Source organism: Streptomyces sp. NPDC058373 (genome assembly GCF_042723275.1).
Lineage (GTDB): Bacteria > Actinomycetota > Actinomycetes > Streptomycetales > Streptomycetaceae > Streptomyces.
Genome location: NZ_JBHXJE010000023.1, coordinates 1 through 94,671, shown reverse-complemented (window position 1 = coordinate 94,671; position 94,671 = coordinate 1). Strand labels below are relative to the sequence as shown.

Annotated in this window: 63 protein-coding genes and 2 pseudogenes; 28 read left to right on the top strand and 37 right to left on the bottom strand. The window is 74.3% G+C overall.

What is annotated here, in order from left to right; translation table 11 throughout:
• The first annotated feature begins 638 nt into the window (after nt 1-638).
• A complete protein-coding gene (trpS, locus tag ACFWMZ_RS15830; protein WP_383202005.1) occupies nt 639-1,634 on the top strand; it encodes a tryptophan--tRNA ligase in 996 nt (331 codons plus the stop codon).
• A 45-nt stretch (nt 1,635-1,679) separates the two neighbouring features.
• On the opposite strand, the gene proC is transcribed toward trpS, so the two are convergent.
• From proC to ACFWMZ_RS15815, 3 genes are all read right to left on the bottom strand, one after another.
• Nucleotides 1,680-2,489, bottom strand: a complete 810-nt coding sequence (gene proC / locus ACFWMZ_RS15825; RefSeq protein WP_383202001.1) for a pyrroline-5-carboxylate reductase — start codon at nt 2,487-2,489, stop codon at nt 1,680-1,682.
• 119 nt (nt 2,490-2,608) lie between these two features.
• The gene (locus ACFWMZ_RS15820; RefSeq protein ID WP_383201998.1) at nt 2,609-3,397 is read right to left on the bottom strand and encodes an ABC transporter permease; all 789 of its coding nucleotides are present in this window, start codon (nt 3,395-3,397) and stop codon (nt 2,609-2,611) included.
• Nucleotides 3,394-4,206, bottom strand: a complete 813-nt coding sequence (locus tag ACFWMZ_RS15815) for an ABC transporter ATP-binding protein (RefSeq protein ID WP_383201995.1) — start codon at nt 4,204-4,206, stop codon at nt 3,394-3,396. The genes ACFWMZ_RS15820 and ACFWMZ_RS15815 overlap by 4 nt, the downstream gene beginning before the upstream one ends.
• 497 nt (nt 4,207-4,703) lie before the next feature.
• Between ACFWMZ_RS15815 and ACFWMZ_RS15810 the strand changes: the two are divergent.
• Nucleotides 4,704-5,471 (top strand): annotated as a pseudogene (locus tag ACFWMZ_RS15810) (SulP family inorganic anion transporter); the annotation flags it as partial.
• Here the strand turns inward: ACFWMZ_RS15810 and ACFWMZ_RS15805 are convergent.
• Entirely contained in the window at nt 5,437-6,297 is an 861-nt protein-coding gene (locus ACFWMZ_RS15805; RefSeq protein WP_383201992.1) for a class I SAM-dependent methyltransferase, read from the bottom strand. The pseudogene ACFWMZ_RS15810 and the gene ACFWMZ_RS15805 sit on opposite strands and share 35 nt — an antisense overlap.
• Nucleotides 6,298-6,666: 369 nt before the next feature.
• On the opposite strand from ACFWMZ_RS15805, the gene ACFWMZ_RS15800 reads away from it, so the two are divergent.
• Nucleotides 6,667-6,879 (top strand): DUF4287 domain-containing protein, encoded by a 213-nt coding sequence (locus tag ACFWMZ_RS15800; RefSeq protein WP_383183734.1) that lies wholly within the window; start codon nt 6,667-6,669, stop codon nt 6,877-6,879.
• A 15-nt stretch (nt 6,880-6,894) separates the two neighbouring features.
• Here the strand turns inward: ACFWMZ_RS15800 and ACFWMZ_RS15795 are convergent, their stop codons facing one another.
• The 7 genes from ACFWMZ_RS15795 to ACFWMZ_RS15765 form a co-directional block, all read right to left on the bottom strand.
• Entirely contained in the window at nt 6,895-7,380 is a 486-nt protein-coding gene (locus ACFWMZ_RS15795) for a hypothetical protein (protein ID WP_383183732.1), read from the bottom strand.
• A gap of 92 nt (nt 7,381-7,472) precedes the next feature.
• Complete coding sequence (locus ACFWMZ_RS15790; RefSeq protein ID WP_383202011.1) at nt 7,473-7,946, bottom strand: MarR family winged helix-turn-helix transcriptional regulator; 474 nt, start codon at nt 7,944-7,946, stop codon at nt 7,473-7,475.
• Between the two features lie 480 nt (nt 7,947-8,426).
• On the bottom strand, nt 8,427-10,277 hold the full coding sequence (gene ilvD / locus ACFWMZ_RS15785; RefSeq protein ID WP_383201989.1) for a dihydroxy-acid dehydratase: 1,851 nt from the start codon (nt 10,275-10,277) through the stop codon (nt 8,427-8,429).
• Nucleotides 10,278-10,425: 148 nt separating this feature from the next.
• Complete coding sequence (locus tag ACFWMZ_RS15780) at nt 10,426-11,064, bottom strand: TetR family transcriptional regulator (RefSeq protein WP_383183726.1); 639 nt, start codon at nt 11,062-11,064, stop codon at nt 10,426-10,428.
• Entirely contained in the window at nt 11,061-11,897 is an 837-nt protein-coding gene (locus tag ACFWMZ_RS15775) for a sugar phosphate isomerase/epimerase family protein (protein WP_383201986.1), read from the bottom strand. Before ACFWMZ_RS15775 ends, ACFWMZ_RS15780 begins: the two co-directional genes overlap by 4 nt.
• A gap of 133 nt (nt 11,898-12,030) precedes the next feature.
• Entirely contained in the window at nt 12,031-12,882 is an 852-nt protein-coding gene (locus ACFWMZ_RS15770) for an NmrA/HSCARG family protein (protein WP_383183722.1), read from the bottom strand.
• 624 nt (nt 12,883-13,506) lie between these two features.
• Nucleotides 13,507-14,439 (bottom strand): Ppx/GppA family phosphatase, encoded by a 933-nt coding sequence (locus ACFWMZ_RS15765; RefSeq protein ID WP_383201983.1) that lies wholly within the window; start codon nt 14,437-14,439, stop codon nt 13,507-13,509.
• 71 nt (nt 14,440-14,510) lie between these two features.
• Between ACFWMZ_RS15765 and ACFWMZ_RS15760 the strand changes: the two genes are divergently transcribed.
• Nucleotides 14,511-15,419 (top strand): hypothetical protein, encoded by a 909-nt coding sequence (locus tag ACFWMZ_RS15760; protein ID WP_383201980.1) that lies wholly within the window; start codon nt 14,511-14,513, stop codon nt 15,417-15,419.
• Nucleotides 15,420-15,585: 166 nt separating this feature from the next.
• On the opposite strand, the gene ACFWMZ_RS15755 is transcribed toward ACFWMZ_RS15760, so the two are convergent.
• Together ACFWMZ_RS15755 and ACFWMZ_RS15750 are read right to left on the bottom strand one after the other, a co-directional pair.
• Entirely contained in the window at nt 15,586-15,825 is a 240-nt protein-coding gene (locus tag ACFWMZ_RS15755; RefSeq protein ID WP_383201978.1) for a hypothetical protein, read from the bottom strand.
• 758 nt (nt 15,826-16,583) lie between these two features.
• Nucleotides 16,584-18,374: a hypothetical protein gene (locus ACFWMZ_RS15750; protein WP_383183714.1), complete on the bottom strand. Its 1,791-nt coding sequence runs from the start codon at nt 18,372-18,374 to the stop codon at nt 16,584-16,586.
• Between the two features lie 271 nt (nt 18,375-18,645).
• Between ACFWMZ_RS15750 and ACFWMZ_RS15745 the strand changes: the two genes are divergently transcribed.
• The 3 genes from ACFWMZ_RS15745 (at nt 18,646) to disA (ending at nt 22,016) form a co-directional block, all read left to right on the top strand.
• Nucleotides 18,646-19,221, top strand: coding sequence for a dihydrofolate reductase family protein (locus tag ACFWMZ_RS15745; protein ID WP_383183712.1), 576 nt, complete (start codon nt 18,646-18,648; stop codon nt 19,219-19,221).
• Between the two features lie 84 nt (nt 19,222-19,305).
• The gene (radA, locus tag ACFWMZ_RS15740; RefSeq protein ID WP_383183710.1) at nt 19,306-20,724 is read left to right on the top strand and encodes a DNA repair protein RadA; all 1,419 of its coding nucleotides are present in this window, start codon (nt 19,306-19,308) and stop codon (nt 20,722-20,724) included.
• A 170-nt stretch (nt 20,725-20,894) separates the two neighbouring features.
• Nucleotides 20,895-22,016 carry a DNA integrity scanning diadenylate cyclase DisA gene (disA, locus tag ACFWMZ_RS15735; protein WP_383183708.1) on the top strand — a complete coding sequence of 374 codons (1,122 nt, stop codon included), beginning with the start codon at nt 20,895-20,897 and terminating at the stop codon, nt 22,014-22,016.
• Nucleotides 22,017-22,110: 94 nt separating this feature from the next.
• Here disA and ACFWMZ_RS15730 read toward each other — a convergent pair whose 3' ends face one another.
• A complete protein-coding gene (locus ACFWMZ_RS15730) occupies nt 22,111-22,932 on the bottom strand; it encodes a hypothetical protein (RefSeq protein WP_383201975.1) in 822 nt (273 codons plus the stop codon).
• Between the two features lie 358 nt (nt 22,933-23,290).
• Here ACFWMZ_RS15730 and ACFWMZ_RS15725 point away from each other — a divergent pair, with 358 nt between their 5' ends.
• From ACFWMZ_RS15725 to cseC, 6 genes are all read left to right on the top strand, one after another.
• Nucleotides 23,291-24,043 carry a phosphatase PAP2 family protein gene (locus ACFWMZ_RS15725; protein ID WP_383201972.1) on the top strand — a complete coding sequence of 251 codons (753 nt, stop codon included), beginning with the start codon at nt 23,291-23,293 and terminating at the stop codon, nt 24,041-24,043.
• A 94-nt stretch (nt 24,044-24,137) separates the two neighbouring features.
• Nucleotides 24,138-25,190, top strand: a complete 1,053-nt coding sequence (locus ACFWMZ_RS15720; protein ID WP_383174717.1) for an A/G-specific adenine glycosylase — start codon at nt 24,138-24,140, stop codon at nt 25,188-25,190.
• Between the two features lie 284 nt (nt 25,191-25,474).
• Nucleotides 25,475-26,014 carry a SigE family RNA polymerase sigma factor gene (locus tag ACFWMZ_RS15715; protein ID WP_383174714.1) on the top strand — a complete coding sequence of 180 codons (540 nt, stop codon included), beginning with the start codon at nt 25,475-25,477 and terminating at the stop codon, nt 26,012-26,014.
• A 20-nt stretch (nt 26,015-26,034) separates the two neighbouring features.
• Nucleotides 26,035-26,718, top strand: a complete 684-nt coding sequence (locus ACFWMZ_RS15710) for a hypothetical protein (protein ID WP_383174711.1) — start codon at nt 26,035-26,037, stop codon at nt 26,716-26,718.
• A 133-nt stretch (nt 26,719-26,851) separates the two neighbouring features.
• Complete coding sequence (cseB, locus tag ACFWMZ_RS15705) at nt 26,852-27,571, top strand: two-component system response regulator CseB (RefSeq protein ID WP_383174708.1); 720 nt, start codon at nt 26,852-26,854, stop codon at nt 27,569-27,571.
• Nucleotide 27,572: 1 nt separating this feature from the next.
• Nucleotides 27,573-29,078, top strand: a complete 1,506-nt coding sequence (gene cseC / locus ACFWMZ_RS15700) for a two-component system sensor histidine kinase CseC (RefSeq protein WP_383201969.1) — start codon at nt 27,573-27,575, stop codon at nt 29,076-29,078.
• A 57-nt stretch (nt 29,079-29,135) separates the two neighbouring features.
• On the opposite strand, the gene ACFWMZ_RS15695 is transcribed toward cseC, so the two are convergent.
• Complete coding sequence (locus ACFWMZ_RS15695; RefSeq protein WP_383174703.1) at nt 29,136-29,849, bottom strand: M23 family metallopeptidase; 714 nt, start codon at nt 29,847-29,849, stop codon at nt 29,136-29,138.
• 810 nt (nt 29,850-30,659) lie between these two features.
• Here ACFWMZ_RS15695 and ACFWMZ_RS15690 point away from each other — a divergent pair.
• Complete coding sequence (locus ACFWMZ_RS15690) at nt 30,660-31,091, top strand: hydrolase (RefSeq protein ID WP_383201966.1); 432 nt, start codon at nt 30,660-30,662, stop codon at nt 31,089-31,091.
• Between the two features lie 118 nt (nt 31,092-31,209).
• Here the strand turns inward: ACFWMZ_RS15690 and ACFWMZ_RS15685 are convergent, their stop codons facing one another.
• The gene (locus tag ACFWMZ_RS15685) at nt 31,210-33,732 is read right to left on the bottom strand and encodes an ATP-dependent Clp protease ATP-binding subunit (RefSeq protein WP_383174697.1); all 2,523 of its coding nucleotides are present in this window, start codon (nt 33,730-33,732) and stop codon (nt 31,210-31,212) included.
• 431 nt (nt 33,733-34,163) lie between these two features.
• Between ACFWMZ_RS15685 and ACFWMZ_RS15680 the strand changes: the two genes are divergently transcribed.
• The gene (locus tag ACFWMZ_RS15680) at nt 34,164-34,856 is read left to right on the top strand and encodes an SCO3374 family protein (protein WP_383174694.1); all 693 of its coding nucleotides are present in this window, start codon (nt 34,164-34,166) and stop codon (nt 34,854-34,856) included.
• Here the strand turns inward: ACFWMZ_RS15680 and ACFWMZ_RS15675 are convergent.
• The 10 genes from ACFWMZ_RS15675 to ACFWMZ_RS15630 form a co-directional block, all read right to left on the bottom strand.
• Nucleotides 34,787-35,128, bottom strand: coding sequence for an Lsr2 family protein (locus ACFWMZ_RS15675; protein ID WP_383174691.1), 342 nt, complete (start codon nt 35,126-35,128; stop codon nt 34,787-34,789). The genes ACFWMZ_RS15680 and ACFWMZ_RS15675 overlap by 70 nt on opposite strands.
• A gap of 247 nt (nt 35,129-35,375) precedes the next feature.
• Nucleotides 35,376-36,020, bottom strand: coding sequence for an amino-acid N-acetyltransferase (locus ACFWMZ_RS15670; RefSeq protein WP_383174688.1), 645 nt, complete (start codon nt 36,018-36,020; stop codon nt 35,376-35,378).
• 10 nt (nt 36,021-36,030) lie between these two features.
• Nucleotides 36,031-36,534 carry a BlaI/MecI/CopY family transcriptional regulator gene (locus tag ACFWMZ_RS15665; RefSeq protein ID WP_383174686.1) on the bottom strand — a complete coding sequence of 168 codons (504 nt, stop codon included), beginning with the start codon at nt 36,532-36,534 and terminating at the stop codon, nt 36,031-36,033.
• A gap of 303 nt (nt 36,535-36,837) precedes the next feature.
• Nucleotides 36,838-37,020: a hypothetical protein gene (locus ACFWMZ_RS15660; RefSeq protein WP_383174683.1), complete on the bottom strand. Its 183-nt coding sequence runs from the start codon at nt 37,018-37,020 to the stop codon at nt 36,838-36,840.
• A 144-nt stretch (nt 37,021-37,164) separates the two neighbouring features.
• Nucleotides 37,165-37,767, bottom strand: coding sequence for a hypothetical protein (locus ACFWMZ_RS15655; RefSeq protein WP_383174736.1), 603 nt, complete (start codon nt 37,765-37,767; stop codon nt 37,165-37,167).
• Between the two features lie 187 nt (nt 37,768-37,954).
• Nucleotides 37,955-38,752, bottom strand: coding sequence for a type III pantothenate kinase (locus ACFWMZ_RS15650; protein WP_383174680.1), 798 nt, complete (start codon nt 38,750-38,752; stop codon nt 37,955-37,957).
• Entirely contained in the window at nt 38,752-39,774 is a 1,023-nt protein-coding gene (gene nadC / locus ACFWMZ_RS15645; RefSeq protein WP_383174677.1) for a carboxylating nicotinate-nucleotide diphosphorylase, read from the bottom strand. The genes ACFWMZ_RS15650 and nadC overlap by 1 nt, the downstream gene beginning before the upstream one ends.
• 100 nt (nt 39,775-39,874) lie before the next feature.
• Nucleotides 39,875-41,623, bottom strand: a complete 1,749-nt coding sequence (locus ACFWMZ_RS15640; RefSeq protein ID WP_383201964.1) for an L-aspartate oxidase — start codon at nt 41,621-41,623, stop codon at nt 39,875-39,877.
• Nucleotides 41,620-42,672 carry a pantoate--beta-alanine ligase gene (gene panC, locus ACFWMZ_RS15635; RefSeq protein WP_383201961.1) on the bottom strand — a complete coding sequence of 351 codons (1,053 nt, stop codon included), beginning with the start codon at nt 42,670-42,672 and terminating at the stop codon, nt 41,620-41,622. The genes ACFWMZ_RS15640 and panC overlap by 4 nt, the downstream gene beginning before the upstream one ends.
• Complete coding sequence (locus tag ACFWMZ_RS15630; RefSeq protein WP_383174667.1) at nt 42,669-43,703, bottom strand: Rossmann-like and DUF2520 domain-containing protein; 1,035 nt, start codon at nt 43,701-43,703, stop codon at nt 42,669-42,671. Before ACFWMZ_RS15630 ends, panC begins: the two co-directional genes overlap by 4 nt.
• A 259-nt stretch (nt 43,704-43,962) precedes the next feature.
• Between ACFWMZ_RS15630 and ACFWMZ_RS15625 the strand changes: the two genes are divergently transcribed.
• Nucleotides 43,963-45,204, top strand: coding sequence for a threonine aldolase family protein (locus ACFWMZ_RS15625; protein WP_383174664.1), 1,242 nt, complete (start codon nt 43,963-43,965; stop codon nt 45,202-45,204).
• A 16-nt stretch (nt 45,205-45,220) separates the two neighbouring features.
• Here the strand turns inward: ACFWMZ_RS15625 and ACFWMZ_RS15620 are convergent, their stop codons facing one another.
• On the bottom strand, nt 45,221-45,910 hold the full coding sequence (locus ACFWMZ_RS15620; RefSeq protein ID WP_383201958.1) for a response regulator: 690 nt from the start codon (nt 45,908-45,910) through the stop codon (nt 45,221-45,223).
• 268 nt (nt 45,911-46,178) lie between these two features.
• Entirely contained in the window at nt 46,179-47,384 is a 1,206-nt protein-coding gene (locus tag ACFWMZ_RS15615; RefSeq protein ID WP_383174658.1) for a sensor histidine kinase, read from the bottom strand.
• A 189-nt stretch (nt 47,385-47,573) separates the two neighbouring features.
• Here ACFWMZ_RS15615 and ACFWMZ_RS15610 point away from each other — a divergent pair, with 189 nt between their 5' ends.
• The gene (locus tag ACFWMZ_RS15610; RefSeq protein WP_383201955.1) at nt 47,574-48,626 is read left to right on the top strand and encodes an SAM-dependent methyltransferase; all 1,053 of its coding nucleotides are present in this window, start codon (nt 47,574-47,576) and stop codon (nt 48,624-48,626) included.
• A 107-nt stretch (nt 48,627-48,733) separates the two neighbouring features.
• On the opposite strand, the gene ACFWMZ_RS15605 is transcribed toward ACFWMZ_RS15610, so the two are convergent.
• Nucleotides 48,734-49,876, bottom strand: coding sequence for an NADH-quinone oxidoreductase subunit D (locus tag ACFWMZ_RS15605; protein ID WP_383174652.1), 1,143 nt, complete (start codon nt 49,874-49,876; stop codon nt 48,734-48,736).
• Between the two features lie 31 nt (nt 49,877-49,907).
• On the opposite strand from ACFWMZ_RS15605, the gene ACFWMZ_RS15600 reads away from it, so the two are divergent.
• The 3 genes from ACFWMZ_RS15600 (at nt 49,908) to ACFWMZ_RS15590 (ending at nt 53,025) form a co-directional block, all read left to right on the top strand.
• A complete protein-coding gene (locus ACFWMZ_RS15600; protein ID WP_383201952.1) occupies nt 49,908-50,441 on the top strand; it encodes a PH domain-containing protein in 534 nt (177 codons plus the stop codon).
• 365 nt (nt 50,442-50,806) lie between these two features.
• The gene (locus tag ACFWMZ_RS15595; RefSeq protein WP_383202008.1) at nt 50,807-52,111 is read left to right on the top strand and encodes a PH domain-containing protein; all 1,305 of its coding nucleotides are present in this window, start codon (nt 50,807-50,809) and stop codon (nt 52,109-52,111) included.
• 260 nt (nt 52,112-52,371) lie between these two features.
• Nucleotides 52,372-53,025, top strand: a complete 654-nt coding sequence (locus ACFWMZ_RS15590; protein WP_383201949.1) for an NADH oxidase — start codon at nt 52,372-52,374, stop codon at nt 53,023-53,025.
• Between the two features lie 118 nt (nt 53,026-53,143).
• Here the strand turns inward: ACFWMZ_RS15590 and ACFWMZ_RS15585 are convergent, their stop codons facing one another.
• From ACFWMZ_RS15585 to ACFWMZ_RS15565, 5 genes are all read right to left on the bottom strand, one after another.
• Nucleotides 53,144-53,755, bottom strand: a complete 612-nt coding sequence (locus ACFWMZ_RS15585) for a response regulator transcription factor (protein WP_383174643.1) — start codon at nt 53,753-53,755, stop codon at nt 53,144-53,146.
• A 39-nt stretch (nt 53,756-53,794) separates the two neighbouring features.
• Nucleotides 53,795-55,069 carry a sensor histidine kinase gene (locus ACFWMZ_RS15580; protein ID WP_383174640.1) on the bottom strand — a complete coding sequence of 425 codons (1,275 nt, stop codon included), beginning with the start codon at nt 55,067-55,069 and terminating at the stop codon, nt 53,795-53,797.
• Nucleotides 55,070-55,214: 145 nt separating this feature from the next.
• Entirely contained in the window at nt 55,215-57,530 is a 2,316-nt protein-coding gene (locus ACFWMZ_RS15575; protein WP_383174637.1) for a TOMM precursor leader peptide-binding protein, read from the bottom strand.
• The gene (locus tag ACFWMZ_RS15570; protein ID WP_383174634.1) at nt 57,527-57,703 is read right to left on the bottom strand and encodes a hypothetical protein; all 177 of its coding nucleotides are present in this window, start codon (nt 57,701-57,703) and stop codon (nt 57,527-57,529) included. The genes ACFWMZ_RS15575 and ACFWMZ_RS15570 overlap by 4 nt, the downstream gene beginning before the upstream one ends.
• A gap of 268 nt (nt 57,704-57,971) precedes the next feature.
• Nucleotides 57,972-58,925 (bottom strand): ArsR/SmtB family transcription factor, encoded by a 954-nt coding sequence (locus tag ACFWMZ_RS15565; RefSeq protein WP_383174631.1) that lies wholly within the window; start codon nt 58,923-58,925, stop codon nt 57,972-57,974.
• Between the two features lie 1,240 nt (nt 58,926-60,165).
• Here ACFWMZ_RS15565 and ACFWMZ_RS15560 point away from each other — a divergent pair.
• The 3 genes from ACFWMZ_RS15560 (at nt 60,166) to ACFWMZ_RS15550 (ending at nt 62,899) form a co-directional block, all read left to right on the top strand.
• On the top strand, nt 60,166-61,599 hold the full coding sequence (locus ACFWMZ_RS15560; protein ID WP_383174628.1) for an aldehyde dehydrogenase family protein: 1,434 nt from the start codon (nt 60,166-60,168) through the stop codon (nt 61,597-61,599).
• Nucleotides 61,600-61,656: 57 nt separating this feature from the next.
• Complete coding sequence (locus ACFWMZ_RS15555; RefSeq protein WP_383201946.1) at nt 61,657-62,466, top strand: alpha/beta fold hydrolase; 810 nt, start codon at nt 61,657-61,659, stop codon at nt 62,464-62,466.
• 175 nt (nt 62,467-62,641) lie between these two features.
• Nucleotides 62,642-62,899: an MbtH family protein gene (locus ACFWMZ_RS15550; protein ID WP_383174621.1), complete on the top strand. Its 258-nt coding sequence runs from the start codon at nt 62,642-62,644 to the stop codon at nt 62,897-62,899.
• Between the two features lie 62 nt (nt 62,900-62,961).
• Here ACFWMZ_RS15550 and ACFWMZ_RS15545 read toward each other — a convergent pair whose 3' ends face one another.
• The 3 genes from ACFWMZ_RS15545 to ACFWMZ_RS15535 are packed head-to-tail and all read right to left on the bottom strand — an operon-like array spanning nt 62,962 to nt 65,140.
• Nucleotides 62,962-63,759, bottom strand: coding sequence for an ABC transporter permease (locus ACFWMZ_RS15545; protein WP_383174618.1), 798 nt, complete (start codon nt 63,757-63,759; stop codon nt 62,962-62,964).
• Nucleotides 63,756-64,772: an ABC transporter ATP-binding protein gene (locus tag ACFWMZ_RS15540; protein WP_383174615.1), complete on the bottom strand. Its 1,017-nt coding sequence runs from the start codon at nt 64,770-64,772 to the stop codon at nt 63,756-63,758. Before ACFWMZ_RS15540 ends, ACFWMZ_RS15545 begins: the two co-directional genes overlap by 4 nt.
• A complete protein-coding gene (locus ACFWMZ_RS15535; protein ID WP_383174612.1) occupies nt 64,769-65,140 on the bottom strand; it encodes a hypothetical protein in 372 nt (123 codons plus the stop codon). The genes ACFWMZ_RS15540 and ACFWMZ_RS15535 overlap by 4 nt, the downstream gene beginning before the upstream one ends.
• A 98-nt stretch (nt 65,141-65,238) precedes the next feature.
• Between ACFWMZ_RS15535 and ACFWMZ_RS15530 the strand changes: the two genes are divergently transcribed.
• The 5 genes and pseudogenes from ACFWMZ_RS15530 to ACFWMZ_RS15510 all read left to right on the top strand — a co-directional run.
• Entirely contained in the window at nt 65,239-65,667 is a 429-nt protein-coding gene (locus tag ACFWMZ_RS15530; protein WP_383174610.1) for a GntR family transcriptional regulator, read from the top strand.
• A 209-nt stretch (nt 65,668-65,876) separates the two neighbouring features.
• Nucleotides 65,877-66,983, top strand: coding sequence for a DUF1648 domain-containing protein (locus ACFWMZ_RS15525; protein WP_383201943.1), 1,107 nt, complete (start codon nt 65,877-65,879; stop codon nt 66,981-66,983).
• 313 nt (nt 66,984-67,296) lie between these two features.
• Nucleotides 67,297-68,685: a serine hydrolase domain-containing protein gene (locus tag ACFWMZ_RS15520; protein WP_383201940.1), complete on the top strand. Its 1,389-nt coding sequence runs from the start codon at nt 67,297-67,299 to the stop codon at nt 68,683-68,685.
• A 140-nt stretch (nt 68,686-68,825) separates the two neighbouring features.
• A pseudogene (locus ACFWMZ_RS15515) lies at nt 68,826-86,054 on the top strand (non-ribosomal peptide synthase/polyketide synthase); the annotation flags it as partial.
• A 104-nt stretch (nt 86,055-86,158) separates the two neighbouring features.
• The coding region (locus ACFWMZ_RS15510) for an amino acid adenylation domain-containing protein (RefSeq protein WP_383201937.1) at nt 86,159-94,671 on the top strand (8,513 nt) is incomplete at its 3' end.

Here is a 94,671-nt window from a genome sequence, read left to right as displayed (position 1 = left end):
TTTGTACTCACCCTCTCGGGCTTTCCTCCGGGCGCTTCCCTTCGGTATTTCGTGTTTCCGACTCTATCAGACTCTTTCGTGTCCGATTTCCTCGGTGCCTTTCAGGTTCCTGCTCCGCGTTTCCGCTTCGCTTTTCCCTTTCCGGCGGTTCCGACTCTATCAGATCCTTTCGGGCCTGATTCCCAGTCAGCGGGTTCTGCCTTCCCGGCTGTTGGGCCGTTCCGACGAGTGAGACTTTAGCGGATTCCTTTTCCCCGAGCTAATCGGGGGCGTCCCTCTCGGGGCGCGGATTCCTCTTTCCGCAATGCGCAACAGGAACGGCCGGCCAGATGGCTGTTCGCTCTGAAGAGGTCCTGCGGATTGGCTGCCCGGGGACCGGAGGGAACCGGCGCTCACGTCGGGCAACTCGGTGGACCTTACGGAGGGGGTCCAGGGGCTGTCAACTCGGGGTGGTTCCGGTCTAAGCTCGCCCCGTGACCACGCGTACGTACAACGGGCTCTGGTGGGCCGCCTGACGGCGGCCAGCCCTGACGTATGCATGCAACGGCCGCCGTATCGGCGGCCGTTGGCGTATCTCCTCCCTGACGGGGGGCTGCCGGCCGGATGGTGCGGGGCCCTCGGAGAGAGGCAGGAGAGAGATGACGCGGGTATTCAGCGGGATCAAGCCGACCGGGCATCTGACGCTGGGGAACTACCTGGGGGCGGTCCGGCAGTGGGTGGAGAGTGACCAGCACCGGGCGGACGCGCTGTTCTGCGTGGTGGATCTGCACGCGCTGACCGTCGAGCACGACCCGGCGCGGGTGCGCAGACTCAGTCGGCAGGCGGCGACGCTGCTGCTGGCGGCGGGGCTCGATCCGGAGCGGTGCACGGTCTTCGTGCAGAGCCATGTGGACGAGCACGCGCGGCTCTCCTATCTCCTGGAGTGCGTCGCAAGCGACGGGGAGATGCGCCGGATGATCCAGTACAAGGAGAAGTCGGCGAAGGAGCGGGAGCGCGGCGGGAGTGTGCGGCTTTCGCTGCTGACCTATCCGGTGCTGATGGCGGCGGACATCCTGGCGTACCGGACGGACGAGGTGCCGGTGGGTGAGGACCAGACCCAGCACGTCGAACTGACGCGGGACCTCGCGGAGCGGTTCAACCAGCGGTACGGGCAGGCCTTCGTGGTGCCGCGGGCGACCAGGCCGCCGGTGGGCGCGCGGGTCATGGATCTCCAGGAGCCGGGCGCCAAGATGGGGAAGTCCCATGAGTCGGGGGCGGGCATCATCTATCTGCTGGACGAGCCGGAGGTGGTGCGGCGGAAGGTGATGCGGGCGGTCACCGACAGCGGGCGCGAGGTGCGCCACGACCGGGAGCGGATGCCCGGGGTGACCAATCTGCTGGAGATTTTGGCGGCGAGCACCGCTGCCGATCCCGAGAAGCTGGCCGGGCAGTACACGTCGTACGGGGCGTTGAAGAAGGACACGGCCGAGGCGGTGGAGGTGCTGCTGCGGCCGGTGCGCGAGCGGCATGCCGCGTTGGTGTCCGACCCCGGGGAGGTGGACGCGGTGCTGCGGCGCGGGGCCGAGCGGGCGCGGGCGATGGCGCGGCCCGTGGTGGACGAGGCGTACCGGGCGGTGGGGCTGCTTCCGGCGTGAGCGGGTGGGGCGGGGCGCCGTGGGGTGCCCCGCCCCTTTCGCTGGTCAGCCGTTGCCGGAGGCCAGTTCGCGGCTGCGGTCGCGGGCGGCTTCGAGGGCGGCGATGAGGGCGGCGCGGACGCCGTGGTTCTCCAGTTCGCGGATGGCGTTGATGGTGGTGCCGGCCGGGGACGTCACGGCCTCGCGGAGCTTCACGGGGTGCTCGCCGCTGTCGCGGAGCATGACGGCGGCGCCGATCGCGGCCTGGACGATGAGGTCGTGGGCCTGGGAGCGGGGCAGGCCGAGCAGGATGCCCGCGTCGGTCATCGCCTCGACCAGGAAGTAGAAGTAGGCGGGGCCCGAACCGGAGAGGGCGGTGGCGGCGTCCTGCTGGGACTCGGGGACGCGGAGGGTCTTGCCGACGCCGCCGAAGATCTCCTCGGCGATGGCGAGGTGTGCGGGGTTGGCGTGCGTACCGCCGGAGATCACCGACATCGCCTCGTCCACGAGGGCGGGGGTGTTGGTCATGACCCGGACGACGGGGGTGCCGGCGGCCAGGCGCTCCTCGTAGTACGCGGTGGGGATGCCGGCGGCGCCGCTGATGACCAGGCGGTCGGCGGGGACGTGGGGGGCGAGCTCGTCGACGAGGGCGCCCATGTCCTGCGGCTTGACCGTGAGGATGAGGGTGTCGGCGCTCTTGGCGGCCTCGGCGTTGGTGACCGGGGTGACGCCGTACCGCTCGCGGAGGGTCTCGGCGCGCTCGGAGCGGCGGGCGGTGACGAGGAGGTCCGCGGGGGACCATCCGGCGCGGATCATCCCGCTGAGCAGGGCCTCGCCGATCTTGCCGGTGCCGAGCACTGCGACTTTCTGGGTCATGTCGGGTTCGCCCTCCGCGTGGTGCCGTACGTGCCGTTCCGCGGGTCATCCTCGCACCGGGGGGCGGTGCGGCGCGGGGGTGTCCGCAGGGCGGTCGTCCGATGTGGGGGCGGGGTGGGTCAGGTGGTGCGGCGGCGGAGGGTGGCGGCGCCGAGGGCGAGGACGAGCACGGCGCACCCGGCGACGATGGCGATGTCGCGGAGGAAGAGGCCGGTGACACCCGATCGGGTGAGAACTTCGTTCATCGCGTCGACCGCGTACGACATGGGCATCGCGTCGGAGACGGCTTCGAGGACGGGGTGCATGCGGTCGCGCGGGGTGAAGAGGCCGCAGAGCAGCAGCTGCGGGAAGATCACCGCCGGCATGAACTGGACGGCCTGGAACTCCGAGGCGGCGAAGGCGGAGACGAAGAGGCCGAGGGCGGTGCCGAGCAGCGCGTCGAGGAGGGCGACCAGCAGGAGGAGCCAGGGGGAGCCGGTGACGTCGAGGCCGAGGAGCCAGACGGAGAGGGCGGTGGCGAGGGCGGACTGGAGGACCGCGAGGGCGCCGAAGGCGAGGGCGTATCCGGCGATGAGGTCCGTCTTGCCCAGCGGCATGGCGAGGAGGCGTTCGAGGGTGCCCGAGGTGCGTTCGCGGAGGGTGGCGATGGAGGTGACCAGGAACATCGTGATGAGCGGGAAGATCCCGAGCAGGGAGGCGCCGATGGCGTCGAAGGTGCGCGGGCTGCCGTCGAAGACGTAGCGGAGCAGCGTGATCATCACGCAGGGCACGAGCAGCAGCAGGGCGATGGTGCGCGGGTCGTGGCGGAGCTGGCGCAGGACGCGGGCTGCGGTGGCGAAACTGCGGGAGGCGGAGAAGGCGGCAGGGCGCGGGGTGTGCGGGGCGGCCGCCTGGCTGGTGGTGGTCATGGGGTGCGCTCCTCGTGGAGGTCGGCCGCCTGGTCGGCGGCGTCGACCAGGTGCAGGAAGGCTTCTTCGACGGTGTCGCGGTGGGTGCGGGTGCGCAGGGCCTGCGGGGTGTCCTCGGCGAGGAGGCGTCCTTCGCGCATGAGGAGGAGGCGGTGGCAGCGTTCGGCCTCGTCCATGACGTGCGAGGAGACGAGCAGGGTGGTGCCTCGGTCGGCGGCGAGGCGGTGGAAGAGGTCCCACAGGTCGCGGCGGAGTACGGGGTCCAGGCCGACGGTCGGCTCGTCGAGGACGAGGAGTTCGGGGGCGCCGAGCAGGGCGACGGCGAGGGAGACCCGGCTGCGCTGGCCGCCGGAGAGCTGCCCGGCGAGGGTGTCGGCGTGCGAGGTGAGGTCGACGTCGGCGATGGCGCGGGGGACGGCGGTGGCGCGGCGGTCGGCGGCGGGGCGGCCCGGGTCGAGTACGGCGGCGAAGTAGTCGAGGTTCTGCCGGACGGTGAGGTCGTCGTAGACGGAGGGGGCCTGGGTGACGTAGCCGATGCGGTGGCGGAGGCGGGCGTCGCCCGCGGGGCGGCCGAGGACGTCGAGGGTGCCGGTGACCTTGGCCTGGGTCCCGGTGATGGCGCGCATGAGGGTGGTCTTGCCGCAGCCGGACGGGCCGAGCAGGCCGGTGATGCGGCCGGGCGGGACGGTGAAGTCGAGGTCGCGGAGGACGGTGCGGGGGCCTCGGGTGACGGTGAGGCCCGCGGCGGTGACGGCTGGGGTGCCGGGGCTCAGGGGGCCGCGGGGAGCGGCTTCTTTTTTATTCACCATGTGTTGAATACTCCTCCGGTCGGGCGCTCGGGTCAAGGGAACGGGACCAAGGGGGCGCGGTGGCGGGAGAGGGCGCCCGCAGGGGCGCGCGGTTCCCTTGCACGGCTCGGGGAGGCGGTGCGGCTGGGAGCGCGGGCGACGGGACCGAACTGTCGCGGAACGGCCACTTCCGGGTGAACTTGCCTGGTTTGTGAGGCTGTTCGAGGTTGCTGGTCGGGCGGGGGTGGCAGGCAGCCCTCAGAGGCTCCGCCTGCCGGACGAGGCGGAGCCGGTGCACGTCAGCAGGTGGGGTGCCGGGGGCGGAGGGCGGGGCGGTGGGCGTGAGGGCGGCAAGGGAAGCGCGGCGGGGCGTGCGGTCGGGCGGTGCGGACCGGGGCGGCTCTCGCCGAGTGGCGGTTCACCCCGGTGCGGGGCGAGTGGGGCGGTGGAGACGACCGGCCGGAAGGGCCGTCGGGACAATGGTTTTCGTTACGCGAAGGGCCCGCCCCGTCGGGGCCGCCGCCGCGGCTCCCTCCTCCGTGCGCTGTTCTCCTCGCTTCTTCTCTCACACCGACTACGACAAGGAGCTGATAGCCCAGGGCGCGGGCAACACGGTGTGCGGGGTGCTCGGCGCCCTGCCGATGACAGCCGTGATCGTCCGCAGCGCCGCCAACGTCCAGGCGGGCGCCCGGACCAAGGCCTCGCGGATTCTGCACGGCGCGTGGCTGCTGCTCTTCGTCGCGCTGCTTCCCGCTGCGCTGGAGCTGATACCGGTCGCCGCGCTCGCCGCCCTGCTGATCCACGCCGGGTGGAAGCTGCTGCCGCTCCGGCAGTGGCGTCCGCTCTGGCGGGAGCACCGCGGGGAGGCCGTCGTGCTGGGTACGACCGTCGTGGCCATCGTGGTGACCGACCTCTTCGAGGGGGTGCTGCTGGGGCTGGGGCTGGCCATCGCCAAGACGGCGTGGGAGGTCAGCCATGTGCAGGTGCGCACCGAGGACCTGGGGACGGAAGGGCTGGTGGTCCGGGTGACGGGCCACGCCACCTTCCTCCGCCTGCCGAAGCTGCTGGACGCCTTGGCCGAGCTGCCGGAGGACCGGCCCGTCCGGCTCGACCTCGGCGGGCTGCGCCATCTCGACCATGCCTGCTCCACGGCGCTGGCGGGGTGGCGCGCGGGGCGTGCCGACGGTGGGGGCGCCGGCGACCCGGGCACCGGCGAGCCCGGGGATGACCCGGGCCAGGCGGCGCTCGGGGTCAGGGGGACGGCAGGTGGGACGGGCGGGAGGTGAGGACCAGGTCGACGACGTAGCGCTCGTCCACGTGGCCGTCGGGGAAGAGGCGGAGCAGTTCGGCGCGTTCGCCGGTGAGGAAGTCCTGGGCCAGCTCTTCATCGGCGACGAGGAAGAGGGAGTGGCTGGCGAGGTTGGCCAGGTGGTCGTCGACGGTGAGGCGGCGGGACCACGGGAGCCGGTGGGTGACCCGGGCGTCGGCCACGGGCTCGGGGTCCGGGCCGCCGGGCCTGGGAGTCGCCTTGAAGCGGTCGCCCGTGCCAGGAGTGGCGGCGGTTTCGGGACGGCCGGGGATGTGGGCGCCGTGGGCCGCGCCCTCCGGGCCGAAGTGGGCCTTCAGACGGTCGGCCTGGTCGGCGACCCACTCGTAGGAGTGGTCGGAGATGTTCCACCAGCGGGCGAGGGTGCCGCCGGGGCGCAGCACGCGGTACGCCTCCGGCAGGGAGCGGTCGGGGTCGGTCCAGTGGAAGGACTGCGCGAAGGTGACGAGGTCGAAGGCGGCGTCGGCGAAGGGGAGGGCGTTGCCGTCGCCCTGGAGCAGCGGGGTGTCGGGGAGGGCGCGGTGGAGTTCGGCGGCCATGCCTGCGCCGGGTTCGACGGCGACGACGTGGGCTCCCGCCTGCCGGAGCTGGGCGGTGGCGATGCCGGTTCCGGCGCCGATGTCGGCGACGCGGGCTCCCGCGAGGGGGCGGCCCAGGGCTTCCGCCAGGGCCTCGTACAGGGCGGGCGGGTAGGAGGGGCGGTACTTGGCGTAGTTGGCCGAGGCGGTGTTGAACGAGGTGGCTCGGCGCGTTCGGTCGGCGAGGGGGTTGGTGTCGGTGGGCATGGGCGTCCTTCGGTGGGGCTGGGGGCTGGCTGCGGCTTCGTCGGGGCTGGGATGTGGGTATCACCCTTGGCCGGGTGGGGGCCAGGGGGCGGGGGTGCCTCAAGCGTCGGCGGGGCCGGGGCGCGGTGGCTGGCCGTGGTCACCGTGCGGCTGGCCGCATCGGAGCGGTCGCGCCGCCTACGCCACCGTCCGCCTGAGGGAGAGGGCATTGCCGCGCCCGCGGCTGTGGGAGTTGAGATCACCGGCCCGTGTCCGGGACACCACCCGACATACCCGGGGCGCCCGGGGCCCCCGGGACACGCAGAACGCCCGAAGTCCAAACGTCCAGGAGGACGCACCGTGAGAACGCGGTCAGAAGGAGTTGTCGCCATGTCGGACACCGTGAAGGGCCCTGCCAGTTACTTCCCGTCGATCGAGAAGAAGTACGGGCGCCCGGTGGCGGAGTGGGAGGAGCTCATCCGCTCGTCGCCGCTGACCAAGCACATGGAGCTGGTCTCCTGGCTCAAGGCCGAGCACGGCCTCGGCCACGGTCACGCCAACGCCCTCGTCGCGCACACGCTCGCCGAGGACCGAGCCACGTGATTCCGGGGCGCCGGGTCAGCGCTTGGCCCGGCGTCCCGGATGGCCGGTGCGGCGGGCCCGGCGGCGGGCCGCCTGCTCCACGGCTTCCTCGTACTCGGCGCGGTGCAGCCCCTCCCCCGGTGCCTCGCGGAGGCTGCGCAGGGCCCAGGCGACGAGGACGCCGAGGAACCCGATGGCCATCAGGCCCTTGAGGGACTGCTGCCGCTCCGGGTCGGGGCGCTTGGAGAAGCTCTCCCAGGCCCGGCCGAAAGCGATGGCGGTGCAGAGGGCGAACATGCCGACCACCAGGACGTTGAGCAGCCAGCCGACCTCGGCGAGGGCCATGCCCTGGTAGCCGATGCGGAGCAGCAGGGCGCTGACGGCGGCGAGGGCGAGGGAGCCCACGGCCACGGCGGCGCGGCGCAGGCCGTAGCGGCCGGAGTGGTCGAGCCAGGTGGTGCCGAAGAAGCGGATCGGCTCGGGGTGGGGGCCGGGTGCGGTGGGGCGGGTCGAGTCGCTCACGGGAGGATTATCTCTGGTCGGCGACGGGGGGGGCGGGAGGGGCCCGACGAGAGGGGGCCGTCGTAAAGGATCTCGTTCGTTCGGCGGGGTGGTCACCAGGTGGGGCCGAGTGGGGGGAGGGCGTCGGCCTTGAGGGTGCGGACGAGGTGGGCGAGTTCGGTGCGGAGGGTGTCGAGAGTGGCGCCCTGGTGGCGGCTGGCGAGCTCGGCCTCCAGGTCGTGCAGGACGCGGCCGGCCACGGCCAGGTGGGCGCGGGCGTCGGCGGTGAGGACGAGGAGTTTGCGGCGGCCGCCCGCCGGGTGGGGGTCGCGGCGGACGTAGCCGCGGCGCTCCAGGTCGTCCACGATCTGGTCGGCGGCCTGTTTGGTGACGCCCAGCCGCTCCGCCAGTTCGCTGCTGGTGGCGGGGGTGCGGGCGAGGATCTGGAAGACCATGCCGTGGACGGGGCGCAGGCCGCCCTCGCCCACGGCGGCGAGCCGGTCGTTGAACTCGGCCGCCACCAGCTGGAAGGCCATGCCGAGCAGGTAGGTCAGCTCGGCCTCGGGCAGGAGATCGTCTCGGCGCACGGGGCTGCCGCCGGTGCCGAGGGGACCGCAGCAGCCGTGGTGGGAGGCCGGTACGGGGAGAAGACGCAGGGCCGGGGCGTCGTCACGGTGGATGATCAGGGTGTCGCGGGGGCTGGTGGAGACATGGTCCACCAGCGCGGGCGGGAGGAGCTGGGCGCGGCTGTCGGCGGTCCGGCGGCGGTGGGTGCCCGGGCGGGGGCGAAGGGGGCGCCCCACTGTCCTGGGTCGCGGGCGTGATGGCCGCGCGGGACGGCCGAGGGGGCGAGGCCCGTCGCGCGGTCGCGGTCCTTGTCGCGGGTGGCGTCCGGGACCTCGGGGAGGAGCCGTAGGTCAGGGGTGAGCGGGGCGTCGCACCTGGCGCGGAGGAAGGTCGTCATGCCTGGTTCGTCGTGGGGGGGGGACCCGCCTCGGCCCCGGCGCGCCCGAACGGGGCGGCCGGGGCCGGTGCCGGTTGCGCGGACCCGTCGGGCCCGGGCGGGGTCAGCCCAGCATCGTCACGTCGCGGATCGCGCCCTTGTCGGCGCTGGTGGCCATGGCGGCGTAGGCGCGGAGGGCTGCGGAGACCTTGCGCTCGCGGGCCACGGGCTCGTAGCGGCCGCCGAGGGCTTCGCGGCGGGCGTCGAGGGTGGCGTCGTCCACGAGGAGGTCGATGGAGCGGTTGGGGATGTCGATGCGGATGCGGTCGCCGTCCTCGACCAGGGCGATGGTGCCGCCCGAGGCCGCCTCCGGGGAGGCGTGGCCGATGGAGAGGCCCGAGGTGCCGCCGGAGAAGCGGCCGTCGGTGACGAGCGCGCAGGTCTTGCCCAGGCCGCGGCCCTTCAGGAAGGAGGTCGGGTAGAGCATCTCCTGCATGCCGGGGCCGCCCTTGGGGCCCTCGTAGCGGATGACGACGACGTCGCCGTCCTTGATCTCCTTGCGGAGGATCTTGTCGACGGCCTCCTCCTGCGACTCGCAGACCACGGCCGGGCCCTCGAAGGTCCAGATCGACTCGTCGACACCGGCGGTCTTGACGACGCAGCCGTCGACCGCGATGTTGCCGCGCAGGACCGCGAGGCCGCCGTCCTCGGAGTAGGCGTGCTCGACGGAGCGGATGCAGCCGCCGGCCGCGTCCGTGTCGAGCGAGTCCCACCGCTCGGACTGGGAGAACGCCTCGGCGGTGCGGCGGCAGCCGGGGGCCGCGTACCAGAGTTCCAGGGCCTCGGCGGAGGGCGAGCCGCCGCGCACGTCCCAGGTCTTCAGCCACTCGTCCATGGTGGCGGAGTGGACGGTGTGGACGTCCTCGTTGAGCAGGCCGCCTCGGTACAGCTCGCCGAGGAGGGCGGGGATGCCGCCGGCGCGGTGCACGTCCTCCATGTAGTACGTGCCGCCGGGGGCGACGTTCGGGGCGACCTTGGCGAGGCAGGGGATGCGGCGCGAGACGGCGTCGATGTCGGTCAGGTCGTACCCGAGCTCGGCCTCCTGGGCGGCGGCGAGCAGGTGGAGGATGGTGTTGGTGGAACCGCCCATGGCGATGTCGAGGGCCATGGCGTTCTCGAAGGCCTCGCGGGTGGCGATGTTGCGCGGCAGGACCGAGGCGTCGTCGTCCTGGTAGTACCGCTTGGCCAGCTCGACCACGGTGGCGCCGGCCCGCTCGTAGAGCGCCTTGCGGGCGGTGTGGGTGGCGAGGACCGAGCCGTTGCCCGGGAGGGAGAGGCCGATGGCCTCGGTGAGGCAGTTCATCGAGTTGGCGGTGAACATGCCGGAACACGAGCCGCAGGTGGGGCAGGCGTTCTCCTCGATGCGGAGGATGTCCTCGTCGGAGACGTTCTCGTCGACCGCGTCGCTGATCGCGTTGACCAGGTCGAGTTTTCGCACGGTGCCGTCGACCAGGGTGGCCTGGCCGGCCTCCATGGGGCCGCCGGAGACGAAGATCGTCGGGATGTTGAGCCGCAGGGCGGCCATCAGCATGCCGGGGGTGATCTTGTCGCAGTTGGAGATGCAGATCAGGGCGTCGGCGCAGTGCGCCTCCACCATGTACTCGACCGAGTCCGCGATGAGGTCGCGGGAGGGCAGGGAGTACAGCATGCCGCCGTGGCCCATGGCGATGCCGTCGTCGACCGCGATGGTGTTGAACTCGCGGGGGACGGCGCCCGCGGCCTTGATCGCCTCGGAGACGATCCGGCCGACCGGCTGGAGGTGGGTGTGGCCCGGGACGAACTCGGTGAAGGAGTTGGCGACGGCGATGATCGGCTTGCCGATGTCCTCGCTCGCTACACCGGAGGCCCGCATGAGGGCGCGGGCGCCCGCCATGTTGCGGCCGTGGGTGACTGTGCGGGACCTCAGCTCGGGCATCGTCGCTCGCTCCTTCTGGGCCTTCTGGGGGGTAGGACTGGCTTCGAGCGTACGCCTTCCGTGCCGATTCGTGGACAGTTTGTCCACGCCGTGGGACAGCGGGGCTGTGTCCTCCGGCACGCGCCTCACGGCCCGGGCCCCTGGCAGCTCAGACGCCGGTGGCCGGTACCGCGTCCGGGTCGGTCAGGTACCGCTGGAGGGTCGGGGCGACGGTGGCGATGACGGTCTCGGCGTCGGCGGAGGCGAGGGGCTCCAGCTCCAGTACGTAACGGAGCATGGCAACGCCGATGAGCTGGGAGGCGGCCAGTTCGGCGCGGAGGGTGGGGTCGGGGACGGCGACCTCGGCGGCGACGCGCTCCAGCAGGTTGCGCATGACGAAGCGGCGCATGATGTCGCGGGCCGCCTCGTGGGTGAGGGCCGAGCGGACCACCGCCAGCACGGGCCCGCGGGTCCTCGGGTCCTCCCAGACGCCCAGGAAGAGGCGGGCGACGCGTTCGCCGACGCCGTCGGGGCCGTCGGCGAGGAGGGCGGGGAGCGCCTTGGCGGGCAGTTCCAGGGAGAGGTCGACGGCGGCGGCGAAGATCGCGTCCTTGGTGCCGAAGTAGTGGTGGACGAGGGCCGGGTCGACGCCCGCGGCCTGGGCGATCCGGCGGATCGAGGTCTTGTCGTAGCCGCGGGCGGAGAACTCCTCGCGGGCGGCGGCGAGGATGCGGTCGCGGGCGGCCGGGGCCTCGGCGGCCGACCGGAGGGAGGGGCGTCCCCGGCGGCGGGGGGCGTCCGGTGTCACAGGCCGGGGCCGGAGGTGCGCGGCGACGGGGTGGCGGTCAGGTGGAGGCGGGTGAAGGCGAGGGCTTCGGCGAGGTCGGCCTCGCGTTCGGCGCTGGACATGGCGCGCCGGGTGTTGACCTCGATGACGACGTGGCCGTCGAAGCCGCGGGCGGCGAGGCGCTCCAGGGTCTGGGCGCAGGGCTGCGTGCCCCGGCCGGGGACGAGGTGCTCGTCCTTGTTGGAGCCGGCGCCGTCGGCGAGGTGGAGGTGGGCGAGGCGGTCGCCCATGCGGTCGATCATGTCGAGGGCGTCGGTGCGGGCCGTCGCGGTGTGCGAGAGGTCGACGGTGAAGTGGCGGTAGTCGTCCTTGGTGACGTCCCAGTCTGGCGCGTAGGCGAGCATCTCGCGGTCGCGGTAGCGCCACGGGTACATGTTCTCGACGGCGAAGCGGACGTCCGTCTCGTCGGCCATCCGCCAGATGCCGGAGACGAAGTCCTTGGCGTACTGGCGCTGCCAGCGGAAGGGCGGATGGACGACGACGGTGGAGGCGCCGAGCCGCTCGGCGGCCGACTTCGCGCGCTGGAGCTTGGTCCAGGGGTCGGTGGACCAGACCCGCTGGGTGATCAGCAGGCAGGGGGCGTGGACGGCGAGGACCGGTATCCGGTGGTAGTCGGAGAGTCGGCGCAGCGCGTCGATGTCCTGGCTGACCGGGTCGGTCCAGACCATGACCTCGACGCCGTCGTAGCCGAGGCGCGCCGCGATCTCGAAGGCCGTCGCCGTCGACTCCGGATAGACCGAGGCCGTCGACAGGGCGACCTTCGCATCGGGGATGCGCACCACTGGTTCTGCCACGAGGAACAGCGTAACGAAGGCGCCGGGGTGTGGCCCGGGGCGGGGGCCGGGGGTGCGATGACTCACCCGCCCCCGCCCAGTAGGGGTGTGTACGGGGGCGGGGTCCCGGCGCCGGTCGGCCGGCGGGCTCCGGTCAGTCCTCGGAGGGCCAGCGCTGGGACTCGGCCCAGTCGGCGTAGGTGGTCCACGGGACGGTGGGGAAGCGGGCGTGCAGGGCGGGGATGTCGACCTGGTAGCCGTGGTCGGCGAGGAAGCTCCACATGGCGCCCATGTCCGGGTCGGCGTCGCGGACGGCGTCCGGAGGGGTCTGGCGGAAGCGCAGGTCGCGGTCGGTGGCGGCGCCGATCGCGGCGGCCATCTGGGGGCCGGTGGGGTCGTCCCCGGCCAGTTCTACGCGCTCGCCGGTCCACGTGGCGGGGGCGGCGACGATCGCGGTGACGACATGGCCGAGGTCGTGGCGGGCGACCTGTTGGAGCCGGGTCTCCGGGTCGAGCGGGAGGGCGACGAAACCGGCCTCGATCTCGTCGGCGAGGCCGAGGGCGTTCTCGTAGAAGTAGGTGGGGGCGACGATGGTGGAGGGCACGTCGGCGGCGGCGAGGAGGCGTTCGGTGTGCGCCTTGGTCTCGAAGTGCGGGACGCCGGTGTGCTGGTCGGCCCCGGCGACGGAGGAGAAGACCAGGTGCGGCAGACCCGCCCGCTCGGCGGCGCGGACGACCGCCGCGCCCTGCTCCTTCTCGGCGTCCAGGCCGTCCTGGAACGGGGTGGTGACGGCGAAGGCGGCATCGGTGGAGTGGAAGAGCGTGGTCAGCGCGTCGGCGTCGGTGAGGTCGCCCTCGACGATGGAGACGCCCGCTCCCGCGAGGACCTGGGCGCGGGCGCTGCCCGGATCCCGCACCATCGCTCTGACCTGGTGTCCTGTCCGCAGCAGCGCGGCGGTGACCGCGCCGCCCTGACCGCCGGTGGCGCCGAGTACCGCGATGGTCATGAGTCGCCTCCTGGGGGTGGGGTCGCGTTCCGCGGCTGCGGGGGTACGCCGGGGTCCGTCCGCCCGCCGACCGGGGGCGGGTGGAACGGGATTGACGTTAGGTCTCTTATGTCCGTTCCCGATCCCCGCGGTGTCAACCTTGCCGGGAGGGAGTGACTCACCTCTGGAGTGGGGCGGGTGGAGCGAAGGGTGACGTGGTGGGCGCGCGGGGCTCGTGAGGCTCGCGGGGGAACACCGCACGCCCCCATTCGCACATCCGTGCGCCTGGGTGGGGCGGGCAGGGGCGGGCATGACCTCCTCGAACCGCCTGGTGTGGGGCGGGGCGGGTGAGGCGATCGGGGGACTGGCGTGGGGGGATCTGTGTGGTCTGCGGCTGGAGCGGCTTGGCCGGCTGGAGCGGCTTGGCCGGCTTGGCCGGCTTGGCCGGCTTGGCCGCTGGTGGTGCTGTTCGCCTTGGCGTGCGGATGGGGGATGTGCGGCGCGTACGGGGTGGGGTGCGCATCCGCCCGCCGTGTGCGGGGGCGCGCGGGCGGGGCGGGGTGGTTCCAAGCGGGGGTGGGCGTGCGCGGCGTCGGCCGGGGTCCGGCAGGGGCCGGCTGCCGGGGCCCGGCCCCGCCAAGGTCCTCACTGCGGCGGCATGTGGTCCAGGTGCCGCAGGATGACGCCCTCGCGGAGCGCCCACGGGCATATCTCCAGCGTCTCCACGCCGAACAGGTCCATCGCCGCCTCGGCGACCAGCGCACCCGCCGGGAGCTGGGCCGCCCTGCCCTCCGAGACGCCGGGCAGCTGCGCCCGCTCGGCGGCGGGCATGGCCGCCAGCCGGGGGGCCCACTCCTCCAGCGACTTCCGCTTCAGCTCGCGCTGTACGTACAGCCCCTCGGCGGAGCGGGCGGCTCCGGCGAGCCGCGCCAACTGCTTGAAGGTCTTCGAGGTGGCGACGACGTGGTCCGGCGCGCCGAAGCGGCTGAACTCGCCGACGACCCGGGCGATCTGTGTCCGCACGTCCTTGCGCAGCGCCCGTACGTCGTCGGCGTCGGGCGGGTCCCCGGGCAGCCGTCCGGCCGTGAGCCGCCCGGCGCCCAGCGGCAGGGAGACGGAGACGTCGGGCTCCTCGTCGATGCCGTAGGCGATCTCCAGGGAGCCGCCGCCGATGTCGAGGACGAGCAGCCGCCCGGCCGACCAGCCGTACCAGCGGCGGGCGGCGAGGAAGGTGAGGCGTGCCTCGTCCTCGCCGGAGATGACCCGCAGCGCGACGCCGGTCTCCTCGTGGACCCGGGCCAGCACGTCGTCGCCGTTGGCCGCCTCCCGGACCGCCGAGGTGGCGAACGGCAGCAACTCCTCGACGCCCTTGTCCTCGGCGGCGGCCAGGGCGCCGCCGACGCTGTCGACCAGCCGCTCCACACCCTCCTGCGTGATCGCGCCGGACTCGTCGAGAAGCTGGGCGAGGCGCAGGTCGGTCTTGTGGGAGTGCGCGGGCAGCGGGCGCGCACCGGGGTGGGCGTCGACCACCAGCAGATGCACCGTGTTCGAACCCACGTCGAGGACACCGAGTCTCATACGGGGAACGCTACTGCCCGCCCGGCGTCGCACGGTCTTCGGTCGGCCGCCCTCCCGCATAGGCTGGAAACGTGCCAAAGACGAAAAAGGCGAAGGACGACCGCCCCGCCGAGGCGGCGGATGCGGCTCCCGGGACACCTGGGACGCCGCCGGAGCAGGTCCGGGGGAAGAAAGGCAAGGTGAAGGCGGCGAAGATGGGCAAGGGCACGCGGGAGCAGCGGGTTCCGGACGAGCAGGGGCTCGATTTCGCCCGTGCCTGGGTGGAGTTTCCCGATCCGGCCGACGACGAGCAGGTGTTCCGCTGCGATCTGACCTGGCTGACCTCGCGCTGGCACTGCGTCTTCGGCAGCGGCTGCCAGGGCATCCAGGCGGGCCGCGCGGACGACGGCTGCTGCACGCTGGGCGCCCACTTCTCCGACGAGGAGGACGAGGAGCGGGTTGCGGGCCATGTGGCGAGGCTCACGCCTGACATCTGGCAGCACCACGACGTGGGCACCGACTCCGGCTGGGTCCAGCAGGACGAGGACGGTGACCGGCAGACCCGGCGCTGGCAGGGCTCCTGCATCTTCCAGAACCGCCCGGGTTTCGCGGGCGGAGCGGGCTGCTCGCTCCACATCCTCGCGCTGCGCGAGGGCCGCGAGCCCCTGGAGACCAAGCCCGACGTCTGCTGGCAGCTACCGGTCCGGCGGACCTACGAGTGGATCGACCGCCCCGACGACACGCGCGTGCTCCAGGTCTCCATCGGGGAGTACGACCGGCGGGGCTGGGGCTCGGGCGGTCACGACCTGCACTGGTGGTGCACCTCGGCCACCTCCGCTCACGGCGCCGGCGACCCGGTCTACGTGAGCTACGGGCCGGAGCTGCGCGAACTCATGGGCAAGGCGGGGTACGACCGCCTCGTCGAACACTGCGAGGCCCGGCTGGCCTCGCAACTGCCGATGGTCGCGCCTCATCCGGCGGATCCGGTGACGGGGGCGTAGCCGGATCGGGTCCGTCAGTAGTCGGCAGCCTGTCCCGCCCCGGACTGCCGATCGAGCGTGTCCAAGGGGCGCGGGAGGTCAGCCCCACCGGGTCGCGCCTGGTCCCCTGGGGACCGTGGCGCCGACGCCTCAGTCCCCGGCCGTCACCTCGACGCCACCGGGCCGCTCACGCCGTCGGGCCGCCCTGATCACCGTTGTACGGCGTGTGGCGGCGTCGGCGCCCTCGGTAGATCGACATCACGATCACGCCGCCCAACGCAGCAACCGCGATCGCGCCGACGTCCAATACGTGCGGCATACCTGGCGCGTAGAGCGTCAGGAGCAATACAACCAACGCCCCGAGCAGGAATACACCGGTCTCGCCCTTCCAGTAGGGACCCTTGTCACTTTCCCTCCTTCGCAGCATTCCCCGTCACCTCGCTTGACGGCATAGTGACACTGAGTCCCGCAAGGATGAATTCACATAGATCTTGGCACACGCCTTCCCGTAATGAGGCAGCGTCTGCTCGGCAGCTTCTCTTTTCGGATACCTCTCGCAGACGTTACGAGCTTTCCCCGCGAGACGTCTTACAGGTTTTCCCGTTTGTATCCGCATGGCTGAAGTCGATGCGCCAGTTGCAGAACCGAGGCTTCGCGGCACAAAGCCCACCGCCCTGAAGGGCCTGCAGCCTGGCAGGTACCCCTCTTCCCGCTCCCCTTGAGGCGGTGCCCCAATTGACTCCCCGGGGAAGGTTGATCTCGACCCTGTCCCAGGCATGAAAGCCATGATGTCGTCCCAGCCAATCGCATCGAGCGCAGGGCTGGCTGCTTTCACCGTAGCCGCCGACTTACTAGGCGCCATGAACGACCCGATACGCAGAGCCACCCACCACGATGCCAACTCTGCGCAATGCGCGGTAATTCACTTTTCCCCGTTCCGTCAGTCTCTCTGGCCAGCGCTCGACTCCCCACCTGCCGAAGAGCGCAAACAAGGAGGCGGCACCGTTCACCCGCGCAAGTGGTTAAGGGGCGGCCGAGCCCCGCGCGAGACCGATTTTTCAGCCTTCTACCGCCGCGGATCGATTACACGGACCGTCCGGACGCTCTGCCTCCCTCAGTACCCGCTGCCCCAGCGCCGCCGGCTCTCTTCCCCTCACTGGCGGACTCGCCTCAGCCCCGTTCCACTCACCCCGCAGGACTGGCCCCACCCGACTCCCCACCCCCGGGCTCGGACGGTCCCGGCTCCGACGGTCCCGGCTCGGACGGGATGGGCCCCGGGTCGGTCGGCCCGGGATCCGTCGGCCCCGGGTCGGTCGGCCCGGGATCCGTCGGGCCCGGATCAGTAGGCCCCGGGTCCGTCGGGTCAGGATCGGTCGGGCCCGGATCGGTGGGGCCAGGGTCCGTAGGCCCGGGATCGGTCGGCCCCGGCGACCCCGGATCCGTCGGCCCCGGCTCGCTGGGTACCGGCGGGTTGGTGCCTGGCCGCGTAGGGCCGGGGCGGCCAGGCGTGCCCCCGCCGTACCCGCGGACGGTGACCACCGCGCCGTGCGGGCCGATCGCGATGCGGGCGGCCCAGTAGCCGCGGGGCTCGCGGTCGGCGTGGACGAGGACGCGGAGAGTGACCGTTTCGCCAGGGGCCAGGGTGCCGGAGGTGCGGCTCAGTCCGAGCCAGGCGGAGCCCGCTCGCGCCGACCAGTCGACGGGGGCCCTGCCCGTGGCGGTGAGGACGATGAGGGTGCCGACGCGGGTGTGCCGGGCCTCCACGGCGAGGGCGCCGTGGGCCGAGCCCTCCGGCGGCAGGCCGGGGGCGGTGACCTCGACCGAGACGTCGGGGCGGTCTGTGGGGCGGGCGCTTCCGGTGTTCTCGTAGTGGCCGTCGGCGCGCGGGTTGTGGCTCGCCTCCGGGCCGCCGCTCTCGTCGGCCGCGACCGCCCGGCCGCCCTGTGCCTCGCCGGTGAGCGGCGCGCCCCGGTAGGCCGCCCACAGGGCGAGGACCGGTGCGGCGGCCACGGTGGCGATCAGGGTGGTGGTGACGGCGCGGGCCCGCAGCCGCTCGCGGCGGGCGGCGCGGTCCTTGGGGTCCATCGGGAAGCCCTCGCGGTTGAAGCGGGGGGCGGCCCGGGCCACGCGGAGCGGCCGCGCGCCGGTGGGGAAGGCGGCGGCCAGCCCGGCCCGGTCGGCGGCGACCAGCGGCAGCGGGCCCGGCACCGGGCGGGCGGTGCCCGGCCAGGGTGCGGCGGCCTCGGCGCGCTCGGCGGCCCGCCGGCAGCGCGGGCAGTCGTCCACGTGGCGGACCAGTTCGGTGCGCAGGGCCGTGCTGAGCAGGACCCGCCGGTCGCCGGTGAGGCGGGCGACGCTGGGACAGGTGCCGCGCTCCACGACGCTGAGCGCGGCCCGGGTCCGCTCGACCTCGCAGGAGGCGGCGGCGAGCAGGGCACGGGTGGCCGCGAGGTCGAGGGCGAGCACGGCGGCGATCTCCTCGGCGGCCAGCCCGTGGCGTACGGAGAGCTCCAGTGCCTCGCGCTGCTCGGGGGTGGTGCCGGCGGCTTCCGGCCAAGCCAGCCGGGCCAGTTCGGCGGCGCGCCGCTTGTCGGGCTCGCCGTGGGCCCCGGTGGCGCGCGGCGCCGCGTGCGCCGGTGGCCGCCGCGCCTGGGCGTCGGCCAGTTCGCGGAGGCAGACCCAGCGGGCCAGGGCGTAGAGCCAGGCGCGGCGGCCGGCCGGGCCGCGGGAGGGGCGGGAGCCGTGCCGGGTGGCGAGGGCGACCACCTCGACCAGGGCGGTGCGGGCGAGGTCGTGGTCGTGGAGGATCGAGAGGCAGTAGGTGAAGAGGCCGTCCAGGTGGGCGTCGTCGGCCTTCTGCCCGGCGGCGGTGGTGACGGCGTCCGGGACCGGCCCGGCGGCCTTCGAGGAGGCGGGGACGCCGTGCGCCCTGGATGCGCCGGCGGGGTGCGTGGGGCGGTCGGTCCTGCTGCTCATCACCTGGACGACCGTAGGCGCGTTCGGCGGAACCTTCCGCCAGCTTGAACGCCTTTCATCCTTACGGGTGAACAGATCCCTCAAAAGGGGTCAGGAGAAGAGGTTTCAGCCCGCCGGACGGCTCACTCGCGGAACAGCCGAACGCGCCCCGCGCACCCGGTCGCCCCCGAACCCGCCGGACTTGGCCGAATCCGTACGGTCCCGGCGGCCTCGCCGGAGAAAGTCCCGGCGGGACCGATGAGCTCCGCGCCCGGCCCGGGTCAGGGCAGTCATGGGATACATCGCCTCCGGCATCTCCATGTCACTCGACGGCTTCGTCACGGGCCCGGGCCCCACCCGCGAGCGCCCGCTCGGGGAGCGCGGGGAGGTGCTGCACCGCTGGCTCGACGAGCCGATGGCGCCGGACGACCGCGTCCTGCTCACCGGCATGCGCCACCGGACCGGCGCCGTAGTCATGGGCCGCAACGGCTACGCCCCCTTCGAGGGCACCGCCGCCGGCCCGCTCGGCACCACCCCCTGCGTCGTCCTCACCCACACCCCGCCCAAACCCGAGGAGGTCGGCGCCCCCGAGCTCTTCACCTTCGTCACCGGCGGCATCGCCGAGGCGCTGGAGCGGGCCGGGGAGCTGGCGGGCGGCAAGGACGTCGTGCTGCACGGCGCCTCCCCGGTCCAGCAGGCGCTGCGCACGGGCCTCGTCGACGAGCTGTGCGTCAGCCTCACCCCGGTCATCCTCGGCTCGGGCACCCGCCTCTTCGAGAACCTGGAGGGGGTCCACGTCCAGCTGGAGCGGCTCCAGGTGGTGATGTCGCCGGGGGTGACGCACCTGCGCTTCCAGGTGTGCCGTTAGGGGATGTCCACGAGGGGCCGCCCGCAAAGGGCCCCGGCAGCCGCGTGGCGGGGAGTGTCGGTGGGCGCGGCTACGGTGGGCCCCATGGCTGCCCGTACGAAATCCGCCAAGGAACGGCCGTCCTACCGGTGCACCGAGTGCGGCTGGCAGACGGCGAAGTGGCTCGGCCGCTGCCCCGAGTGCCAGGCGTGGGGCACGGTCGAGGAGTACGGCGCGCCCGCCGTCCGCACCACGGCCCCGGGCCGGGTGACCAGCTCCGCCCTGCCCATCGCCCAGGTCGACGGCCGCCAGGCCACCGCCCGCCCCACCGGCGTGCCGGAGCTGGACCGCGTGCTCGGCGGCGGACTGGTGCCCGGCGCCGTCGTGCTGGTCGCGGGCGAGCCGGGCGTCGGCAAGTCCACGCTGCTGCTGGACGTCGCGGCGAAGGCGGCCTCGGACGAGCACCGCACGCTGTATGTGACGGGCGAGGAGTCGGCCAGCCAGGTCCGGCTGCGCGCGGACCGCATCCACGCGCTCAGCGACCACCTCTACCTCACCGCCGAGACCGACCTCTCCGCCGTCCTCGGCCACCTCGACGCGGTCAAGCCCTCACTGCTGGTCCTGGACTCCGTGCAGACCGTCGCCTCCCCCGAGATCGACGGCGCGCCCGGCGGCATGGCGCAGGTCAGAGAGGTGGCCGGGGCGCTGATCAGGGCGTCCAAGGAGCGCGGCATGTCCACGCTCCTGGTCGGCCACGTCACCAAGGACGGCGCCATCGCCGGCCCCCGCCTGCTGGAGCACCTGGTGGACGTGGTGCTCAGCTTCGAGGGCGACCGGCACGCCCGGCTGCGGCTGGTGCGCGGCGTCAAGAACCGGTACGGCACGACCGACGAGGTCGGCTGCTTCGAGCTGCACGACGAGGGCATCACCGGCCTCGCCGACCCGAGCGGCCTCTTCCTGACCCGCCGCGCCGAGCCGGTGCCGGGCACCTGCCTGACGGTGACACTGGAGGGCCGCCGCCCGCTGGTGGCCGAGGTCCAGGCGCTCACGGTCGACTCGCAGATCCCCTCCCCCCGCCGGACCACCTCGGGCCTGGAGACCTCCCGGGTCTCGATGATGCTGGCGGTGCTGGAGCAGCGCGGCCGCATCACCGCCCTGGGCAAGCGGGACATCTACTCGGCGACGGTCGGCGGGGTGAAGCTCACCGAGCCCGCCGCCGACCTGGCGGTGGCGCTGGCTCTGGCGAGCGCGGCGAGCGACACCCCGCTGCCGAAGAACCTGGTGGCGATCGGCGAGGTCGGCCTGGCGGGCGAGGTCCGGCGGGTGACGGGCGTGCAGCGGCGGCTCGCGGAGGCGGCCCGGCTGGGCTTCACCCACGCTCTCGTACCGGCGGATCCGGGGAAGGTGCCGCCGGGGATGAAGGTGGTCGAAGTGGCCGACATGGGGGACGCGTTGCGGGTTCTGCCGCGCCGCCGCCGGGCCCAGAGCCCGGCAAGCCCCCAGGAGGCGGAGGAGCGCCGGTAGACTTTTGCCAGGTCTCGCCGGTCCGGCAGGAGTCGTCGTACGGTCCGGACGCGCCGTGACCTGGTCGGCCGCGCCGGTGGCGCAGTGGCCTCGGGGGCTGTGGTCCCCTGGCCCGACGGGCCGCGACCAGGGCGGGGCGGCAGAGGCAAACCCGCGACCGGAGGAGTGCAGTGGCAGCCAATGACCGGGCAACGGCCCCCGGCAAGTCCGGCGGGCCCGGTGCCGACGGGCTGATGCGTGCCTCGCTGAGCGCCGTCGCCCCAGGCACGCAGCTGCGGGACGGGCTGGAGCGGATTCTGCGGGGGAACACCGGCGGGCTCATCGTGCTCGGCTGGGACAAGACCGTCGAGTCGATGTGCACCGGCGGATTCGTGCTGGACGTCGAGTTCTCCGCGACCCGCCTGCGCGAGCTGTGCAAGCTCGACGGCGGCATCGTCCTCGACAAGGACCTCACCAAGATCCTGCGCGCAGGAGTCCAGTTCGTCCCCGACCCGACCATCCACACCGAGGAGACCGGCACCCGGCACCGCACCGCGGACCGGGTCTCCAAGCAGGTCAACTACCCCGTGGTCTCGGTCAGCCAGTCGATGCGGCTGATCGCGCTCTACGTGGACGGCCAGCGCCGGGTCCTGGAGGACTCGGCGGCCATCCTCTCCCGCGCCAACCAGGCCCTGGCCACGCTGGAGCGGTACAAGCTGCGGCTGGACGAGGTGGCCGGCACGCTGTCGGCGCTGGAGATCGAGGACCTGGTCACGGTCCGCGACGTCACGGCCGTCTCGCAGCGGCTGGAGATGGTCCGCCGGATCGCCGCTGAGATCGCCGAGTACGTGGTGGAGCTGGGCACCGACGGGCGGCTCCTCGCCCTCCAGCTGGACGAGCTGATCGCGGGCGTCGAGCCCGAGCGGGAGCTCGTCGTCCGGGACTACGTTCCCGAGCCCACGGCGAAGCGTTCCCGCACGGTGGACGAGGCGCTGACGGAACTGGGCAAGCTCAGCCACACCGAGCTGCTCGAACTGCCCGTGGTGGCGCGGGCGCTCGGCTACACCGGTTCGCCGGAGGCGCTGGACTCGGCGGTGTCGCCGCGCGGGTTCCGGCTGCTGGCGAAGGTGCCGCGGCTGCCCGGGGCCATCATCGACCGGCTGGTGGAGCACTTCGGCGGCCTCCAGAAGCTGCTGGCGGCCAGCGTGGACGACCTCCAGACGGTGGACGGCGTCGGCGAGGCCCGCGCCCGCAGCGTCCGCGAGGGCCTCTCCCGCCTGGCCGAGTCGTCGATCCTGGAGCGGTACGTCTGATCCGGTTCGCCTGGCCGAGCCCCCTGGCACGCGAAAGCGCCGCCGCACGGAGTCCGTGCGGCGGCGCTTTCGCGTCAGGGGTGCGGGCGCCCGCTCAGTCCTTGGCGAGGACGAAGGAGGTCTTGGCCGAGGCGCCGGGGGCCTTGGCCTCGGCGAGGTAGGTGCCGGGCTTCGCGGCACCGGGCGGCGGGGTGGCGCACTTGTCGGCGCTGGGGCGGCGGTCCCAGGCGACGGTGTGGGTGACGCTCTCCTGGGCGGGCAGCTTCAGCAGCAGGCTCCCGGCGGCGGCCGGGCAGTGCTCGGAGGACCAGAAGGGCTTGTCCTCGCCGGTCGGAGTGACCGTCAGGACGGCGGCCCGGGGCCCGAGATCGACCTTGCAGTCGGCCTTGGAGACGTTCTTGGCCGTCAGGACCAGGGTGGGCTTCTGGCCGGGCTCGTAGGCGTTCTTGGTGGAGCGCAGCGTCATCTCCAGCGAGCTGGCGGGGCAGTTCGGCAGCGTGGACCCGGCCGGCAGCTGTTCGCCGGTCGTCTCGCCGCCTCCCGTGCCGGAACCGGAACCGGCCCCGGAGCCCCCGGCGCCGGGTGCGCCCCCGCCGGAGCCCTCACCCTCGCCGTCCGCGCCCCCGGTACCGCCCGTACCACCTTCGCCGTCGGAGCCGCCGTCCTCGCCGGACTCGTCGCGGCCGCCCGGGTGTTCACTGATCGCGGGGCCGGACGGGGCGTCGCCGGGGGTGATGGAGGGCGCGGGAGTGTGGCCGCCCGAACCGGAGGCTCCGTTCTTCTCCCCGCCGCCGAGTGACCCGACCAGCCACACCACGAGGAGGGCGAGCACCGCCACGACGGACAGCAGGACGACCCTCCGTCGCCAGTAGATGGAGGAGGGAAGCGGCCCGATCGGATTGCGCAGAGATCCCACGCCCAAACCTTACGAGAGATCAGGCGCGTCTCCGGCCCTACCCGCCGCTCGGAGCACATCTTTTCCGGATCATCATTCCACCGCCCACCCGAACGGCCCCGGAGGGCGGCCGCCAGGGACTGACAGACTGACAGAGCGTCACGAAGCGAGCACGTACGGGCAGATTCGCGGCTCGGCGGCGGCCGATGAGACGCACGCCGCACAGACGGCCGGGTTACGGCGGAACCACCGGTGTCGGTTAACCGTATGTACGGCGAGAGAATCATCTGCGCGGGGCGGTGCCGGCAGGCCGGGCACCGCGTCGTGGACGACCGCAACCGCCCAGGACGGCCTGGACCGCTCTGACAGCTTGGACGGCATGAACAGCATCTTGGAACCGGATCTCGCGACCGCCGCCGCGGCGGCGCACGCCGCCCCGCCCACCGGCGACAGCACGGGTGAGGCCGCCGGTGAGACCCTCGCCGCCGCGGGCGACCTGGGAGGGACATCCGGCCTCTACCGGGACATACTCGACTTCGCCCACACCACCCCCACCTGGACGAAGGACGTCGCCGAGCTGTGGACGGAGCTCGGCCTGCTGGTCTTCGCGGCGCTGTTCATCGCGGGGTGGTGGCGTTCGCGCCGGTTCAGCCCGCAGGCGACCGCCGTGGCCGTCCTCGCCCCGCTCGTCACCGGCGTCGCCTACGTGCTGAGCGAGACGTTCAAGTCGGTCATCCAGGAGGAGCGCCCGTGCCGGGCCGTGGCCGACGCCGCCGCCTCGCTGGTGCCCTGCCCGCAGTACGGCGACTGGTCGTTCCCCAGCAACCACTCCACCATCGCCGGGGCCGCCGCCATCGGGCTGGCCCTCGCCTGGCGCCACCTGTGGCGGCTCACCGTGCCGATGGCGATCCTGATGGGCTTCTCCCGGATCTTCGTCGGCGTGCACTACCCGCACGACGTCGCGGTCGGCCTGCTCTTCGGCGGGCTCGTCGCCTGGGGCCTGGTCCGGCTCTGCACCAAGCCACTGACCAGGCTGGTGGTCACCATGCGGGACTCGGGTTCCGAGGCCGTGGTGTGGCTGGCGGGTCCGGGCGCGCCCCGGCACTCGGCGGGGGCCGAACAGGTCAGGTGACCCGGTTCGGACCCTGACGGCGGTGCGGTGCCCGGCGGGGCGCCGCACCGCTGCGCGTGTCGCACGGGGTCCTCGTGGCAGGATCGGAGATGCCATGACTGCGCCGATGAAGCCCATGCCGAACACCCCCACCCCCGACCGGCCGGAAGCCGTCCGCACCGCCACACCCCCCACCACCCCGCCGGCCCGCACCCCCCAGGTGTCCCCCGAGCCGGCGGCCGAGCCCGCGCCCGGCGCCACCGTGCCGCGCCCGGCGGCCGGGGAGTCGCAGGCCGGGGCCGAACTGCACACCCCGGTCATCTCCTGGTTCGAGCAGCACGCCCGGGACCTGCCCTGGCGCGACCCCGAGGCGGGCGCCTGGGCCGTGATGGTCAGCGAGTTCATGCTCCAGCAGACTCCGGTCAACCGGGTCCTGCCGGTCTACGAGCAGTGGATGGCCCGCTGGCCCCGCCCCGCCGACCTGGCCGCCGAGGCACCCGGCGAGGCGGTCCGCGCCTGGGGCCGCCTCGGCTACCCGCGCCGCGCGTTGCGCCTGCACGGCGCGGCCGTCGCCATAGCGGAACGCCACGGCGGGGACGTTCCGGCCGAGCACGCACAGCTCCTCGCCCTGCCCGGCATCGGCGAGTACACGGCGGCGGCCGTCGCCTCGTTCGCGTACGGGCAGCGGCACGCGGTGCTCGACACCAATGTGCGCCGGGTGCTGGCGCGGGCGGTGACCGGCGTGCAGTACCCGCCGAACGCGACCACCGCGGCCGAGCGCCGCCTCGCCCGGGAGCTGCTGCCGGAGCGGGACGAGACGGCCGCCCGGTGGGCCGCCGCCTCGATGGAGCTGGGCGCGCTGGTCTGCACCGCGCGCAACGAGAGCTGCGCCCGCTGCCCGCTCGCCTCCCGGTGCGCCTGGAAGGCCGCGGGCAAGCCCCCGCACAACGGGCCCGCCCGCCGCGGCCAGAGCTACGCGGGCACCGACCGCCAGGTCCGCGGCAAGCTCCTCGCGGTACTGCGGGAAGCGGTGGCACCGGTTCCGCAGGCGGTGCTCGACCGCGAGTGGGACGACGCCGTGCAGCGGGCCCGCGCGCTGGACGGCCTGGTCGCCGACGGCCTGGTCGAGCCGCTGCCCGACGGGCTGTACCGGCTGCCGCTGACCTGACGGGCGCGGCCGGGAGGCTCCCCGGCCGACCCGTCCGCTCCGGCGGCCGTACACCCGGCCGTGCGGCAGGCGAAAGCGGACGTGAGCCCTCCGCGCTCTCCCGCTCCCGGGGCGTGCGGAGGGCTGTTACACAACCGACGTACATCCGTGCGCCCACCGCCGTCCCACGCGCCGAACGCCGTTACACCGCGCCCGTAGGTTCCTGTCCGTACCACCCCACCGCCCCCGGGCGGTGTGCGGTGGACCAGGGGATTCACGGGGCGAGCGACACGGCGGAGGCGGACATGGCGCAGAACGAGGTGCTGGAGTTCGAGGAGTACGTCCGCACACGGCAGGACGCCCTCCTGCGCAGTGCGCGCCGGCTGGTCCCCGACCCCGTCGACGCCCAGGACCTGCTCCAGACGGCGCTGGTGCGCACGTACCGCCGCTGGGAGCTGATAGCCGACAAGCGGCTGGCCGACGCCTACCTGCGGCGTGTCATGATCAACACGCGTACGGAGTGGTGGCGGGCGCGCAAGCTCCAGGAGGTCCCGACCGAGGAGCTGCCCGAGCCCGCGATCGCCGACGGCACCGAGCAGCACGCCGACCGCGCCCTGCTCATGGACGCGCTGAAGGTGCTGGCTCCGAAGCAGCGCAGCGTCGTGGTGCTGCGACACTGGGAGCAGATGTCCACTGAGGAGACCGCCGCCGCCCTCGGCATGTCGGCCGGCACGGTCAAGAGCACGCTGCACCGGGCGCTCGCCCGGCTCCGCCAGGAGCTGGAGAGCCGTGAACTGGAGAGCCGCGCGCCCGAGCGTGAGGAGCAGGAGCGTTGCGCGGCCTGAGGGCTAATCCCAGAGGGGCGGTGGTCTCCGCCGCCGTGGTCTCCCTCCTCCTCGTCGTCGCCCTCATGGCCTGCACCGCGACCAGCACCGGCACCCGCGACGAGGGCCCGGCCCGCAGCGAGCCGGTCGCCTCCTCCCCCACCGGCGCGGCGAGCCCCACGCCCCGGGTGAAGCGGGCCGACGCGGTGAGGCTGCTCAAGGCGGACCCCGAGGTCGATCCCGGCGTCAAGCGCGACCTGAAGCCCTGTGTCGGCGACGAGTACCCGGTCGACGTCAGCTACGGCGACCTGACCGGCGCCAAGGTCTCCGACGTCGTGATCAACGTGATGACCTGCGGCGACGCCGTCGGCATCGGCGCCTACGCCTACCGCGTGGCCCCGGAGGGGAAGGCGGCCGAGGAGGCCGCCGGCACCCAGGGGTACGTCAACGTCTTCCGGAACGAGACGCCCCCCGTCTACGCCGAGATCGACCGGGGCGACCTGGTCGTGACCCGGCAGATGTACGACAAGGGGGACTCGGTCGCGTACCCCTCGGGCGAGGAGGTCGTGACCTACCACTGGAAGGACGGGGCCTTCGTGGAGCAGTACCGGATGCACAACGACTACAGCAACACGGTCACCTCCGAGCCGCCGCAGGCGCTGGGCGAGAGCCCGTCGGCGGCGGGGGACGGCGGTACCGGGAGCGGGGCCGCGCCCGGCGCCTGACACCATCGTCGGGGCGGCACCCGCGCCGTCCGACCCGCGACCGCCCGCAGACCGGGCCGCCGCCCGCCGGGAGCCCCGCGCCCCGGACGCGCCCGCGGCAGCCCGGAGAACTGGAGAACAGAGGACCCGCCCGATGGCCGACCACACCCATGTCCTGTTCGTGGAGGACGACGACGTGATCCGGGAGGCGACCCAGCTCGCCCTGGAGCGGGTCGGCTTCCGGGTGACCGCCATGCCCGACGGGTTCTCGGGGCTGGAGGCGTTCCGCGCGGACCGGCCGGACATCGCCCTGCTCGACGTGATGGTGCCCGGGATGGACGGGGTGAGCCTGTGCCGCCGCATCCGGGACGAGTCGACCGTTCCGGTGATCATGCTCTCGGCGCGGGCCGACTCCATCGACGTGGTCCTCGGCCTGGAGGCGGGCGCCGACGACTACGTCACCAAGCCGTTCGACGGCTCGGTCCTGGTCGCCCGCATCCGCGCCGTGCTGCGCCGCTTCGGCCACGCGGCCGGTGCCGGGGGCGGCCGGGCCGAGGAGGAACCGCCCGGTGGCCCCGCGGCGACGGACGGGCTGCTCCGCTTCGGCGACCTCGACCTGGACACCGAGGGCATGGTGGTGCGGCGCGCCGGGACCCCGGTCGCGCTCACGCCGACCGAGATGCGGCTGCTGCTGGAGTTCTCGGCCGCGCCCGGTACCGTCCTCTCCCGCGACAAGCTGCTGGAACGCGTCTGGGACTACGGCTGGGGCGGCGACACCCGGGTGGTCGACGTGCACGTCCAGCGGCTGCGGGCCAAGATCGGCCAGGAGCGGATAGAGACTGTCCGCGGCTTCGGCTACAAACTGAGGGCCTGAGGTGCTCGGCCTCCGCCGCCGCTCCGCCCCCGCCGGGCCCGGGGCGGCCTCCCGTACCGGCCCCGGCGGCGCGTCCCCAGCCGCCGGGGCCCACCCGGGAAGCTGGTGGGCGCGGCTGCGCGACCGGCTGCGCGGGCACCTGCACACCGGGCTGCGGTGGAAGCTGAGCGCGGCCATCGCCCTGGTGGGGGCGCTCGTCGCGCTCGCCCTCAGCCTCGTCGTGCACAACGCCGCCCGGATCTCGATGCTCGACAACGCCCGGGACCTCCAGGACGAGCGGGTCCAGTTCGCCCAGCGGATCTACGCGGGGACCGGCAGGCTCCAGTTCGGCGCCAAGATCGACGACCCGGACATCCCCGACGAGCTGCGGGAGCGGGCGGAGGCGGGCCGCCGCGCCACCTTCATCCAGGAGTTCCACGAGGGCGTGCCCGACATCTGGGGCGCTGTGCCGCTCGGTGACGGCCGCGTCCTCTCCGTGCACACCCGCTTCAACGACCGCAGCTCGACGATCATGCGGGACCTCGACCGGGCCCTGCTCATCGGCTCGGGCGCGGTCGTCCTGGGCGGCTGCGCGCTCGGCGTGCTGATCGGCGGGCAGCTCTCCCACCGGCTGCGGAAGGCGGCGGCCGCCGCGGGCCAGGTGGCCGAGGGCCGGACCGACGTCCGGGTGCGGTCGGCGATCGGCGGGGTGGTCCGCGACGAGACCGACGACCTGGCCCGGGCGGTGGACGCGATGGCCGACGCCCTGAAGCAGCGGCTGGAGGCGGAGCGCCGGGTCACCGCCGACATCGCCCACGAGCTGCGCACCCCCGTCACCGGCCTGCTGACCGCCGCCGAGCTGCTGCCGCCCGGCCGCCCCACCGAGCTGGTGCGCGACCGGGCGCAGGCCATGCGGACGCTGGTCGAGGACGTGTTGGAGGTGTCCCGCCTGGACACCTCCGCCGAACGCGCCGAGCTCCAGGAGATCGCCCTTGGCGAGTTCGTCACCCGCCGGGTCCGCACGCTCGGCCCCGACGTGGAGGTGCGGGTCCTCTACGACGCGGACGTGGCGACCGACCCGCGACGCCTGGAGCGGGTCCTCGGCAATCTGCTGGCCAACGCCGCCAAGCACGGCCGCCCCCCGGTCCAGGTCACCGTCGAGGGCCGGGTCATCCGGGTACGGGACCACGGGCCCGGCTTCCCCGAGGAGCTGCTGGCCGACGGGCCGAGCCGGTTCCGCACCGGTAGCGCCGACCGGGCGGGCCGGGGCCACGGGCTGGGGCTGACCATCGCGGCGGGGCAGGCCAGGGTGCTGGGGGCGCGGCTCACCTTCCGCAACGTCCGCACGCCCGGCGCCGAGCCCGGGGCCGCGCCGGAGGGCGCGGTCGCCGTGCTCTGGCTGCCGGACCACGCCCCTACCAGCACGGGGAGCTTCCCCATCGTGCGGCTCCCGGACGATGGGGGCGCCGGGGGCGGCCGCGGCTCCGGGCCATGGTGGCGTGGCACGCCGAACGGCGGCGCGGGCTGAGAGCCCGCACCGCCGTCCAGGGGTGCCGTGTGCGCCGGGGCGCTCCCTAGGGCCGGATCACAGACCCTTGCTGCGCAGGAACGCGGCGGGGTCGATGGCGGAGCCGTAGGCGGAGCTGGTCCGGGTCTCGAAGTGCAGGTGAGGACCGCTGGAGTTACCGGTGTTGCCGGAGAGGGCGATCTTCTCGCCCGTCTTGACGGTCTGGCCGGGGCTCACGTTGATCTGCGACAGGTGGGCGTACTGGGTGTACGTCTTGTCGGCGTGCTTGATGACGACGGCGTTGCCGTAGGCGGGGCCGTCGCCGGCGCCGTTGCCGCCGGCCTTGACGACCGTGCCGTCGTGGGCGGCCTCGACCGAGGTGCCGACCGGCACCGCGTAGTCCTGGCCGGAGTGCTTGTTGGCCCAGCGGTCACCGCCGGTGCCGAAGGTGGCGGAGATCGAGGCGTTGTGGACCGGGACGTTCCACGAAGACTTCTTCTTCGCGGGCTTGCTCTCCGGCTTCTTCTCCGCCTTCTTCTCGGCGGGCTTGGCCTTGGGAGCTTCCTTCTTGGACTGCTCGGCCTTCTCGACGGCCTGGGCGGCCTTCGACTGCGCGTCGGCCTGAGCGGCGACCGCACCGGCCGCGGCACCAGGGGCGGCATCCGCACCGGTCGCGGCGGACGCGACCCCGACCCCGAGCATCGCCGAGGCGCCGGCACCGGCGGCCAGGACGGCGACCCGCGTACGGAGCTGGGGCGAGGCGAGGTTGAGGTTCGTGGCGCGCTTCGACATACGGGGTGGACCTCCGTGATCCGGAAAAGATGGAGCCCGACGTTTCGCCGGTGCCTCACCTTGGTAACCCGACCCCCCAGCCCAGGACAAAGGGCCCATCTACTACCGGATGTCGTATATCGGAGGGGGGTAATCCACGCCCTTGACAGTTCAAACGCATCGTCCCAAAACCACCCAATTCACCCCCCGGGAGGGGGTGAGGCCCCAGATCGGGCCCGAAAGAGGGCGGCCGGGCCGTTGAAGTGAAGCCGTTCACACGTCGAACGATCCGCGCGGCCCGGCAAACCCGTGCGTAAACCTCCAAATCGGGCCACATTGCTCCTATGGGTCGTAGTAGGCCCGAAACGGCCTGTGCCGCTTGTCACCCGGCACCGCCGCCGAACCCCCTCCGAAAGTGGCCTGGGCCACCCCGCCGACCCCCTCAACTCACCCTTGACGAGGGCCCGATGAGGGCCCCTGGAAGTGGCCCAGGCCACTCCTGGAGGGGGTCTGGAGGGTCTCGGGGCGCTCTCGGGGGTACGGCAAGGCTCGCGGCCCGCCGGGCTGGGGGTTCGGCAAGCCGTACGGCGGGCTCCGCTGGGGATGGCAAGGGCGCTCGGCCCGGCCTGAGCGCGCTCCGCTGGGGTGGGGCAGGGCCTACGCGGCGGCCCTGGCCCCGACCGGACGGGGCCAGGGCGTCGGGCAGGGCCTGCCTGGGGCCCGACCCGGGGTAAGGCGCGGCCCGCCCCCGCCTACGTGCGCAGACACACCGGCCGGACCCGCCCGCCCGGCGGGTACTCCACCGGCGCCCCGGAGGGCAGGATGGCGCGGGTGGAAGGACTTCTGGCCCGCCTCCCGGCCGACCTCTGGACCGTCCCGTACGCGGGCAGCCGCTACCCGGGCTCCCCCGCCGCCACCGCCGACCCGGACCTGGCCCTCGGCGGGAACTGCCAGCTCTACGCCTACGAGGTGCTGCGCCGCTTCGGCCGCCCCCTGCCGCCGCTGCGCTCGGCCGAGCTCTGGGCCGACCGGACCGCCACGCTCCGGGTCCCCGAACCCGCCCCGCTCGACCTGCTCCTCTTCAGCCCCGACGGCACGGCGTACGGCGCCCATGTCGGCCTCTGGGCGGCCGAGGACGCGATCCTGCACCTGTGCCGGGAGGCGGGCAGGCCCGCCGTCTGGAGCAGGGCCGACTTCGCGGCGAGGCCGCGCTACCGGGAGCTGGTGGGGGTGAAGCGGGTACGGGCCGGGAGGCCCGGATGACGCCGCCACCGCCCCCGGCCGGGCCCGGACGCGGAAAGGCCGCCTCCCCGGTCCCGTTCCGAGGAACAGGCCCGGGGAGGCGGCCCAGCCTGGCGGCGCCCCTGGGGGCGCGCCCGGCTTACTCCTTGCTCAGGTTCGGTCCGCCACCGGCGGCCGACTCGACCGGCGGGGCGTCCGGCAGCGCGGCCTTCTCCTCACCCCGGAAGGTGAAGGTCTTGGCGTCGCCCTCGCCCTCGGTGCCGACGACCACGATGTGGCCGGGGCGGAGGTCGCCGAAGAGGATCTTCTCGGACAGGGTGTCCTCGATCTCCCGCTGGATGGTGCGACGCAGCGGACGCGCGCCCAGAACCGGGTCGTAACCCTTCTTGGCGAGCAGCTCCTTGGCCTCCGCGCTGAGCTCCAGGCCCATGTCCCGGTCCTTCAGACGCTCGTCCACGCGGCCGACCATGAGGTCGACGATCTGGAGGATGTCGTCCTGGCTGAGCTGCGGGAAGACGATGACGTCGTCGACACGGTTGAGGAACTCGGGGCGGAAGTGCTGCTTCAGCTCGTCGCTGACCTTCGCCTTCATCCGCTCGTAGTTGCTCTTGGTGTCGCCCTGGGCGGCGAAGCCCAGGTTGAAGCCCTTGGAGATGTCCCGGGTGCCGAGGTTGGTCGTCATGATGATGACCGTGTTCTTGAAGTCGACGACCCGGCCCTGGGAGTCGGTCAGGCGACCGTCCTCCAGGATCTGGAGCAGCGAGTTGAAGATGTCCGGGTGGGCCTTCTCCACCTCGTCGAAGAGGACGACGGAGAACGGCTTGCGGCGCACCTTCTCGGTCAGCTGACCGCCCTCTTCGTACCCCACGTAGCCGGGGGGCGAGCCGAAGAGGCGGGAGACCGTGTGCTTCTCGCTGAACTCCGACATGTCGAGGGAGATCAGCGCCTCCTCGTCGCCGAAGAGGAACTCGGCGAGCGCCTTGGACAGCTCGGTCTTACCGACACCGGACGGACCGGCGAAGATGAACGAGCCACCGGGACGCTTCGGGTCCTTGAGCCCGGCCCGCGTACGCCGGATCGCCCGGGAGAGCGCCTTGACGGCGTCCTTCTGGCCGATGACGCGCTTGTGGAGCTCGTCCTCCATGCGCAGCAGACGCGAGGACTCCTCCTCGGTCAGCTTGAAGACCGGGATGCCCGTGGCCGTGGCCAGGACCTCGGCGATCAGGTCCTCGTCGACCTCGGCGACGACGTCCATGTCGCCGGCCTTCCACTCCTTCTCCCGCTTGGCCTTGGCGGCCAGGAGCTGCTTCTCCTTGTCGCGGAGGGAGGCGGCCTTCTCGAAGTCCTGCGAGTCGATCGCGGACTCCTTGTCCCGGCGGACACCGGCGATCTTCTCGTCGAACTCCCGGAGGTCCGGCGGCGCGGTCATCCGGCGGATGCGCATCCGGGAACCGGCCTCGTCGATCAGGTCGATCGCCTTGTCCGGCAGGAAGCGGTCCGAGATGTACCGGTCGGCCAGGGTCGCGGCGGCCACCAGCGCGGAGTCGGTGATGGAGACCCGGTGGTGGGCCTCGTACCGGTCCCGCAGACCCTTGAGGATCTCGATGGTGTGCGGCAGCGACGGCTCCGCGACCTGGATCGGCTGGAAGCGGCGCTCCAGCGCGGCGTCCTTCTCCAGGTGCTTGCGGTACTCGTCGAGGGTGGTCGCACCGATCGTCTGGAGCTCACCGCGGGCGAGCATCGGCTTGAGGATCGAGGCGGCGTCGATCGCGCCCTCGGCGGCGCCCGCGCCGACGAGCGTGTGCAGCTCGTCGATGAACAGGACGATGTCACCGCGGGTGCGGATCTCCTTGAGGACCTTCTTCAGGCGCTCCTCGAAGTCACCGCGGTACCGGGAGCCGGCGACCAGCGCGCCGAGGTCCAGGGTGTAGAGGTGCTTGTCCTTGAGGGTCTCGGGCACCTCGCCCTTGACGATGGCCTGCGCCAGTCCCTCGACGACGGCGGTCTTGCCGACGCCGGGCTCGCCGATGAGGACCGGATTGTTCTTGGTACGGCGCGACAGCACCTGCATGACCCGCTCGATCTCCTTCTCGCGCCCGATGACCGGGTCGAGCTTGGATTCGCGGGCGGCCTGCGTGAGGTTGCGGCCGAACTGGTCGAGGACCAGGGAGGTCGAGGGCGTGCCCTCGGCCGGACCGCCTGCCGTGGCGGCCTCCTTGCCTCCGGAGTAACCGGAGAGCAGCTGGATGACCTGCTGCCGCACCCGGTTCAGATCGGCGCCCAGCTTCACGAGGACCTGGGCGGCGACGCCCTCGCCCTCGCGGATCAGGCCGAGCAGGATGTGCTCCGTGCCGATGTAGTTGTGGCCGAGCTGGAGGGCCTCGCGGAGCGAAAGCTCCAGGACCTTCTTGGCGCGAGGGGTGAAGGGGATGTGGCCGGACGGGGCCTGCTGGCCCTGACCGATGATCTCCTCCACCTGCTGGCGGACCGCCTCGAGCGAAATCCCGAGGCTCTCCAGGGCCTTAGCGGCGACACCCTCACCCTCGTGGATCAGTCCCAGGAGAATGTGCTCGGTGCCGATGTAGTTGTGGTTGAGCATCCGGGCTTCTTCCTGAGCCAGGACGACAACCCGCCGCGCGCGGTCGGTGAACCTCTCGAACATCGTTAATCGCTCCTCAGAGCGGTCAGGCAGTAAGGGGTCGGTCCCCTCCCTGTCCTTCCGCAGCTTAGTCCCGCAAGCGGGGACCGCTCATTCCAACTGCCGACACCCGTCAGTGGCCTCCTGACCCCGAACGCCGACAACTGCTCCAACCCGATGGTGCGAGACGATGTTCCCGCAGGCCAAGCTGTTACCCGCACTGCCACTACGCCGATGGCGAACGCGGGACGGCCGGACGAGCCTCTCGCCCCTCCCCACTAGGCATCTCTTACCCGCGGCAACCGGCAGTCCATGCCGATCACCTCCCATCCCTCAGCTACGGGCGAACAGCCTTGCGCCGCCGAATGCCGCGCAGACCCCTCACCGTGCGAACCCTTCGCACACACCGCACAACGGTACGTAACCTTGCGAAGGTTCCCGGGGTTCTCCCCGACATGGTGTCCCCCGGCCCGAACGGCCCCCGCACGCCCCGCCCGCGCCGGGCGGCGGAGCCCGCCGCGCCCGCCGGCTCCGCCCGGCCGCCCGTACCGCGCCCGCGCCCTCCGCTCCCCGACGGCGCCGGGGCGTACGACGCGTGGCGCGCCTGGTACGCGGAGGGGGTGGGCTGGCCGGTGACGGGCGGGGCGCCGCCGCTGCTGCCGACCGGGGTCGCCTTCGACGCGCTCTCGCTGCCCGCGCGGGCCGGGTGGGAGGTGCTGGACCGGCTGCACCCGTCGACGCCGGTGGCGGTGGACGGGGAGACGATGCGCCTGCTGGTGGCGCCCGGCTCCGCGGGCGAGCTGCCGGGGCTGCTCGACTGGCTGGAGTGGGGCGGCCTCGTCCCCGAGCTGCGCGGCGTCGGGGAGGGCGGCCACCTGGTGGCGCCCGCGCCGCCGGGACGGGAGGAGGCCGGTGCTGCCGCGCGGTGGCTGCGGTCGCCGGTCGCCGGACGGCCGGGGCGCACGCCCGTCCTGCCCGGTCTGACACGGCTGGGCGACGGCGGCGCCCCCGACCTCGTACGGCTGGTGAGCGCGGCGGCGACGGCGTGCCACCGGCTCAGACTGGGGCGGAGCGGAGATCAGCCGTTGGCCTTCTCGTACTCGGCGCGGATGTTGGCCGGGACGCGGCCGCGGTCGTTGATGTCGTAACCGTTCTCCTTGGCCCAGGCGCGGATGACCGCGGTCTCCGGGCCGGAACCGCCGGAGGCGGCGCGGGTCGCGCGGCCACGGCCGCCGGTGCTGCGGCCACCGGTGCGCCGGCCGCCCTTCACGTACCGCTCCAGGAGCGAGCGCAGCTCTTCGGCGTGCTCGGACTTGAGGTCGATCTCGTAGGACTTGCCGTCGAGCGCGAACGTCACGGTCTCGTCCGCCTCGCCACCGTCGAGGTCATCGACAAGAAGGACCTGAACCTTCTGTGCCACGGGATTTCCTTTCATCGATAACTTCAGGGCCGAGGCCGCAGCGGATGCCCGCCGTTTCGCCATCCCCTGTTATATGCAGTACGCCGGAAAGCAAACCGCTTTTCACCGGAAAACACAAACCCCCTGGGGGAACCGATGCGGGGAAGGCGCCGGGAAGAGCTCCGGAAACGTGCGCGTTTCGGACATAGCTCACCACAGCGGGGGCGCCTTCGGGAAATGGCGGGCGATCACCGTACCGGGCGGGCGCTCAGAGATGCAGAAGCATGCGGCTGTTGCCGAGGGTGTTCGGTTTCACCCGTTCGAGCCCGAGGAACTCCGCGACACCCTCGTCATAGGAACGCAGCAGCTCGCTGTAGACGTCGTGATCCACCGGTGTCTCACCGATCTCGACGAAGCCGTGGCGGGCGAAGAAGTCGACCTCGAAGGTGAGGCAGAAAACCCGCCGCACTCCCAGCCAGCGCGCCGTCTGAAGGAGCTTGCCGAGTACCTGATGGCCCACGCCCGCGCCTCTGACCTCGGGATTCACCGCGAGAGTGCGGACTTCGGCGAGGTCTTCCCACATCACGTGAAGGGCACCGCAACCGACGACCTCGGCGTTGTCGTCGCGTTCGGCGACCCAGAACTCCTGGATGTCCTCGTAAAGGGTCACCGTCGCTTTGTCGAGCAGGATGCCCTTGCGTACGTAGGAGTCGAGCAGAGAGCGGACCGCGGGGATGTCGCTGGTGCGGGCGCGGCGGACGCTGAGGGCTTTCGCGGGGGGCGTGCCATTGCCGCCCGCCGCGTTCTCCGCGGCCCGTTCCGGCGCGGTGGGGCGGGCCGGTGCGGCCCCGCCCGGTGCCGCCGGGTGTTCTGCTGCTGCTTCTGCGGAGTCATCCGCCGACCCTGAGGACATACCGGCGACGCTATCGCCCGCCACCGGCCTGGGCGGCACCGCCCTCGGATTCCGGGAGTTCCGCGGCCGCGGTGGGCGCGGGAGGGTCCTCGTCGGCTTGTGCCGGTTCTTCCGGGCGTTCCGCCTCTTCGGCGTGGTCGGCTTCTTCCGCGCCTTCCGGCGGCGCGGGGACTTCTCGGGGCGCTTCCGCGGGAAGTTGGACGACGCGCATCGCGTCTGTGAGGGCTTCGCGTTGTTCGGGCGACATCATGCCGAAGAACGCGACGAGAGCGGCGGCCTGGTTGTCGCTGCGCTGCCAGGCCTCGTTCATCAGCGCGGCGGCGTACGCGGCACGGGTCGAGACCGCCGCATATCGATAGGCCCGCCCCTCCGCTTCTCTCCGCACCCAGCCCTTCTGATAGAGATTGTCCATTACCGTCATCACGGTGGTGTAAGCGATCGATCGTTCCTGCTGAAGATCCTCCAGCACTTCCCGAACGGTCACAGGGCGGTTCCACTTCCACACCCGTGTCATGACGGCGTCTTCAAGTTCTCCCAAGGGCCGAGGCACAGGTGCACCTTAGTGCGGGAACAGCCGCATTCTCCGGCGGACATGGCGCGGCAGGGCCACGGAACGCGAAAAGGGGATCGCCCGGGAGCACCCGCGCTCACCGTCCCGGAGCACCTCGGAACCCGCCCGGAAATGCGGAAACCCCGCTCCGGCCGGGCAGGGCACGGCGGGCGGGGTGCGCGAGCGGCACGTGCGGCGGCCCTCGACGCGCCGCACGGCGGGCGTACGACGGGAGGGCGCGGGCGCGCGGCGGGGTGAGGTCCGGTCTCAGAGGTCCTTGGCCGGTGCGGCGGCCTGACGGGTGTTCTCGACGCGGGCGAGGGCGGCGTCGACGGCCGCGTCCTCCTTGGCCTTGTTGGCGCCGCCCTGGGTCTTCACGATGACCGTGATGAGGGCGCCGAAGAAGATGGCCATCACCGTGGGAGGCAGAAGCGCGGAGACGTAGTCCATGGGACCAGAGTAACCACCGGCTTCCGGGGCCCGCGCCCCGCCCCGGCCGTGTCGGCGCCGCATCCCGCGCGCGTACGCGGAGGACCCGGTGTCGGGCGGCGGGGTTCTCCGCCCGGCACCGGGTCGTCCGGGTGCGGTGCCGGGTCAGCCGGCGGCGAGCTTCCTCGGGGGTTCGGCCGGCGGGGCCGGTTTGCGCTTGGGCGGGAAGACCTCGGCGGGCGTCGGCACCGGCCGCTCGCGCTCGGGGTCGGGAGTGCCGGGGCGCCGGTCGGGGCCGGGGCCCGCCGGGCGCTCGGCCGCGTCGCCGCCGGGCAGCGCGTGCAGGCGGGTGCGCGAGGCGGGGACCGTGGCGCGCGCGGCCTCGGCCGGGACCGGGCGGCCCGCCAGCTTCGCCCGGACCGCGCGCTCGGCGAGGACCCGGCAGCGGGCGAGCAGGTCGGCCGCGACCTCGTTGCCGCGCAGGGCTCTGAGGGCGGCGAGGTCGTCGGGAACCGGCTGGTATCCGGCGCCGAGGGCTTCCTCCAGCAGAGGGAGGTACCCCGCGACCGTGCCCGGCAGGGCCGCCCGGTAGCGGGCGAGGTCGGCGAGGAGGAAGGCACGGAGCCGGGCACTCTCGTGGACCGCCTCGTCGACCGAGTGGGCCAGACGCAGACAGCTGGAGACGTCTTCGTCGTCGGCGGTGCTGGGCTGGAGGGCGATGGCGAGGGCGCGTCGGAGCACACGCAGCTCGTCTGCGCCGAACGCCATGCCGCCGCGGAATCCGTATGGCGTGGGCATGGGCCGACGATACGCACAAACCAGACAAAATCGGCTTAACGTAAATGGGGTGGCGCGGTTCCGCACGTCAGGGCCCTCCGAACGGCCCCGCCCGCGCCGCCGGTCGGGCGGGGGGACGGGGGCCGGCGAGGCGGCGGCCCGGTCGCGGGCGGCGCCGTCAGAGGCGTGGCCGGTTCCGCTCGTAGACCAGGCGGAGGCCGATCAGGGTGAGCCAGGGCTCGTGCTCGTCGATGACGGTGGACTCCTTGAGGACCAGCGGGGCGAGGCCGCCGGTGGCGATGACCGTGACGTCCTGGGGGTCGTCGGCCAGCTCGCGGGCCATCCGGGCCACCACGCCGTCGACCTGGCCGGCGAAGCCGTAGATGATGCCGGACTGCATCGCCTCGACGGTGTTCTTGCCGATCACGCTGCGCGGCCGGGCCACCTCGATCTTGCGGAGCTGGGCGCCCTTCGCGCCAAGCGCCTCCACCGAGATCTCGATGCCGGGGGCGATGACACCGCCGACGTACTCGCCGCGGGCCGAGACGGCGTCGAAGGTGGTGGCGGTGCCGAAGTCGACGACGATCGCGGGGCCGCCGAAGAGCTCGATGGCGGCGGCCGCGTTGATGATGCGGTCGGCGCCGACCTCCTTCGGGTTGTCCATGAGGATCGGCACGCCGGTCTTGATGCCGGGCTCGACCAGCACGGCGGGCACGTCGCCGTAGTACCGCCGGGTCACCTCGCGCAGCTCGTGCAGGACCGAGGGGACCGTCGAGCAGATGGCGATGCCCTCGATGCCGTCGCCCAGCTCCTCGCCGAGCAGCGGGTGGGTGCCCATCAGGCCCTGGAGGAGGACGGCCAGCTCGTCGGCGGTGCGCCTCGGGTCGGTGGAGATCCGCCAGTGCTCCACGATCTCGTCGGCGTCGAAGAGGCCGAGGACGGTGTGGGTGTTGCCGACGTCGATGGTGAGCAGCATCAGGCGCCCGCTCCCTCGACGGCGGTGAGGCGGGCGGGTCCGCGCAGGTCCAGACCGATGTCGAGGACGGGCGCGGAGTGGGTGAGGGCGCCCACCGCGAGGTAGTCGACGCCGGTCTCGGCGTAGGCGCGGGCGCTCGTCAGGGTGAGGCGGCCGGAGGACTCCAGCAGGGCGCGGCCGTCGACCAGGGCGACGGCCTCCTCGGTCTCGATGGTGGTGAAGTTGTCCAGCAGGATCAGGTCGGCGCCGGCCTCCACCACCTCGCGGAGCTGGTGGAGGGTGTCGACCTCGACCTCGATGGGGACCTCCGGGAAGCGCTCGCGGACCGCGCGGAACGCGGCGGCCACGCCGCCGGCCGCGACGACGTGGTTGTCCTTGACGAGGGCCGCGTCGGAGAGCGACATGCGGTGGTTGACGCCGCCGCCGCAGCGGACCGCGTACTTCTCCAGGGCGCGCAGGCCGGGGGTGGTCTTGCGGGTGTCGCGCACCTTCGCCTTCGTCCCCTCCAGGGCGTCCGCCCAGGCGCGGGTGGCGGTGGCGATGCCGGAGAGGCGGCAGAGGATGTTGAGGGCGCTGCGCTCGGCGGTGAGCAGGTCGCGGGTGCGGGCGGTGACGGTCAGCAGCGTCTCGCCCGCGGTGATCCGGTCGCCGTCCTCGACGTGCCGGTCCACCTCGAACTCCTCGGTGGCGACGATCGACAGCACCGCCTCGGCGATCCGGAGCCCGGCGACCGTGCCGTTCTCCCGGGCGGTGAAGTCGGCGGTGGCGACCGCGTCCCCGGGGATGGTGGCGACGGTGGTGACGTCCTCGCCGTCGGCGAGGTCCTCGGCGAGCGCGAGCAGGGCGACCTGCTCGACGTCGAACGGGTCGACCCCGGCGGTGGCGAAGTACGCGGCGAGCGCCGGGTCGATGGTCAGTTCCGTCTCCTCGGCGGAGTGCCCGCAGCCGCAGGAGTCACCGCAGCCGCCGCCCTCGTCCTGGGCGCCGATCCGGTGGAGGGGGAGGTCGGGGGTGCTGCTCACGGTCAGGGCTCCTGGGGAGGGTGGGGTCGGGGTGGGAAAGGGTGTGCGCGGTCGGGCCGGGCGGGGCGGTGGGCGGCCGGCTCGCGGCCACCGGTACGGCTCACGGCGCGCCCCCGGCCGGGGCGGTGGCCGGGAGGCCCGGCCCGTCGGTGGTGTGCACGGTGAGCGTACGGTCCTGGTTCAGCCGCGTGACGAGGTGGCGGCGCCAGCGGTTGTCGTCGCGGTCCGGGTGGTCCTCGCGCCAGTGGCAGCCGCGGGTCTCGGTGCGGCGGCGGGCGGAGTCGACGAGGACGCGGGCGACACAGAGGAGGTTGGTCGCCTCCCAGCTCTCGACGCCCGGCTCGGCGGGCTTGGCCTCGCCGTGCGCGCCCTCGGCCGGGAGGTCCCCGGCCTGCTCGCGGATGACCGACAAGGCTTCGGCGGCCGCGGCGAGGGAGGCTTCGGACCGCAGGACTCCGGCGCCGCGCGTCATGGTCCGCTGGATGGCGAACCGCTGCTCGGGGGCGAGCAGGGGGGCCGTCGCGGCCGAGGCGGGCTCAGCCGGTACGGGCGCGGGGCCGTCGGCCGGGTGGGCCGCCACGATGGCGTCGGCGATGCGCTCCGCGTAGACCAGCCCCTCCAGGAGGGAGTTGGAGGCGAGGCGGTTGGCGCCGTGGACGCCGGTGCAGGCGGCCTCGCCGCAGGCGTAGAGGCCGGGGAGGGTGGTGCGGCCCGAGCGGTCGGTGCGGATGCCGCCGGAGGCGTAGTGGGCCGCGGGGGCGACCGGGATCGGCTCGCTGACCGGGTCGATGGAGTGGGCGCGGCACGCGGCGAGGATGGTCGGGAAGCGCTCGGCCCACATCCCTGCGCCGAAGTGGCGGGCGTCGAGGTACATGTGCTCGGCGTCCTGCTCCCGCATCCGGCGCGTGATCGCCTTGGCGACGATGTCGCGCGGGGCCAGTTCGGCCAGTTCGTGCTGCCCGGCCATGAAGCGCACCCCGTCGGCGTCGACCAGGTGCGCCCCCTCGCCCCGGACCGCCTCGGAGACCAGCGGCTGCTGGCCCTCGGCGTCGGCGCCGAGGAAGAGGACGGTCGGGTGGAACTGGACGAACTCCAGGTCGGAGACCTCGGCCCCGGCGCGCAGCGCGAGCGCCACGCCGTCGCCGGTGGAGACCGCCGGGTTGGTGGTGGCGGAGAAGACCTGGCCCATGCCGCCGGTGGCGAGGACCACGGCGGGGGCGTGGATGGCGCCGACGCCGTCGTGCCGCCCCTCGCCCATCACGTGCAGGGTGACTCCGGCGGTGCGGCCCTCGGCGTCGGTGAGCAGGTCGAGGACGAGGGCGTTCTCGACTGTGCGGATCGAGCGGGCGCGGACGGCGGCGACCAGGGCACGGGAGATCTCCGCGCCGGTCGCGTCGCCGCCCGCGTGGGCGATCCGGCGCCGGTGGTGGCCGCCCTCGCGGGTGAGCGCGATGGTGCCCCCGTCGTCGGCGGTGTCGAAGACGGCGCCGGTGTCGATGAGGCGGCGCACCGCGTCCGGCCCCTCGGTGACCAGCAGGCGGACCGCCTCCTCGTCGCAGAGGCCGGCGCCCGCGACGAGGGTGTCGTCGAGGTGCTGGCCGGGGGTGTCGCCCTCGCCGAGCGCGGCGGCGATCCCGCCCTGCGCCCACCGCGTCGACCCGTCGTCCAGCCGCGCCTTGGTGACGACGACCGTACGCAGTCCCGCCGCCGCGCAGCGCAGGGCCGCGGTCAGCCCGGCGACACCGCTGCCGACCACCACGACGTCGGCGGGCTCGGCCCAGCCCGGGGCGGGCGCGGGCAGGCGTATCGCCGTGCGGGGGGTCCTCTGCTCGGGGGGCTGGCCGGTCACGAGGCGGCTCCGTGCGGTGCGAAGTGGAGGGGGATGTTGTCGATGAGGCGGGTGGCGCCGACCTTCGCGGCGACGGCGAGGACGGCTTCCCCGTGGTGATCCTCGGTGACCTCGCGGAAGGTGGCCGGGTCGATCAGGGCGAGGTAGTCAAGGACGAGTGGCGGCTCGGCGCGGCCCGCGTCGCTGAGCACGGCGCGGGCCGACTCGCGGACGGCGGCGGGGCCGGGGACCTGGGCGTGGGCCACGGCATGGGCGCCGGCGGCGAGGCGGGACTCGCCGAGGGCGTCGAGCGCCTCGGCGCGGGCGGGGTCGCCGGGGGCCGCGTCGGCGCGGTCGCGCAGGGCTTCCTGGGCGCCCAGGCGGGCACGGCCCGCGAACAGGGCGCGGGAGAGGGCGAGCGCGGTGCGGCGCTCGGCGGCGGAGAGGAAGCGATTGCGGCTGGAGCGGGCCAGTCCGTCGGCCTCGCGGACGGTGGGGACGGCGACGATCTCGACGCCGAAGTTGAGGTCCTTCACCATGCGGCGGATCAGCGCGAGCTGCTGGGCGTCCTTCTGTCCGTAGAGCGCGAGGTCGGGCCGGGTGAGGTGGAGGAGCTTGGCGACGACGGTGAGCATGCCGTCGAAGTGGCCGGGGCGGGTGGCGCCTTCGAGCAGGCCGCCGAGCGGCCCGGCGGTGATCCTGACCTGCGGTTCGCCGCCCGGGTAGACCTCGTCCACCGAGGGGGCGAAGACCAGGTCGGCACCGGCCGTGCGGGCGGTCTCCAGGTCGGCGTCGAGGGTGCGCGGGTACCGGTCCAGGTCTTCACCCGCGCCGAACTGGAGCGGGTTGACGAAGACGGTGACGACGACCTGCCCGTCGGGTCCGGCCAGCTCGCGGGCGGTGGCGACGAGCTGGGCGTGGCCCTCGTGGAGCGCGCCCATCGTCATCACCACGGCCCGCCGCCCGGGGCGCGGCACGGCGTGCAGCTCCGCGGCGGTGCGGACGAGGGTGGCGGCTCGGGCGGGGCCCTTCGCGGTGGCGGTGGGCGAGGTGGGGGTGGGGTGGGTCATCGGTCCGTTCCGTCCTGGCCTTCGCCGTCCTGGCCTTCGCCGTCGGGGCGCTCGTCGTCGGGGTGGCCGCCGTCGGCGGGAGGTGTGCCGGGACCGGTGCCCGGGGGCCGGCGGTGTGCGGAGTCCTGGGCGCGGTCGGCCAGGACGGCGAGGAGGGCGGCCGCGAGGTCGGGCTTGAGCAGGCCCTGGTCAAGGGCTCGGTCGGCGGTGGCCCGGGCCATCGCGAGGTACCCGGGGACGGTGCGCGGGGCGTGGCTGCGCAACTGCTCGACATGGGCGGCGACGGTCCCGGCGTCCCCGCGGGCGACCGGGCCGGTGAGGGCGGCGTCGCCGGAGCGCAGGGCGTTGTCCAGGGCGGCGCCGAGGAGGGGGCCGAGCATCCGGTCGGGGGCGCCGACGCCGGCCTCGCGCAGCAGCTCCATGGCCTCGGCGACCAGGGTGACCAGGTGGTTGGCGCCCAGCGCGAGGGCCGCGTGATAGAGGGGACGGGCCTCCTCGGCGATCCATTCCGGCTCGCCGCCCATCTCGATGACCAGGGCTTCGGCGGCGAGGCGCAGCTCGTCCGGGGCGGTGACGCCGAAGGAGCAGCCGGCCAGGCGCTGCACGTCGACGGGGGTGCCGGTGAAGGTCATCGCGGGGTGCAGGGCGAGCGGCAGCGCCCCGGCTCGGCGGGCGGGGGCGAGCACGTCGACGCCGTACCGGCCCGAGGTGTGCACCAGCAGCTGGCCGGGGCGGACGGCGCCGGTGGCGGCGAGCCCTTCGACCAGGTCGGGCAGGGCGTCGTCGGGGACGGTGAGCAGGACGAGGTCGGCACTGGCCAGCACCTCGGCGGGGTCGACCAGGGGGACGCCCGGGAGCAGGGCGTCGGCGCGGCGCCGGGAGGCGTCGGAGACCCCGGAGGTCGCGACCGGGCGGTGCCCGGCGAGCTGGAGCGCGGCCGCGAGGGCGGTGCCGACGCGGCCGGCGCCGACGACGCCGACGGTGAGGCGGGCGGGGCGGTCGTGCGGGTCGGGGAGGGAGGGTGTGTTCACTCGGCTGGGGCCTTCCGTTCCAGTCCGCTGGGGGTACCGGACGATTTCCGTCATGCTAACGCGGGCCATTCGGGCCCGGCTCACGGTTGTCCACAGGCTGTGCATATTTGTACGACCGGTGGACTGAACCCTTCCGTTTGGCCTTTCCGCAGGTCGCCCCGGAGTGGCGCCCACCGCACCGGCGAACCGGACTTGGTGCTTCCATAACCGCTCCCGACGCGTCGGCCGCGCCCTCGCACGGCTGGGACATCATCGGGGCATGAACGAGAACGAGCGGGATCGGCAGAGGGTGACGGACCCGGCGGCGGGCACCGAGGACGTGGCGCGGCCCCTGGCGCGGAAGGCCCTCGGCGAGGAGCCCGGCGGAGGTCACGCGCACGCCCGGCGCGCGGCCGCCCTGCGGGGCGCGGAGCGCGTCCTCGCGCGCCACAGCACGGACGCCACCCTCCAGGAGCGGCTCGCCGCCCTCTCCGCGCGGGCCGCCTCGGTGTACGACCTGACGGAGCCGGTGGACGTGTACGGCAACGGCGTGGTCGAGGCCCTGGAGGACCGCGTGGCCGAGGTCCTCGGCACCGAAGCGGCCGCCTTCTTCCCCACCGGGACGATGGCGCAGCAGGTCGCCCTGCGCTGCTGGGCGGGGCGCTCGGGGAACAGCACGGTGGCGCTCCACCCGCTGTCCCACCCCGAGGTGCACGAGGGGGGCGCGCTCGGCGCGGTGAGCGGGCTGCGCACGGTCCACCCGACGCGTGAGCGGCGGCTGCCCACGGCCGCCGAGACAGAGGAGTTCCCCGAACCGTTCGGCACGCTCATGCTGGAGCTGCCGCTGCGGGACGCCGGTTTCGTCCTGCCCACCTGGGAGGAGCTGACGGAGTTGGTGGCCGCCGCCCGGGAGCGGGACGCCGTGGTCCACCTGGACGGTGCCCGGCTCTGGGAGTGCACCACCCATTTCGGCCGCCCGCTGCCGGAGATCGCCTCGCTCGCCGACAGCGTCTACGTCTCCTTCTACAAGTCACTGGAGGGCATCGGCGGCGCCGCCCTGGCCGGGTCGGCCTCCCTCGTCGAGGAGGCCAGGACGTGGCGCCACCGGTACGGCGGCCAGCTCTTCCAGCAGTTCCCGACCGCCCTCGCCGCCCTGCACGGCCTGGAGACGGTCCTGCCGCTGCTGCCCTCGTACGTGGCCAAGGCCCAGGAGGTCGCCGAGGCGATCGGCGCCGGGTTCGCCGCCGCCGGGGTGCCGTGGTTCCGGGTCCACCCGCGGCCCGTCCACACCCATCAGTTCCAGGTCTGGCTGCCGTACGAGGCGGAGGCGCTCGACGCGGCGGTCACCGGGCTCGCCGAGGAGACGGGCACCGCCCTCTTCCGGCGCTGGATGCCCTCCGAGGCCCCGGGTGTCTCGATGGCCGAGGTGACGGTGGCGGAGCCGGCGCTGGCGTGGACGCGGGAGGAGGTCGCCGCGGCCGCCGAGGAGTTCGCGCGGCGGGTGGCAGGAGCCGTGGGGTGAGCGAGGGGCCGTCCCCTCAGCGGCCGGTTCCGGTGCCTCCGGAGCCGGCGCGGATCAGGCCCGTCTCGTAGGCGAGGACGACGACCTGGACGCGGTCGCGCAGGCCGAGCTTGGTGAGGATGCGGCCCACGTGGGTTTTGACGGTGGCCTCGGAGAGGACGAGGTGGGCGGCGATCTCGCCGTTGGAGAGGCCCTGGGCGACGAGGATCATCACCTCGCGCTCGCGTCCGGTGAGCCGGTCCAGTCCGGCGTGCCGGGGCTTGGCCGCCGCGTCGGGGAGCATCGGCGCGAACCGGTCGAGGAGGCGGCGCGTGGTCGACGGCGCGACCACGGCGTCCCCGCTGTGCACGGAACGGATCGCGGTGAGCAGTTCGGAAGGAGGAACGTCCTTGAGCATGAACCCGCTGGCACCGGCCCGCAGGCCGGTGAAGGCGTACTCGTCCAGGTCGAAGGTGGTCAGGATCAGGACCTTCGGCGGCTGCTCGGCCGCGCAGATCCGCCGGGTCGCCTCCACCCCGTCCAGGCGCGGCATGCGCACGTCCATCAGCACCACGTCGACGGCGGTCGACCGCAGCACCTCGATCGCCTCGGCACCGTCGCTCGCCTCCCCGACCACCTCCATGTCGGGCTGGGCCGAGAGCACCATGCGAAAGCCGGTGCGCAAGAGCGTCTGGTCGTCGACGAGCATCACGCGGATCGGCGCCATGCGAATCCCTTCCCTGTCCTGTTCGGGTACTGCGTCGTGGTGCCGGGGCGGTGGCTGGTCCCGTCCGGGTGTTGCCCGCTCCCGGCGGGGCGGTGGAGCCGGGCCCGTGCCGGCCGGTCGGGGCCCGGGCCGCTTCCTGTCCGCCGCCCTGCCGCCCGGGCCGGGGGCCGAGCCGCGGTGCGCCTGCCGCTCCACGGTCGGCCGCGGTCCCGTACGCCCGTGCCCGGCGCGCCCCCCGGCCGCCTTGCGGGGCGGCCTGTCGAGGATGTCACCCCGCGGGTTTCAGCGGGAGCAGGACGCTGATGCGGAAGCCGCCGCCCGGGCGCGGGCCCGCGTCCAGCGTGCCGCCGACCATGCCGACCCGCTCGCGCATGCCGATCAGCCCCTGGCCCTGGCCGTCGGCGCCGCCCTCCCCGTACAGCTCGCGGGGAGCTCCCGCGCCGTCGTCCTCGACCAGGACGCCGACGCCGTCGTCGAAGTAGACGAGGCGGACGCTGGCGCCCACGTCGGGCCCGCCGTGCTTGCGGGTGTTCGTCAGGGCTTCCTGGACGATGCGGTAGGCGGTGAGGCCGACGCCGCTGGGCAGGGGGCGCGGGGAGCCCTCGACGCGGTAGTCGACGGCGAGTCCGGCGGCGCGGACCTGCTCGATCAGCTCGCCGAGCTGGTCCGCGTCGGGCTGCGGTACGTACTCGCCCGTGTCGGGCTGGCCGTCGCTGCGCAGGACGCCGAGCAGGCGGCGCATCTCGGCGAGCGCCTGGCGGCCGGTGGTGGAGATGGTCTCCAGCGCGGTCTTGGCCTGGTCGGGGGCGGCGTCGATGACGTAGGCGGCGCCGTCCGCCTGGACCACCATGACGGAGACGTTGTGGGCGACGACGTCGTGCAGCTCCCGGGCGATGCGGGCCCGCTCGGCCGCGACGACGATCTTGGCCTGCGCCTCGCGTTCCCGCTCCAGCCGGTCGGCCCGCTCCTCCAGCTGGGCGAAGTAGGCCCGCCGGGTGCGCAGCGAGTCGCCCAGCACCCAGGCGAGGACGAACGGCACCGTCATGAGGATCGCCCAGAACAACCGGGCGGCCGTCCCCCCGCTCTCCAGCGGCCAGCGGGCCTGGGCCAGAGGCGCCGCGCACACCCCGCCGACCAGGGCCAGCCGCGAGGACCACTTCGCGCCGTGGGCGGCTGCCGTGTGGATGACGACCAGGAAGGCGAAGTCGGTGACGATCACCGGCACGTCCGTGATCAACTGGGCCAGGCCCGCGCCGACGGCGAGCAGCAGCGTCCGCTCCGGTGCCTTCCGGCGCAGTGCGACCGTCACGCAGAGCACGACGGTGATCATGAAGCGGGCCGCCCAGGGGCCCCGCGAGGTGTCGCCGGTGTCGGCCGGGAGCAGCTCCATCAAGCTGACACCCAGCAGGACGACGGCCCAGAAGCTGTCGACCCACGTGGGGTGTCGGCGGATGAGATCGTAGAGACGCTGCACGTGACCCAGCGTAGGCAGGTCGCCGGAGCGCCCGGGTCAACCGGAGGGCCGATCCGTATCCGCCATGCGTACTCCCCTAGGTGGATGCCCGCCGCGCACGCCCCCCGGCCACGCCGCACGCGCCCGGCTGCCCGGCCCGGAGCGGAACCGCGGCGGGGCGCCTCGCCGGCCCCCTCTAGCCTGGGCCGGATGACAGCTGAGGGCGAGTGGCGCGGGTGGCGGGCGGCGGCGGAAGAGGCGCTGTACGGGGCGGACGGGTTCTACGGGGGCGAGGCCGGGCCGGCCGGGCATTTCCGTACGTCGGTGCATGCCTCGGCGTTGTTCGCCGGGGCGGTGGTCCGACTGCTCGGCGCGGTCGACCGGCTGCTCGGGGAGCCGCCGGAGCTGGCCTTCGTCGACATGGGCGCGGGCCGGGGCGAGCTGTGCGCCGGGGTGCTCCGGGCGCTGCCGTCCGAGCTGGCCGGGCGGACCCGGGTGTACGCGGTCGAGCGGGCCGTGGGGCGGCCGCCGGGGCTGGACCCGCGCGTCGAGTGGCAGGACGTGCCGCCCGAGGGGGTGGCGGGGCTGCTCTTCGCCAACGAGTGGCTGGACAACGTCCCGGCCGAGGTCGCCGAGGTCGCCCCGGACGGGAGGGTGCGCATGGTGGAGGTCGCGGCGGACGGGACGGAACGGCTGCGTGCCGAGCCGTCGGCCGAGGAAGCCGCGTGGCTGGAGCGGTGGTGGCCCCTGGCGGGCGCCGCCCCCGGGACGCGGGCGGAGATCGGCGCACCGCGTGACGCGGCGTGGGCCGTGGCCGCCGGGACGCTGCGGCGCGGCTTGGCGGTGGCGGTCGACTACGGCCATGAGCGCGCGGCCCGGCCGCCGTTCGGGACGCTCACCGGCTTCCGGGAGGGCCGCGAGACCCGCCCGGTGCCGGACGGCTCGTGCGACCTCACCGCCCACGTGGCCCTCGACGCCTGCGCGGCGGCGTTCGCCGCGGCCCCGGCGGGCGCCTCGGGCCCGGGCCCGGCCCTGCTCACCCAGCGCCAGGCCCTCCAGGGGCTCGGCGTGCACGGAGGCCGGCCCCCACTCGCACTGGCCTCCACCGACCCGGCCGCGTACGTCCGGGCGCTGAGCGGCGCCGGTGAGGCGGCGGAGCTGACGGCCCGGGGCGGCCTCGGCGACTTCGGCTGGCTGCTCTGCCCGGTCGGCACGGAGCTGCCGCCGCTCGGCGCCGGGCCGGAAGGCGGGGGAAGCGGATGAGGCGGACGGGGTGCCCGGAGTGGGCGCGGCGGTCCGCGCGGGCGGCGTGGGCGTGGTGGGTGCGGTGGCTGACGCGGGCCCGGCGCCTTGGACGTGGCTCTCCCGCCCTACTTGTCGATGTCCCCGACCACGAAGAAGAGCGACCCCAGGATGGAGACCATGTCGGAGACGAGGGTCCCCGGCAGCAGCACGGACAGCGCCTGGATGTTGTTGTAGGAGGCGGAGCGCAGCTTGAGCCGGTAGGGGGTCTTCTCCCCCTTGCTGACCAGGTAGTAGCCGTTGATGCCGAGCGGGTTCTCGGTCCAGGCGTAGGTGTGGCCCTCGGGGGCCTTGAGCACCTTCGGCAGCCGCTGGTTGACGGGCCCGGGCGGCAGATCGGCGTACCGGTCGAGGCAGGCGTCAGCGAGGTCGAGCGAGTTGTACGTCTGCTCCAGCAGGCACTCGAAGCGGGCCAGGCAGTCCCCCTCGTCCCGGGTGACGACCTTGAGGACGTCGCCCAGGTCTCCGTAGGCGAGGTAGGGCTCGTCGCGGCGGAGGTCGAGGTCGACACCGGAGGCGCGGGCGATGGGGCCGCTCACACCGTAGGCGTGGACGTGTTCCTGGCTGAGGACGCCGACGCCCCGGGTGCGGCCCCGGAAGATCTCGTTGCCGAGGACGAGCCGGTCGAAGATGTCCATGCGGGCGCGGACGGCGGCGACGGCGGCGCGGGCCCGCTCGGGCCAGCCCGCCGGCAGGTCCTCCTTGAGGCCGCCGACGCGATTGAACATGTAGTGCACCCGCCCACCGGAGAGCTCCTCCATGACGGCCTGGAGCTCTTCCCGCTCGGTAAAGGCGTGGAACATCGGCGTGATGCCGCCGAGTTCGAGGGGGTACGAGCCGAGGAACATCAGGTGGTTCAGCACCCGGTTCAACTCGGCGAGCAGCGTCCTCAGCCAGACGGCCCGCTCGGGCACCTCCATGCCGAGCATCCGCTCGACGGCGAGGACCACGCCCAGCTCGTTGGAGAAGGCCGACAGCCAGTCGTGGCGGTTGGCCAGCACGATGATCTGCCGGTAGTCACGCGCCTCGAAGAGCTTCTCGGCGCCCCGGTGCATGTAGCCGACGACCGGTTCGGCCGAGACGACCTGTTCCCCGTCGAGCACGATGCGCAGCCTGAGCACGCCGTGGGTGGAGGGGTGCTGGGGGCCGATGTTGAGCACCATGTCGGTGCTCTCCGCGCCGCCGCCGATGCCGATCATCGTCTCCGTCATGGGGTCAGTCTCTCGCATCTACGCTGGGGGCATGGAGACGGGGAGCGGGACAGACGCGGGCGGACCGGCGGCCGACGGCACGGGAGCGGAAGGCCCGTCCGGCGAGCCCGCCTGGGCCGCGCTGCCGCCCGGCCTGCTGGTGATGCGCCGCCTGCTGCTGGCGGCCTGGTCGGTGGGGCTCGCCCTGGCGGTCGGGGTGGTCCTCGGCCTGCTCGTCGGCCCCGGCTGGGCGCTGATCGCCCTGGTGCCGCTCTCGGTACTGGCGTGCGGCTGGCCCCTGCTGGCCCGGAACTGGCGCTCGTGGCGGTACGCCGAGCGCGCCGACGACCTGTTGATCAGCCGGGGCGTGCTCTGGCACGAGCAGACGGTGGTGCCGTACGGCCGGATGCAGCTCGTGGAGGTGACCTCGGGGCCGCTGGAGCGCCGGTTCGGCCTGGCCGGGGTGCAGCTGCACACGGCGGCCGCCGCGACCGACGCCCGCATCCCCGGCCTGGACCCGGCCGAGGCGGAACGCCTCCGCGACCGCCTCACCGAGCTGGGCGAGGCCCGTTCGGCGGGGTTGTGAACGAGGAGGCGCGGGAGGCCCGCGACGGGGCAGGGGGCGTGCCCGGGCCCGGGCACGAGGACAGCACGCCCGACGCCGGGCGCGGCCTTCCCAGTGAGGTCCCCCAAGGCCGGCGCGGCCCGAACCGCGACTCGGCCCAGGCCGGACGCGCCCCCGAGCCCACCGAGTCCGCCCCGGGACCGGGCGCCCCCACGGAGTCGTCCCGGCCCACGGAATCGACCCGGCCCACGGAATCGGCCGCCCCCACACAGCCGGCCAAGGACCCCACCCCCGAAACCCCCGGGCCCCCCGGCTCTTCCGGCTCTTCCGGCTCCCGCGAGTCCCCCCAGGCCCCCTACTCCCCCGAGCCCCCCGAAGAGCGCAGGCTGCACCCCGTCACCCCCTTGCGGCGGGCGTGGGCGCCCATCGCGATTCTGGCGGGGTGGGCGTTGCACGACCCGAACAGCGCGTACCGGCACGTCAGTGACCTGGCCACGGGGACGCTGTTGCTGGCGCTCGGTGTGCTGCTGCCGGCGGCCGCGCTGTACGGCTTCCTCTCCTGGTGGGTGACCCACTTCTCAGTCACCGACACGGAGCTGCGCATCCGGACGGGGGTGCTGTTCCGGCGTACCGCGCACATCCGGCTCGACCGGCTCCAGGCGGTCGACGTGACGCAGCCGCTGCTCGCCCGCTTCCTGGGCGTGGCGAAGCTGAAGATGGACGTCATCGGCACCAGCAGCAAGGACGAACTGGCCTACCTCAGTGAGGCGGAGGCCCGGAAGTTGCGGGCCGAACTACTGGCGCGTGCCGCCGGATTCGCCCCCGAGGCGGCGGCCGAGGTGGGGGATGCACCGGTCCGGCAGTTGGTCCGGGTGGCGCCGCGCATGCTGGCGGTCAGCCTGCTGTTGACGGCGACGACCTGGCTGTCGCTGACAGGCGCGCTGGTGGTGCCGGGGTTCCTCTGGTTCGCCACCCACAACCTGTGGACGGTGCTCGCCGCCGGTCTCCCGCTGCTCGGCGCCGCCGGGGCGACCAGCGCCGGGCGGTTCGTCCGCGAGTACGACTGGACGCTCGGCGAGTCCCCGGACGGGCTGCGGCTGGACCACGGCCTGCTCGACCGCGTGCACGAGACGGTGCCGCCCGGCCGGGTGCAGACGGTGCGGATCGTCGAGCCGTGGCTGTGGCGACGGCTCGACTGGGTCCGCGTGGAGCTGGACGTCGCGGGGTCGGAGAACGGTGTGCTGCTGCCGGTGGCCGACCATGCGACGGCTCGCGAGGTCATCGGCCGCGTGCTGCCGGGCGTCGAGGTGCCCGAGGAGTTCGTCCGCCCGCCGGGGCGCGCCGCCTGGTGCGTGCCGGGCTGGTGGCGCGGGTACGGCCTGGCGGTGACCGATCGCGTCTTCGCCGCCCGGCACGGCCTGTTCCACCGCACCGTCGCGCTCGTCCCGCACGCCAAGGTGCAGAGCGTCCGGCTGGAGCAGGGGCCGTGGCAGCGTCGCCAAGGGGTCGCCGACGTGCACGTGGACACCGGCGCCGACAAGACGGTCACCGCTCGCCTCCGCGACGCCACCGAGGCGGCCACCCTCCTGCGCGAGCAGGCCGACCGCTCCCGCACCGGCCGCCGCACGGCGCAGCCGGACCGGTGGATGACGGGCCCCCGGCCGGAGCAGGGGGGCGCCTCCTCGGCGTAGGGAGTGACCGCCTCCCGCACGGCGCGACGGCCCGCGCCACGGCCCCGACGGACCCGGATCCGGGCCAAAGCCGCCTCGGCATATGCCGTGCGGCTGGTCAGTTCAACCCGGCGCGCGGTGGACCGGCCATGAAATCCGCATGTCTGATTGGTGATTCCCTCGCTGCCCGGCACCGGCGGCGCCCGGGATACTGGCGAGTAAGGAGCTGGGCACGCAACGGACCGAGGGGCAGCGTGAGAAAGGCGGACGGGCACAGTACGGTGCATCTCTGGTCCCTCAGCGAGGAGGTCGGGATCGAGGACGACTCCTCCGGCGACGGGCTCGTGCTGACCGGACCGGAGGGGATCGACCGGGTCGCCGACGCGTCGCCGCTGGTCCGCGAGGCCCTGCGGCGGATGCAGCTCGGCCCAGTCCTGCTGGCCAACCTCGAACCGCCGCCCGGGGGCGGGGCCCCGTGGACCGGGAAGGTTCCCGACGGCAGTCGCGACCCCCTCCTGGCGCGGACGCTGGCGAGCCTCTCCCACCTGGTGGTGCGCACGCTGGCCATCGACGACCTCGGCGGACCACTGCTTTCGGCCCTTCCTGTGGCGCGCCCCGCCCCCTTCACCCCGGTACGCCCGCCGCCCCGGCAGCCGGTGCGGATGGCGGGCAGCGTCTCGCTCACCCTGGAGGGCGGCGGCTTCGCGCTGCACTCGGCCGCCGCCTCGCACCGCGTCCTGCTGCACCGGCCGGAGGCGGCCCTGGTCGTCTCGCTGCTGGGATGGCCGGTGACCCCGGAGGCGGCGGCCGACGCGCTCCCCGTGCCCGGCGCGGTGCCGCCGGGCGTCATCGGCTACCTGGCGGCCGCCGGGATGGCCACGCCGGCGGGCGGACCCGGTACCCCGCCGGCCCACCGGCCCCCCGGCCGACCCTGACCGCGCACCACCCGGCACCGTCTCGGCCCATCCGAGCGACCACGGCCACCACGGCCACCACGGCCGACCCAGTCACCTGGAATCCGGCTCCGCCAGGGCCGGGCCCCAGGCCCCCGCCTCAGAGCAGCCAGTCGGAAGCCTGCGCGATTCTGATCGCGTCCACCCGGTTCCGGGCGTTCAGCTTGGAGACGACGGTGGTGAGGTAGTTGCGGACCGTCCCGGCCGAGAGGTGCAGCTCCTTGGCGATCTCGCCGGCCTCCCACCCCTGCGCCACCAGCCGCAGCACCTCCGTCTCCCGCTCGGTGAGAGGGCTGTCGGCACCGTCCCAGGCCGAGAGGGCGAGCTGCGGGTCGATCACGCGCTGACCCGCCACCACCCGGCGTACGGCGGTGGCCAGCTCGTGCGGCGGGGCGTCCTTGAGCAGGTAGCCGGATACGTGCGCCGAGAGGGCGCGGCGCAGGGTGCCGGGGCGACCGAGGTTGGTCAGGATCAGCGTCCGGCACTCGGGCAGGGCGTCACGCAGCCGGGCGGCGGCGGTCAGCCCGTCGATCCCGGGCAGGTCGATGTCGATGATCGCGATGTCCGGGCGGTGTTCCAGCGCGCTGGGCAGGATCTCGTCGCCGCGGCCGACCTCGCAGACGACCTCCAGGTCGCTCTCCAAATTCAGCAAGGCGACCAGGGCGCCGCGGACCATGTGCATGTCCTCGGCCAGCAGGATGCGTATCGCCATGGAGGCCGCTCCTCAGTTCGTGGGGGAGGTGGTGGTGCGTTACGCGGCGGAGCCCTGGGCGTACGCGTCCGCGTCGAGGGCGGGCACGCCCCGGACGGGCTGCGCGGGGGCCTCGGCGGTCAGGGCGAAGGTCTCCTGGCCCGCGCGGGAGACGGAGAGGCGGCCGCAGACCGCCCGCAGCCGCGTCTCCAGGTTGCCGAGGCCGCTGCCGCTGTGCGGCGACATGTCGCGGTAGGCGGGGTCGACACCGTCGTTGGAGATGCTGAGCCGGACCGTGCCGTCCTCCTGGACGGCGGTGATGGCGCAGGCTCCGGCGCGCGAGTGGCGCAGCAGGTTGGTGATCGCCTCGCGGGCCACCGCGGCCAGCACGGTGTCGACCCGGGGATGGATCTCGCCGAGCCGGATCTCGGCGTGGACGGTGACGTCCGCCGACCGCAGCAGCGACTCGGCCGACGCCAGTTCCTGCGCCAGCGACATCTCCCGCAGCCCGGCGGCGACCGAGCGCACGTCGGCGAGCGACTTGCGGGAGATGGCGAGGACTTCGCCGACCTCCTCCATCGCCCGCTGCGGGTGGCTGGGGATCAGGCGGTGGATCAGCTCGCTCTTCAAGGTGATCACGGAGAGGCTGTGGCCCAGCAGGTCGTGCAGGTCGCGGGCGAAGCGCAACCGTTCCTGCGTGACCGCCATCCGGGTCAGCTCGATCCGCGTGTCGTGCACCGCCCTGACCAGCTCCGCCAGCCGCGAGAGCCCGTACACGACCAGCCCGGTCAGCAGGGTCGACTGGACCAGGTAGAAGGCGTCGCGCAGCGGGAGGCCGTCGAGGAGCGGCGGGATCGCCATGGTGGCGCCCACGACGCCGTAGGCGGGCCAGGCGAAGCGCGGCGGCAGCAGGAGCAGCAGCGACCCGGCGAGGAATCCGGCCATCGAGCCCCACTGGGACTGGAAGACCACGATCGGCAGATACGTCAACGCGGCCTGGCAGCCCAGGGCGACGCCCCGCTGCCACGGGAGCGTCTGCCGTGCGCGGGCGCGTGAGTGGCTCAGCTGGAGCAGGAAGATGAGGAGCAGGCACAGGTAGGAGACGGCCAGCGAGAGATCGCTGTGCGGCGCCGCCGCGATGTTGATCGCGGTGACGCTGAGGTAGCCGAGCAGGACGACGACGAGGATGAGACGGGCCAGTTTCGGCTCCGGCAGGTAGAGGAGTTCGGCCCGCGCGAACGGCGCCGCCTCCCCGGAGCCGGCGGTCTCCGTGTCTCCCTCCGCGTCCCCTGTCGCCCCTGTACCCTCCAGTGGTCTGCCATCGCCCCGTCGCATTCGTACGCAGCCTCTCCCCCGTCGAACCTCCGTGCTACGCAAGGAGCGTAAGTGATCTGCGGGGAGGGTGTGCCGGGATCGTGGCGAGGGGGCGTGCGCGGGACCCGCGCCCCGGAGAGGCGGCGCGCGGGTCCCGCCGCCGGGGTCAGACGAAGAGCGGGGTCGGATTCAGCTCCTCCAGCCTGCTGGGCTCGGCCCGCAGCCCCAGCTCCACCGGCGTGTCGTACAGCCGTCCGGGCGCGAAGCGGGGCCAGAAGTGGCGGAGACCGGGCACCAAGACCTTTACAACCGGAAGGGCCAGATCCGGCCTGGTCTGGTCCAGGACGAGCAGTTCGAGCCCACGCGATCGCAATAGTTCCGTAATGGATCTGACGTCGTCCAACAGGTCGCCGGAGGGGGCGTACGACCAGTGGCCCGGGGTGCGTGCCCCGATGGCCGGATCGGGGCGTACGTAGGGGCGGTTGGCGGCGGTCGCATGGCGCCACCAGTCCAGCGGTTCGGGGTCCGTGATCCGGTATCCGCGCCCGTCCGGGGTCACCTCACCGACCAGCGGCAGGAGTTGGCCCATCTCGGTGAGCGCGCGGCGCAGCGCGACCCGGGGGTCGAAGTGGGCGCCGAAGCCGAAGACGATGTCCTCGGCGGGCTTGTCGGTGCGCCGGGAGAGCGCGGCGACCACCGGGATGCCGAGGTCGCTGGTGAGGTCCAGCGCCCACACCTCGCGGCCGACCGACCGGTACCCGGCGCGCAGCCGCTCGATGTACGGCTCGCCGAACGAGTCGAGGTCGACGGCGGGATGGCGGGTGCGGTTGTACCACCACATCGCGACGGCGTCCCGCTCCACCAGCTCCAGGAACCCCTGGACGAGGGCGTCCTCGGGGCTGCTCCCGGCGGCGTTGCCGTTGGAGTCGGCCCACAGGCCGTCGCTCGCCTCCTCCTCGCCGAAGAAGAGCAGCGAGGTGGGCAGCAGCCGCTGGGTCTGCTCCGTCAGCGACCAGACCGGGGTCCAGTCGGTGGGGCTCTCCTCGTCGAAGCGGCGCGGGACGTGGTGGAGGTGGGAGCCGCCGCCGTTCCAGCGGTCGCGGTCCGCCAACTGCCGCTCGTGGAAGAGCTGGCAGGCGTTGGGGTGGACGGCGGCGGAACCGAGCGCCCGGTAGGTGTCGCGCACCACCGGCTCGTCGCCCTGCCGGGTCCCGCTGTACCGCTCGACGGCCTCGCAGAGCGCGCTGGTCCGGGCCTCGGTGTCGGTGAGGCCCTTGCCTCCGCTGAGCGACCGCAGCCCGGCGCGCAGTCCGGCGAGGGTGCCGCTGCGCATGGCGAGGTTCTGCCCGGAGAGGTACGTACTGATGAAGCCTGGGCTGCCCGGTGCCCTGCGGATCTCCTTGACGACGCCGGTGACGGGGCTGACCAGGTGGCCGTACCGTTCCAGCATCTGGGCGGGGGTCAGCGCCCGGTGGCCGTTGAGGTCGTCGGCCGCCTTGGCGCGCGACTCGGGGACGAACGGCCGGTCGATACGGCGGGCCGTCAGCCCCGGGTCGCCGCAGGCCGCGCACTGCGGAAGCCGCGCCGCCGGGTGGGTCTCGGCGGCCAGCGTCAACGTGTCCAGGGTCGTCACCCCGTCGTGACTCGCGCCCCGCGCCCCGGCCAGCCACTTGGCCGCCTCCAGGACGGCCAGGTGCACGGCGACGGCCCGGCCCGCCGGAAGCGTGGCGTGCGGACGCCGTACGGGGCCCGTCTCGCCCAGCGCCCGCTGGAGCGGCCACTCGGCGAACCGGTGGCCGCGCAGCCGGGTGGCCAGGCAGTGCCAGCACGGGCCGTCGTGCGGGCGGAAGACGGGCCCGACCCAGAGGGCGGCCGAGCCCAGCCGCGCCAGGAGCCAGGGCTTGCCCGCCGCTCGGTGCCGGGCGTCGGCCTCGGCCAGTTCGGGGTCGAGGTAGTCGTCGCACAGGACGAGGGAGAAGTCGGCCTCCTCCGGCGTGGCGGCCACCGCCAGCCCCGAGGCGCGGCACGCCTCGGCGGCCCCGGCCGGGTCGGCCCCCGCCAGGGCGACGACGGCGACCGCCGCCCCGGCCAGGGCGGCCAGGGCGACAGGGCCGCCGGGCCCGGCGAGGTCCCAGTAGGCCTCGGCGTCGGGGTCGGCGGGGGCGGGCGCGGCCGACTCGGCCGCCTCGGGCGTACGGAGGCGGAGCAGACCGGCCGCGTCCAGCGCCCGCAGCGAGCTGGTCGCCTCCTCGCGGGTCAGGGCCGGGGCGGCGGCCCGTACCACCCCGGCGTGGTCGCGGGTCCCGTCGAGCAGCGGGACCAGCACCTCCGCCGGGGCGCCGCGCAGGGCGGTGACGCCGCGCTGGGAGACGAGGTACGCCGCTTCGCCCGGTACCACCGTCGCCCGCAGATGACTCTTGAAGCCGATCAACCCGCCGCGGTCACCGGCGAGTTCCCGGCCGCCTCCCCCGACGTCCGTCATGCCTGGAGCTGCTCGCGGGTGGCGGGGCCCGGGACGGCCGGGGCGGCGGCGATGCAGATGGTGAAGAGGGCGGTGCCCTGCTCGGGCAGCGTCTCCAGGTCCTCGATGACCAGGGCGCGCGCCGAGACGGCCGCGGTGTCGGAACGCGGAGTGGAGATCGTGGCAGAACTCATGGTGATGGTTTCCCTTTCATCCGGTGGGGTGTGCACGCCTGGTCGTGCCCGGCGCCTCCCCCGAGGGCCCCCGGATCGGGGTCCGTTGCAGCGATTCTGTTCGAGCACGGTGAACTTCGGACAGCCCCGGAGGTCACCAAGCGGCCATGAAAATCTCATGGGGCGGACGCCGCCGTTCGGTGAAGTCCGAAACAACTGGCCGGCGCCCGCCCGGGAGCCGGAAGCTCCTCGTACGGACGCCGGGACGATCCCGCCCGCCCGGACCGGGTCAGGCGGCCGCGGTCGGGCTCGGCGCGAGCAGCGGGGTCGGGGCCGGGGTGCGGAGCCGGCCGCCGAGCAGGGCCATACCGAGCGGAGTCACCGAGTGCAGCGCGCAGTTGCGGACCCGGCGGGTGGTGATGAGGCCCGACTCCCGCAGTATCGAGGCGTGCTGGCTGGCGCTGCCCGGGGAGACGCCGAGCCGCGCGGCGAGCTGGCTGGTGGTGCAGGTGCTGGTCAGGGCCCGCAGCGCCGCCGCCCGGGTCTGGCCGACCAGCGCCCGCAACGCCTCCCCGCCGATCGCGTCGGGCTCGTCGGCCGGGGCGAAGAGCTCCGAGACGTCGGAGGGTACGGCGAAGACCAGCGCGGGCTGGCCGCTGTCGCGCTCGGCGTGCAGCGCGCGGCCCACCAGGCCCGGCAGGAAGGCGGAAGGGCTGAGCAGCAGGCCGCGCCCCTTGAGGTGGATGTCGCGCTCGGGTCCGTCGTGGATCTCCAGCACCGGGGGGTTCCACACGATCCTCGGATGGAGCGTGGCGAGCAGCCGCTCGACGCCGCCGGTCATCACGATCCGGCCGTGCTCGGCGCACTCGTTGTCGAGGTGCTCCAGGACGCGGTCCCAGTACGGGGCGCCGCCCGCCCGCCACATGTCCACGGCGAGCCGCGTCACCTCGGTACGGCTCAGGTGGAGCGCGGCCAGCGCCGAGGTGTCCGCCTCCGGGGAGGAATCGAGGAGGAAGAGCAGGTCGTCGGGGGCCCGCAGGGAGCGGAGCAGCGGGAGCAGCGGACGGTTGAGCGAGTACGTGTCGCGCAGGCGGCCCAGGGTCTCGCCGCGCCATCGCGCGTACTCCGCGTTGCGCGAGTGGGCCAGCGCGCCGAGCGCGAAGATGCCCTCGGCCACCGGGCCGAGCGTGCTCTGCAACCGCGTGCGGGCCAGGTCCGCGGCGGAGAAGTGAATCCTCTGCATGGTGTATCCCCCGTTGGTGAGTGATGGACCCGCGCGGGCGGCGCGCGGCCGACGTTCCGCCACCGGTTCGCGGTGGACGCGCCGCCCGCTGCCCGGTCCGCCGGACGGTCTCCGACAGCGGTGCCGTGCGCACGGATACCTCGTGGTGTTGGTGCCAGGGACGCCCGCGCGGGGTCGCTCCTGTCCAGACTCATCGCAGACGGTGCCACGGAGGGGGGCGCGCGGACAGTGCCGCGTTCCTTGAGCCGCCATGGCCGATTCACCACCACGATCATGAATTCTTCAGGTCCGGGGCGGGGGAGCTCGCTGAGGTGTTCCGGGGGGTTCCGGAGGGCTCCGGAGCGGGCGCGGGGCGGGGGTCCGTGCGGGTGGGGCGGGTTGTGCCGAGGTTCCTGCGGAATCGGCCGCGGGGGTTGCGGGGGGTTGGGGTGCGGGTGCCCGTGGGTGTGGGCCGGCTGCCCCGGGCAAACCCGGGCGGGGCGTACGTGGCTGGTTCTCGCGGTACGCCGGGCCGCGGGGCCCCTGCCGACTCGGTGGCCTCAAGCGCCGGCCGGGCTGTCCGCCAGGCTGGGCTCCGGACCTGCGGTGCCGTTCCGGGGTGGCCTCAACCGCCGGCCGGGCTGGGATATGGCTGGGCTTCGGTCCCACACACCGCTTCAAGATGGCCTCAAACGCCGGCCGGGCTGGGATATGGCTGAGGGCCGGACCTTCAGCGCCGGTCCAAGGTGGCCTCAAACGCCGGCCGGGCTATCTATTGCCCAGCCGCCCCGAGCCGGCAGCCCGGCCAAACCCTGAGGCCATCGCGAAGCAGCACCACAGATCCGGACCTCGGCCCCAATCCAGCCCGGCCGGCGCTTGAGGCCACCTTGAACCGGCACCGCACGACCGGACCCCAGCCAAAACCCAGCCCGGCCAGCGCTTGAGGCCACCTTGAACCGGCACCGCAGGTCCAGACCCCAGCCGAAACCCAGCCCGGCCGGCGCTTGAGGCCACCTTGAACCGGCACCGCAGGTCCAGACCTCAGCCAGAACCCAGCCCGGCCGGCGTCTGAGGCCCCGCCCCGGCAGGGTTTGCCGTGGGCTGAAACTCTTGGCCGCGGCGGAAGCCGCATGCCTACGCTCCCCCCGCAGAAACGTGAAGGTCTCTGCGGGAGCCCGGGGAGTCCCCCGCCGCCCCGAGCCGAAGGCGCGCCCCTGTGGTCCAGGCCCGCGCCCCAGCGATCGCCCTTGGGGGAAAAGCTGTGATCAGGGAATCCGTGGAGGAAGTGGTCCGCAGGGCCAGAGTCGCGCAGGCGGAGATCGCCTCGTGGTCGCAGGCCGACACCGACCGGGTCGTCGCGGCCGTCGGGTGGCACTGCTACCAGGAGGAGACGGCCCGGCACCTGGCCCGGCTCAGCCACCGGGAGACCGGGCTCGGCGACGCCGAGGACCTGTACGCCCTCCAGCGCAGGCGGGTGCTGGGCATCCTGCACGATCTGCACGGCGCGCGGACAGTCGGCGTCGTCGAGTCGGACCCGGCGCTGGGCCTCGTCAAGATCGCCAAGCCGCTGGGGGTCATCGCCGTCGCGAGCCCCGCGACGGCCCCGGCCCCCGGCATCATCTGCAACGCCCTGCCGATGCTGAAGACCCGCAACGCCGCCGTCTTCAGCCCCAACCCCCGGGCCCACCGCAGCGCCCGGGCCACCGTCGACGTGATGCGGGCCGCGCTCGCCTCGGCCGGCGCGCCCCCGGACCTGCTGGCCTGCCTCCCGGAGGCCGGCCGCGAGGCCGGCTCGCTGCTGATGGCCGAGGCCGACTCGGTCGTCGCCATCGGCGGCTCCGGCACCGTACGCCGCGCGTACCGCAGTGGTACGCCCGCGATCGGCGCGGGGGTGGGCAACCCGACGGTCGTCGTGGACGAGACGGCGGACCTCGCCCAGGCGGTGGCGACGGTCCAGCACGGCGCCGGGTTCAACCACGGCACCTCGTGCTCGTCCGAGAGCAACGTCCTGATCCACCACTCGGTGGCGGCCGCCTTCGAGGAGGGCCTGGTCGAGGCCGGTTCCCACCTCTGCGACGAGGCGCAGGCGGCCCGGCTGACCCGGCTGCTGTGGCCGGACGGCACCGCGCTCAACCGCGACATGGTCGGCCGCCCGGCCACCGAGCTGGCCGGGGCCGCCGGGATCGACCTGGGCGGGCGCAAGGTCTCGGTCCTCGCCGTCCGCTGCGACGACCCGTGGCGAGACACCCCGCTGCTGCGGGAGAAGATCTCACCGCTGCTCACCCTCGCCGTCTACACCGACTTCGCCGAGGCCGTCCGCCTGGTGCAGTCCATCTCGGAGCGGTGCGGCATCGGCCACAGCTGCGCGGTGCACACCGCCCGCGAGGACCGGGTGTTGCGGCTGGCCGAGGAGGTCACGCACTGCCGGGTCGTCGTCAACCAGTCGACGATGACCAACACCGGCAGCCTGACCAGCGGCGTCCCCTTCACCACCACGCTCTCCAGCGGCAGTTGGGGCGGCTCCAGCGTCGCGGGCAACGTCACCTGGCGCCACTTCCTCAACCACACCACGGTCTCCCGCCCGATCCCCGCGCGCGTCCCGGACGAGGCGGCGCTGTTCGCCCCGTACCGCGGTGAGGCCCCCCACGCCGCCGGGAGCCGGGGCGCGGAGGCCCTCACCGCGGCCGACGCCTGACCTCGTCGGGCGGCGCGCCCGGAACCAGACCCGACGGCCTACGGAAGAAGGGCACCTGTGCCGACCGCACACGTCAACGGAATCAAGGTCAGCTACGAGGAGACCGGCAGCGGCGAGCCGGTGGTGATGGTGATGGGCTCCGGCGCGGGCGGCCGCTCCTGGCACCTGCACCAGACGCCGGCGCTGCGCGCGGCCGGGTACCGGGTCGTCACCTTCGACAACCGGGGGATCCCGCCGACGGACGTCTGCGCGGAGGGGTTCACCGTCGACGACATGGTGGCCGACACCGCCGGGCTCATCGAGCACCTGGGGCTCGGCCCCTGCCGTCTGGTGGGCACCTCGCTCGGCGCCCACGTCGCCCAGGAACTCTGCCTGGCCCGGCCCGAACTGGTCAGCCAGGTGGTGCTGCTGGCGACCCGCGGCAGGACCGACGCGATGCGCCGGGCGCAGGCCCGCGCGGAGCGCGAGTTCCACGACGGCGGAGGCGTCATGACCCCCTTGTACGGGGCCACGCTGCGCGCCCTGCAGAACCTGTCCCCCGCCACGCTGCGGGAGGACAAGGAGATCACCGACTGGCTGGACATCTTCGAGATGGCGCCCCTCTCCCGGCTGCCGGGGTACCGGGCCCAGCTCGACATCGACCTGACCACCGACCGGCGGCCCGCCTACCGGCGGATCACCACGCCCTGCCTGGTCGTCGGTTTCGCCGACGACCTCGTCCTCCCTCCCCACCTGAGCCGCGAGGTCGCCGAGGCGATCCCCGGCGCCCGGTACGTGGAGATCCAGGACGCGGGGCACTACGGCTACCTGGAGCGTCCCGACCAGGTCAACAACGCCCTGCTCGATTTCTTCGCGCGGCGCGCCTGAACCGGCAGGGGGGCCGGGAAACGCCTCGCGCGGCGATCCCCGGCCCCACCGGACCGCACCACCCGGGGTGACTTCGACCCCAGGCGAAACACTTTGAACCGGTCGACACGGCCGGGAGACCATGCCGCGGGAACCGGGATCGGACCGGAACCCCAACATGAGGAAAGGGAAACTCATGGAGAACCCGTTCGACGACGACAACGGCGTCTTCTACGTCCTGGTCAACGAGGAGAACCAGCACTCGCTGTGGCCCACGTTCGCGAAGGTGCCCGACGGCTGGACGGTCGTCTTCGGCGAGGAGAGCCGCCAGGCCTGCCTCGACTACGTCGAGAAGAACTGGACGGACATGCGGCCCGCCAGTCTCATACGCGAGATGGACGGGGTCCCGGCCGCGCCCCCGAGCACGGTGGCGCAGACCGCCGTACCCGCCTGATCCACGGGCGAGAACCTCGCGGGTGTCCCGGAGTGCAGTCCGGGGCACCCGCTCCCGCGTGTTCAGACCACGTCGCGCCGCATCGGCACCAGCACCGCCACCGCTGACGCCACCAGGGCGTATCCGGCCAGCAGCAGCCCGCCGCCCACCGGGGAGAGCAGGGAGACCGGGTTGGTGGCCAGTTCGCCGGCGATGGCGTCGGCGATGTAGGTGAAGCTGGTCAGGGAGGCCGTGGCGCCGCCGGGGAGCAGCGGGTAGACCAGGTTGAGGCCCGGGATCATCATCAGGATCAGCTCGCCCATGTAGAGGTAGCCGATGACCACGGCGAGGGCGACGGTCTGGTTGCGGATCAGCGCCCCCATCGCCACCCCCAGCAGGGTGTAGACCGCCATCGTCAGCGCCAGCCGCAGCAGCAGCGCCCACACGGTGCCCGCCGCCATGCCGGGCGTGACACCCCGCGCGGCGAGCGCCCCGTAGAACCCGGCGCCCGCGGCGGCGGCCAGCACCAGCCCGTAGACCAGGCCCGCGGTCCCGTAGGTGGCCAGTTTGGCGGTCAGCACCTGCCAGCGGCGGGGGGCGAAGAGGAAGGTGTACGTGGCGGTGCGGTGCCGGTACTCCGCCGTCATCGCCAGGGTGCCGAGGGCGGCCGGGACGAAGACGGTGAAGCCGAGCATCCCGAGGACGGAGAGGATGCCCTCCTCGGTGTGGAGCCCCGGCATGGGCGGCGAGAAGTTCTCCGGGCCCACCGCCGCCATCAGCCCGACCAGACCGCCGCCGAGCAGGACCGCGGTGAGCAGCGCCCACATCCACATCCTGGTCGCCGTCAGCCGGCGGAACTCCGCCTTGATCAACGCGTTCACCGTGCGTCCCCCTCGCTCTCCTTGGTCAGGTCGAAGAACAGCTGCTCCAGGCTGGTGCTGCCGGTCGACAGCTCGTGCACCCGCAGCCCGGCGGCCGAGGCGCGGTCGGCGATCTGCGCGGTGGTGAGCCCGCGGACCATCAGCGACCCGTCCTGTGCGGTCTCCACGGCGTCGGCCGCCGGGCCCCGGGTGCCGTCCAGGAGCAGCCTCCGCAGCTGTTCGGCGTCGGGCGAGCGGAGCTGGACCGTGGCCGGCCGGAAGCGCTCGATCTCCTCCAGCGGCCCGGCGGCGACGAGCTTGCCGCGCCGGATCATCACGATGTCGTCCACGATCTGCTGGACCTCGCTGAGCACATGGCTGGAGACGAGGACCGTGCGCCCTTCGGCGGCCAGCTCCCGCAGGAAGGTGCGCAGCCACGCGATCCCCTCCGGGTCGAGACCGTTGCTCGGCTCGTCCAGCAGCAGGACGCGCGGGTCGCCGAGGAGCGCGGTGGCGAGGCTGAGCCGCTGCTTCATGCCGGTGGAGAAGGTGCGGGTGCGGCGGTGGGCGTGCTCGGCGAGGCCGAGGCGGGCCAGCAGCTCGTCGACCCGCCCGGCCGGGTGGCCGCCCATCGCGCAGTAGATCCGCAGGTGGTCGCGGGCGGAGTGGTTGGGGTGGAAGGCGGAGGCGTCGAGGACGGCGCCGACCACGTCGGAGGGGCGGCGCAGTTCCGCGTAGCGCCGGCCGCCGATGGTGGCGGTGCCCTCGGTGGGGGTGACCAGGCCGAGGATCATGCGCATGGTGGTGGTCTTGCCGGCGCCGTTGGGGCCGAGGAAGCCGGTGATGACCCCCGGCTCGACGGCGAAGCTCAGTCCGTCCACGGCGGTGACCGGGCCGAACCGCTTGGTCAGGCCGGTCACCTCGATCCGGGGTGCCGTGGCGGCGCCGGTGGCGGGGGCCGTGGCGGCCCGCGTACCGGACTTCGTACCGCCCTGGCCCGTCTCCGTGCCGCTCTGCAGTGCGTTCTCGTTCATCGGCCCTTCCCCAGGTGGTGCGAGAGCTCCTCGGCGAGGCGGTCGGCGTCGTCGACCGAGAGCACCAGCTCGTCGAAGTCGGCGGAGGCGGCCGCGCGGTCCAGCAGGATGTGCAGTCCGGGCGAGCCCCGGTAGGCCGCGACGAGTTGGCGCGGGCCCTTCACCAGGCCCCAGGTGCCGACCTTGGCGAAGCCGGAGACCTGGATGCCGCTGCGGGTGCCGTGCGCCTCGCGGAGCGGGTTCCGGATCGGGGTGATGCGGCGGAGGGCCGCCAGCGGGACGGTGACCTTGTCGCGCTTGAGCCACATCCGCTCCCAGCCGCTGAAGGTGACGGTGAGTGCGGTGCCGGAGGTGTTCATCAGTGCCATGGGGAACTTCCCATCCCTCGGGGAACCGGTGCGGGTCCCGTGCGTCTTCTGCGCTGGCCTTCTGTTCTAGTAGTTGTATATCAGATAGGCTGCGTGTTGTGCAGCTACTACTCGATCTCGACAGCGAGGTCCCGATCTACCAGCAGATCCGGGACCGGGTGGTGGAAGCCATCGCGGACGGCACGCTGAAACCGGGCGAGTCACTGCCCTCCACCAGGCAGTGCGCCGTCGACCTCGCGATCAACTTCCACACCGTGAACAAGGCGTACGACCTCCTGCGCCGGGAGGGGATCATCCGCATCAACCGCAAGAGCGGCGCGGTGGTCCACCCGGACGTGGGCCGGCCGACCCCGGAACTGCGGTCGGGCGACGACTGGCGGCCCCGCCTGCGCGTCCTGCTCGCCGAGGCCGTCGTCCGGGGCGTGCCCGAGGAGGAGATCTCGGCGTACGTGAGGTCGGCGCTCGACGGGTTCGCCCTCGGCGGCGGCGGAGAGGAAGGGGACGAGGGAGGGGAAGGCGGTGGATAGGCAGTGGTAGCAGAACGGCCCGGCGGGACGGACGGATTCGACGCTCGCCGAAGACGGTTGTGGGGCGGACCGCTCCCGGGGGAGGTTGGCGCGTGGTGCCGGGCGCGCGGTGGCGCGGCGGCGCACCGGGCCAGGCCGCTCCCGCGAGGCCGCTCCCATGACCATGACTGCCATGACCATGACTTCGTCGGACGGATCAGGTGAACGCCGTGCTTGTCAGCCTTCTCGTCAACTCCGCGGTGCTCCTGCTCCTGGGAGCCGTCTTCTACGCCGCGCCGAGCCCGCATCTCAGCCCCCGATCGGTGCCCTTCGGTGTCCGGGTGCCTCCCGGCAGGGCGGACGCCCCCGAGGTCCACCAGGAGCGCCGGCGCTACCGCACCCTGCTCCTGCCCGCCACCGCCGTCCTCACCGCCGCCTCGCTCGGGCTCGGCGCGCTCACCGACAGTGCCCTGGTCGGGTCGGTGGCGGCGCTGGTGCTCTGCGGTGTCGCGACCGTGCTGTGGCTCCGCGCCCACCAGGCGCTGACCCGCGCCAAGGAGGAGGGCGACTGGTACCAGGAGCTGCGCCAGGGCGCCGTCATGGACACCTCCCTGCGCACCGACCCGGTACGGATGCCCTGGCTCTGGGTGGTCCCCTCGCTGGTGGTGCTCGCCGTCACGGCGGCGGCCGGGGCGTTCGCCTATCCGGAGCTGCCCGACGCGATGCCGCTCCCGGAGCGCTCTCCCAGCGGCACCGTCTACCGCGAGGTCGCCACCACCTTCTGGTCGGCCTTCAGCCTGGTCTTCGCCCAGCTGGCGGTCACCCTCACCATGGTCGGCGCGGTCGCCGCGGTGCTGCGTGCCCGCGCCGACGTGGACGCCTCCCGGCCCCGGTCCAGCGCGGCCGAGTACCGCCGCCGGCTCTCCCTGACCGCCCGCTCCCTGCTGGGCGTGGGCGCGCTCATCAACCTGATGCTGCTGGGCCTCTCCGCGATGATGTGGAGCGGCAGCCGCTCGGGCGCGCTCCTCGCGGTGGTCGTCGGGGTGCCGATGGTGCTCGCGCTGGCGGGCGCGGTCTACCCCTTCCTCCCGATGGCGAAGGGCCGGTCCGCCGAGGCCGACGGCGAGGAGGACACGGGGCTGGTCGCGCGGGACGACGACCGGTTCTGGCGCGCGGGCGGCACGATGTACCTCAACGCCGACGACCCCGCCGTGCTGGTCCCCAAGCGCGTCGGCATGGGCTGGACGGTCAACCTCGCCAACCGCCGCTTCCTGGCCGGCGGCGCCGTGCTGCTGGTGCTGGCGGCGGCAGTGGGCGTGGTGGTGGCCCTCGGCTGACGCGCGGGCCGCGAGCACCTACGCCGCTTCCCCTCCCCATGCCCTGAACGGGTCCGTCCGGATGCCCCGGCCGGACCCGTTCCGTTTCCCCTCAACTCCCCTTTGACCTGCGGCTTTCCGCTGCTGCTGAAGCTGATTGCGGTTGCCTGCCCCGCACGGGAGCCTGGTGAGGCAGGCGAGGCATGTCCCGCCGCCCCCGTAGTCGACGCCGTGCCGCGACGCGTCGCGCCGTGGTCCGCGCCGGGGCACGACGATCAGCGTGAAGGGCCCGGTGGGTGCAGTGGGCGCAGTAGGTGCAGTAGGTGCAGTGGGCGTGGAGAGTGCCGTGGGTGGGGCCGGGGTGCCCGGCGGTCCGGCGGCCGGGAGCGCGGGCATCGCCGCGCTCTTCGAGGAGCTGGTCCGCGAGCACCGGGTGACCGGCGCGCAGCTCGCCGTCTACCGCGGCGGCACCCTCACCGAGTGCGCCACCGGGGTCGCCTCCGTCCGCACGGGTGAGCCGGTGACCCCCCGTACCGGCTTCCCCTTCGGCTCGGTGACCAAGTTCCTCACGGCCGAGCTGGTCATGCAGTTCGTCTCCGACGGCGACCTGGACCTGGACGAGCCCCTCGCCGGCCTCCTCCCCGACCTGAAGCGCGCCGCCGACCCCACCCTCGGCACCGCCACCGTCCGCCAACTCCTCAGCCACACGGCCGGGGTGGCGGACAGCATCGAGTACTCCGAGATGCGCGGCCCCTCGTACCGCCGGTTCGCCGGGGTGTGCGCGCAGGCGCCGAACCTCTTCCCGCCGGGCCTCGCCTTCTCCTACTCCAACACCGGCTACTGCCTGCTCGGCGCGGTCGTCGAGGCGGCCTCGGGCATGGACTGGTGGACGGCGATGGACAGTTGCCTGCTGCGGCCGCTCGGCATCGAGCCGGCCTTCCTGCACGACCCGCGCCCCGGCCAGGGTGGCGCCGGGGCCCGGCCTGTGGCCGAGGGCCACGCGCTGCGCGCCGGGAGCGAGGTGGCCGAGCGCGTCGACCACATGACCTCGCTCTCCCTCGCCGCCGCGGGCGGCCTCGTCGGCAGCGCCACCGACCTGGTCACCGCGGCCCGCCCGCACCTGGCCGACCGGGAGGGCTTCGCCCAGCGGCAGCTGCTCCCCGAGGACGCCGTCCGGCAGATGCGCACATGCGTACCGGACGCCGAACCGTTCGGCCTCGCCGACGGCTGGGGCCTCGGGCTGATGCGCCACCGCGACGGCGACGACGCCTGGTACGGCCACGACGGCGCGGTGGGCGGCGCCACCTGCAACCTCCGTATCCATCCGGGCCGTTCGCTCGCGGTCGCGCTCACCACCAACTCGACCGCCGGGCCGAGGCTGTGGGAGGCGCTGGTCGCGCGGCTGCCGGAGACCGGGCTCGACGTGGGCCACTACGCGCTGCCCGTCCCCGACTCCGCGCCCACCGCGCCGCTCGCCGACCACCTCGGCACGTACGCCAACGGCGACCTGGAGCTGATGGTGGTCCGCGACCCGTCGGGCGGCCTCTTCCTGACCCGCGAGAGCTACTCCGACTACCACCTCTCCCTCCACGAGGACGACCTCTTCGTCGCCCGGGACCGCGAGCACGACTCGCTCCCGATCGTCGGCCGCTTCGTGCGGGAGCGGCCGGACGGGCCGGTCGTCCTGCTCCAGTACGGCGGCCGGGCCATGCAGCGGCTCTGAATCCGCCCCGGACCGGCGGGCACCCCGTGACGCGGGTGCCCGCGGTCCCCCGTTCCCGCCCGCCGGGAGCGACGTCCCGTCCGTACGCCATCAGTTTCGAGAAACGCGGAGAGTCCACGATGTTCCAGGGTGAGCGGTCGATGCCGGCGGTCCAGCGCGCGACGGTCGTGGAGGTGTTCGCGGCCCGGGCGGCCGAGGCGCCGGACGCGGTGGCGGTCGTCTGCGGCGACCACACCCTGACCTACCGCGAACTCGACCTGCGCTCCGGTCGGCTGGCCCGCGCGCTGGCCGGGCGCGGGGTGGCGGCCGAGTCGCGGGTGGGGCTGCTCCTGGAGCGCTCGGCGGACGTGGTCGTCGCCATGCTCGCCGTACTGAAGGCGGGCGGCGCCTACGTGCCGCTGCACGCCGCCAACCCAGAGGAGCGCACGCGGGACATCCTCACCCGCAGCCGGACGGCGCTTGTCCTCACCGACCGAGACCGGTCCACCGTCGCCGGGGTCCCCGCGCTGCGGATGGACGCCGAGGCCACGGCGGGCAGCTCCCCCCTGCCCGCCGTGGCTCCCCCGGACTCGCTGGCGTACGTCATGTTCACCTCGGGCTCGACGGGCAGGCCCAAGGGCGTCGCCGTCACCCACGCAGACATCACCGCCCTCGCCGCAGACACCCGCTGGCAGAACGGCGCCCACCGCCACCTCCTCTTCCACTCCCCCCACTCCTTCGACGCCGCCACCTACGAGATCTGGGCCGCCCTCCTCAACGGCCACACCCTCACCGTCGCCCAGGAGGAGATCAGCGCCCCCGTCGTCCGCCGCGCCGTGGCAGGCGGCGTCACGGCCGTCTTCCTCACCAAGGCCCTCTTCGACCTCCTCGCGGAAGAGGACCCCGGCTGCTTCGCCGGCCTGCACGAGGTCTGGACCGGCGGCGAAGCCGCCTCCCCCACCGCGATGACCCGCGTCCAGGAAACCAACCCCGACCTCGAACTGGTCCACGTCTACGGCCCGACCGAGACCACCACCTTCGCCATCAGCGGCACACTCTCCGCCACGGACACCGAGCACTCCCCGGTCCCGCTCGGCCTGCCGATGGACAACACCCAGGCCCACGTCCTGGACGCCTCCCTCACCCCGGTCCCGGCGGGCACCCCCGGCGAGCTGTACCTCGGCGGCAGCGGGCTGGCCCGCGGCTACGACAGCCAACCCGCCCTCACCGCCACCCGGTTCGTGGCCGACCCGCACCAGCCGGGCCGGCGCCTCTACCGCACCGGCGACCTCGTCAGCCGCCGCCCCGACGGGCGCATCGACTTCCTCGGCCGCACCGACACCCAGGTCAAAATCCGCGGCCACCGCATCGAACCCACCGAGATCGAGACCACCCTCCTCGCCGACCCGGAGATCACCCGCGCCTGCGTCGTCGCCCGCGAGGACCGCCCCGGCACCAGGCAGCTCGCCGCCTACCTGGTCGCCGCCACGCCGCAGGAGCCGGCCGCGCTGCGCGCCCGGCTCGCCCGGACGCTGCCGGAGTACATGGTCCCGGCCGCCTTCGTCACCCTCGACGCGCTGCCGCTCACCCCGAACGGCAAGATCGACCACCGCGCCCTGCCCGCGCCCGAACTCGCGGCGGCGGCTGAGTACGTCGCGCCCGGGACGGACACGGAGCGGACCCTGTGCGCCCTGTGGGCCGACACGCTGGGCGTCGCGCGCGTCGGCACCCGCGACGACTTCTTCGCCCTCGGCGGGGACTCCATCGCCGCCCTCAAGGTGACCACCCGCCTCCGGCGCGCCCTCGGCCTCCACCTGCCCTCGCGCGCCCTCTTCGACCACCCGACGGTCGCGGAACTGGCCGCCGCGCTGACACGGGAGACGGCCGCCCCGGCAGCGGTGCGGTCCGAGGAGGCGATCCCGCCCGTGCCCCGGAACGGGGAACTCCCGCTCTCCCCCGGTCAGGAACGCCTCTGGTTCCTTCACGAGTTCACGCCCGGCGGCGTCGAGTACAACACCGGACTGGCGCTCCGCCTCTCGGGCGGACTGGACCTGGCGGCGCTCCGCGCCGCGCTCGACGCGCTCGCCGCGCGCCACGAGCCGCTCCGCACCACCTTCGCCGGTGGCGCGCAGACCGTGCACGCCGCACTCCCCCTGCCCCTGCGCGCCGTTGACGCCGGTGACGAGGCCGAGCTGCGCCGTGTACTGGCGGCCGAGCAGGCCACCCCGTTCGACCTGCGCACCGGCCCCGCGCGCGCCCTGGTGGTGCGGCTCGCGGAGCAGGACACCACTGTGCTGGTCCTCTCCCTGCACCACATCGTCACGGACGGCTGGTCGATGGGGATCGTCACCCGCGAGCTGAGCGCCCTCTACGCGGCGGCGGTACGCGGCGAGACCGCCGCCCTCCCGCCGCTGCCCGTGCAGTACGCCGACTTCGCCGCCTGGCAGCGCGAGCGGGTGAGCGGCGACGCGCTCGACGGCCACCTCGCCTACTGGCAGCGGAAGCTCGCCGGGGTCGAGCCCCTGGAGCTGCCGACCGACCGCCCCCGGCCCGCCGTACGCACCTCGGCGGGCGCCCTGCACACCTTCGAGGTCCCGGCGGAGCTCGCCGGGCGGCTCACCGCCGTCGCGCAGGAGAGCGGCGCCAGCCTCTTCATGGCGCTGACGGCCGTCACGGAGCTGGTCCTCTCCCGGTACACCGGCCGGCGGGACATCGCTCTCGGCACGGTCGTCTCCGGGCGTGAGCGGCCCGAGCTGGAGGAGCTGGTCGGCTTCTTCGTCAACACCCTCGTACTGCGGCAGCGAGTGGAGGGACGCGTGCCGTTCGACGCCTTCCTCCGGCAGGTCCGCACCACGGTCCTGGAGGCGTTCGAGCACCAGGAGGCGCCCTTCGACCGCGTGGTGGAGGCGGTGGGGGCCGACCGCGACCCGAGCCGCACCCCGCTCGTCCAGGCGCTGCTGGTGCTCCAGAACTCCCTGGACCTCGCCACCGACTTCGCCGGCCGGCGGGCGCGGAGGCAGCCCGTGGACCGGGGCTCGTCGCGGTTCGACCTGATGTGGGAGTTCTTCGCCTCACCGGACGGGCCGCTCATGGCCGAGGTCGAGTACGACTCCGACCTGTTCGACGTGGCCACCGTCGACCGGCTCTGCCGCCACTGGCTGACCCTCGCCGAGGAGGCCGTCAGCACCCCGGCGCTGCCGGTGGCCCAGCTCACCATGTTGGAGCCGGCCGAACGCGCCGCCCTCCTCCCGCAGCACCCCACTGGGGACGAGGCGCCGCGCCCGTTCCGGTCGGTCATGGAGATGATCGCGGACCAGGCCCTCCGGGCTCCGGACGCCGTCGCGCTCCTGCACGGGGACGACCGCGTGACCTACGCGGAGCTGGGCCGGCGTACCGACCAGCTCGCCCGGCACCTGATCGCCCTGGGCGCCGGACCCGAGAAGCGCATCGGCATCTCCCTCCCCCGCACCCCGGACCTGGTCATCGCCGCCCTCGCCGTCCTCAAAACCGGCGCGGCCTACGTACCGCTGGACCCGGAGTACCCCGCCAACCGCCTCCACCACATGGAGACCGACAGCGGCACCCACCTCACCATCGACACCACGGTGATTGCGGAAGCCCGAACCACCGCGGACGACAGCCCCGTCCCGCACCCGGCCGTCTCCCCCGACAACGCCGCCTACGTCATCTACACCTCAGGCTCCACCGGCCTGCCCAAGGGCGTCGTCATCCCCCACCACGCCATGAGCCGCCTGGTGGAATGGGCCACGACGCTGGGCGAGGACGCTTTCGCCCACACCTTCTTCTCCACCAGCCTCAACTTCGACGTCTCGGTCTTCGAGCTGTTCGGCACCCTGGCGAGCGGCGGCACCCTCGAAGTCGCCCACAACATCCTCGCCCTCACCGACCGCCCGGCCTGGAACGGCACCCTCGTCTCCGCCGTCCCCTCCGCCGTCACCGCCGTCCTCAACGACCCCACCACCCAACTCAACCCCAACCTTTTGGTCCTGGCAGGCGAAGCCTTCCCCACCACCCTCCTCGACACGGCCCGCCACACCCTCCCGGACACCACCGTCGCCAACATCTACGGCCCCACCGAAGCCACCGTCTACGCCACCGGTTGGTTCTCCCACGAGAACCCCGACCCCCACGGCACCACCGTCCCCATCGGCCGCCCCCTCGCCGGAAAGTCGGCCTACGTCCTGGACCCCACACTCAACCCCGTCCCCACCGGCGCCTGGGGCGAGCTCTACCTCGCCGGCAGCCTCGCCCGCGGCTACCACAACCAGCCCCACCTCACCGCGACCCGCTTCATCGCCCACCCCCACCACCCAGGCCGGCGGCTCTACCGCACCGGCGACCTCGTCCGCCAACACCCCGACGGCACGCTCGAATACCTCGGCCGCACCGACCACCAGATCAAGATCCGCGGCCACCGCGTCGAGACCGGCGAGATCGAGACCGCGCTCCTGCGCCACCCGGACATCGCCCAGGCGACGGTGACGGTCCGCGAGGACCAGCCCGGTACCAAGTACCTCGCCGCCTACCTGGTCACCGCGGGCGACCGCACCCCCGACCCGGCCGCCATTCGGGCGCACCTCTCCGCCACGCTCCCCGACCACATGGTCCCGTCGGCCTTCGTCACCCTCGACGCGCTCCCCCTCAACGCGGCGGGCAAGCTCGACCGCACCGCGCTCCCCGCACCGCACTTCGACGCGGCCGACCGGCCCTACACCGCGCCCCGCACCGAGACCGAGCACGCCCTTGCCCGGATCTGGACGGAGGTACTGGGCCTGGACCGGGTCGGCACCGAGGAGAACTTCTTCGACCTCGGCGGCGACTCGATCATCAGCCTCCAGGTGGTCTCGCGGGCCCGCCGGGCCGGGCTCGCCCTCACCTCCCGGGACGTCTTCCTGAACCCCACGGTCGCCGCCCTCGCCGCCCGCACCGGCAGCGCGGGGGCGGAGGTGGAGCGGCTGGCCGAGCAGGGGGCCGTGAGCGGCGAGGTCGCCACGACCCCCATCCGGGAGTGGTTCTTCGCCACGCGCCCGCTCGCGCCGCACCACTTCAACATGGGAGCCGGGTTCCAACTCCCGGCCGGGACCGACCTCGCCGCCCTGCGCGGCGCCGTGGCCGCCCTGCTGGCCCAGCACGACGCCCTGCGCTCCACCTTCACCCGTACCGCGGAGGGCACCTGGTCCGGCCGGATCGCCGCCGCCGTCGACGTGGACGAGGTCTTCACCCCGGTCCACGACGCGGGTGACGCTGACTGGGAGGCGCTGGTCGCCCGTGCCCACGCGGGGCTCGACCTGGCGCGCGGCCCGCTCGTCCGCGTACTGGCCCGGGTGACCGGCCCCGACGCGCCCGTGCGTGTCGTCATCGCCGCCCATCACCTGGTGATGGACGGGGTGGCGTGGCGGGTCCTCCTGGAGGACCTGGAGGCGGCGTACGGGCGGATCGTGGAGGGCCGGGAGCCCGCGTTCGGACCGAAGGGGACCTCGGTGCGGCAGTGGGCCGAGCGGCTGGCCGCGCACACCGCCGCCGGCGGGTTCGACGCGGAACTGCCGTACTGGCGCCAGGCGTTGGAAGGCGCGACCACGCGGCTTCCGGTGGACCGGCCCGGTGGGGCGAACACCGTCGCCTCCGAGCGGTCGGTCTCCGTCAGCCTCACCGCCGAGGAGACGGCCGCGCTGCTGCACTCCGTCCCGTCGGTCTACCGGACCCAGCCCAACGACGTGCTGCTCGCGGCCCTGGTGCGGGCCGTCGGCCCCTGGGTCGGAGGGGACCGCTGGGCCGTGGACCTGGAGGCGCACGGGCGCGAGGAGATCTTCGCGGACACCGATCTGACACGCGCCGTCGGCTGGTTCACCTCGCTCCACCCCGTCACCCTCGACCTCCCCGGGAGCACGGAAGCCCCCGACAGCACGGACGACGGCTGGCGGGACACCCTGCCGGCCGTCAAGGAGCGGCTGCGGGCCGTCCCGGACCAGGGGGTCGGCTACGGCGCGCTCCGGTACCTGCGGGCCGCCACCCCGGGCGCCCCAGGCGAGCAGGCCCGCGCCCTCGCCGCCGCGCCCACCCCCGAGCTGGCCTTCAACTACCTCGGCCACTTCGGCCCCGTCGGCGAGACGGAAGGCGACGGCTGGGCCCGCTCCCTCGTGCTCAACCCCGGCGGCGAGCACCACCCGGACGAGCGGCGCGGCCACGTCCTGGAGGTGGTCGGCGCCGTCCAGGGCGGGCGGCTCACCTTCACCTGGACGTACTCCGAGACGCTGCACGAGCGGGCGACCGTGGCGGGGCTGGCCGAGCGGTACGCGGCCGAGCTGCGCGGCCTCGTCGCGCACTGCGCGCGGCCCGGCGCCGGCCGCTTCTCGCCCTCCGACTTCCCCCTGGTGCGGCTCACCCAGGACGAGGTCGACCGGATCACCCTCGAGGGTGCGGGCGAGGGGCGGCGGGTGCGCGACGTGGTGGACGTGTATCCGCTGACGCCGCTCCAGTCGGGGATGCTCTTCCACGCGCTGAGCGACGCCGGCCAGGCCGCCTACCTGGAGCAGTTCACCTTCGTCATGGACGGCGTCACCGACCTGGCGGCGCTGGCGGAGGCGTGGCGGCGGGTCGTCGGCGCCTCGGACGCGCTGCGGGTCTCGATCGCCTGGGAAGGGCTGCCCGAGCCGGTGCAGGTGGTCCACCGGGAGGTCCGCCTGCCGGTGGCGCGCCTGGACTGGACCGACCGCACCGGCGACGAGTGCGACGCGCTGCTGTCCGCGCTGCTCGCCGAGGACCGGGCCGCCGGGATGGAGCTGGCCGGGGACGGCGTGCCGCTGACCCGGGTGACGCTGGCGGCGCTGCCGGACGGGCGGGTACGGGTGGTGTGGACCTTCCACCACCTGCTGCTCGACGGGTGGAGCAGCGCGGCCGTGGTGGCCGACGTGGTGGCCGAGTACGCGGCCGGGCTCACCGAGGACGCGGCCGGCCCGGCCCGCCGGCCCGCCCGGGGCGCGTTCCGCGACCACCTGGTCTGGCTGGCCGGGCGGGACCGGGCGGCGGGGCGGGAGTTCTGGCGGCGGCGGCTCGCCGGGTTCGCGGAGCCGTCGGCGCTGCCGTACGACCGCGCGCCCGGCGAGGCGCACCGCTCCGGGTCCACCGAGCGGCTCTCCTCCCGGCTCGACGCCACGGCCTCGGCGGCCCTCGCCGCCTCGGCGCGGCGCCACCGGGTGACGCCCGCCGCGATGGCGCAGGCCGCCTGGGCGCTGACGCTGGCCGCGCACGCCGGTTCGCCGGACGTGGTCTTCGGGACGACGGTCTCCGGCCGGCCCGCCGACCTGCCGGGCGCCGAGTCGACGGTGGGCCTCTTCATCAACACCGTGCCGGTGCGCGTCACCGCCCGCCCCGGTGAGCGCGTCGGGGCGTGGCTGCGGGAGATCGGCGACGCGCAGGCGGAGGCGGCCGAGTACGCCCACGTGCCGCTGCACGAGATCCCCACCGGGCTGCCCGCAGGAACCGCCCTCTTCGACAGCCTCCTGGTGGTCGAGAACTATCCGGTGGCGGCGGGCGGCGACCCCGGCCACGGCGTCACCGTCTCCGGCCTGGACGCCGTCGAGTCGACCAACTACCCGCTGACGCTGACCCTGCGCCCTTCCGGCACCTACGACCTGACCGTCGGCTACGACCCGCAGCTCTTCGACCGGGAGACGGTGGAGCGGCTGGCCGCCGGGTTCCTGCGGGCGCTCACCGCCCTCGCCGAGGAGAGCGCCGACGAGGAGCGGAACCTGGCCGCGCTGCCGCTGCTCGCCGAGGCGGAGCGCGGGCGGGTGCTGGGCGAGTGGAGCGGCGGCCTGGGCGCGGTGCGGCCCGATGCCTCGGTGCCGGAGGCGTTCGCCCGGCAGGTGGCGGCGGCACCGGACGCGACGGCCGTACGGTTCGGGGAAGAGGCGTTGACCTACCGGGAGTTGGACGCACGCACCGATCAGGTCGCGGCGGCGCTGGCAGAGCGCGGGGCCGGGGCCGGGGCGCGGGTGGGGCTGCTGCTGCGGCGCTCCCCCGACGTGGTGGTGGCGATGCTGGCGGTGCTCAAGGCGGGCGCCGCGTACGTGCCGCTCCACGCCGGCCACCCGGTGGAGCGGATGGAGCAGATCCTCGGCAGCGCCGGGGCCCAGCTCCTGCTGACCGACGGCACGGCACCGCGCACCCCGGCCGGGGTCGCGCCGCTGGACATGGCCGACGCCGCCCGGAGCGGGGCGGGCGCCCCGGCGGCCGGCCCGTGCCGCGCGGTACCGGCCGACGAACCGGCGTACGTCATGTCCACCTCCGGCTCGACCGGCACGCCGAAGGGCGTCACCGTCACCCACCGCGCCGTCGTCGCCCTGGCGGCCGACCACCGGTGGGAGTCGGGCGCGCACCGGCACGTGCTCTTCCACTCGCCGCACTCCTTCGACGCGGCCACCTACGAGGTGTGGGTGCCGCTGCTGGGCGGCGGCTGCGTCGAGGTGGCCGAGGAGGACCTGGCGGCGCCGGTGGTGCGGCGCGCCGCCGAACGCGGCGTCACCGCGGTCTTCCTGACCACGGCGCTCTTCGGCGCGCTGGCCGAGGAGGACCCGGCCTGCTTCGCGGGGCTGCGCGAGGTGTGGACCGGCGGTGAGGCCGCCTCCGCCCCCGCGATGGCGCGGATGGCCGCGCACTGCCCGGCCACCGAACTCGTCCACGTCTACGGACCCACCGAGGCCACCACCTTCGCCCTCTGCGGCCCCGTCACCCCCGACGACACCGCGCGGCCGCGCCCCGTCCCCCTCGGCCGCCCCATGGACGAGACCCTCGCCTACGTGCTGGACGGCGCCCTGCGCCCGGTCGGGGTGGGCGTCCCGGGTGAGCTGTACCTCGGCGGGCCGGGGCTGGCCCGCGGCTACGACGGGCAGGCGCCGCTGACCTCGGCCCGCTTCGTCGCCGACCCGTTCGGCTCGGGGCAGCGGCTCTACCGCTCCGGGGACGTGGTGCGGCGCGGCGCCGACGGCCGCCTCGCCTTCCTCGGCCGCGGCGACGGCCAGGTGAAGATCCGCGGCCACCGCATCGAGCTGGGCGAGATCGAGGCGGCCCTGCGCACCCGCGCCGACGTGGGCGGGGTCGCGGTGGCGGCCCGCGAGATGCGGTCCGGGACCAAGCGCCTGGTCGCCTACGTGGTACCGGCGGGCGGCACGACGCTCGACGTACCGGCGGTCCGCGAGGAGCTGGCCGGCCGGCTGCCCGCGTACATGGTGCCCTCGGCGCTGGTCGAGCTGGCGGCGCTGCCACTCACCGTCAACGGCAAGGTCGACCGGCGGGCGCTGCCCGCCCCCGGCGGTGGGGAGGACGTGGACGGGCCGGGCGGCGGGGAGTACGTGGCGCCCCGGCCCGGTACCCAGGCCGTGGTGGCGGAGGTCTGGGCGGCGGTGCTCGGTGTCGGGCGGGTCGGTGCCCACGACGACTTCTTCGCCCTCGGCGGGGACTCCATCGCGGGGCTGAAGGTGGTCTCGCGGCTCCGCACCCGGCTGGGCGCGGCGCTCTCCCCGAGGACGCTCTTCGACCACCCGACCGTCGACCGGCTGGCGGCGGCGGTCGACGCCGCGGCGCCGCACGGCGGGGAGGTGCCGGGCGAGGGGATCCCCCGGGCGCCCCGGGACGCCGCGCTGCCGCTGTCGTTCGCGCAGGAACGGCTGTGGTTCCTGGACGAGTTCGCGCCCGGCTCCGCGGAGTACAACGTGGTGACGACGCTCCGGCTGACCGGCGCCCTCGATCTGGCGGCGCTGCGGACGGCGGTGGCCGGGCTGGTCGGACGCCACGAGGCGCTGCGCACCACCTTCGCCTCGGCCGACGGCCACGGCACCCAGACGGTGCACGCCCGGCGGGACGTACCGGTGCGCGTGGTGGAGCCCGGTTCCCCCCAGGAGGCGGAGGCGGCCCTGCGCGCCGAGGCGGCCCAGCCGTTCGACCTGCGTACCGGCCCCCTGATCCGCGTCCTGCTGGTCCGCGACACCCCCGGGGCCCGCGCCGGGGGCGCCACGCTGATGGTCACCCTGCACCACATCGTCACCGACGGTTGGTCCATGGGCGTCGTCGCCCGCGAACTGAGCGAGATGTACGCCTGTGCCGTACGCGGTACCGAGCCCCGGCTCCCCGCGCTCCCGGTGCACTACCCGGATTACGCGGCCTGGCAGCGCGCGGCCCTCACCGACGAGGCCCTCGCACCGCATCTCGCGTACTGGCGCGCACAGTTGGACGGCCTGCCGGTGCTGGAGCCGCCCACGGACCGGCCCCGCCCGGCGGTGCGGAGCGGACGCGGCGCCCTGCACTCCTTCCCCGTGCCGCGACGCCTGGCCGTGGCGCTGGGGGAGGCGGCCCGGCGCCGGGGCGCGACCCTGTCGATGGCGCTGACCGCCGTCACCCAACTCGTGCTGGCCCGGCACAGCGGGCAGCTCGACCTCGCCGTGGGCACCGCCGTCTCCGGGCGCGACCGCACCGAGGTGGAAGGGCTGGTCGGCTTCTTCGTCAACACGCTCGTCCTGCGGTCGCGGATCGACGAGGCGGCCGGCTTCGGCGCCCTGCTCGACCAGGTGCGGGAGACCACGCTCGCCGCCTTCGCCCACCAGGACGTGCCGTTCAGCCGCCTGGTGGAGGAGCTGGACCCCGACCGCGACCCGAGCCGCACCCCGCTGGTGCAGGCCGCCGTCACCCTCCAGAACGCACCCAGGGAGTCGTTCGCGCTGCCCGGGCTGCTGGTGGAGGAGACGCTGCCGCCGGTGGAGACGGCCCCCTTCGACCTGAACATCGAGTTCGAGCCGAGGCCCGACGACGGGCTCTTCGCCGTGGTCTCCTACAGCACGGACCTGTACGAGGCGGAGACCGTGGCCCGGCTGGCCGGACACTGGCTGGAGCTGGCGGCCGGGCTCGCCACCGGGGACGCGGACCGTCCCCTGCGCGACGTGGAGATGCTCGGGCGGGCCGAGCGAAACGAGGTGCTGGCCTCCGCCCGGGGCGCCGTGACCGAGCTCCCGCCGCTGCCGGTCCCGGACGCCTTCGCGGCCCGGGTCGCGGAGACCCCGGACGCGGTAGCCCTCACCTGCGGCAGTCTGCGGCTGACCTACGCCGAGCTGGACGGGCGGGCCGAACGGCTGGCCCGCGCCCTGGCCGAGCGGGGCGTCACCGCCGAGTCCCGGGTCGGGCTGCTCCTGGAGCGCTCGGCGGACGTGGTCGTCGCCATGCTCGCCGTACTGAAGGCCGGAGGCGCCTACGTACCCCTGCACGCCGCCAACCCCGAGGAGCGCACGCGGGACATCCTCACCCGCAGCCGGACCGTCCTGGTCCTCACCGACCATGGCCGCGACCAGGCGACCGTCGCCGGGGTCCCCGCGCTACCGGTGGACACCGAGCCGTCGGACGCCGCCCGGCCGCTCGCGGTGTCGCTCCCGGGCTCGCTGGCGTACGTCATGTTCACCTCGGGCTCGACGGGCAGGCCCAAGGGCGTCGCCGTCACCCACGCCGACATCACCGCGCTGACCGCCGACACCCGCTGGCAGAACGGCGCCCACCGCCACCTCCTCTTCCACTCCCCCCACTCCTTCGACGCGGCGACGTACGAGATCTGGGCCGCCCTCCTCAACGGCCACACCCTCACCGTCGCCCAGGAGGAGATCAGCGCCCCCGTCGTCCGCCGCGCCGTGGCAGGCGGGGTCACGGCCGTCTTCCTCACCAAGGCCCTCTTCGACCTCCTCGCGGAAGAGGACCCCGGCTGCTTCGCCGGCCTGCACGAGGTCTGGACCGGCGGCGAAGCCGCCTCCCCCACCGCGATGACCCGCGTCCAGGAAACCAACCCCGACCTCACCCTCGTCCACGTCTACGGCCCGACCGAGACCACCACCTTCGCCATCAGCGGCACACTCTCCGCCACGGACACCGAGCACTCCCCGGTCCCGCTCGGCCTGCCGATGGACAACACCCAGGCCCACGTCCTAAACGCCAACCTGACCCCCGTCCCCGCAGGCGTCCCCGGCGAGCTCTACCTCGGCGGCACCGGCCTCGCCCGCGGCTACGACGGCCAACCCGCCCTCACCGCCACCCGGTTCGTGGCCGACCCCCACCACCCCGGCGCCCGCCTCTACCGCACCGGCGACCTCGTCACCCGACGCCCCGACGGCCGCATCGACTTCCTCGGCCGCACCGACACCCAGGTCAAGATCCGCGGCCACCGCATCGAACCGAGCGAGATCGAGACCGCGCTCCTCGCCCACCCCGCCGTCGCCCAGAGCTGCGTCCTGGCCCGTGAGGACCGCCCGGGGAGCAGGTACCTCGCCGCCTACCTGGTCACCACCAGCCCCACCGACCCGGCCGACCTGCGCGCCCACCTCTCCCGCACACTTCCCGACTACCTGGTCCCGTCGGCCTTCGTCAGCCTGGACGCCCTCCCCCTCACCCCGAACGGCAAGGTCGACCAGCGGGCGCTGCCCGCCCCCGACCTCACCGCCGGAACCGCGTACACGGCGCCCTCGACCCCGGCCGAGGAGACCCTCGCCGGCATCTGGGCGGAGGTGCTGGGCGCCGAACGCGTCGGCGTGCACGACAACTTCTTCTCGCTGGGCGGCGACTCCATCACCAGCCTCCAGGTCGTCTCCCGGGCGCGCCGGGCGGGTCTCTCGCTCTCCTCGCGGGACATCTTCCTGCGGCAGACGATCGCCGGGCTCGCCGCCTCCGCCGCCGAGGCGGCACCGGCGGGCGGTCCTCTCTCACCGCAGGGAACGGTGAGCGGGCCGGTGGGTCCGACGCCGATCCGCGAGTGGTTCTTCGCCCACCACCCGGTGGCACCCGCGCACTTCGCCATGTCGATGGCGTTCGAGCTGGTCCCGGGCACCGACCACGGCGCGCTGCGCACGGCGGTCGCGGCGCTCCTCGGCCACCACGACGCCCTCCGCTCGACCTTCACCCGCCGCGCCGACGGCCACTGGGAGGGCCACCTCGCCCCGGCCGCCGACCCGGACGCGGTCTTCACCGTGCACCGGCTCGCCCCGGAGGGCGAGCAGGCGGTCTGGGAGGAGCAGGCACGAGGGGCGCAGGCCGGGATGGACCTCGCCCGGGGCCCGCTCTTCCGCGTCCTGGTCGGGGACCGGGGGCCGGAGCGCCCGGCCTGGCTCTTCGTCGCCGCGCACCACCTGCTGGTCGACGGCGTCTCCTGGCGCGTCCTGCTGGAGGACCTGGGCCGCGCCTACGGCCAGGCGGCCGCCGGGTCCCCGGTGGAGCTGGGCCCGAAGACCGCCTCGGTGGCCCAGTGGGCCGAGCGGCTGGCCCGGCGCGCCGCCGAGGGCGGGTTCGACGGGCAGAGCGCGTACTGGCGGGCGGTGGGCGAGGCGGCGGCGACCGGGCTGCCCGTGGACCTGCCGGGCGGCGGCAACACCATGGCGTCCCAGGCCAGCGTGGAGATCGCGCTGAGCGCGGAGGAGACGGCGGCGCTGCTGCACCAGGTCCCGGAGGCGTACCGCACGCGCACCGACGACGTGCTGCTGACCGCGCTGGCCCGGACCCTGCGCACCTGGACGGGCCGGGAGCGGACCGCTGTCGCGGTGGAGGGGCACGGGCGCGAGGAGCTGTTCGCGGACGTCGACCTGACCCGCACGGTCGGCTGGTTCACCTCGATCTACCCGGTGGTGCTCGCCCTCCCGGCGGCGGACGACGACCCCGGAGCCGCGCTCAAGTCGGTGAAGGAGCAGCTGCGGGCGGTGCCGGACCGCGGCATCGGCTACGGCGTGCTCCGCCACCTCACCTCCGGCGGAGCCGCCTCGCCCCTCGCGGACCTCGCCGAACCGCGGATCAGCTTCAACTACCACGGCCGGTTCGACGCCGACGCCTCCCCGGGCGCCGGCCCGGTCCGCGCCGCCCTCCCGCCGCTCGGCCAGGACCACCACCCGGACGAGGAACGGACCCACCTGATCGACGTGGTCGGCGTCGTCGGCGACGGCGTGCTGACCTTCACCTGGAGCTACTCGGCCGAGCTGCACCGCCCGTCGACCGTCGAGCGGCTGGCCCGCGACTTCGCCGCCGAACTGCGGGCGCTGGTACGGCACTGCGCGCTCCCCGAGGCGGGCGGCCGCACCCCGTCGGACTTCCCGCTCGCCGGGCTCGACCAGGCGGCCGTGGACGCGCTGGCCGGGACGGGGGCGGCGAGCGCCGGCACCGAGGACATCTATCCGCTCACCCCGATGCAGAGCGGCATGCTGCTGCACACCCTGGCCGACCCCGGGGTCTACCTCGACCAGGCGTCGTTCCTCCTCGAAGGCGCCGACGACCCGCACCGCCTGGCCGCCGCCTGGCAGCGGCTGGTGGACGCCACCCCGGCCCTCCGCACCCACCTGGTGTGGGAGGGCGTGCCCGAACCGCTCCAGGTGGTCCGGCGCCGCGCCCGGCTCGCCGTCCGCCACCTCGACTGGCGGGGCGTGCCCGAGGCCGAACAGGCCGGGCGGCTGGCGCGGTTGGCCCAGGACGAGCGGGCGGCGGGCATCGACCTCGCCACCGGTCCGCTGATGCGGCTGGTCCTCGTCCACGCCCGCGAGGGGGCTGTACGGGTGGTGTGGACCTTCCACCACATCGTCCTCGACGGGTGGAGCACCACCCAGGTCTTCGAGGACGTCTTCGCGCAGTACACGGCGCTCGGCACGGGTGCGGCCCCGGTGGCACCGGCGCGCCCGCCGTTCCGGGAGTACGTGGAGTGGCTGCGGCGCCAGGACGGCGGCGCGGCCCGCGCGTACTGGAGCGAGGCGCTGGCCGGGTTCGACTCGCCGACGCCGCTGCCGTACGACCGGCGTCCCGCCCCCGGCCACCGGGCGCACGCCGCCGAACGCGTCCGCATCGACCTGCCGGCCGAGCAGGCGGCGGCCCTCTCCACGATGGCCGCCCGCCACCACCTCACCCTCAACACGGTGGTGCAGGGCGCCTGGGCGCTGCTGCTCGCCCGGCACGCCGGGGAGCGGGACGTCTGCTTCGGCGCCACCGTCTCCGGGCGCCCGGCCGAGCTGCCCGGCATGGAGTCGACCGTCGGCAACTTCCTCAACACGCTGCCCGTGCGGGTCCGTGCGGCCGACGGGGACGAGACCCTGCTCGACTGGCTGGGCCGCCTCCAGAGCGAGCAGGCCGAGGCGCGCGCCTTCGAGCACCTGGCCCTGCGCGAGGTGCGGGAGTGCGCCGCACTTCCCGCGGGGGCCGACCTGTTCGCGTCGCTCGTCGTCTTCGAGAACTACCCGGACAACGAGGCGTCCGCCGCCGTCCACGGCCTGCGGATCACCGACGTGACGGCGGTCGACACGACCAGTTACGCGCTGGACCTCACCGCCTGGACCGACGGCGACCGGCTCGCGCTGGCCCTCGCCTACGACCCGGCCCTCTTCGAGCAGGACCGCGTCACCCACCTGGCCCGCCACCTGTCGGTGCTGCTGGCGAGCATGCCCGCGCACGCGGAGCGCCCGCCCGCCGAACTGCCGTCGCTCACCGCCGACGAGGAGCGGGCGCTGCTGGCGGCGGGCGGCTGGAGCGGGGGCCCGGTGCCGTACCCGCGCGAGGCCTGCCTGCACGAACTGGTCGCGGCCCAGGCCCGCCGGACACCGGAGGCGGAGGCGGTGGCCTCCGGGCCGGACTCCCTCACCTACGCCGAGCTGGAGGGACGCGCCAACCGGCTGGCCCAGCACCTGGTCACCCTCGGCGTCGGTCCGGGGACGGTCGCCGCGATCTGCCTGGAGCGCGGGGTGGAGATGGCCGTGGCGCTGCTCGCGGTCCTCAAGGCGGGCGGCGCCTACGTGCCGCTCGACCCGGCGCACCCGGCCGAGCGGCTGGAGTACGTCCTGACCGACAGCGGCGCCGCCCTCGTCCTCACACACTCCACGCTCGCCGCCCACCTGCCCGGCGCGGACGTGTCCGTCCTGGCGCTGGACAGCGAGGCGGCTCGGATCGCCGCCCGGCCCGGCCGGATGCCGGAGACCGGGGTGACGCCGCGCGACCTGGCGTACGTCATCTACACCTCCGGCTCGACCGGGCGGCCCAAGGGCGTCATGGTCGAGCACGGCAGCGTCGCGCACGGCGCGGCCTCGTGGGACGCGGCGTACGGCTTCACGCCGGGGCCGGGGCGGGCGCCGGTGCGTCAGCTCAACGTGGCCAGCATGTCGTTCGACGTGTTCGTCTCCGACCTGGTCCACGCGCTCTGCCACGGCGGGACCCTGGTCATCGCCCCGGCCGACACGGTCGCCGACCCGGCCCGGCTCCTCGACCTGATGACCGGCGCCCGCGTCACCCACCTCGACACGGTCCCCGCGCTGGTCACGGCGCTGGCCGACGAGGCGGAGCGGCGCGGCGGGAGGCTGCCGGAGCTGCGGGTGCTGGCGGCCGGGGCCGACCTGTGGCGCTCCGACGACTGCCGCAGGCTGCTGGCCCGCACCGCCGAGGGGACGACCGTCCTCAACACGTACGGCGTGACCGAGGCGACGGTCGAGTCCTGCCTCTACCCGGTCCGCCCCGACGCCCTGCCGGACACCCCGGGCGTGCCCATCGGGCGGCCCAACCCCGGCGTCCGCATGTACCTGCTGGACGCGGCCCTGCGGCCGGTGCCGGCCGGGGTCACCGGGGACCTGTACATCGGCGGGCCGAGCGTCGCGCGCGGCTACCGGAACCGGCCCGGCCTCACCGCCTCCCGGTTCGTAGCCGACCCGTTCGGCGAGGAGCCCGGCGCCCGGCTCTACCTCACCGGCGACCGCGCCCGGTACCTGCCGGACGGCACCGTCGAGTTCGCGGGCCGCGCCGACCAGCAGGTGAAGGTACGCGGCTTCCGCGTCGAACCCGGCGAGATCGAGACGGCCCTGCGCTCCCACCCGTCGGTGGCTGCCGTGGTCGTCGCCGCCGGGCGGGACGCGCGCGGCGACACCCGCCTCGTCGGCTACGCCGTCCCGCGCGCGGGCCACGGCTTCGACCCGGCCGCGCTGCGCGCCCACCTCAAGGGCCTGGTCCCGGCGTACATGGTGCCCGCCGTCCTGGTCGAGCTGGACGCCCTGCCCCTCAACGCCAACGGCAAGGTCGACCGCCGGGCGCTGCCCGAGCCCGACCCGTCGGTGCGCGGCGAGACCGGGTTCGTCGCACCGCGCACCCCGGGTGAGGAAGTCGTCGCCGGCATCTGGCAGGAGGTCCTCGGGCGGGACGGCGTCGGCGCCGAGGACGACTTCTTCGACCTGGGCGGCAACTCGATCCAGCTCCTCCAGGTCACCACCCGCATCCGGACCGCCTTCGGCGTGGCGCTCTCCGTCCGCGACTTCTACGACGCGCCGACCGTCGCCGGGCTCTCCGCCGCCGTGGAGGAACGCGTCCTGAAGGAACTCGAAGAGGCGATGCGGCAGTGAGCGGCGACGGACCGGGCGCCGCGACCGGCGCCACGACGGACGCAGCAGCCCCGGCCGACGCCGGAACACCCAGCACCGTGCAGGTACCAGCCCCAGGGGGATTCATGAACACGGCGTCGTCGCCGCACCGCAACTCCGCGCCCGCCCACGCCTCCGGCGAGGTGGCCCCGCCCGCACGGGACGGCGCTCCGGTGCCGCCCGCGTGGACCACGGGGCCCCGGCTCCAGGGGCCCGGCGTGCCCGCCGCCACCGTGCTGGAGGCCGTCGCCGGCTGGGCCGCCGACACCCCGGAGGCGGTCGCCGTCGAGGACCCCGCGGTCTCGCTCACCTACCGCGGCCTCCATGAGCGGGCCGACCGCCTGGCCGGGCTGCTGCGCGGGCGCGGGGTGCGGCGTGGGGACGCCGTCGGGGTCTGCCTCGACCGGTCGGCCGAGCAGATCGTGGCGCTCCTGGCGGTGCTGCGGGCGGGCGGCGTGTACGTCCCGGTCGACCCCGGCTACCCGGCCGAGCGGATCGCCTACGTCCTCGGCGACAGCGCCCCTCAGGTCCTGCTCGTCCGCGAGGCCGGGCGGGTACCGGCCGGGCCGGCCCCGGCGGGCGGCGTCCTGGAGCTGGACCGGCTCGCGGCCGAGGAGGCGCCCGGCGAGGTGTCCCGCGCCGCGCCCGCCCCGGCCGACGCGGCGTACATGATCTACACCTCCGGGTCGACCGGCCGCCCCAAGGGCGTCGTCGTCCCGCACGCGGGGCTGCTCGGCCTCGCCGTCTCGCACATCGAGGCGCTCGGGCTGGAACCGGGCAGCAGGGTCCTGCAGTACGTGTCGCCCAGCTTCGACGTCGCCATGGCCGACGTGCTCATGACGCTCACCGCCGGTGCCACCCTCGTCCTCGCCGCCGGGCAGCCGATGGGCGAGGAGCTGCTGCGGCTGCTCGCCGGGCGCCGGGTCAGCCACCTCATGGTGCCGCCGGTCGTCCTCGGCACCCTCCCCGAGGGTGACCTGCCCGACCTGCGCACCCTCGTCATCGGCGGCGAGACCTGCCCGGACGGCATCGTCGCCCGCTGGTCGGCCGGCGACCGCCGGGTCGTCAACGCCTACGGCCCGACCGAGGCCACCGTCTGCGCCACGCTCAGCGCCCCGCTTCCCCCGGGCGCCGCCGGCCCGCACCCGATCGGTAGGCCCGTCGCGGGCGCCCGCGTCCACGTGCTGGACGACGCGCTGCGGCCCGTACCGGTGGGCGCCTGGGGCGAGTTGTACCTCGGCGGGCCGCTGGCACGCGGCTACCACGGGCGCACCGGGCTGACCGCCGCCCGCTTCACCGCCGACCCCTTCGGCTCCGGGGACCGGCTCTACCGCACCGGCGACGTGGTGCGATGGCGCACCGACGGCACCCTGGAGTACGGCGGTCGCGGCGACCACCAGGTGAAGATCCGCGGCCTGCGCATCGAACCGGGCGAGATCGAGGCGGTGCTCGCCGCCCACCCGGCCGTCCGCAGCGCCGTCGTCACCGCCCGCGAGGACCAGCCCGGCGCCAAGCGCCTCGTCGCCTACCTCGTCCCGGAGCCCGCCCGCGACCTGGACCCGCGCGCCGTCCGCGGCCAGGCCGCCGCGCAGCTCCCCGAGTTCATGGTGCCGGCCGCCTTCGTCGTCCTCGACGCGCTCCCGCTGACCGCCAACGGCAAGCTCGACCGGCTCGCGCTGCCCGCCCCCGAGCAGACCGCCGCCGACCGCGCAGGCCGCCCCCGCACCGCGCCCCGGACCGCCACCGAGCGGACCCTGTGCTCAATCTGGGCGGAGGTGCTGGGCGCCGGGGAGGTGGGCGCCGACGACGACTTCTTCGACCTCGGGGGCGACTCGATCCTCGCCCTCCAGGTCGTCACCCGCCTGCGGGCCGCCCGCTCCGTCTCGCTGCCCTGGCGCACCCTCTTCGACCACCCCGTGCTGGCCGGCCTGGCGGCGGTCGTGGACGCCGAGGCGGCGGGCGGATCCGCCTCCGCCGCGGCGCCGGCGGCCATCCCGCGCGCCGAGCGCGGTGCGGCCGTGCCGCTCGCCCCGGCGCAGCAACGGCTGTGGATCCTGCACGAGTTCGCCCCCGACAGCACCGAGTACAACACCTCGGCCGCGCTGCGGATCAGCGGCGAGCTGGACGCCGCCGCGCTGGCCGGCGCGGTCGCGGGGCTGGTGGCGCGGCACGAGACCCTGCGCACCGTCTTCGCCTCCGCCGACGGCCGCCCGGTCCAGGTGGTGCGCGAGGCGGCCGAGGCGCCACAGGTCCCGGTGGCCGAGACCGACCTGTCGCGGCTGGACGGGGCCGAGCGTTCCGGCGCCCTGGACGCCGCGCTCAGGGCCGAGCACGCCACCCCGTTCGACCTGCGCACCGGCCCCCTGCTGCGGGTGCTCGCGGTCCGCCTCGGCGCGGCCGAGCAGGTGCTGATGGTCACGCTCCACCACATCGTCACCGACGGCTGGTCGGCCGGCGTCCTCGTCCGCGACCTGGGCGCCCTCTACGCCGCCGCGCTCACCGGCTCTCGGGACGCGGCTCTCCCCGAACTGCCCGTGCAGTACGCCGACTACGCCCTGTGGCAGCGCGAGGCCACCGCCGGGGAGGCGCTGGAGGACCAGTTCGCGTACTGGCGCGAGCGGCTGGACGGTCTGGAGCCGCTGGAGCTGCCGACCGACCGGCCGCGCCCCGCCGTCCGCACCCCCGCCGGCGCCCTGCACACCTTCGACGTGCCGCGCGAGGTGGCCGACGGCCTGGCGGCGCTCGGCCGCACCGAGCGGACCAGCCTCTTCATGGTGGTCACCGCGCTCACCCAGCTCCTGCTGGCCCGCTGGAGCGGCCGCACGGACATCGCGCTGGGCACCGTCACCTCCGGACGCGACCAGGAGGAGACGGCGCACCTGATCGGCTTCTTCGTCAACACGCTGGTGCTCCGTACCCGCGTGGACGAGTCCCGGCCGTTCGCCGACCTCCTCGCCGCCGTCCGGGACACCACGCTGGCCGCCTTCGCCCACCAGGACGTGCCCTTCGACCGCCTGGTGGAGGCCCTGGCCCCGGAGCGCGACCCGAGCAGGACCCCGCTGGTCCAGGCCGCCGTCGTCCTGCAGAACGCCTTCGCCGACCTCACCTCCTTCGCCGGGCTGCCCGCCGGGCGGGCCCACGTCCCGCGCGACTCCGCCCGCTTCGACCTCACCTTCGAGTTCTGGAGCGGCGAGGGCGGGCTGAGCGCCGAGGTGGAGTACAGCACCGACCTGTTCGACAGGGCGACGGTGGAGCGGCTGGGCCGCCACTGGGTGGAGCTGGCCTCCGCCGTGGTCGGGGAGGGCGTCCGGCGTCCGCTCCGCGAGGTGGAGCTGGTCGCCGGGCGCGAGCGGGAAGCCCTGGTCCAGGGGTGGGGAGTGTCCGGCGTCGGCGCCGGGCGGACGCCGGTCACCCTGGGGGAGCTGTGGCGCTCACGCGTCGCCGAGCGGGGCGCGGACGGGGTCGCCGTGGAGTGCGGCGCCCAGTCGCTGAGTTACGCCGGGGCCGACGCGCGGGTGGAGCGGGCCGCCCGGCGGCTGGCCGCGCTGGGCGTGGGCCCGGAGGTCCGGGTCGGTGTGGCGCTGCCCCGGTCCGTGGAGTGGCTGACCGTGCTGCTGGCGATCGCCCGGGTCGGCGGGGTCTACGTGCCGATGGACCCGGAATGGCCCGAGGAGCGGTTCACTTTCGTGCGGGAGGACAGCGGGGCCGCCGTGGTCGTCACACCGGAGACGCTCCGGGAGTGGCAGGGGCTGCCGGAGCCGTCCGGCCCGGCCCCGGTGGCCGAGGTGCCGCTCGACGGCGGCGCCTACATGATCTACACCTCCGGGTCGACCGGCCGCCCCAAGGGCGTGGTGGTGACCCATCGCGGGATCGCCGGGTTCACCGCCGCCCTCGCCGAGCGGTTCGGCGTCGACAGCGGCGCGCGGGTGCTGCAACTGGCCTCGGCCGGGTTCGACGCCTCGGTGATGGAGCTGCTGATGGCCCTCTCCGGCGGGGCCGCCCTGGTCATCCCGGAGGGCGGCCGCGCCCTGGCGGGCCAGGACCTCCACGACGTTCTGGCCGGCCGGCGGATCACCCACACCCTGATCCCGCCGACCGTCCTCGCGAGCATCCCCGCCGACGCTCCCGACCTGCCCGACCTGGCCGTCCTGGCCACCGGTGGTGAGGCCCTCACCCCGGCCCTGGTCCGGCGCTGGGCGCCGGGCCGCCGCCTGCTCAACGCGTACGGCCCCACCGAGATCACCGTCGCCGCCAGCATCAGCGCCCCCATCGGCGCGGAGCTCGCGACGACCCCGCCGATCGGCAACCCGGTGGCCGACGCCCACCTCTCCGTCCGCGACCGCTGGCTCCGCCCGGTCCCGGCGGGCGTCCCCGGCGAGCTGTACGTCTCCGGGCCCGGCCTGGCCCGCGGCTACCACCGGCGCCCCGCCCTCACCGCCGAACGCTTCACCGCCGACCCCCACCACCCGGGCCGGCGCCTCTACCGCACCGGCGACCTGGTCCGCTGGAACACCGAGGGCGCCCTCGAATACCTCGGCCGCACCGACGACCAGATCAAGATCCGCGGTCTGCGGATCGAACTAGGGGAGATCGAGGCGGCGTTGACCCGGCACCCGGCGGTCGGCCAGGCCACCGCCGTCGTCCGCGAGTCCGCCCCCGGCACCCCGCAGATCGTCGCCTACACCGTCCCCGCCGACGACACCCCGGCGGCCGGCACGCCCGACCTGCGCACCTGGCTGGCCGACCGGCTTCCCGCCTACATGGTCCCGTCGGCCCTCGTCACCCTGGACGCGCTCCCCCTCAACGCCAGCGGCAAACTCGACCGCCGTGCCCTTCCCGCCCCGGAACCGGCCACCACCGGCTACGCCCCGCCCCGCACCCCCACCGAGCAGACCCTGTGCCGGATCTGGGCCGAGACCCTGGGTCTGGAGCGCGTCGGCACGCAGGACAACTTCTTCTCCCTCGGCGGTGACTCCATCCTCAGCATCCAGGTGGTCTCCCGGGCCCGCCGGGCCGGGCTGGAGCTGACCTCCCGCGACATCTTCACCCGCCAGACCGTCGCCGCCCTCGCCCACCACCTCACGGCCCACCCGTCGGCCGCGCCCACCGTCCTGGCCGAGCAGTCCACGCTCAGCGGCCCCACCGCCACCACCCCCATCCGCGAGTGGTTCTTCGCCCACCACCCCGTCGCGCCCGAGCACTTCAACATGGCGATGGAGTTCACGCCCGCCCCGGGCACCACCCCCGAGACGCTGCGCCGCGCCCTCGCCGCCGTACTCGACCGGCACGACGCGCTGCGCGCCGTCTTCCGGCGGGACGGGCGGGGCGGCTGGTCCGGGGAGATCCGGGAGCGGGCCGACCTGGACGCGGTGTTCCAGGTGCATGAGCTGGCGGAGTCGGCCGCCGGCGACGAGGCGCCCGGCGACGGCCGGGCCGCCTGGCGCGAGGTGACCGAGCGGGCGCAGGCCGGGTTCGACCTGGCCGAGGGGCCGCTGGTGCGGATGGTCGCGGGGGTGCCCGCGGCCGGGCCCGCCACCGGCCGGCCCGAGGTGGCGCGCGTCCTGTTCGCCGTCCACCACCTGATGATGGACGGCGTCTCCTGGCGCGTCCTCCTGGACGACCTGGCCACCGCCTACGAGCTGATCGAGGCGGGCGAACCCGTCGAGCTGGGCCCGAAGACCAGCTCCGAGCGGCAGTGGGCGCGGCGGCTGGCCGAGCACACCGCCGCCGGGGGCTTCGACGGGCAGGTGGCGTACTGGAGCGCGGTCGCCGAGCGGGCCGACACCGCTCCCCTGCCGCTGGACGCCCCTGACGGGGACGCCACCGTGGGCGCGCAGGAGACGGTCTCCGTGGCGCTCGACGCCGAGCAGACCCGGGCACTCCTCCAAGAGGTCCCGCCGGTCTACCGGACGCAGGTCAACGACGTCCTGCTCACCGCGCTGGCCCGCACCCTGCGCGGCTGGACCGGCCGCGACCGGCTCGCCCTCCACCTGGAGGGCCACGGCCGCGAGGACCTCTTCGACGACCTCGACCTGACCCGTACGGTCGGCTGGTTCACCTCGATGTACCCGGTGGCGCTCGCCCTGCCCGAGGGCGGGGCGTGGGGCGAGGCCGTCATGGCGGTCAAGGAGCAGCTGCGGGCGATCCCGGACCGGGGTATCGGCTACGGCGCCCTGCGCCACCTGGGCGGCGCCCTCCCGGACCACCCCGAGCCGCGGATCAGCTTCAACTACCTGGGACGGCTCGACGGCCTCGGCGAGCGGGAGCTGTACCGGGCGACGCGGATGAACCCGGGCGGGGAGTTCGGCCCGGCCGAGGCGCGCCCGCACGAGCTGGACGTGATCGGCGAGGTGCGGGACGGCCGGCTCGTCCTCACCTGGTCGTACTCCGGCGCGCGGCTGCGGCGCGGCACCGTCGAGGGGCTGGCCCACGCCATGGCCGGTGAGCTGCGGGCCTTCCTGCTCCACTGCGCCGGGCCGGACGCGGGCGGGCGCACCCCGTCCGACTTCCCGCTGGCCGGCCTCATCCAGGCCGAGGTCGACACCCTGCTCTCCCGGGCAAAGGGCGCCGGGACGGGCCGGGGCGTGGCGGACGTGTATCCGCTGACGCCGCTCCAGACCGGCATGGTCTTCCACGCGCTGGCCGAGCCGGAGTCGCCCTCGTACCTGGAGCAGTTCTCCTTCACGCTGGACGGCGCCCGCGACCTGGCGGCGCTCGCCACCGCGTGGCAGCGGGCGGTGGAGGGCTCGGACGCGCTCCGCGTCTCCGTGGCCTGGCGCGACCTCGGCCGGCCGGTGCAGGTGGTGCACGAGCGGGCCGAGCTGCCCGTCCGCACGCTGGACTGGTCGGAGCTGACGGCTCAGGCCCGCGAGGCCGCGCTGCGGGACCTCCTCGCCGACGACCTGGCCCGGGGCCTCGACCTGGAGTCGGCCCCGCTGATGCGGCTCACCCTGATCCGGTGCGCCGAGGAGAGCGTCCGCGTGGTGTGGACCTTCCACCACCTGCTCCTCGACGGCTGGAGCACCGCTGCCCTGCTCTCGGACGTCCTCACCGGATACGCCGCGCTCACCGGCGCGGAGAGCGGGCCCGTCCCGCAGGCGGACGCGGGCCCAGGGCGGGCGCCCTTCCGGGAGTACCTGGAGTGGCTGTCCGGGCAGGACACGGCTCCCGGACTCGCCTACTGGAAGAGCCGCCTGGCCGGCTTCGAGGAGCCGACGCCGCTGCCGTACGACCGCCCGTCCCTGGGCCGCGCCAGCCACGGCCAGTCGTCCGGGCACGTCGTCCGCGAGGTCTCCGAGACCCTGTCGTCGCGGGTGACCGCCTTCACCCGGCGAAACGGCCTGACCGTCAACGCCGTCGTGCAGGGCGCCTGGGGGCTGCTCCTCGCCCAGTACGCGGGCGTACCGGACGTGGTGTTCGGCACGACCGTCTCGGGCCGTCCGGCCGAGCTGCCGGGGGCCGAGGAGATCCTCGGCCTGTTCATCAACACCCAGCCCGTCCGGGTGGGCGTCGCCCCGCGCACCGGCGTCGCCGCCTGGCTGGCCGGCCTCCAGGCCGCGCAGGCCGAGGCCCGCCGCCACGAGCACCTGCCCCTCAGCGCCCTGGAGACGGAGCTGCCGCCCGGTACGCCGCTCTTCGACAGCCTGGTCGTCTTCGAGAACTACCCGGTCGACACCGCGGGCCCGCGCCGCTTCGGCCTCTCCCTGCGCGACATCGAGGTCACCGAGACCACCAACTACCCGCTGGTGCTCACCGCCTACGACGGCGACCGCCTCCGCTTCGACCTCGGCTACGACCCCGCCCGCTTCGACGCCGCCACCGTCCGCCGCCTGGCCGCGCACCTGGAACACCTGGTGCTCGTGCTCACCGCGGACGGGGACGCGGAGCTGGGGGCCGTACCGGTACTGCCGGAGGACGAGCGGGCCCGGCTGCTCGGCGAGTGGGGCAGGGGCGCCGAGTCCGCCGTGGGCGGCTCGGTGGTGGAGGTGTTCGCCCGGCAGGCCGCCGGGCACCCGGACGCCACCGCGGTCACCGCCGGGGACACCTCCCTGACCTACCGCGAACTCGACCACCGGTCCGACCGGTTGGCCCGCGCCCTCATCGAACGGGGTGTCACCGCCGAGTCCCGCGTCGGCCTCCTGCTGGAACGCTCGGCCGACGTCGTCGTGGCGATGCTCGCCGTCCTGAAGGCCGGCGGCGCCTACGTGCCCCTGCACGCCGGCTATCCCGAGGACCGCGTCCGCGACATCCTCGGCCGCAGCGGCACCACCCTCGTCCTCACCGACCGCCCCCAGCACTCCCTCGCCGGCATCGCCACCCTCGACCCGCACACCCTCCCCAAGACCCCGGCGAGCGGCCCGCTCCCCCCGGTCCACCCGCGCTCACTGGCGTACGTCATGTTCACCTCGGGCTCGACCGGCGTCCCCAAGGGCGTCGGCGTCACCCACGCCGACATCGCGGGCCTGGCAGCCGACGGGCGATGGCGCAACGGCGCGCACCAGCGGGTGCTGTTCCACTCCCCGCACTCCTTCGACGCCGCCACCTACGAGGTCTGGGTGCCGCTCCTCAACGGCCACACCCTCACCGTCGCCACCGAGGA

Bases quoted from the DNA above. Each gene is read 5' to 3' on its own strand.
- ACFWMZ_RS15575 (WP_383174637.1), bottom strand. From the start codon at position 57,530: ATGACGGACGTCGGGGGAGGCGGCCGGGAACTCGCCGGTGACCGCGGC.
- ACFWMZ_RS15660 (WP_383174683.1), bottom strand. From the start codon at position 37,020: ATGGACTACGTCTCCGCGCTTCTGCCTCCCACGGTGATGGCCATCTTC.
- panC (WP_383201961.1), bottom strand. From the start codon at position 42,672: ATGACCCACCCCACCCCCACCTCGCCCACCGCCACCGCGAAGGGCCCC.
- ACFWMZ_RS15680 (WP_383174694.1), top strand. From the start codon at position 34,164: ATGGTGTCCCCCGGCCCGAACGGCCCCCGCACGCCCCGCCCGCGCCGG.
- ACFWMZ_RS15585 (WP_383174643.1), bottom strand. From the start codon at position 53,755: ATGGCGATACGCATCCTGCTGGCCGAGGACATGCACATGGTCCGCGGC.
- ACFWMZ_RS15745 (WP_383183712.1), top strand. From the start codon at position 18,646: ATGGGATACATCGCCTCCGGCATCTCCATGTCACTCGACGGCTTCGTC.
- trpS (WP_383202005.1), top strand. From the start codon at position 639: ATGACGCGGGTATTCAGCGGGATCAAGCCGACCGGGCATCTGACGCTG.
- ACFWMZ_RS15650 (WP_383174680.1), bottom strand. From the start codon at position 38,752: ATGCTGCTCACCATCGACGTCGGCAACACCCACACCGTCCTCGGCCTC.
- ACFWMZ_RS15725 (WP_383201972.1), top strand. From the start codon at position 23,291: ATGAACAGCATCTTGGAACCGGATCTCGCGACCGCCGCCGCGGCGGCG.
- ACFWMZ_RS15655 (WP_383174736.1), bottom strand. From the start codon at position 37,767: ATGGCGTTCGGCGCAGACGAGCTGCGTGTGCTCCGACGCGCCCTCGCC.
- ACFWMZ_RS15750 (WP_383183714.1), bottom strand. From the start codon at position 18,374: ATGAGCAGCAGGACCGACCGCCCCACGCACCCCGCCGGCGCATCCAGG.
- ACFWMZ_RS15550 (WP_383174621.1), top strand. From the start codon at position 62,642: ATGGAGAACCCGTTCGACGACGACAACGGCGTCTTCTACGTCCTGGTC.
- ACFWMZ_RS15695 (WP_383174703.1), bottom strand. From the start codon at position 29,849: ATGTCGAAGCGCGCCACGAACCTCAACCTCGCCTCGCCCCAGCTCCGT.
- ACFWMZ_RS15570 (WP_383174634.1), bottom strand. From the start codon at position 57,703: ATGAGTTCTGCCACGATCTCCACTCCGCGTTCCGACACCGCGGCCGTC.
- ACFWMZ_RS15800 (WP_383183734.1), top strand. From the start codon at position 6,667: ATGTCGGACACCGTGAAGGGCCCTGCCAGTTACTTCCCGTCGATCGAG.
- ACFWMZ_RS15765 (WP_383201983.1), bottom strand. From the start codon at position 14,439: ATGAGACTCGGTGTCCTCGACGTGGGTTCGAACACGGTGCATCTGCTG.
- ACFWMZ_RS15580 (WP_383174640.1), bottom strand. From the start codon at position 55,069: ATGCGACGGGGCGATGGCAGACCACTGGAGGGTACAGGGGCGACAGGG.
- ACFWMZ_RS15755 (WP_383201978.1), bottom strand. From the start codon at position 15,825: ATGCTGCGAAGGAGGGAAAGTGACAAGGGTCCCTACTGGAAGGGCGAG.
- ACFWMZ_RS15620 (WP_383201958.1), bottom strand. From the start codon at position 45,910: ATGGCGCCGATCCGCGTGATGCTCGTCGACGACCAGACGCTCTTGCGC.
- ACFWMZ_RS15535 (WP_383174612.1), bottom strand. From the start codon at position 65,140: ATGGCACTGATGAACACCTCCGGCACCGCACTCACCGTCACCTTCAGC.
- ACFWMZ_RS15600 (WP_383201952.1), top strand. From the start codon at position 49,908: ATGGAGACGGGGAGCGGGACAGACGCGGGCGGACCGGCGGCCGACGGC.
- cseB (WP_383174708.1), top strand. From the start codon at position 26,852: ATGGCCGACCACACCCATGTCCTGTTCGTGGAGGACGACGACGTGATC.
- ACFWMZ_RS15605 (WP_383174652.1), bottom strand. From the start codon at position 49,876: ATGACGGAGACGATGATCGGCATCGGCGGCGGCGCGGAGAGCACCGAC.
- ACFWMZ_RS15720 (WP_383174717.1), top strand. From the start codon at position 24,138: ATGACTGCGCCGATGAAGCCCATGCCGAACACCCCCACCCCCGACCGG.
- ACFWMZ_RS15685 (WP_383174697.1), bottom strand. From the start codon at position 33,732: ATGTTCGAGAGGTTCACCGACCGCGCGCGGCGGGTTGTCGTCCTGGCT.
- radA (WP_383183710.1), top strand. From the start codon at position 19,306: ATGGCTGCCCGTACGAAATCCGCCAAGGAACGGCCGTCCTACCGGTGC.
- ACFWMZ_RS15540 (WP_383174615.1), bottom strand. From the start codon at position 64,772: ATGAACGAGAACGCACTGCAGAGCGGCACGGAGACGGGCCAGGGCGGT.
- ACFWMZ_RS15565 (WP_383174631.1), bottom strand. From the start codon at position 58,925: ATGCAGAGGATTCACTTCTCCGCCGCGGACCTGGCCCGCACGCGGTTG.
- ACFWMZ_RS15805 (WP_383201992.1), bottom strand. From the start codon at position 6,297: ATGCCCACCGACACCAACCCCCTCGCCGACCGAACGCGCCGAGCCACC.
- ACFWMZ_RS15610 (WP_383201955.1), top strand. From the start codon at position 47,574: ATGACAGCTGAGGGCGAGTGGCGCGGGTGGCGGGCGGCGGCGGAAGAG.
- ACFWMZ_RS15715 (WP_383174714.1), top strand. From the start codon at position 25,475: ATGGCGCAGAACGAGGTGCTGGAGTTCGAGGAGTACGTCCGCACACGG.
- ACFWMZ_RS15670 (WP_383174688.1), bottom strand. From the start codon at position 36,020: ATGTCCTCAGGGTCGGCGGATGACTCCGCAGAAGCAGCAGCAGAACAC.
- ACFWMZ_RS15820 (WP_383201998.1), bottom strand. From the start codon at position 3,397: ATGACCACCACCAGCCAGGCGGCCGCCCCGCACACCCCGCGCCCTGCC.
- ACFWMZ_RS15815 (WP_383201995.1), bottom strand. From the start codon at position 4,206: ATGGTGAATAAAAAAGAAGCCGCTCCCCGCGGCCCCCTGAGCCCCGGC.
- ACFWMZ_RS15665 (WP_383174686.1), bottom strand. From the start codon at position 36,534: ATGACACGGGTGTGGAAGTGGAACCGCCCTGTGACCGTTCGGGAAGTG.
- proC (WP_383202001.1), bottom strand. From the start codon at position 2,489: ATGACCCAGAAAGTCGCAGTGCTCGGCACCGGCAAGATCGGCGAGGCC.
- ilvD (WP_383201989.1), bottom strand. From the start codon at position 10,277: ATGCCCGAGCTGAGGTCCCGCACAGTCACCCACGGCCGCAACATGGCG.
- ACFWMZ_RS15770 (WP_383183722.1), bottom strand. From the start codon at position 12,882: ATGACCATCGCGGTACTCGGCGCCACCGGCGGTCAGGGCGGCGCGGTC.
- ACFWMZ_RS15625 (WP_383174664.1), top strand. From the start codon at position 43,963: ATGAACGAGAACGAGCGGGATCGGCAGAGGGTGACGGACCCGGCGGCG.